Below are 115,343 nucleotides of genomic sequence, written 5' to 3'. Positions count from 1 at the left end.
TGATTTACGGCCTTCCTTTTCAAACCATTTATGGCATCAAGCAGACCATGGATGTAGTAAAAACCTTTATGCCCGACCGCATTGCTTTTTACAGTTATGCGCATGTGCCTTGGGCAAAGCCAGGCCAAAGGGCTTATTCTGAAGAAAATATTCCTCAGGGAGAAGAAAAGCACAAACTGAATATGCTTGGTCAGGCCTTGTTGCTAGATATGGGATATCAAGCCATTGGGATGGATCATTTTGCTTTGCCTGAAGATCCTCTTTGCCAAGCCAGAAGTAAAGGAAGGCTGCATCGTAATTTTATGGGTTATACCGAATCTAGAACTAATTTTATGATTGGTTTGGGAGTATCTTCAATATCTGATATTGGCGTGGCATATGCGCAAAATGTGAAGTCTGTAGAAGGCTATAGAGCAAAAGTTGAGGCTGGAGAATTTCCAATGTTCAAAGGTCATTTGATGACCGTCCCTGAAATGGAAGCTAAGAAATTGATTCTCGATATTGCTTGCAGTGCCCGTATTCAAATGCGCAATGTGCTCGAACTTAATTCTGAAAAATATACCGCTTTCAATCAAATGGTAGATGAAGGTTTAATTGAGCGCTTCTGCCTCAACTACCAAGTGACCAAAAAGGGTATGATGTTCCTCAGAAATATCTGTGCGCTTTTTGATGAATATTACGAACCACAAAGTGGGAACAAACTATTCAGTCAAGCGGTGTAATTTTCATTAAATAGGGTGGAGCAAAGCATAGTTCTAATTAGATTTGGTAATAGTATGCTTTGCTAATGACTATACCTATCTAATTATTCTTCATGCTTTTTTTCAGCGCTGTATTTTCTTTCTTTAGCATCTCCATTTCTTCGATAAGCTGTATTTGAGTTTTGTTCATTTCAATCAAATACAAAGTTAACTCCTCTACTTTTTGCAGCAGGGCAGCATCCATTTTGCCCAAATCAAGACCGTTTTCTTCTACTTCTTTGGCAGAAGGTACTTCAGGTAAATGTTGGTTGGCTTTGATGTAAGCTTCCAGCTCGTTTAAAGTTCTTAGTTTAAAGTTGGGCGCGAAAACGAAGTCTGGCCAAGGAGAAGCTTCAACTTTTACTTTTTTGGAACGGATGGTGCCGTTAACTTCTAGTTTTTCGTTGGGAGAGGTGGTGCCGATGCCTAGGTTGCCCTGTTTATCAATTCTCATCTTTTCAGATGTTCCGATAAACCATTCAAATCCACCACCATTAATCGTTCCTGTTTGAAACCACATTGGGTACCTGTCATCATCATTAGCACCAAGTCCAATGGCATAAGGGTTTACATTTGCACCATTGAGTGCAATTCTGGTGCCTACATCATAATTTGTGCTAGGGTCGCCTTGCCCAAGTTTAGAAGATGCAATTATTCCATTGACATCTAGTTTTCCATATGTTGGAGATGTTGTACCAATTCCAATGTCACCATTACTTTTAATCGTGAGTAGGTGATCGCTTGCTGCATTTGTAAAATTATATCCTCTACCTACAGAGTTGTTATGGAAATTCACGCCATTATCGTTAACGCCAATATCGAGCATATAACCACTTGTATTGGTGCCAGTGAGGAGTCTGATATCTTGTGATCCGTTGGTTAGATGTAATTTTGCCGAGGGTGAAGTTGTGCCCATTCCAATGTTACCATTACTTTTAATTGTGAGTAGGTGATCGCTTGCTGCATTTGTAAAATTATATCCTCTACCTACAGAGTTGTTATGGAAATTCACGCCATTATCGTTAACGCCAATATCGAGCATATAACCACTTGTGTTAATGCCTGTCAAAAATCTCATCTGTTGTTGTCCGTTCTGTAGCTCCAGTAAGGCAGTTGGACTTGCGGTACCAATCCCAACATTCCCTCCCGTATAATAAATATTGGGTACACTGGTAGTCCATTGTGCAAAAGCAAAATTGGCGACACAAAGCGCCAGAAATGATAAGATTATTTTTTTCATAATTGAGGTTATTTAATGGTTGTTGGTTTTAGTCCCACTCGTCCTCCCCACAGGGGAGATGTCAGCAGATTCAAGTTTTTCGATTCTTTTTAATACTTTTTGGAGTGTAGTTTTGAGTTCTCGGTTTTCTTTCTCGAGTTGTAGGTTCTTAGCGTCTAACTTCTCTTGTCTAATATCTAATGTCTTCTGACTCTTGTCTTGCTCAATGATGTAAAGCGTCAACTCTTCCACTTTCTGTAACAATGTAGCATCCATTTTACCTAAATCAAGGCCGTTTTCTTCAACTTCTTTTGCGGAAGGTACTTCGGGTAAGTGTTGGTTGGTTTTTATATAAGCTTCCAGCTCGTTTAGGGTTCTTAGTTTATAGTTTGGTTCGAAAACGAAGTCTGGCCAACCCGTAGCTTCAACCTTTACTTTTTTGGAGCGGATTGTGCCGTTAACTTCTAATTTTTCAGTGGGGGAGGTGGTGCCGATGCCTACATTTCCGTTTTCATCGATGCGTACTTTTTCAGACAGATTAGCATTGTTATCAGATTTTGTCCAAAATGTTAAAAAACCACTATTCGTGTAGCCAGCCCTTGGTAAGCCTATTCTGGCTATTTCAACAGTGTTTTGCTTAGCGCTAATTCGACCTACATCTACATACGAATTGTCATTGCGTTCGCTCATCAACGAAATAACGCCAGGGCTGGTGTTCGAATCAAAGATTTCTAACTTTTCACTTGGAGCAGTGGTGCCAATACCAATATTCCCCATAAGCTGAATATTATCGAAACCCTCTCCAATATCGAGTCTACTTAAATTATTATGCCCCTCCATTGCTCTTCTACCATCAAAGTAAATTCTCGAATTGGCATCCATAATATTTAGACCTTGCGCATTGGGAGGTCCACCTTTAACACTCAAAGTGTAGGTTGGCGAAGAAGTGCCAACACCCAAGTATCCACTTACAAGAAGATTGGAGCTTAACCCTCCAAAGCCAACAAATACGTCCTTCGCATTATTATAATTTAAGTAAAGGTGATCTGGGGAAGTTGTATTAGCTTCTTTTCCTTCTAAATGTCTAACAACAAGGCTTGAGTTATTCAACCCACCAATATTAACGGTACCTCCATTGTAGTAAATAGGGCTGCCAGAAACCTGAATACCTTGTGCAAGAGCAAGATTGGCGACACAAAGCGCCAGAAGTGAGAAGATTATCTTTTTCATAATTGAGTTTATTTAGAGTTTAGACTGTCATTATTAATAGCGTTGATGACCGTCACTCAGAGTGTCTTCCTTTTTGGGAAGACCGAAAGAGTCTGTAGGTTCAAAACTGTTGAAGTCCAGAACGGACAGATTTCTTCACCTTCCTGTTGTCAGGTTCGGAATGACGGTTGAGGTTGATATTATTGCTTTTTCAGAGACTCTATTTCCTTTTTCAGTTCTATGAATAGGGTTCTGAGTTCTTGGTTCTCCTTTTCAACTTTTGAAATTTGTGTTTTGAGATTTGAATTTTCATTCTCTAAAATCTTATATCTAACTTCTAGCGTCTGAGATCTTTTATTCTCTTCAATCAAGTAAAGCGTCAATTCCTCTACTTTCTGGAGCAGCGTAGCATCCATTTTGCCCAGATCAAGTCCGTTTTTTTCTACCTCTTTAGCTGAAGGTACTTCAGGTAAGTGTTGGTTGGCTTTGATGTAGGTCTCCAGTTCGTTTAGGGTTCTTAGTTTATAGTTGGGTGCAAAAACGTAATCTGGCCAGTTTGTAGCTTCAACCTTTACTTTTTTGGAGCGGATGGTGCCGTTAACTTCTAATTTTTCAGTGGGGGAGGTTATACCGATGCCTAAATTGCCTTCGTCAAGGATTGTAAATACTTCTGATGAGTTGTCAAAAATGTTCACCAAATCGGCATTTCCTGTCCCGACTACTTTAAATACTGGTGCTGAATTGTTATCACTTAAAACCGATAAATCAGCTCCATTCACATTATGGCCAAAATATCTACTTGAACTTATATAGCTTTGAAACTTACCTGAAGGATTTGAAGTACCAATACCCAAGTTTCCTGAATGAGTTAATCTCATACTTTCATAAAAAGGGCCTGGTCCGTCAGTTCCTCGAGTAAAAAAAGCCAATCCTACATAGTCGGAATCTGAGTTTTCTTGAGTTGCAGCTATAGATGCTCTCCTTCTGCCTTCACTTTGCCAAGTCATTGCGCCAAAATAACCTCCGTTACCAGGCATCGAATTTGGTCTAAAGATGAGGAAATCCTGTCCGGTGGTGGTCATTTGAGTGTCAAATATGCCAGAGCTTCCTAAATGTAGTTTTGCCCATGGGGATGTAATTCCAATTCCCACGTTCCCTCCATTGTAATAAATATTGGAGCCGCTGGTCGTCCATGTTTGGGCAGTAGAACTTAGGGCAAGGCATAATGCAAAAAGAGATAGAATAAATTTTTTCATGGTGATGGGGTTTTGAATTAAAAAAGTCAAGGTACTTTACTTTATAGAAAAATTGGAGAAGAAAGATAGTTATTGAATCATTAAAAAATAAGAAGGTCTTGAATTGTTTATATCAATTCAAGGCCTTCTGTTTGTCGTTAAGAATAAAGTGGTATGTGAGATGTGTGTTAGCGCTATTCTTTGTTCTTTTCTTTTAGTGCTTCAACCTCCTTTTTCAGCGCTAAGAACATCGCTTTCAGTTGTTGGGTTTCTTTTTTGAGATCAGAGTTCTCTTTAATGTAAATCTCAATTTTCTTCTCCTGCTCAATGGTGTAAAGCGTCAACTCCTCCACTTTTTGCAGCAGGGTGGCATCCATCTTACCCAAATCAAGCCCGTTTTCTTCAACTTCTTTTGCGGAAGGTACTTCGGGTAAATGTTGGTTGGCTTTTATATAAGCTTCCAGCTCGTTTAGGGTTCTTAGTTTAAAGTTGGGCGCGAAAACGAAGTCTGGCCAATCCGCACCTGCAGTGGAAACACGTACTTTTTTAGCGAGTACTGTGCCGTCTACCGAGAGTTTTTCTGTAGGTGAGGTAGTGCCTATTCCTACATAGCCATTGTTTTTTATTGCCAGTCTGGTTGTGGAATTACTTATTGTTTGAATGGCGAATGTGTTATCAGCAATGGATGGAATACCCGCTTGAATCCTCCAGTCTTCAGAAACCCCATAAGTGTTCTCTAATATTAGTTGAGCCCCACCAGCACCACTTCTAGATGATTTTAAAATACCATTGGTAAATATACTTCCTTGTACATCAAGTTTTGTTGAAGGCGTGGTTGTACCAATACCTATATTGCCATTTGGTAATATACTCATGACATTAGTGTTGTTAGTTCCAAAGTATAAACCATAATTACCTGATGTACCGATCCCTAAATTCCCAATAGATCTAATCTGAGCGAACCCCTCCCCAGTAACTATGGGTTGTCCGTAATAATTTCGGTTTAGACTTTTGTCATTATAGTATGATATATCAAGATTTCCAGTAGCATTAGGAGAGATAAGCTCAATTCCCGTATTTCCAAAGTAATCTGTACGGCCTCCTTCTATCCTTAAATTGACCCAAGGCGTGATTGAAGCACCTAAAATGCTTAAGTCCCTTACGGGATTGTTTGTTCCGATCCCAACATTGCCTCCAGTATAATAAATATTGGGAGCACTTGTTGTCCATGTTTGGGCAGTAGAACTTAGGGCAAGGCATAATGCAAAAAGAGATAGAATAAATTTTTTCATGATTAGTATTTTTGATAACACAGTTCTTTGTTTTGAAGATATAGGTTTTCAATGAAATACTTGAGATAAATCATTTGAAAGAAAAGAATACGAAATGGAGAAGTGCTTGTCTTATATGGACGAATGTAAATTATGGACTAAAAACTAAATGCCGTAGTATGAATGTTTTTGGAGAGCACAAATGAGCTTTGTACTTGACCTAAATTTGCTGTGGTAGAGAGTTTGGTGAGAATAAAGGTTTCGTATGATTCCATGCTTTTTACCACCACTTTTAAAAGAAAATCGAAGTTGCCAGCAATGTGGTAACATTCCATTACTTCGGGGTAAGCCTTTATTTCATTCACGAATTTTTCTAAGTACATACGGCTGTGTTTCGTAAGCGAAATAGAAATAAATGCGGTGAGCATTAAGTCAAGTTTTTTACCATCGAGTAAGGCCGCATATTTTCGAATAACCCCTTCTCTTTCCAAACGTTTAATTCGCTCGAAGACTGGTGTAGTAGAAAGGTTGAGCTGATCGGCAAGGGCTTTTGTAGTGATACGAGCATCTTCTTGTAGAATCTCTAAGATGCGAATGTCGGTAGCGTCTAATTTCATCAAAGTGGAATTTTCTAAATATACTCGTTTTTAGGTGGTTTTAAAGTGGAATCCTCTATTGAGTGATTAAAATAAATTCGAATTGTCTGAATATTAAAATCATTTTGGGTGAAAGGTATTTTGATAGTTTAAGGTGATCTATATTTGGTAGTATTTGACTTTAGTAAAACAGAGATATGGAAGCGCTATTAGCGAAATTTGAAAATAAGAGACCGGAAATCGTTTTTGAGTGGAAAGACTCTGAAACAGAAGCCGAAGGTTGGGTAGTGATCAATTCATTGCGTGGAGGAGCTGCAGGTGGCGGAACTCGTATGCGTGTGGGTTTGAATAAAAGAGAGGTAGAATCGCTTGCTAAAACTATGGAAGTGAAATTCACCATTTCTGGTCCAGCCATTGGTGGTGCTAAATCAGGCATCAACTTCGACCCACAAGACCCAAGGAAAGAAGGTGTTCTGAAAAGATGGTTTGCTGCGGTAAGCCCACTTTTGAAATTCTATTATGGAACTGGGGGTGATTTAAACGTGGATGAAATTCACGAAGTAATTGCCATGACGGAAGAAGCAGGCATCTGGCATCCACAAGAAGGTGTTTTCAACGGCCACTTTAAACCAACGGAAGCACAAAAAATCAATCGCATAGGTCAGCTTAGAAATGGAGTAATCAAGGTGATTGAAAACCCAGAGTACACGCCTGATTTGAGCAGAAAATACAAAGTAGCCGATATGATTACGGGCTATGGGGTAGCAGAAGCCATTCGTAGTTACTACCAAATTTGGGGTGGTGACTACAAAGAGAAGAGAGCTGTAATTCAAGGCTGGGGAAATGTTGGTGCTGCTGCGGGGTATTACTTGGCTCAAATGGGAGTGAAAGTGGTCGGTATTATTGATCGTGAAGGTGGAGTAATGAAACAAGAAGGTTTTTCTTTAGAAGAGGTCAAAGCCTTTTTCTTAAACAGAAAGGGCAACCAGCTTGTTGCAAAAGAGATGATTCCGTTCGATCAAATCAATGAAGAAATTTGGGGCTTAGATTTCGAGGTGTTTGTTCCTGCTGCTGCTTCTCGATTAATTACCAAGCCACAGGTAGATCGAATGATCGAATCAAAGCTTGAAGTAATTTCTTGCGGTGCAAATGTACCGTTCAACGACCCTGAAATTTTCTTTGGCCCTACTGGCTTGTTTGCAGACGAGAATCTATCGGTACTACCAGATTTTATTGCCAACTGTGGAATGGCGCGTGTTTTTGCGTATCTTATGCAGGGCGGAGTTGCCTTAACAGATGAGGCAATTTTTGAGGATACTTCCAATATTATTCGAAATGCATTGCAGAAAGTACATGATCTTTCTCCAGCAAAAACTGGCATCTCGAAAAGAGCCTTGGAGAATTCTCTTAAGCAATTAGTTTAATGTGATTAAGCCTCGATGCGTTGAGGCATTAAATAAAAACAAAGCGATATGCCGTTTTATCATCAATTGGGAAAAATCCCGCATAAACGCCACACTACTTTCAAAAAGGAAGATGGTGGTTATTATTACGAGCAGCTTTTCGGAACCGTAGGCTTTGACGGAATGTCGTCATTGCTCTATCATGTCCATAGGCCAACACAGGTCAAAGAGGTACTTCGTTCTTACGATGTTTCGCCTAAAATTGCGGTGGAGAAGAATATGCTTTCACTTGGTTTGAAGGGCTTTTCGGTAGAACCAAAAGCTGATTATTTGGAAAGCCGCACGCCAGTTTTGGTAAACAGCGATTGCGAGATTATTCTGGCTTCGCCTACAAAATCGCAGAAGGACTATTTCTATAAAAACTCTGATTGCGATGAATTGATTTTCATCCATCAGGGAACAGGAAGGTTACGCACATTGCTGGGAACTTTGGAATTCAGTTATGGCGATTACCTGATGGTGCCGCGCGGAATGATCTATCAAATTGAGTTTGATAACGAGAAAAACCGTCTGTTCATTGTAGAATCGCATCGGCCAATTTATACACCAAAGCGCTACCGTAACTGGTTTGGCCAACTTTTAGAACATTCGCCTTATTGCGAAAGGGACATTAGAAGACCGCAAAATTTAGAGACCCACGATGAAAAAGGCGACTTTATCATTAAGGTGAAAAAGCAAGGCATGATTCACGAGTATGTGTACGCCACGCACCCTTTTGATGTAGTAGGCTGGGATGGCTATAATTTCCCATATGCTTTTTCAATTCACGATTTCGAGCCAATTACTGGTCGCGTACATCAGCCACCGCCAGTACACCAGACTTTCGAAACCGATGCTTTTGTGGTGTGCTCGTTTGTGCCAAGGCTTTACGATTACCATCCAGAATCGGTACCAGCGCCTTATAACCATAGCAATATCGACTCAGACGAAGTGCTTTATTACGTTGATGGTGACTTTATGAGCCGTAATAATATTGAGAAAGGACAGATTACATTGCACCCTGCGGGAATTCCTCATGGGCCGCATCCTGGGGCGATGGAGCGCAGCTTGGGAAAAACAGAAACTCAAGAATTGGCGGTAATGGTCGATACTTTTAAACCTTTAAAAGTAACCGAAGCCGCAATGAAATTATTAGTTAAAGATTATCATAAATCCTGGTTAGAAGAATAACAAAATCATGGCAACAGAGAACGCAAATTATCCTGGCGAAAAAATATTTAAAGAAGCAAAAGACTTCCTTCCGATCAACGGAACCGATTATGTTGAACTTTACGTAGGCAACGCAAAACAGTCGGCCCACTATTATAAAACAGCATTTGGGTTTCAGTCGGTGGCTTATTCTGGTTTGGAAACTGGTAATAAAGACACGGTTTCATATGTCCTTCAGCAAGATAAAATTAGGTTGGTGCTTACTTCGCCTTTAAAGAAAGACGGCCCAATTAACGAGCACATCAACAAACATGGCGATGGTGTAAAAGTAATTGCCCTTTGGGTGGAAGATGCTACTAAAGCTTGGGAAGAAACAACCTCTCGAGGTGCTGAATCTTTTATGAAGCCTGAAAAAACAGAAGATGAGCACGGTTATGTAGTTCGTTCTGGAATTCATACTTACGGTGAAACCATTCATATTTTTGTAGAAAGAAGTAACTATAACGGAGTGTTTTTGCCGGGCTTTAAGGCATGGAAAACCGATTATAACCCAGCACCAACTGGCCTTAAATACATCGACCACATGGTGGGCAATGTAGGTTGGGGCGAAATGAACAAATGGTGTGAGTTCTACGCCAAAGTAATGGGCTTTGCACAATTGGTTTCTTTCGATGACAAAGATATTTCTACCGAATACACCGCCTTAATGAGTAAGGTGATGAGCAATGGTACGGGTAGAATCAAATTCCCAATTAACGAGCCAGCCGAAGGAAGGAAAAAATCTCAGATCGAAGAATACATCGACTTTTATAATGGAGCAGGAGTACAGCACATCGCTGTGGCGACAAACAACATTATCGAAACAGTTCGCGATTTGAGAAGCCGTGGTGTTGAGTTCCTCTATGTGCCTGAAGTATATTACGATAATATTTTAGAGCGTGTGGGAGAAATTGACGAGGATTTAGAGCCACTAAAGGAAATGAACATCCTGATTGACAAGGATGATGAAGGTTATCTGCTTCAGATTTTCACAAAACCTGTGTTGGACAGACCAACTATGTTCTTCGAGATTATCCAGAGAAAAGGAGCACAGTCTTTCGGTAAAGGTAATTTTAAAGCCTTATTCGAATCTATTGAGCACGAGCAAGCATTAAGAGGAACGCTATAATTTTTGAGAAAATATGATTAAAGCTAATAATCCGTCACTTCAATCTTGGGTAGAAGTGGCCAAAGATTCAGACTTTCCCATACAAAATTTACCATTCGGTATTTTCAAAACAGAATACTTACAGCCAGGCGCTGGGGTAGCCATTGGCGATTACGTTTTGGATTTAACCTATTTACACGAAAACGGCTATTTCGATGGGCTTGGCCTTCCTGCTGGCGTTTTCAATCAAACTTTTTTAAACGCTTTTATTGCTTTAGGAAAGAAGAAAACGAGCGAGGTGCGCAACCGAATTTCTGAGCTTTTGGAGCAAAGCAATGAAGAACTTCGAGATAACGTTGCCGCTCGCGAATTGGCATTAATTCCAAAAGAAGAAGTAGAAATGCTGATGCCTGTAAGGGTGCCGAATTACACCGATTTTTATTCTTCTGAAGACCATGCCCGCAATGTGGGTACTATGTTCAGAGGAGCAGATAATGCCTTGATGCCCAATTGGAAGCACTTGCCAGTGGCTTATCATGGTAGGGCTTCAAGTATCGTGGTTTCAGGTACCGAATTCCATAGACCTAAAGGGCAAACCAAAGCCGATGATGCTGAAATGCCATCTTTTGGTCCTTGTCGTTTGCTCGATTTCGAATTGGAAATGGCCTTTATTACTTGTAAAGAAAATGCACTTGGCGATCCAGTTTCAACCAAAGCTGCGCCAGACCATATTTTTGGTTTCGTGTTGTTGAATGATTGGTCGGCAAGAGATATACAGAAATGGGAATACGTGCCATTAGGGCCTTTCTTGGCTAAGAATTTTGCATCGCACGTTTCACCATGGATCGTTACGATGGATGCACTAGAACCATTCAGAGTAGCTGGTCCAAAACAGGATCCTGAAGTTTTGCCATATCTTAAAACCGAAGGTAATTTACATTACGATGTGAAATTGCAAGTAGCCTTAAAGCCAGAAGGTGCAGAAGAAACTGTGGTGAGTAACTCCAATTATAAATACATGTATTGGAATGTGAGTCAGCAAGTAGCGCACCATACCGGTAATGGCTGTAACCTTCAAGTAGGAGATATGTACGGTTCGGGTACTATTTCTGGCCCAAAACCAGAAGAGTTCGGATCAATGCTTGAGATTACTTGGCGAGGTGAAAAACCAGTTACCCTGAAGGATGGAACACAACGCAAATTCATCAATGATGGCGATACGGTAATCATGCGCGGTCATGCTGAAAAGGATGGAGTTCGTGTTGGTTTTGGCGAAGTGAGTGCCTTGGTGTTGCCAGCTAAATAGAACCATCAGCCGCCATAAGCGTAAGGAAGTCGAATTCGGTTATTTTTAACGAAATTAGACAACATGAGAAATAAGAAATCAAAGAAGATTGTATCGTGGATCCTTAGGCTTTTGGCGGCTTTAATTATGCTTCAGACCTTATTTTTTAAATTTTCTGGGGCGGAAGAATCCATTTATATTTTCAAACAAGTAGGCATGGAACCTTGGGGTAGATACCTCACAGGAGTTGTGGAATTAATCGCAGGTGTCTTTTTACTGACAAACCGCTACGAGTTAGGAGCGCTTTTAGGATTAGGCACTATTTCAGGCGCTATCTTTTTTCATTTAACCAAGCTAGGTGTCGAAGTGCAAGGAGATGGTGGTTACTTATTTATACTAGCTATTGTTGTTTTTGTAAGTTGCACTGCTATACTTTTGGTTAATTTTTCAGAAATCAAGGCCAAGTATTTACCAAACAAATAGAGGCGACATCTGTTAGTAAGTTGTCCTTCTAAAGAACGAATCAAACTTTTAGAATTCAATACGAATGAGAATCGACCCTAAAGAAATTCCAACAGGAAAACTACATGGTTTGATGTTGGGCACCATTGGTCCGCGACCTATTGCTTTTGCGAGCACGGTGGATCAAGCTGGAAATGTGAATTTAAGTCCCTTCAGTTTTTTTAATGTGTTCAGTGCTAATCCGCCAATTTTGGTTTTTTCTCCGGCAAGAAGGGTACGAGACAATACTACAAAGCATACGCTTGAAAATGCGCTTGAAACAAAGGAAGTAGTGATCAATATTGTGAGCTATGATATTGTAGAGCAAATGTCGTTGGCGAGCACGGAGTATGCACAAGGGGTGAATGAATTTATTAAATCGGGACTTACTGCTTTAGATTCTGAAATGGTAAAACCGCCTAGAGTAGCCGAGTCGATTGCTGCCTATGAGTGTAAAGTAAACGAAGTGATTTCATTAGGTGAAGAGGGCGGAGCTGGCAACCTCATCATTTGCGAGGTAGTTTTAATGCATTTGAAAGAAGAAATTTTGAACGAAAATGGAATGCCCGACCCTGTGAAAACTGATTTGGTAGGTAGAATGGGGGGAGACTGGTATTGCCGCGCCAATGGAGAAGCTCTTTTCGAATTGCCAAAACCAAATAAAAATTTAGGGATTGGATACGATCAAATTCCTGCGGTAATCCGAAATAGTGTAGTACTTTCGGGTAATAATTTGGGACGTTTAGGGAATATTGAAAAACTTCCTGACGCTGATGCCGTTTCGGCTTTTGGTACTCGATCTGAAATAGAAGAAATGAAATTACGTTTCAAGAATGACCCAGAGTCTATGGAGTATCATTTGCACACCATGGCACAAGACTTTTTGAGGAAAAACGAATTGGAAAATGCATGGCTGACACTTTTACAAACCAATTGAATCTATAATCTAAAACTATAAATAACTGAAAATGAAAAAGTTCTTAATAATGGGGTTAATGCTGACTATGGTATACAGCGTTTCCGCACAGGTAAATTTTGGCCCTAGAGTGGCACTTACCTCTACAAAAATATCGCTTAAAGATAACGCTACTGCCATTAAAGAAGGTGATGGTGAATTTGGCTACCAATTCGGAGCTTTTTTAAGAGTAAAGGTGCCTGTGGTGGGTATTTATGTTCAGCCAGAATTACTCTTCAGCAATTCAAGCGCAACTTTGAATAATGGTACTGATGATGTTGATTTTTCATTCAATAGAATTGATGTACCCGTAATGGTAGGAGGTAAAATTGGCCCCCTTAGAATCAATGCTGGCCCTGCTTTTAGATTTTTAACCAGTGCCGAATCTGATTTAGCTGGTGTAACCACCGATGTGAAAAACAATTACAAAGATTCTACAGTAGGCTACCAAGCAGGTTTAGGTATTGATTTATTGAAATTCGTATTTGACCTTAAATATGAGGGCAGCTTAGATAGCTTTGCAGAAGAAGGTCAAGGCTTCAATGTTGACCAGCGTATGAACCAGTGGGTATTCGCTGTTGGATTCAAGTTGTTCTAAGCGAGTATTGGTTTGAAATAAACCCTAACTTGACTTACGGAATAAAAGTGAAAAGGAAGGAGGCTATAGAGCTTCCTTCCTTTTTTTGTTGGCTTTTTTAGTCGCCTCAACGTTTTTTTCAATTCTGTGTCCTGGGCGCGACCATTTAGCCTTTTCAGCTTCCGATGGCGTCATTTCATCAGGGTTTACAGGGGTTGGTTTAGCCCCTTTGGCATAAGGCTTCATTGGAGTTAATCCTAAAATATTAAACAGTTCCATGTCCTCATTTACATCAGGGTTAGGAGTAGTTAACAATTTGTCACCAGCGAAAATAGAACCAGCTCCAGCCAAGAAGCAGAAAGCCTGACCTTCTTTACTCATTTCCGTTCTTCCAGCAGAAAGACGAACTGTAGTTGATGGCAATACAATTCGGGTAGTAGCTACCATTCTAATCATATCCCAAATAGGAATTACTTCCTGTTCTTCTAATGGCGTTCCTTCTACTGCAACCAATGCATTAATTGGAACTGACTCTGGCTGTGGGCTCAAAGAAGCCAAAGCGATCAACATTCCTGCTCTATCTTCAATAGATTCGCCCATTCCGATAATTCCGCCAGAGCAAACGGTAACATTGGTTTTACGCACATTTTTTAATGTTTGCAAACGGTCGTCAAAGCCTCTAGACGAAATAATTTCTTTATAATATTCTTCTGAAGAATCCAGGTTGTGGTTGTAAGCATATAGACCAGCTTCGGCCAAGCGTTGTGCTTGGTTTTCGGTAAGCATTCCTAAGGTGCAACACACCTCCATGTCTAATGTATTGATGGTGCGTACCATATCGAGCACTTGCTCAAACTCTGGCCCGTCTTCCACATTTCTCCAAGCTGCACCCATACATACCCTTGACGATCCCGTGGCTTTAGCTCTCAAAGCTTGAGCTTTTACTTGACTTACGGTCATCAAATCATTGGTTTCAATGTCTGTGTGGTAACGCGCTGCCTGTGGGCAATAAGCGCAATCCTCTGGGCAACCACCTGTTTTGATAGAAAGTAAAGTACTGATCTGTACTTCCCTTGGGTTATGGTATTTTCTATGAACTGTTGCGGCCTCATATACCAATTCAAGCAAAGGCTTGTTGTATATTTCAATAATCTCCTCTTTCGTCCAGTCGTTTCTGATTTCGCTCATTCTGCAAATTTATGAGCTGGCAAATTAAGGAGGTTCACTATCAACTCCAATAAGCAAATAGTATATTTGCCAGCTATGGGCGACATCTACTTATTGTTGGGTACCAATTTGGGCGATAGAGAAAATAACTTACAAATAGCGAAAGAGCAACTGACTGTTCATCAATTAACGATTAAGAAGGAATCGTCTATTTATGAGACGGCTGCTTGGGGCATTGAAGATCAACCTAGTTTTTTAAATCAAGTGGTGATCATAGACAGTGATAAAAACCCTGAGCGAATCTTAATCATTATCAATATTATTGAAGGTTTAATGGGGCGGGTGCGGAATGAAAAGTGGGCACAGCGCTTAATTGATATTGATATACTTTATTTTAGGGATATGGTGTTGGATAAACCAAGGTTGAAAATTCCTCATCCTGAAATTCAGAATAGAAGATTTACTTTAGCCCCATTGGTTGAATTGGCAGCTGATTTTAGGCATCCGGTTAATGGAAAAACACAATTGGAAATGTTGAGGGAGTGCCCAGATAGTTTAAGGGCCGAAGTTTTTCAGGCTGAGGTTTAATACACAAACCTGATTTGCAAAATAGGTAACGTCTTTAAAAGAACTCCTTAAACACTTTAATCATATCGGCCTCATCGCCCCATTTGAGTTTGTTCTTTTTGACGAAGTCTTGAATTTGATCGTATTGACTGTCGGAGGCCATCGTTTTAAAACCTTTCTTGTTTAAGGAAACATCTTCGTATAGATCTGTGCCCATTCTAAAGAAGTAGTTAACATCTACCCTGTATTTATCCTCTGTAGCTGAGGTGTATCTTAGTTGACTGTCTGCAGGGACGATACGCTTTGTTTCTTGCTTAAGTATTGAAAAGTTCTCACTTTCAAATAGTATCTCAAAAAATAGGAGCTCGTTTTTTAACTCTTTAAAATCACTCGTATACTTCTGAACAAAGGTTTTGTTTTCTGTGCCATAGAGTATAAAACCAGAAATTTTATCACTGTCAACTCTAAAAGGATTGTATTCGGCACTGATTTTAAATACGAGGGCATTAATGCTGGCATCAATATTTAACAGCATTGAATCAGCTCGCTGATCTGTTTTAAAATTAATTGCACCTAGTTGCCAATCTGGGTAGACTAGTGGACTTCTTTCAAAGTCTAAATCATAGAGTGTCATTCCAATTAGTTTCTGACCTTTTAGTGCGGCATTTTGTTGTGAAATCAGCGTGTTTTGAATCTGTACTGCCTTAACTTCTGATGTGTATTGCGCATAAGCGCCAAAGGATAAACATATAATTGAGAGTGTTAGTAAATACTTTGACATGGCCGTAATATTTAGATACTGTGATTTCTTATCTAATCTAAACAAAAGCATTGGCTTTGGAAAGTATTTGGCGCACAGGTGTTTAAACGATAAAAGCCTTCATCAGTATAATGAAGGCTTTTAAATGGCTCTAAAGCTTTTTTGATGTGTTTTACTATATGCTTGACACTTCAGCTTCTCTGTGAATTTTTTTCACCAAACCTTGAAGCACTTTTCCTGGACCAGACTCTGTAAAGTGAGTAGCTCCATCGGCTACCATAGCTTGCACAGATTGGGTCCAACGTACTGGAGCAGTCAATTGAATTTTTAGATTCTCTTTGATTTCGCTGAGGTCAGAAGAAGCTTTTGCAGTTACATTTTGATAGATAGGGCATTTAGCTGGGTTAAACTGCGTTGCATCTATCGCTTTCTCTAACTCTTCACGGGCGGGCTCCATTAATGGCGAGTGGAATGCTCCTCCAACTGGAAGTGGGAGTGCTCTTTTTGCACCCGCTTCAAGGGCAGCAATACATGCAAGTTCAATTCCTTTATGTGAACCTGAAATCACCAATTGACCAGGGCAGTTGTAATTGGCGGCTACCACTATTTCGTCTATTGACGCACATATTTCTTCTACTTTTTCGTCTTCTAAACCAAGAATAGCGGCCATAGTGGAAGGATTGATTTCGCAAGCCTTTTGCATTGCTAAGGCCCTTTGCGAAACAAGCTTTAGTCCATCTTCGAACGATAAGACGCCATTGGCAACTAAGGCAGAAAATTCACCTAAAGAGTGTCCTGCTACCATATCTGGCTTAAAATCTTCCGAAATAAGCGCCAATACAACAGAATGTAAAAAAACAGCTGGTTGCGTTACTTTGGTCTCTTTCAGCTCTTCAGCCGTACCGTCAAACATAATGTCGGTGATTCTAAAACCAAGTATTTCGTTAGCAGATTCCAACAGCGCTTTGGCTTTTTCTGAAGAGGTATAAAGGTCTTTGGCCATTCCAGGGAATTGGGCTCCTTGACCAGGAAAAACATATGCATTCATGAATGATCTGATTTTTTGAGAAGGCAAAACTAATTCTACTTTGCTTGTCAACCAAAAGTTGAAGGAATTAAGCAGCTAGGTTTAAATAAACCTTTGCTTTAATTCAGGAGTAGGCATTCGGCAAGAATCCTGCTTTCCGAACCATTTATAGCGATTTTTTCCGATAATGTCATAAATGCCATGTCGGATAAAAGGAGGAATAAGAATGAAAATATAGAGCAACGGCCAGAGTCCGTTCAGCTTTTTGGCAATGCGCAGTGCGGCTGAACTTTTTCGATAAACCTTACCGTTACTGAGCAATACCAAACTGTCGAATTCTTCTTGATTAAAGCCCAATTCTTTCAGTTTTGATTGGCCAAAATCGGATTGAAGTGCAGCAAACTTAAAATGCTTTTTAGGGTCTCTGTCAATAATAAAATTGACAGAGCTATTACAGAGGTTACAAACACCATCAAAAAGCAAAATATCGTGTTCTTGATTGTTTATAGTTGTTTGCATACCATTGAGACAGTTTGAGGTTCATTAAAGTTTCAACGACTACCGTACAATTTTCACCCAGTTCTTAAACTCCATTGTCTCTTTTTTAGGGTTGAAGACATCGAATGTTACTATCGCTTGATAGTAATAAGTACCTTCTGGTAACTCTTTACCACTATTGTCTCTTCCGTCCCAATCAATAAAGTAATTAGGTTCAACTGCGCTTTGAGTACTGTAACTATAAATCTCTTGTCCGCCCCAACGGCTGAAAACTTTAAATTCAATGTTTTTCACAAAACGAGGACATTTTCCATTTGGTCTGTCAAAAGCCCTGAAGGTATCGTTAAGGCCGTCACCATTTGGAGTAAAGGTGTTTGGCAATTCATAATTAGGGCAGTTGTCAAAGCACACAGGTGCGCTTAGGCTGCTTTCGTTGTTAGAACGATCTACAGAACTGACTCTATAACAGCCTTTATAAGAACTAAGGCCCGTGTGGGTAAAGCTAGCGTCTCTTGAATTTCCTACCAAAGTGAATGTTCCTTCAGCACCTGAAGGTGAGAAGTAAATATTATAACTGGCAATGTCTCCGTCAACGTCATTAGCATTCCAAGTAAGCGTGTTTGAAAAATTGCTAAAAGCACAACCAAGGTTTTCTAAGTCGCCACAGTTCGGACTATCTAATACGATTAAGCCATCTATTTCTTCCGCACCATCTGGAATCTCAATTTCTGGTTCTTCTGGGGCCACATTATCATTGGGTTGAATGCATAGTTTTTGAGAATCGTTAATCAAAGGTGAAGGAATTAGGTCATTGCCATAGCTTCCTTGTGTGGTTACAATGTAGCAATACTCTCGGTCGTCAAATAAAGGAGTATTATTAAAACTGCCATCGTCAAAATAGATAAAGCCACTATTGGTTACTTTAACACTGTCAATTAATACGAAATTATTTTCATCAGTGGCCGCAGCATCCGTACGGTTTCGCATGATATAGTGATAAGGGTACTCCTGTACTTTGTTCGTCCAAGGTACATTGGCTTCCCATTTCAACTCAACGGCTTGAACAAGACCTAAAGCACTAAGCCAAACTGAAGATGCGACAGAAGAGCTATCGATTAAATTATCACCAGAATCGTAAAAACGAACTTGATAGTGATACGGAATTTCTTGCGTGTTCAGTCCTGTGTCAGTATAAGTAGTATCGGTTGTAGATGTTACTAGTGTACGTCCAGCAGTTCCCGTAAATCCTTGATATCTAATTAATTCATACCTAAATGGAGGAGGGAAAAGCACTTGGTCTATTTCGAGAGGAGATGTCCATTTTACAAACATTTCTCCATTTGTAATGTCCGTTTCTTCTACGGAAATATTTGTGATTGCAGGAACATCAAGTGGAATAAGTGCACACGTTTCTATAGAGGCATAGCTTGTTCCACCCTTCGGCAGCGGAAATTCTGCTACAATTCTATAACAATAATTCACACCAGGCCTTACATCATTTGTGTCGACATAATTGGTTTGATTGATAGGTACTTGGTCTATTAATTCATAGCCCGAACCATCAGGAATTCCGAGGTTACAGTTTTCAGGATCGAAGTCGAAACTGTCTACTCTTCGGTAAATTTTCATTACCGGGTTAAAGTTTCTTCCAACATAATTATCCCATGTTAGCTGAATAGAGCGGGCATTGGCAATTGCGGAATTTAAGCCTGTAGGCGCTGGCGCCACAACGGTTACATACCAAGTGGCAAACTCTGTTAGCGAAGGAGCATCAGGGTCTGTTGGTTTGTCTGACACTTTAAATTGAATTTCGTAAGGTCTTCTTCTTACATGAGAAATGTCGGTTTGCCAGCTAAATGCATGGTCGGCTGGCTGTTGTCTGAATGATGGTTCAGGGGTGAATTGTGCGGCATTTGGGTTTAAATCGAAAACACCGCCAAAAGCTTCGACTAACACTTTATTATTGTCAGGATCGGTACCTCTGATTACTGCTTCTAATATCGCGCCTGCTTCAATACAAGTGTCCGCAGGTATTTCTAATTCAGGTCTTTCATTGTCACAGTCTTCTATGAGAATCTGCATGTCACGTGTTACATAACCGAGTAGCTCATATCCTCCAGTGATTTCAGAATAGCGCCATTCTTCAACTATAAAGGCTGCATTGTATTCTCCTGCAACCATAGGAGCGTCCCAGGTAAAAGTGCCTGTAATCGGATCAATCTCAAATTTGGCAGGGCTTCCCCCATCCTCTCTTAATGTTGTTATCGAAGGATCATTCAATGGCACATAACCACTTACTTCCACGCCTCTGTCTTGCAAGAGATTTACCATTCTGTAAGCCAAGCTATCTCCATCAGGGTCGTATGCCCCTGGGTTATGTGTAAACCTAGCCCCAATACATCCGCGATCAATAGGGGGAATAGTTAATTGAGGTGTGGCATTAACATCTAGTCCTGGGTCAATTCTCAGTACCGTTTCAATGTGAAAAGGTACTTGTTTAGAGCTTCCTCCATTGATATTCAGAATACCATCATTACGGTTTTGTTCTGTATAACTAACTACATAGACTCCAGGGCCATCAAAAGTGTGTTCGATTTCTATTACGGTCATGGCCGTTTCATTGCCAATAGACCTTTCTTCAAAATTGACTGAAGCGTCTTCGATTGTTTGGCGGTTTCCTCCTTGCAAAGAACCAATGGTTCTGCCTTGACCAAAATTAATAATACCACCATCGGCAACTTGTATTGGAGAGCCTGTATCAGAATAAATAACAATAGTGAACCTAAATTTTAGGCTTGTTTGTGAAATCCTAACGGCTGTGATTTCACCAGCTCTTATGTGGGTAGCCCAAGCTTGTACACAGGCTAATAATAAAAATGAAATGATAAAGAATGTTTTTCTCTGTAACCCCATGCAATACCTTGGTTTCTGCTTTAACGCAATATCATTAATAACTTATACTTCTGAACAAAAAAACTTTACAATCTGTTTACCCCGCGAGTTTCTAATTTAGAATGTATTCAAATAAAAGAGCCATTTGATTACTAACGATTGCAAACTTAACTTTGGCTACCAAATTTAATCTTTAATAAATTAATGAGCTGGTTAAAACAAACCTTTACGAGTTCTATTGGCAGAAAGTTTGCCATGGCACTCTCAGCCCTTTTTCTAGTTATCTTCTTACTTCAACACTTCATTATCAATTTCACCTCAGTACTGAGTGAAAAAACTTTTAATGAAATTTCTCATTTCATGGGAACTAACGTGTTGGTGCAGTTCGCTCTTCAGCCCGTACTTATTTTCGGTGTGATTTATCACTTCGTAATGGGGTTTGTTTTGGAGATTAAAAACAGAAATGCACGTGCTATTAAGTATGCGATGAATAAAGGAAGCGAAAACTCTACGTGGTTTTCGAGAAACATGATTTACTCAGGTTTTGTAATTTTTCTCTTTTTGTGTCTCCACTTCTACGATTTCTGGATTCCAGAAATATCGCATAAGTATATCGAGGTGTTGCCAGAAGACTCTACGAGGTACTTTGGCGAAATGGTAGAGAAATTTCATGACCCATTGAGGGTAGGATTATACGCTTTAAGTTTCGTGTTTTTGTCACTTCATTTGATGCACGGTTTCCAATCGGCATTTCAGTCTGTAGGGGCAAGGCATAGCAAATATACGCCTGCTATTAAAAAATTGGGTACGCTATACGCCATCATAATTCCTGCGGGTTTTATTTTCATTGCGCTGTATCATCATCTAACTGCTCTTTAATTCATAAGTAGCCATGACGAAATTAGATTCTAAGATTCCAGAAGGTCCTATTCAAGACAAATGGACTAACTATAAAAATCATATTAAGCTTGTAAACCCAGCTAACAAACGTGCTATTGATGTAATCGTAGTGGGGACTGGACTTGCAGGTGGTTCTGCTGCTGCAAGTTTGGCCGAGTTGGGTTATAACGTTAAAGCATTCTGCTACCAAGATTCACCTAGAAGAGCGCACTCTATTGCAGCTCAGGGTGGTATTAATGCAGCTAAAAACTATCAAGGCGATGGTGACTCTACTTACAGATTGTTTTACGACACCGTTAAAGGGGGCGATTACAGATCGAGAGAAGCCAACGTTTACCGTTTAGCAGAAGTTTCTGCCAATATTATTGACCAGTGTGTGGCCCAAGGCGTTCCTTTTGCAAGAGATTATGGAGGGTTGCTTGATAACCGATCTTTTGGTGGCGTTCAAGTTTCAAGAACATTCTATGCTAAAGGGCAAACAGGTCAGCAGTTGCTTTTGGGTTGCTATTCAGCCATGTCACGCCAAATTGGCAAAGGAAAAATCAAAATGTACAACCGTCATGAGATGTTGGACATTGTGAAAGTAGACGGAAAAGCCAGAGGTATTATTGCTAGAAACTTAGTGACCGGAGAAATCGAAAGACATTCTGCTCATGCTGTAGTAATTGCGTCTGGAGGGTACGGAAACGTATTCTTCCTTTCTACCAATGCAATGGGTTCAAACGTTTCGGCAGGTTGGAAAGTACACAAAAAAGGAGCGTTCTTCGCTAACCCTTGTTATACTCAAATCCACCCAACTTGTATTCCTCAGCACGGAGATCAGCAGTCTAAACTGACATTGATGTCAGAGTCATTGAGAAATGATGGAAGAATTTGGGTTCCGAAAAAGAAAGAAGATGCTGAGGCTATTCGAGCTGGTAAATTGAAACCAACTCAGATTGCTGAAGAAGATAGAGATTACTACCTAGAAAGAAGGTATCCTTCATTCGGCAACCTAGTACCAAGAGACGTAGCCTCAAGAGCAGCGAAAGAACGTTGTGATGCGGGTTATGGTGTAGGAACAAACGAAACGGGTGAGGCAGTTTACTTGGATTTCTCTTCCGCAATCATGCGTTACGGAAAAGAACAAGCGAATATTCAACATATCCACAATGCTTCTGAGACCAAAATCAGAGAGTTGGGGGTTGATGTAATTGAGAAAAAATATGGTAACCTTTTCCAAATGTATGAGAAGATTACTGCCGATGATCCATACAAAACGCCAATGAAAATTTACCCAGCAGTGCACTATACCATGGGCGGTGTTTGGGTTGATTATAACTTAATGACCACGATTGAAGGTTGCTATGCCATTGGTGAAGCAAACTTCTCAGATCACGGTGCCAACCGTCTTGGTGCTTCTGCTCTAATGCAAGGTTTGGCCGATGGTTACTTTGTATTACCGTATACCATTGGTGATTACTTGGCCAACGATATTAGAACAGGTGAGATTTCTACTGACTTACCAGAGTTTGTAGCGGCAGAAAAAGAAGTAACCGACAGAATTGATTTCTTTATCAATAATAAAGGAACAAAATCGGTAGACTATTTCCACAAGCGCTTGGGTAAAGTAATGTGGAATAAAGTAGGTATGGCTAGAAACGCCAAAGGCTTAACCGAAGCAATTGCTGAGATTAAAGAAATCCGTGAGGAGTTCTGGAAAGAAGTGAAAGTGCCGGGTAGTGCTGATAGTATGAATCCTGAATTAGAGAAAGCAGGTCGTGTGGCCGATTTCCTTGAATTGGGTGAGCTATTTGCTAGAGATGCCCTTTTGAGAGAAGAGTCTTGCGGAGGTCATTATCGTGAAGAGTATAGCACTGAAGAAGGTGAAGCCATGCGTGATGATGAACACTTTACGCATGTTTCAGCTTGGGAGTATAAAGGAGAACCAGCAGATGCTGTGTTGCATAAAGAGCCTTTAAACTACGAGAACATCGAGCTCAAGACCCGTTCATACAAATAATTAATTGAGAATTTAAGAATCAGAAAATATGTCAACAGCAAACGGATTGAATCTTACACTGAAAGTTTGGAGACAAAAGAACGATAAAGTGAAAGGCCAAATGGAAACCTATCAGGTATCTGATATTTCGCCAGATAGCTCTTTCCTTGAAATGATGGATATTCTCAATGAAAAATTGATCAACGATGGGGGAGACCCAGTTGCCTTTGATCATGATTGTAGAGAGGGTATTTGCGGTAGTTGCTCAATGTATATTAATGGAGAAGCTCATGGGCCAGGTAGAGAGATTACTACTTGCCAACTACATATGCGTGAGTTTAAAAATGGTGAAACGATTTACATCGAGCCATGGAGAGCTAAAGCATTCCCTGTAATTAAGGATTTAGTAGTAGACAGAGGCGCTTTTGATCGCATTATGGCGGCTGGTGGTTTTGTGAGTGTGAACACTTCAGGAAACACTCAAGATGCTAACGCTATTCCAATTCCAAAAGCAGATGCAGATAAGGCTTTTGATGCGGCTACTTGTATTGGCTGTGGAGCTTGCGTAGCTTCTTGCAAAAACTCTTCGGCCATGCTATTTGTTTCTGCCAAAGTATCACAGTTTGCACTACTTCCTCAAGGTAAAGTAGAAGCTAAAGAGCGTGTACTCAATATGGTACAACAAATGGATGATGAAGGTTTTGGTAACTGCTCTAATACGGGAGCTTGCGAAGTGGAATGCCCTAAAGGCATTAGCTTAGATAATATAGCACGTATGAACCGTGAATACATGAGCGCTAGTTTTACAGCGGATAAGAAGTAAAGATAATTTGACTTAATAATTAATCCCCAGTCTAGCAATAGGCTGGGGATTTTTTGTTGTATCCTCATGAGGTCCGTCCTACAATAGTGTTAACTAACTTCCAACAGTTGTGTTTCTATCAATGATCATCCAAAATTCGTGTCAATTTTCAAGCAGGGAAGATAGTTTGCCCAAATTTTTTTTATATAAATGTGTTTTTTTTAATTGTTATCTATTGAGTAAATAAGGAATTGGTTTATTTTGCTCTTAAATATTTATTTCAACTAATGAGGGTTTTATTAATCAGTCTAATCGGAATTTTAATTTGTACTTTTAGTCAATCTCAAACCAATAGTTTACCAAAGCTAGACCTTGATGAGATTCAAGTAAAGGAAGCCACTCTCATAGAGTTGAATTTGTCCATTAAAGACGATGATGGTGATCCGGTAAGTCTTCAGGTTGACAACCTACCAGATTGGCTTAGTTTGAATAAGACAGTTAAGATGGAAGCAACCACCATCTTTAAGTTAAACCTCGATGATGACTCAAGGTCTTATGGGACTGGTAAAGACGGTAACTTACAAAATGCAACTGGCACCTATTTTTTGCGAAGTGTAGCTATAGACAATGAAGATAATTACTATTTCATAGATGGGAGGTATCTCAGAGTATTTGATGGAGAAGAAATAAAGACTCTATATACAATTCAAAATAAGAATGCCCTTAACATAATTGAATTTGCATGGATTAGGTTTTCGGGGAGTAGATTATTTGTTTCAGATTACAGCAGAATATTTGAGTTTAAGGATGGTGAGCTTACTTTATTCGTTGGAGCAGTTGACAAAGCTCCAGGTGATGTTGATGGTCAAGGAGATCAAGCGAGGTTTAAGGTGATAGCTGATTTTATTTCTGATGGCAAGGATGGTCTTTTTGTGGCTGATGTTGACTCCCGTAAAATTAAGCATGTTAGCTCTTCTGGGCTCGTAACAACTTATGCTGGTGGATTATCTACATCAGTAGATGGTCCATATTTGAGTTCAGGGTTTCAGTTGTTGAAGAAAATAAGACTTAACAGTAAAGGAGATTTGATAGTTTATGAAGGGTTTGAAGCTAAATTAAGAAGGTTAAGAAATGGAGTAGTTGAAACTATTTTTCCAACAGCACAAAGTCCCGTGCTTCGGGGATCCCTAATACACTTTCATCTGGATGGCTTAGGGGGCTTTATAAGTTTAAAGGATCAGTTTTTGGAGGGTTATGATGAGTATGGGAAACTAACCCTGAGCAGAATGGTGGTGAGGGATCATGTCGATGGTGATTTATCCAATATGGGATGGCGTACTGCTATGGATATTTCTTCTCTTAACTATGGATCATTTCTACTTGCTGATCAGACCTCAAGTGCAGTTAGATTGATTAAATATTCCTATGAATATACTCTAATGGGAACTCCTCCTGAGGATATTGAAGGCATAACAGAGTTGACTTTTAGGCTGAATGATGGAATTGGAGATGAGGTTACTTATCAAATACCACTGGGTATGAGTCAACCAAACACACTACCTACAGTAACTACCATACCAAATGTTGAAGAAATCTTTGCGGTAGATAAAACCATGGATATTGCTTTGTTCGATTACTTCTCTGATGCAGAAAATTCAGATTCAGAGTTGACTTATGAAGTGGTTACCAACTCGGATAATTCTGTTGTAGTTACTTCTGTTATCAATTCAGCAGATGGGCTTCTTAAGCTGTCAGTAGTTAATGCAGGAACTACCACCTTAACCTTAAAAGCAACGGATACAAGAGGAGGGATGATTACTACAAGTTTCGAGGTGAATATCGCCAAGGCAGAAGCATCCATCGAGTTTGGCGCATTGAGTTTCATTAACACCGGAGAAGCAAAACCTGTCACGGTCACTACTGTGCCATCAGGGCTTAATTTCACGCTTACATATGCGGGACAAACAAGTGCGCCATCTGCCGTAGGAACTTATGCTTTAGAGGCTGTTATCGATGAGCGTAACTACGCCAAAGTGGCTACTGCTGAACTGGCCATTATAAATATTGCTCCAGAGGCAATGGCGCTTTCCGCCAATACTATTTTTGAAAATTCAGCCGAAGCTACTTTGATTGGTGAGCTTTCAGTAACTGACCAAAACCCGACTGATACACATCGGTATAGTTTGCCTACTGGCACTACAGACAATGGTTCGTTTACCATTACAGATGCTAAACTATATGCCAGCAGTAGCTTCAACTTTGAGGAAAAGGCCAGCTATACGGTTACTGTACTTGTTACTGATAACCATAATGCGACCTATCAAAAGGAGTTTATGGTTACTGTAACAGATGTAAACGAAGCGCCAACAATTGATGCTTATGCTGAAATACAGGTGGTGAAAAACTTGGGAAGCCTGAGTATTACCCTCACAGACTTGAGCGCAGGGGAGGACGCAAATCAAACAATCACCATTACTTCGACAAAGTCTGGTGTAATTAAGTCAAATAGCGTGACTTTAAGTGCCGACAAAACCACAGCCTTATTGACTTTTGAAACAGAGACAGATCAAGAGGGCACGGGAACAATTCAGGTAACCGTTCAAGATGATGGTGGCACAGCCAATGGAGGAGTAGATACCAAAACGATTGACATACCAATCAAGGTGTTGGCGCCAAATGTTACTGTCACTAATGGAAGTAATTGTGGGTCAGGTTCTGTGAGTTTATCAGCAGCAGGAGCCGATAGTTATAAATGGTATGCTGCACCGCTGGGTGGAAGTTCACTTTCTAGCGAAGCAACTTATACAGTTGATCTTCAAACATCATCAACATTTTATGTAGCAGGAGTGGTCAGCGGAACAGAATCGAAACTCAGAGTGCCAGTCAGTGCAACGGTATTTGATGCCTTGGCTGTACCAGTAATTACAAACACAGACAATGTACTTTCTGTAACCGCTATTACTGGACTAAGTTACCAATGGATGAAAGATGGGGTGAATATTGACGAAGCAACTGGTAATAGCTTTAGCCCGACAGAATCGGGTAACTATAGCGTTGTCATAAGCAATACGAACAACTGTTCAGCCACCTCAGTAGCAGAAGAGGTGATTATTACAGGCATTGAAGACGTATTGTATACTTTGGCGGTGAATGTTTATCCAATACCAAGTTCAGACTACGTCTATTTAGAGTTTGACGAAACCTTGAGAAAAGGAACAAAAGTTCAAATGGTAGATAATTCCGGAAAACAACTGGTGATGAAAGTGCTCACAGAAGCTACAAATAAACTAACCATTGATGTGCGAAAAATGCCAGAAGGTATGCATACCATCGTTGTTCAGGATGGAGCCAAACTTGCCCGCAAGAAAATCCTGATCCAACGATAAGTTCTATAGAAATCAAAAAGTAAACCCCGAGTCTAGCAATAGGCTGGGGATTTTTTGTGCGAATGAGAAACGGTGATTATTCAGTTGTTGCTTTATTGGTCAGTGCCCTCAGAGCAAAATAAATAAGCAAAGACAAAGTATAGATCATCAATCCGTAGGTAGGCGTGATAAAAGAGATTTTCAAACCAGCGGCCAATAAACTAGGAGATATATCCCCAGCCATTTCAATGGCCTGAAGTGCCCCCATCAAGTCCATGGCACTGGCCAATAACCCGATGATAAAGGCAAACAGGCCTACCTCTTTTATAAGGCTTATCTTTCGTTGTGAATTCTCATTCACCTGATTGGCTAAAACAGCTTTAGCACTAAGAACCGACAAAACGATCATGATTACGGCAACGATAGTTTGAATGCCCATGAACAACTTACTTCCTGAAAAAAATAACTCTAGCATAATTTGAATATTTAAGGGTTAATACTTGCTTTCAAAGCTATTAAGGAAGCTTCTCAAAGTGTAAGTCATATCCATCCGTATACTTGTCGTTAGTCGATATTTGGGTTAAAATAGTAAGAAAGGAGCGGAATTAGTTAACGTTTTACTTAATCTTGAATAATGATCAAGCATTCTCGTCAAGTCATATTTTGGGCATTAGTCTTCCTTTTTTTAAACCTTTTGTTTGGTTTGAAATGGAGTAATTATCTCGATTCTTTTTACTTCACTTCTATGCTTATGCCTGTGGCAATTGCCACATCATATTTTTTCAACCTTTTTTTGGTGCCGCGATATTTAGAAACGAAAAGACACTTCTGGTTTGTGCTTTATACTTTTTACACCGTGGTGGTGTCTGTTTTTTTATCGGGCCTTATTGCCATGTCAGCCTTTGTGTTTCTCACCGATTTCAATTGGAATCGGATGAGCCCTGTGGCTGGCGATGTATTGCAGTTAGGAGTCATTATCTATTTTATAGCTATTTTATTCTCTTTTATTCGAGTATACCGAGCGAACCTTAAACGAGATGCCAGAATTGCAGCTTTGGAGGAAGCAAATCAGAAAAACCTATTACAAACCATCACAGTAAGGTCAAACCGCGAAGCCGTTTCAATTTCAGTTGATGATATTCTTTATATAGAAAGCCTTGCCGATTATGTTAAAATCAACACGCTTACTGGGGTCGTGATTACCAAAGAAAAAATAAGTGGTTTAGAGAAAAAGCTTCCAGAATGGTTTATTCGGATTCACCGTTCATTTTTGGTAAACAAAAATAAAGTCGAAGCCTTCGGCCACGATTATGTTAAAGTTCAAACCCAACAACTTCCTATTGGAAGGAAATACAAGAAAGAGGCCTTAGAAAGGATGAGTTGAAAATTGTGTTATTAAGAAGTTTCTATGTCTTCAGTAAGGTGTTCAAAAAAATCGGTATTTAAGCTTTTTGGTAAATCCACCGATTGGTCTATATAGACAGTGTTCATGTCCATTTTAGAGTTTTCAAAGGAGAAAAAGAATCGCTCATTTGTACTAGTCATTCCTCCTATAATATTGACTAGATCTTGCTCGGTATATGACATAAAGAATAAACTGAGGTTTTGACTTCGTTGGAATCCAAAAGTGTTGTCAGCTCCATAACTGTTTGCCATAAATTGAACAATAAACATTAAATCGGCAATGCTATCCACTTGCGTTAAGTGAGCAATAATAGTTTTTCCCTTATTGTGAATTGCGAACTCAATCGAAGCCCCATTTTCGAGATGAAGAAGGGCTTCTTCTAGGTCTGTTTTAATTACTGAGTGCGCAAAATCACCTTTGATTATAATGAAGTTAGAAAGCTCGCTAGAGTCTATTTTGAGTTTGTTTTGACTATTATTTCCCTTTATAATCTTCTTAAAGTGTTTGGACTTAGGTGCTTCATCTTTACTCTTAAATAGTCGTTCAGTGAAAATATCTAAAGGATCTAAGAACCTTACAAGTGCTTTAAAGAAATTACGGATAATCTCTAATGGACTCTTTAAGAAAACTACTATACCAATAACAAGCAAGCATATCAGAGCTACGTTCAGAAAGGTCTCCATTTAATGTTTGAAGTTCTAAGATTAAAAAGTAGCCCTTAAAGTACTAAAGTTTACTCTTCAACTTTCACCCCTCTCCAAAAAGCTACATAGTTTTTGATGCCTTTGGCCATTTCTTTGGTTTCTGGGTAGAACCAAGCTGCATCTGGGTTTTCGCTACCGTTTACTTCAATAGTATAATAACTGGCTACTCCTTTCCATGGGCAGGTGGTATGCGTGTCTGTTTTTGTGAAGTATTCTTTTTTGATTGAATCGTGTGGGAAATAGTGGTTTCCTTCAATCACAATGGTGTCGTTACTTTCTGCAATTACTTCTTCGTTCCAAATGGCTTTCATAGGCTTAAAATTAAAATTGAGGTAAGCTATTCCTGTTTTAGGAAGCTTACCTCAATTTAACCGAGCATACTGGCTGCTGGTTCAAAGTTTATTTATCAAATGTCGCATAGTGAACAATTGGATAATTTCACTACATGAATTTAGCCTTTTAATTTGGTTTCTTCTCTTTCGATTTCGGCTTCTAATTCTCTTTCATGATATACGGCTTGCTCAACCGCGTTGGCCACAACATCCGCCAAAGAAGTATCTAGCGCAGAAGGAATCACCTGATCTTTGGTAGGGTGCTCAACACTCTTTGCAATAGCAAAGGCAGCGGCTAGTTTCATTTCAGTACTGATGGTTTTTGCACGGGCTTTCAAAGCACCTTTGAAAATACCAGGGAAGGCCAAAACATTATTGATCTGATTAGGATAATCACTTCTACCCGTACCGACAATGGCTGCTCCACCTTCAAAAGCTTCTTCTGGGTGAATTTCAGGTTCAGGGTTAGCCATAGCGAAAATGATAGGATCTTTGGCCATATTCTGAATATCTGCCTTGGTAAGCACATCTCCCTTGCTCACTCCAATAAAAACATCGGCACCTTTAATAATCTCATGAATATCACCTTCTACATCTTGGAAGTTTGAGTACTTTAAAAGCTCAGTTTTAGCTGAGTTTAAGTCGTACCTTCTTCTGTGAATAGCGCCCTGACTATCGGCAACGATCAATTGTTTAATTGAAACACAAAGTTCAGATTCTACATTGTAGCAACGCAAAAGCTTAGCGATGGCAATTCCCGCAGCACCAGCCCCATTGATCACCACTTTCATGTCTTCTACTTTTTTGCCAACTACTTTGGCTGCATTAATCAAAGCCGCAAGGGTTACAATGGCCGTTCCATGTTGGTCGTCATGAAAAACAGGAATACCAAGGTCTTGTAGTTTTTCTTCAATAATAAAGCTTTCAGGCGCTTTAATATCTTCAAGGTTAATACCTCCAAAAACAGGGGCGATTCTTCTAATGGTATCTATGATGTCATCAGTATCATCGCAATCCAAGCAAATAGGAAAGGCATTTACCCCCGCGAATTTTTTAAAGAGCATGGCTTTACCTTCCATTACGGGTAGAGATGCTAAAGCTCCAATATTACCTAAACCTAAAACGGCTGTTCCATTTGTAATCACGGCAATAGTATTGCCTTTAATGGTCATGTCGTAGGCCAGCTCGGGATTTTTCTCTATTTCTAAACAAGGTTGAGCAACTCCTGGCGAATAAAGCAAAGAAAGGTCATCCTTACTGTTTACATCCATTTTATTGGTGATTTCAATTTTCCCTTTGAGGTTGTTATGTAGGTCGATTGACTTTTTATATACTTCTTTCATATTCGTAATTCCGCTTTTCAATTCTTTACCCCCATTGGGTAAACGGCCGTAAAGTTAGGTATATCATCGCTATTAGCCGCCAAATATTCTTCTTCAGATCATTAAATGTTGTGAGTTGGTGATTGTATGTGTATCTTTTCTGGGCATTATATTTGGAGGAATAAACTTTCTTTTTAAAACTGGAAGTTCTAAAAACATGACGTACATCATTAAAATTATCTAACCATTTTCGGTAATTCATGGTTGATAATATGGAATCACTAAAAAACTAAAACCATGAAAACCATCCTTGTACCCATAGATTTTTCTGAGCAGTCTAAATATGCTTTGAATTTTGCTGCTCAATTGGCTAAAAAAGGTAAACTTCAAATTCAAGCCATTCATATTATTGAAGGGCCTCAAAACCATACTTTCAATACTATGGGTGATGGTATTGCCAATGAATCGGAGGACTATTTTTTCTTGAAGCAATTGCATGATAAAACCAAGGAAAACATGCGAAATCTTGTGGAAAGTAAGGCTTATGCAGGAATTGATATTACAGGTTCTGTGGAGATAGGGAACCCGTATCAGAGTATCTCAAAGGCCATTGCCGATCATCAGGCTGATTTGGTTGTGATGGGTTCTAAAGGTGTAAGTGGGATTGATGAAGTGTTAATTGGCTCGAATACTGAAAAAGTAGTGCGTCATGCCAAATGTCCTGTAATTACTATCAAGTCAGAAGTAAAATTGAATACCATTCGGAATATAGTGTTGGCTACCAATTTACGCGAAGAGCAATCAAGACTATTTGTAGAGCTTAAAAAGCTACAAGCATTAACCGGAGCTAAATTGCATTTAGTGAAAATTAATACCACCAACGATTTCCATACTCAGCGTCAAATGCAAGATGAGTTTGTAAGGTATATCAACGACCATCAATTGGCCAATGTGCATACCGCAATTTATAATGAGACTTCTGAAGAAGAGGGGATTTTAGCTTATGCCGAAGATGTTAATGCAGATATGATTGCCATTGGAACACACGGTCGAACCGGCTTGCTACATTTATTGAGCGGAAGTATTGCTGAAGATTTGGTGAATCATTCTCAAATTCCAGTTTGGACGCTCTCTAGGAAGAAATAGGGAGCGATAGATCCAAAATCAGAATTTCAATACTTAAAGCCCGAAATTGCTCGGGCTTTCTTATTTTTGAAAATGGCCAAGAAAAGTAATCGAGATAAGGGACGCTCTGGTGTGGTTTATTCTACCAGTGATGATTTCCAATACGAATATGAAAACGATTTCACTCAAGAAACCTTAGCGCCTAGTGCTCAAAAGTTGAAGGTGATGTTAGACAAAAAAAGCCGTGGAGGCAAGCAAGTAACCCTTGTAGAAGGTTTTGTCGGTACCGATGACGATTTGAAAGAATTGGGTAAACTACTCAAGCAGAAATGTGGTGTAGGTGGGTCGGCCAAAGATGGGGAGATTTTAATTCAAGGAGACTTTAGAGATAAAATACTCCAGTTGCTCCAATCGGAAGGCTATAATGCCAAAAGGGTAGGGGGTTAGCAGAGTACGAAATCGTAAAAAGATCAAGGAACTCCAAGGCTTTATATGATTCAGGAAGTTGGCGCACACCGCTTTTCATCCTGAGGAACGAAGGATCTGGAAACGGGAAGTTTTTAATCAACATTAGAACTTATGAGAACCCTACTTTTACTCGCCATTTCTTCTGTGTTACTTGGCTGTCAGTTCAGTAAAAAGGAAATCCTCACTACTACGGGATTTCTCGAAATCAACGGTTCTCAAGTGTACTATAAAACCATGGGGCAGGGCGAGCCACTGGTGATTGTACATGGTGGCCCAGTGATGGAGCATTCTTATTTTCTCCCTCATTTTGAAGAGCTCGCGAAAGACTACCAACTTATCTTTTACGATCAAAGGGCTTGCGGTCAGTCTTCTGTCGAGGTACAAGTCGCAACAATGAATCTGAATGGTTTTGTGGAGGATTTAGAGCAAATCAGACAAGCGATGAAGCTAGAGAAAATCAATTTGTTCGGCCATTCTTGGGGTGGATTGCTGGCTATGAAATACGGTATCAAATACCCTGAAAATTTAAATCACCTTATACTCTCCAACTCCATTGCGCCCAGCGTGGCCGATTGGCAATTAGAAGGTGGTCGTATTTCGGAAAGGGCTACGAATAAAGATCGTGAAGACCGCCAAACCATCATGGAGTCTGGGGCATTGCAAACTGTAAATCCTTCTAAAGCGATTGAAAAACTCTTGCGCATATCATTTCGACCTCAAATGTACGATACCACGAACTTGAGTAAGCTCAAGCTCTTTGTACCACAAGATTATATGCAGCGCAGTCAGGTTTTTGGTTTACTTGGGTCAGATTTAACTGACTTCAATCTTTATTCTGACTTGAAGAAAATCACCTGCCCTACGTTGATTATCTATGGCAGTGAAGAACCTGCCGCAAGCCTTCATGCCGAACAAATGACGGATAGCTTCCCTAATGGTCAACTGTCCATCATTCAAAAATCTGGTCACTTTCCTTTTGTAGAAAATGAAAAGCAGTTTTTCGCAACCATTCAATCCTTTTTAGAAAAATAATATCAAGCGGCCCTCCAAAAGTTGGTAGTTCTATTTTATTTCGAACCCAAACTGTTGATTTTCTTCAGCGCAAAACTGGGGGCTATTCTGAAAAGCGCATAAAGAATTTTCACTCCTGCCACCTTAATTTCAGATTGGCCATTTCTCAATCCTTTGAGCATTCCTTCTACCGCTTTTTCTACCGTAATGGCAATTTTAGGCGGATTGCCCTTGTGCCATGGCGTATTTACTACTGGCAATAATATTTCAATTATTTCAAGATTTCGTTTCGAAGACTGAATTCTGAGCACTTGAGTAAATGAATGTAAAGCAGCTTTAGTCGCACTATAAAACGGATAAACAGCTCGGGGCGAATAGACCAAACCAGATGTAATGTTAATCACTGCGGGATTTGGATTTTGTTCTAACAGCGGAGAGAAAAGTTTTGTGAGTGCAATCGGAGCCATTAGATTGACCTGAATTTCCTTTTTCGCTACTTCTAAAATATCGGGCGTGTCATGAAAATCGAGGGTATGAGTTATGGCTGCATTGTTCACCAAAACATTACAGGTAGGGTGTTTTTCCTTGATCCAATCAAAGAGTTTTGTAGGGCCTTCTTCTTCAGATAAGTCGCAAGCCAAATAATCGATAGAAGGCATTTGAGCTTTTGTGCGCTCTAACTTTTCTAGTGAGCTGCCACAGATCAACACTTTATTGTTGAGTTGGATTAGCCTTTGGGCAAGTTCCAGACCAACGCCTGAACTTCCTCCGGTAATTAATACGGTGTTGTTTTCAAATTTCATCTTTTTTTGACAAAACTAGACTCCGTGAAAACTCAAAACATTGACCTAGGTTAAGACTGCTCTTTTTTTCTTACGCGGCTTAAAGATTCTGGGGCTATTCCTAAATAGGATGCAATCATATGCTGCTTCAATCTGTGTTCTAGGTTTGGAAAACGCTCTAGAAAAATTTGGTAACGGCTTTCTGCATCCAAGAACAAAAATTCCCGTTCGCGAGCTTCTTTCATAATGAATGCCTTTTCCAATACTTTAATCAATAACTCATTCCAGCAGGGGTGGCTTTCTTTCAATCGGAGCCAGCTTGCATAACTGATGGTCAGTACTTCCGAATCTTCCAGTGCCTCGATAGAAAAGTACGAAGCTTGGTTCAATACCATGGCCGAATAAGCACTTACAAAGCTATGTTCGGGCATAAAAACTTTGGTGTATTCTTTTCCCTCTTGGTCGGTATAAAGAAAACGGAACAGACCTTTTGTAACAAAGCCAAAAATCTTGGGTGTTTCTCCGGCTTCAATAAAACGATCGCCTTTCTTCAATTGAACCAGTTTTGTTAAGGCTAAGAATCGCTGAGTTTCAGAAGATGGCACTCCACTAAACCATGGACTTTGGATTACTTTTTCGGTAGCCGTATTTATGGTCATAGGTTTATACTGGTATTTAAGAAGAAGGACAAGGGTCTAATTTACTCTTTTCAAGAGAAAAACACTGAATCAGAGGAACCATTCGTGCATGAAAACTCTTCCTTAACTCTGGTTCTGAAAAATAATGTTGAAATTTTTTAGCAACACGGGAACTAATCAATCGTTATACTGATTGAACGTTCATTCAGTTTAAGTAAATCCTTTATGGAACCCATAGCAGAAAAGAAAAAACTCATTTTAGAAAGTGCCTTATCGCTTATTAAAGATCATGGTTTTCATGGTTGTCCAATGAGTATGATGGCGAAAAATGCAGGAGTGGCAGCAGGTACCATTTATACGTATTTCGATAGCAAAGATGACTTGATTGGTGAGCTATACTTTTACGCAAAGAATATAATTTTTAACCATGTAAGCGGAAGCGATGACCCTTCGTTGGATTTTAAAACACGATTTTTCAACTACTGGAATAACTTAAGTGCGCTGTATTTAGACCGCCCAGAAATACAGAGTTTCTTTGAACAATTTATGATTTCACCTTTCAATACCCGCGAAATTCAGAATACAGATTCTCCTTGGCATGATTGGAATAGTAACTTCTTTCAAGAAGGAATTGACAAGGGCTACTTAAAAAAACTTTCACCAGACATACTGTCGATTATGGTGATCGGAAGTGTCAATTCCATGTCGAAAGTCAGGCAGAACTTTAGTGAAAAAATTGCAGAGAGAGGGATCGACCTTAATCAACTCGCAGAAATGACCTGGGACGCGATTAGGAAACAGTAAGATTTTCCCCACAAAAGAATAAACATAAACCTTTAAAACAGATAGATTATTATGAGAGGAATTAAGCAATTCTTGCTTTATGGCCTATTGGTTTTTCTAGTACCCAAACTAACAATTGGACAAGGAAATCAACCAATGAATACCAAACTCAGCTTAGACCAGATTTTGGATTACGCCTTAGAAAATAGCCCCATGATTCAGCAATCATTGCTGGATGAGGAAATTGGGGAACATGAAATTAAATCAAGTTTATCGGGTTGGTTACCTCAAGTGACAGCCGATTTTGGTGCTTCGCATAATATTAAGCGCCAAACTCAGGTCATTGGAGATCAGCTAATCACTTTTGGACAGAATTATAATTCGAACCTGCTTTTTCAGGTAAATCAGACATTATTTAATCGCGACCAATTTTTTGCTTCACAAACAAAAGGCTTGGTACGTTCGCAACTCGATCAGAATACTGAAGGAAATAAGGTGAATACCGTGGTGATGGTAAGCAAAGCATACTACGATATTCTGTTGACCTACGAGCAACTCGAAATTTTAGATGAAAACCTGAATCGTTTGCAAAAACAGTATCAGGATGCTAAAAGCCGTTACGAATCTGGCTTGGTAGATAAAACGGACTATCAAAGGGCTGGGATATCACTCTCTAACCTCAAAAGCGATAGAAATCGAGTAGCTACTTCTTTAGATGCCAAATTTGCTTATTTAAAACAGCTAATGGGTTTTCCATTACCCAATGATTTGAATTTAGATTTTGATTATGCAGCCATGGAAAAGGAAACAGTGATGGATACTACTGAGGAATTAATGGTGCAAAATCGAATTGAGCATCAACAAATGGAAACGCAACTCTCCTTATTTGGATTGCAAACCAAGTATCAAAAGTGGTCATACATCCCTAAGGTTTCGGCCTATTATAGTTATAATATGTTGTTTTTTAATAATGAATTTTCCGATCTGTACCGAAAAAATTACCCTACTTCTGTGGTGGGTATTTCTGTGGGTGTACCAATTTTTCAAGGAGGAAAAAGAACACAACAGATCAAGATTGCCGAACTCAATGAAGAGCGTCTTCAGTTAAGCAAAACCAATTTAGAGAGCCAAATCAACACCGAATACGAAACGGCTTTGGCTGCTTACAAAAGTAATCTCTATGAGTGGGAGTCGGTAAAGGAAAACATGGAATTGGCTGAAGAGGTGTACAACATTATCAAGTTACAATATGATGAAGGTATCAAAGCCTACGTGGATCTTATTGTGGCAGAAACCGAACTGAGAACTTCACAACTCAACCACTACAATGCGCTTTATAAGGTTTTAGCCAGCAAGCTTGACCTGAAAAAAGCTTTAGGAAACATAGAAATCAATTGATCAAGCAAATAACTATTTCAAAATAATGAGAACACAAGCTACAATATTGACCTTGGCTGTAATGCTATTTGGCATTTCATCATGCGGCAAATCAGAGGCCACTGTACAACAAGCTGCACCTCCGGCTGTGGCGGTAAAAGCTATTACGGTAGAACAAAAACAGGTAACTGCGATAGATGAATATCCTTCCACAGTAGTACCTAAAAACGAGGTAGAATTAAGACCTCAAATTAGTGGTACAATTACCAATATTTTTATTCAGGATGGGCAAACTGTTAAGAAGGGGCAGAAGCTCTATGAGATCGATCGAAGTAAATATGTAGCAGCCAAACAGCAAGCGGAAGCGGCTGTTGCTATTGCGGAATCTAATTTGGCTCGAATCACAAAAGACGTAGAGCGTTATGAACGATTGATTGAAAAAGATGCCATTGCAAAGCAGCAAGTAGATTATGCTAAAGCGGATTTGCTTACGGCACAGTCGCAGGTTACTGCGGCCAAAGCACAATTAGAAAGCGCAAAAACTGATTTGAGCTACACTTTAGTTACGGCTCCGTTCGATGGCACCATCGGTATTTCTCAAGTGCGCTTGGGAGCTCAAGTTTCACCTGGTCAGCCATTGTTGAACACCCTGTCGTCAGACAACCCAATTTTGGTGAACTTCTCGATCAGTGAACGTGAAATTCCAAGATTCAATCGCTTGATGAAAGGAAATGATAATCCAGATTCACTTTTTACCATCTCTTTTCACGATGGATCGGTTTACCCATTCATTGGAGAATTAGTAACCATGGATCGCGCTGTGGGGAGACAGTCAGGAACGATCAATTTGAGAGTGAAATTCGATAATCCGAATCGGGACCTTATTTCTGGAATGACGGTTTCAATGCGTGTAATCAACCAAGATTATGGTCAGCAAGTAATCATTCCTTACAAAGCAGTAACCGAGCAAATGGGCGAATACTTTGTGTATGTAATCGACAATGAAAATACGGTGAGTCAGCGCAAGCTAGAATTGGGAAGTTTACTAGGGGCAAACATAGCGGTGCGCAGTGGTTTAAAGCCAGGAGAGAAAATCGTTTTTGAAGGAATTCAGAAACTGAGACAGGGTGCCAAAGTAGCACCTGAAATGCTTCCTTCTCAATTGTAATATCAATTCCATCTTCAAAAATTAAAAAGAATGATATCACAAACTTTTATAAAACGACCAGTCATGGCAATGGTAATTTCCATTGTGATTGTGCTGGTAGGGGCATTGGCGGCACTCAACTTGCCGGTTACGCAATACCCAGATATTACACCACCAGTGGTTTCTGTTTCGGCCAATTATACTGGAGCAGATGCTAAAACGGTGGAGCAAACGGTAGCCACACCTATCGAAACGCAGATTAACGGTACTCCGGGCATGGCTTATATTAGCTCGAACAACACGAGTACTGGCCAGATGCAAATGAACGTAACCTTTGAAGTAGGTACCGACATTGATATTGCCACTTTGGATGTTCAAAACCGTGTGAGTATTGCTGAGCCTACTTTGCCAGAGGCTGTTCAGCGTTTGGGCGTTACGGTAAGAAAACGTAACCCAAGTATCATGATGGTAATTGGCTTGTATTCACCAGAAGGTTCTCACGATACTAAGTTTCTTTCTAATTACGCCAACATCTATGTGCGCGATGCTCTTTTGAGAGTAAAAGGGGTAGGAGACATTGTTTCTATAGGTCAAGATTTCAGTATGAGGGTTTGGTTGAAACCAGACAAACTTGCTCAGTATGGAATTTCTTCTGCAGAAGTAACGGCTGCCATTCGAGAGCAAAACTTACAAGTAGCTGCCGGAACCGTGGGCGGAATGCCTCAGTATCAATCGCAGGCTTTTGAATACCCAATTACCGTGAATGGTAGATTGGAAAATGAGGCTGAATTCGAAGATATTGTTCTGAGAACTGATGTTGATGGTTCTTTAGTGTATTTGAAAGATGTAGCAAGGGTAGAACTAGGTCAGTTCAGTTATGGTCGTCAGTCGATTATTAATCAGAAAGACGCTACTATTTTGTTGGTGTACCAAGCACCGGGCAGTAACGCTATAGATACTGCTGAAGGAATTTATGAGGCGATGGATGAGCTCAAAGCGGCTTTCCCTGCCGATATGGATTATATCGTGCCATTCGAGGCGGTTTCTGTGGTTCAGGTTTCCATCAATGAAGTACTGACCACTTTTGCTGAAGCATTGCTTTTGGTAATTATCGTTGTGTTCCTCTTCCTGCAAAGCTGGAGGGCTACTTTAGTGCCAATCTTGGCGATTCCAGTTTCTATTATTGGAACCTTCATTTTCTTTGTGCCGCTAGGTTTTACCATCAACACATTGACTATGTTTGGTTTCGTATTGGCCATTGGTATTGTGGTAGATGATGCCATTGTGGTGGTGGAAGCAGCTCAGCATTACATCGACCGTTATAAGCTTTCGGCCAAAGAGGCGACCATGCGCGCCATGAAAGACATTACAGCTCCAGTAATTGCCATTGCTCTAATTTTGGCTGCGGTTTTTATACCAGTAGGTTTTATTCCGGGTATTGTAGGTAGAATGTACCAGCAATTTGCCATCACTATTGCTATTTCAGTATTGATTTCAGCCTTTGTGGCTTTAACACTTACTCCGGCATTGTGTAGTTTATTGTTGCGTCCGTCTAAAGTGAATGAAAATGGAAAAGGCATTAATAAGTTCTTCTTCAAATTCAATAATTGGTTCGAAAGAGTAACTTCTTCTTACTCAAATGGAGTGAAAAGAAGTATTAAAGGAGCTCCACTGGTATTGATTTTATTGGCCTGTATTTTCGCAGGAACCATTGGTTTATTCCAGTCAAAACCAACAGGTTTTATTCCTACTGAAGACGAAGGACGTTTGTTCATTTCATTAGAGTTGCCAGAAGGTGCGTCTAGCGCCAGAACAAGAGCGGTAATGGATGAAATGGCGCAAATCATAAGTGATACTGAAGGCATCAACAATGCCACAGGTATTGGTGGCTTGAATGCGATTAACTTCTCATTTAAACCAAACTCAGGTACTTTCTTCCTTCAAATGGATCCTTGGGAAGAAAGAAAAGAACCTTCTCAGCAGTTATTTGGCCTTATCGGTCAGTTGACTCAGAAATTTGGAGTGATTAAAGAAGCCAATATTGTGGTAATTCCACCACCAGCCATTCCTGGTTTAGGCCAAACCGGTGGATTTAGTTTTATGCTAGAACAAAAAGCTGGTGGCGACATCAAAGAATTGGAACAAGTGATGGGACAGTTCTTAATGGCGGCCAATCAGAGGCCTGAAATTGCTATGGCCTATAGCTTCTTTACCGCAAAAACTCCAGGCTATAATGTTGAAGTAGACCGTGAAAAAGCGAAGAAACTTGGGGTGAATATTTCGGATGTATTTGCCACCATGTCGAATTACATGGGAAGTAGCTATATCAACGATTTCACCCGCTATGGAAGAAACTTTAGGGTAGTAGCCCAAGCAGATACTTCGTATCGAACTAGAATTGAGGATTTAAATCAGTTTTATGTGCAAAGCCGACAAGGTGGAGCGGTACCGTTGAGTGCTTTAATCAGTTATAAAGTGGTAGAAAACGCACCAGTGATTTCTCACTACAACCTTTTCCGCTCTTTAGAAATTAACGGTAATGCTGCACCAGGCTATAGTTCAGGTCAAGCTTTAGCGGCTTTAGAAGAAGTGGCTGCGGAAGTACTTCCTGCAGGCTATGGTTATGATTTCTCTGGCTTGAGTAAGGAAGAATTGTCGTCTGGCAATAGCACCATTATGATTTTCGCTTTGGCGATTGTCTTGGTGTCCTTGTTATTGGCTGCTCTTTACGAAAGCTGGTCGGTGCCTTTTTCTGTGCTTTTGGCTTTGCCATTGGGTGCTTTTGGAGCCATTGTAGCGCTTACTTTCTTGCCAAAACTAGACAATAACGTTTATGCTCAAATTGGTTTGATTACGCTGATTGGTTTGGCCGCCAAAAACGCCATTCTAATTGTGGAGTTTGCCAAAGAGCGTGTGGATAGAGGGGTACCATTAATAGCGGCCACTTTAGATGCTGTGAAACTGAGATTACGTCCGATTATCATGACATCGCTAGCCTTTATTTTGGGCGTTGTGCCTTTGGCTATGGCGCATGGTGCAGGAGCTGTAGCACGTCAAACCATTGGCTGGACAGTGATTGGAGGTATGCTTGCCGCTACATTCTTGGCCATTTTCTTTGTGCCTGTATTGTATGTAGTGATCACAAGAATTGCTTACGGTAAAAAAGAATTAGCGGCATTAGAAGCTAGTTATGTTCCCGAAGAGGAATAGAAAGATAGTTGTTGGTTGTTGATGTATGGAAACCGGCTTGATTAATTTCAAGTCGGTTTTTTTATGGAAAGTATATAAAGCTAAAGCTCTAACCTAGAGTTGATACCCAAATGAAGAATGCTGTTATCGCAATGGAGATTATAAATGGAATCATTGGCGATCTCTTTCGATATTCAAAGTCATTTCCAATTTTCTGCTTCCAGAAATATTCACTTAAAATAGCAGCCCCTATTAAGTTTAAAATGTTAGCCCAGTTGGCCGTAGAGTTATATTCAGTCCTCACATAGTTTACTATGAAAGCGACCATGACGGTAAACAATATGGAGAATGCTAATACTATCGGGATTTGCTTTTTGATGTTGGCTTTCTTGAAATTCATAGCCATCATGATACCTCCAATTAAAGGGGTGAAGAGGACTGAGATAACTCCGATAGACCACCATGGGTAAAGTTCTGGAGCATTTGGGTCAGTGGTATAATTAGATACTCTTTTCTTCTGCTCCTTCTTCTTGGTTATTTCGGTGGTAATTTCTTCACCTATTTTTTGGGAAGTTTCTGCTCCTCTATTTTCGAGTTCCCAAATTGCTGCTAGAATGGCATCTTCTTGATAGTCTCTTTTGTTTTTTAATATGGTTTCAAGTTCTTCGGTGGACTTGGTTGCCATTTTATGAGAGAATGAGTTTTCCATGATATCTTAAATAGTAATCAACTAAGTGACTTAAGTTTTTATTTCAAAACACTAATCGAGTAAATCTTAACCTTCTCTACTAGGTATTGATTTTTGTCTTCTCGCTGCTGAATTTTTTTTACGATATCCATGCCTTTGGCCACTTTACCGAAGGTGGCGAAACCTTGCCCATCAGGGTTTCTTTTTCCTCCGAAATCTAAAGAGGGCTGATCTCCAATACAGATGAAAAACTCGGCAGTAGCCGTGCCAGGCCCAACGCGCGCCATAGATAAAACTCCGTCCTTGTGCAAAATTCCAGTTTTCTCAGTGGTTTCATGTTCAATAGGCGGATAAGAAGTCACCGAACGATTGTATGAAATACCACCTTGAATCACTTCAATCTTCACATCATTGTTCGGTTGATTGTCCATTCTTACTGTACGGTAAAAACTGGCGCTATCAAACTTATGGCTCTCAATGTATTTAATGAAATTCGCTACAGTAATAGGCGCCTTGTTGGGGTAAAGCTCTGCTATAATAGAACCCAACTCGGTTTTGATTTCAATATTCACCATTTGGGCCTTTATACTGAAAAATGAAGTCAGCAGTAGAAATGCGAAGAGGAATGTTCTTTTCATAGCGCTATCGTTTGATAGTATGAAAGGTATGTTTTTTAATAAATAATCAACTTATGAATTTGGCCAAGTACTCAGTTGGCCATTTGAATGGCGAAGAAAATCTAAATACAATTGGCTAAAACATCAGCAGCCTTCGGATTCAACCTAAACCATAGCTCTGGCTCAATCATTTCTAATTCGATTATGGCCAGTTCATCATTGTTATCGCGAATAATATCTACTCGGGCTAAAGAAGGACTTGGGCTGCAAACGGAAACTGCTTTTTCAGCGAAATCCATTTCTGCTTGAGTGGGTTGATAGTCGTAGACGCTGCCACCAAAATCATCCTGCACACGGAAATCACCCGGTTTGGCCACTTTCAGCACCGCATGGGTAAATTGGCCTCCCATTACCATTAAAGATATTTCGCCTTTAAAAATATTTTTCTGAAATGGCTGAAGCATAAAGGCTTCATTTTGAATTAATTTTTGAAAAATGTCCTCGTGTGCTTCAAGGTTATCTGCATTCAACTTATAAGTGTGGCGCGATGCACCCGATACACAAGGTTTTAAAATGGTTTCTTCCCAACCTGTTAATGCATGTAATTCTTTCAAAGAAGTGGTAGTACCCTTTTCTATGTAATACGTTTCTGGAATGTTGATGCCTCGTTTTTGAAGATCGCCCAAATAATGCTTATCCATATTCCAGCGCACCAAGTCTACGGGGTTAATCAGGGTGCTTTTCTCTGAAACCATGTCCAGCCACTGCTGCCATTCTTCAAAGCGCTCAAAGTAATCCCATGTAGTTCTGATCAATACTTTATCTGTGCTACTCCAATCAAAATCAGGGTCAGCCCATGATTTACGGACTGCCTTAAGCCCTTTCTTTTCCAAAGCAGAAAGTATGATTTGATCTTCAGTAAGTACATTCTGCACATAAGGAGTGATCTTCTCTGGAGCTACATACTTATCGCAGGTAGCAATAACAATATCGAATTGAACCATAGTGACTATTTGAGGCAAATATAATTTCATTCCTTACACACAAAAGTTTTTTCTAGTGTAAATTGTGATCTATGTTGCCCGAAAAAACTTTACTGCCTTTCAAGTTTGATAAGAAGTTATTAATAGATGATTTGGATAAAATTTATGGAGATTGGACCGAGCATTTTGTCAAAGATAATTATTCGGGAGATTGGAGTGTGATTCCGCTCAGAGGGCCAAAAGGAGCTGTACACCCTATTCAAATGATTTTTTCTGCTCCTGGTGTTGTCGATTTTGAGGATACTCCCTTCTTAAAGAACTGCGATTATTTTAAGGAAGTGATCAATGCTTTTCAGACTAAAATAACAAGTGTTAGACTGATGAAGCTTGGCGCAGGTTCTGAAATCAAGGAGCATCGGGATTATGATTTAGATGAAGAAAATGGAATCGTAAGACTCCATGTTCCTGTAGTGACGAATGACAAAGTGGAGTTCTACCTAAACAAAAAAAGAGTGGTTATGAAGGCAGGTGAATGTTGGTATTGCCGACTTTCTGATCCTCATTCAGTTCATAATTGTGGCACAGAAGATCGCGTTCATATGGTGTTGGATATGGAGCTAAATGACTGGCTTAAAAACCTGTTATTGGCAGAAGCTATTTCTGAATAATGTAGTTTTCAATGGCTAAAACATCTAATGCGGATTCGTTGAAAAGCTCGATAGCCTGCTGAGGCGTTTCAACAATGGGCTGACCCTTTTTATTAAAAGAGGTGTTAAGTACCATTCCATGACCACTAATGTTTTTTAATGCTACCAGTAGATCGAAAAAAGGTTTGTTCCAACTACCATCTACGGTTTGTACTCTAGCCGAACCATTAATATGTGAAACTGCCTTTAATTTGTTGCTCCACTCTTCTTTAACTTCATCAACTAAAATCATATATGGGCTTTCAAAACCATGTTTGAAATATAGGTGAACATCTTTTGCAAGTACAGCTGGGGCAAAAGGTCTAAAGTCTTCACGAAATTTGATGTTTTGATTGATATGGAGTTGCATTCTTTCATCAAACGGACTGGCCAATATTGATCTACTTCCTAATGCCCTAGGACCAAACTCACATCTATCCTGAAACCAACCAATTGTTTTTCCTTCAGAAATAAGTTTTGCAGTAGTGCTTAGAAACTCACTACGGTTTTTGAAATGCGTTACGTTTAAGTTTGGGAATGAGCTCTTTAGGGTTTTGGCTACATCTTCATCGGAATAAGAAATACCAAAGCAAGTGTTTCCGTTGTGCTGCTTTCTTTTTCCTTTTAATAATTCTAACCAACCATAGTAAGCACAGCCCAAAGCCAGTCCATTATCTGCTGCTGCAGGTTCAATGTAAAGTTGGTTAACGAGTCCATTTTGAATCATTTTGGCATTTGCTACAGCATTTAAAGCTACGCCTCCAGAGTAACATAAAGGCTGATCACTGTTTAATGAAGTTCTACTTTCAACGATGTAGTTGATGGCTTTTTCCACTTCCTTCTGAGCCCAAAAAGCGATATCTGCATAGTATTGAAAACTCTTCTGAAAAGTAGGGTAATCTAAGGCTGGGTTTTTTAGACTTGTTTTCCACTCTTCGCGCAAAAACACTCTTCCATTTTCAAAACTAAAAGCTTCCTGCGTATACACGTTCTTATTTCCGAAAGGAGCCAAGCCCATCAACTTACCAGCATCGCTCATGTTTCCGAAGCAATATTGGCTTATGTAAGCATAAAATCCACCAATTGAATGTTTGGTAGTGGGCATCTGAACTGCATTCCCTTTTGGAATGTCCATTTCGCTAAAGTCCTTGAACAGAACTTTGAGATTTTCACCATCATAGTGGTAGAAGCTATCTTTTTCACAAATAAGACCATGGAGTCCGTTTTCAGAAAACCCTAAGTCTTCCAGCAGAGGATATAAATCTTCGGTACATTGTTGATAAGGGCTGCCACAACCATCAATCACCAAGATATTAAATGCCGAAAAAGGGCTAGTACCTATGGTGCTGTACGCATGTGCTAAATGGTGAGAAATAGAGTGAAGAGGTGTTTTGGGATAACTTTTGAATATCCTTTCTCCCTGAAATCGGTTTCGTTCTGGAATTACAAAATTCTCGCACTGAACAGCCAATGCTATATCGCTCATCGTAATTCCGAGTGCATCTAAGCAATATTGAATAGCGAGGCTATCATTGCCTCCATCATGTTTGATTCGGCTTAGCCTTTCCTTTTCTATGGCAATGGCTACCTCACCATTTTTTAGAATTACAGCAGAACCATCATGTGATAAGCCTGTACCCAAAACGTAAATGTCTTTAAGCATAGTCAATTATTGTCTTAGCCAGTATTTCATTTTTGGGAAGCTATCAGAATCGGTAAGCCCCATCCATTCCAATAGGGGAAGGCCTATGTATTGACCGTTTTCAAAGTTTTTGATCAACCATTCTGAATCGTTTTTGTAGCCTTCAGGATGAAACACAATTTGTGGGACTAGATTTAAATGCTTTAGTGCAGCATACGACCATAAAATAGCCGCCATTTCATCGCTTTCGTTATCGGGTTTATGCTCCATAATATTACCAGAAATCTCAGTACGTTCCTCAGGTGTCATTACTGCTATGTGGCCAGCTTCATGAAGCAGGTCTCCTGGGTATTTGAGTTGGTCTTGGTCTATAAAAAGTACCCCTTTATCTATCTTAATACCAGGTAAAAAAGTTGATTCTTGAATTGGTGTGTACTGAATAGCAATACCAATTTGTTCTAAAAATTTGGTAATCGTGTTAATTAGATGAGTATTGTCAAGCATAATGTTTATTTGCTTGGCAAAATATAAGAATTATAGGAGTTTTGTTGAGGCTTTTAAAGCTTATTCTTCCTTGTCTGGATTTACGAAAGTAAAACCTCTTGCATCTGCTCCTTCATAAAAATCGACTTCTAAGCCTAGTAAATACATGGTTTGTCGCTTTTCAACATGTACATTTACTCCGTCTACTTGATAAGTAATGTCGCCTTCTTTGGGTTTGTCGAAGCCTAGTAAATAGCCCATTCCACCGCAGCCAGAACCACCTTTTACGCCAATTCTCAATCCATATCCTTCTGGAATACTTTTGTTAGACATAATGCTTTTCACTTCTTCCAAGGCTTTTGGTGTAATGGTTACTGGTTCTAACACTTGCGACATATCACTACTTTGTTTGAGTTGTAAACTTAGTCAGAATTGAGAATGTTCCATTCCTTCCGCCTAAGTTGTTGAATATCTTTTAAACTGGAGGAGCTTCTCATTTGATTGAGTTCGGAATATGTGAATATCAGTGCTTTTGCCCCTTTATTTCGGTAATTTCAAATTTCTTGAATTCGGCACCCATAAAACCCGCTGAAAATTAACATGCATTCTATGAACTCAAATAGCTCTGGCGCATCGCCATTGGTGTCCATTATTATGGCCGCAAAAGATACTGCACCTTATTTGCACGAATGCATAGATTCTATTATTGCTCAGTCTTATCCGCACTGGGAATTGATTGCCGTGAATGACCATTCTACAGATGAAACGCCTGATATTTTGAAGGCCTATGCTCAACAAGATAAACGCATTAAGCTGTATCATAGCGAACGCAATTTTCTGATTCCTACTTTAAAGCATGGTTATGCTTTTGCCCAAGGCGAATTAATAAATCGGATGGATTCGGATGATATTATGCCGCCAGATAAACTAGAAGTGCTGGTGGAGGAATGGCAGAAGTATGGAAAAGGAACGGTAGTAGCAGGAGGTACAGCCCATTTTGTAGATGAAGGTGAAGTGGGTGAAGGTTTTTTACGTTACGACCGCTGGCTAAATGAAATCGCGACAGATGACAATCATTACCAGGAGATTTACAAAGAGTGCTCTATTCCTTCTCAGTGCTGGTTAATGCACAAAGACGATTTTGATGCCGTTGGGGCTTTCAATCCAGAGGTTTATCCAGAAGATTACGATCTCTGCTTTCGGTTTTACAAACATGGGTTAAAAATCGTGGGCTTAAATAAAGTGCTTAACCATTGGCGAGACAGGCCAGACAGGATTTCAAGAACGCTTAAAGTGTATGAAGATAATCGCTACTTCGATTTAAAGTTGCGCTATTTTTTCGAACTCGATCGTGATGAATCCAGGCCTTTAGTGCTTTGGGGGGCTGGTACAAACGGAAAGGAAATGGCCAAACTTCTTCAGGAAAGAAGTCAGTCGTTTTACTGGGTATGCAACAATCAAAAGAAAATTGGTTTAGAAGTGTACGATGTGCTAATGAGGCTTGTAAGCTTTATACAAGAATTGGAAAACCCACAAATTATGGTCGTTGTGGCATCGCCAAAGGGAAAAGAGCAGATCAGAAAGCGATTAGCAGACTATAAAAAGCAGCCAGTGATTGACTTCTGGTTTTTTCTATGACAGGATTGTTCTTCTTTTCAAACAATGAAAAAATGAAAATCTAGTTAGATCAATGGCTTTGGCCAATAATCTCATTATTTTCACTCACAATTTCCGACAGCCTAATAGAATGTCGCTTTAAAAATGAATATGGAATACCTCACCGATTTAATTCAAATTTTAGTTCCAGCGGGGCTAGTGCTTTATGCTGTGTATTTAATCGTTAGAAATTTTTTGCAAAAACAGTTCGATGCTCAATTGATTGGACTCAAAATGAAGACTACTGACACAGTTTTGCCCATTCGACTTCAAGCCTATGAGCGCACCTGTTTGTTGCTGGAGCGCATTTCACCCAATAATATGCTACTCCGATTGAGCAACCCGGAGATTAATGCTTTCGAGTTCCAGCATTTGTTATTGAATGAAATTGGTGAAGAGCTAAACCATAACCTTTCGCAGCAGGTTTATATGAGCGATGAGGCATGGCAGCGTGTGCGAAATACGGTAAACATGATTATTGCTGTTATTCAAGACGCTTCTCAAGAAATGAAGGCCGAGAACAATGCCATTGATTTATCACAGGTTATTTTTGATAAGATGATGAAACTAGAGAGTGACCCCGTTGGTGATACACTCTCTTTTGTAAAAAATGAAATTAGACAAGTTTTTTAATCGTGTATGAGTAAGGAGAAGGATTTAAACGAAAGAGAAGAACGGTTCTTTGACAAAATGAAAGCCAAAGCTGGCAAGATTGTGAATGACCGCGTAAAGCTGAAAGAGTTATTGGCCGATACTCAAAAGAAGATGGAAGCCAGTAGTAGTGATGATTCACTTAAAGCGAAAATCGTTGAGTTTCTATCCTTGATTATGCGTATGATTTCTAGCTATGTAAAGGGCGTTTATACCGAAACCCCATGGCAAACCATTTTAATGTTTGTGGCAGGTTTAATCTATTTTGTTACCCCAATCGATGCTATTCCTGACTTTATTCCCGTTGCCGGACTTATAGATGATGCTACTGTTCTAGTTTGGTTAGGGAAAAGTTTTAGAAATGACGTTTCTCGCTTCAAAAAGTGGGAGGAATCGAACGATTCTGAATAGCCTTTGGTTTCCATATTGTCATCCAAAACTTATGACTTATGGAAGCTGTGATTACTCCAAAACTACTTGAAAACGCTATGAGCTACGAGCAATATTTAAGCTTGCTCAGTGGCTTGTTAATGGAAGAAAAGACGACAGGAGAAAACCAGTCGGAGGCCATGCTTAATTATGCGCGAATGAACGACAAGCGCATGAAGAAATGGACGAAAATCGGAAAGCTAAGTCCCGGAACTCAAGAGCGTTTGCTCAACATTACATCTCCGCTCACATTATTAGTAATAACCGAAGGCTGGTGTGGCGATGCCGCTCAAAACCTGCCCTTCATTTATAAAATGACGCAGCTGAATCCGCTTTTACAAATGAAAGTGATTTTGCGCGATGAACACCCAGAAGTGATCGATCAATTTCTAACCAATGGTGGACGCTCTATTCCAAAAATTATTGGCCTAGATCCTGAAAGTTTAACTGTTTTAGGCGATTGGGGGCCAAGGCCTACCGAAATTCAAAACGAGTTTTTAGAAAATAAAAAGACGCAAGAGCGTAGTGCGACTGAGTTTGCAGTGTATTTGCACTTGTGGTACGCTCAAGATAAAGGCATAACTCTACAGAATGAATTTTTGGCTAAATTAGAGTTATGGAACAAAAAACAGCAATCGTTGCCGGTGCAAGCGGACTGATTGGCCGGTCACTCACTCAGAATTTATTGAACAGCAACCAGTACGCTAAGGTCATAGCGCTGGTAAGAAAGCCCTTGGGTATTTCGCATCAGAAATATGCCGAACTCAATATTGATTTCGATCAGCTAGAAAGTATGGAAGACTTCCCAAAAGCAGATGACATTTTCTGCTGTTTGGGAACAACTATTAAAAAGGCAGGATCGAAAGAAGCATTTTATAAGGTGGATTTTACCTACTGCTACAATTTGGCAGAAAGGGCATTGAAATCTGGTGCCGAAAGGTATTTCTTAGTGTCTGCCATGGGCTCAGATAAAAACTCAAGGTATTTTTATAACAGGGTGAAAGGGGAGCTGGAAGATAAAATCTCTTTTCTGGCTTATCGAACCATTTATATTTTCAAACCGAGTTTGTTGCGTGGAAACCGTAGTGAAAGTCGACCAGGTGAAAAGATTGCGCAAATCGTTACCCGTATTATTCCGTTTATTGGTCCATTGAAAAAGTACCGTCCTATCCATGCCGATAAAGTAGCGGATGCCATGATGAAAGTAGCCAAGCAAGACGATAAAGGTTGCTATTATTACCAGTCGGAAATTATGCAGAAGATGTGAAGTTATGAGACTGTTACTAGGGCTAAACTTCACTTGCAAAAACTGCGAAAAGGAAAACCGAATTAAGGGTTGGGCTACTGATCGGTATCGGTTGCGTAAAAGGATGGGGATGGAGCCTGTGTTGCGTTGTAAAGCCTGCGGGAAAGAAGAGGCCTATCATGTAAATCGGATTTATGTAAAAGAGCGATTCCTAGTTCTACCGATTTATCTCACTTTTGGGGTGAGCTCTTACTTTTTAGGATCGTATGCCTACAGGACATATTGGAGAGGAGATGTGTTGATGGACAATAAGGTGATCATGGTAGTTTTTGGTGCATACCTCTTCCCTATAGCTGTTTTAGGAGTGCTTGTTTTTGCTGTTATTAGAGCGAAAGATGTTTTGAATTCGGGAAGAATTCCTTACCACCGATAACGATCCTTACCACTGATATTGAATTCAATCGATTAATATTACCCTCCTTTACTCTCGTCTCTACAGGTCGCCCCGCTGGGGCTTATCGTATCACTCTACTTTTGAGTCTACAAGGAGGTCACCCCTCTGGGGTTTTTCGCATTAAACTTCATTTTGATTGTGGGTTTGAAAGCCGTCTTGAGTTTAGCTGCATTTTCAAGAGTCCCATCGGGACGACCTGCTTGTAGAAAAATAGGTTGAATATTAGTTTTTGAGCTCCGTAGGAGCGGCCTGATTAACACGGTAGCCAATGAATGTGGCAATAACCCCATAACACAAATACATCAACACAATACTCGTATTAGCAAACTCAGGATACCAACTTTCCCATAATTCCATTTGAAAAGCAGGGTCGGGGATGTGCTGATGAAGCATCATAAGCGGAAGTGACAAAAGCCCAAGAATAAATAAGGGCTTGGTTCTCATTTCGCGCAGCTCATACATAATCCAAGTGGCAATGAAAGGAAAACCGAGGTAGATAATGCGCGTCATATCGCCACCCGCTAAAATACCGAATGCCAGATAGGTAAGCGTAAAAATCAGAAGCACATTTCGGGTATTATCATAACGATTGGTCAATATGTATTTTCTTCCAGCCAAAAACAAAGCAGGCCCAAAAGCCACGAACATGGCCACCAACCAGCGCACAATGTCAAAAGGGTGGAGGATGGTTTCTTTGGCGTGGTAGAGCAAGGTGATGATTGCGCCCTTTCCTTCTTCAATGGGAGCAAAATAGTGGGTTATTGAGAATTTAGTAATGAGTGAAAGCGCAACGGCTGAAATCAAAATTAAGATTGGATAATAGCCTTCTTCTGTTCTTTGGTTGTGCCAAATGCCGTAAACAGTAAGAATGATGACTAAGGCCAAAAACGACTCTTTTTGAGCGGTGGCCAACGGAACCAGAATCAGTAACCAAACGAATTTCCTTTTCAGAATAATGAGTAATAACAAAGCCTGAAAAAGGTAGAGTGGAAGATCAACCGTTACCGGATCAAAGGCATTCAGGCGAATGATGCCCGTCCAATGAAAGAGCAGCCAGAAAAAGCCAGCGATAAACCATTTTAGCTCAAAACCCATTTGCCGCCACAATACAAATAATGCGATTATAGAGGCTAAGGTGAAAAACAGGTTCACCCATTGAAAATCCTGAGTCATATCCCCAGAGTCAATTTGGGCGGCCAGCCAAGGCACTAAAATTCGTCCGTTAAAAGGAAAAGGAACTTGATAATTTTCTTCTAAACCCACAAAATAGTGGTAAATATGCGTGTAGTCGTTTCCGTCAAAAGCAGGGGCTAGACCATAGGTGATGGGTGCTTGTGTGTTTTTATAGAAAAGGAAGGCAGCCACAGTAATGCTTAAAAAAATGGCCAGCCAAAATAACCTAATTCGCATAGTTTGAAATTTAGCTAAATTACTTGAATCCTATTTTATTAATGGGGTTTTTTGCATTGATATGATCGCAGTGATACAACATGTTTCCGAATCATCGGTAACCATAGACGGCCAAGTGAAGGCTGCTATTGGCAGAGGTTTAATGATTTTAATTGGTATAGAAGAAGCCGATAATCATGAAGATATTGAATGGCTCAGCCGTAAAATAGTGAATATGCGCATTTTCGAAGATGAAGAGGGCGTAATGAATAAAAGCGTGATTGATGTAGATGGTGAAGCCTTGGTGATTAGCCAGTTCACACTACACGCCAGTACTAAAAAGGGCAACAGGCCTTCGTATATAAAGGCAGCTAAACCCGATGTAGCCATTCCTCTATATGAGGCGTTTAAAGAGCAACTGGCAATGGATTTGGGTAAACCCATCGGCTCAGGCGAGTTTGGTGCGGACATGAAAGTGGCCTTGGTAAACGATGGGCCAGTAACCATAATAATTGATACTAAAGACAAAAAATAATGACTGAGCAATCGAAAGGAATTACTGCCGTTCAAGAGGAAGTTGATAATTGGATTAAGGAGTTTGGTGTTCGCTATTTCAATGAGCTTACCAATATGGCTCAGTTGACAGAAGAAGTGGGGGAGGTTGCTCGTATTATCGCGCGTAGGTATGGTGAACAGTCTGAGAAAGAGTCGGATAAGAATAAAGACTTGGGCGAAGAACTGGCTGATGTAATGTTTGTGGTGGTTTGCTTGGCCAATCAAACAGGGACGGATTTACAAGCTGCTTGGGATATGAAGATGGCTAAAAAAACACAAAGGGATAAGGAAAGACATAAGAATAATGAGAAGTTAAATCCGTAATTCGAAGCTTAAACAATTTTAGGAGAAATTAGGTTGAACTTTTTATGTTCTATGAATGTCAATAGATTAAATTTTTAGCAACTTTAAACGCCTTTTTTTAATTAAAATACTGCCCTGTTATGATCATCTTAGAGATTTTAGGTGTAATTCTCCTAGCTTTTATTTTGCTGAATGTGATTCTCTACTTTGTCGAGCCAAGTCTAATTGCAATTACTTTTTCTCTAGTATTACGAATCTTCAAGAAGAATCCTCCTATCGTAGATGTGGACGAATTTTTCCCCCAACACAAAATACTAAAAGATAATTGGAAGGTTATTCAAGAAGAGTTGATTGAAGTTCTGAAAAATGAGAATGATATTCCTAAATTCCATGAGGTAGATAAGATTCAACGATTTATTTCAGATAAGGATAAATCGGCTTGGCGAGTTTTTATGTTTAAGGCTTACGATAATTGGCAGGGTACTAATTGTGCAAAGGCTCCAAAAACCACCGCGCTTTTAAAGCAAGTTCCGGGTATTACCACTGCTATGTTTTCAATTATTGGGCCTAGAAAACATATTCCGCCTCATAATGGGTTCTACAAAGGCGTTTGGCGCTACCATTTAGGTTTGGTAATTCCTAAAGAAGGTGAGTGTTATATTATTGATGGCGGACAGCGCTACGATTGGAAAGAAGGAGAGGATGTACTCTTTGATGATACTTTCCAACACGCAGTTTGGAACAAAACCAATGAAACAAGAGTGGTGTTGTTTTGCGATGTATTCAGAACTGACTTACCAAAGATTTTTCAGCCCATGAACCGTTGGGTATATGGTTTAAGGGAAAAAAGCAAAAGGCTTAAAAATGTACTCAAGAATGCCGAAGTTCAAGTTGATCTTGATCCTGAGGAAATTGAGAAGCCTTTAGCTAAACAGGCTTAAATAACTTTAAACGGTAAGTTCTGAACCCACTAATTTAGGAACTACATTGAATTCATTCAGTCGTGCACAATATTCAATGTCTTCTTTCACATTGAATTTAGAAAGTCTTGCTGCGTGATTACTCCTATTGATGTAATAGGCCAGATCGCTTGCCATGGATTGATATAAGAAAAAAGCACACAATGCTGAATCACTTTCTAATTCAGCATTTTGCTTTAGTGCATTACAAACTGCCCCGGCAAAAAGGCTATCCTCTAAATTATATCTTCCTTTCCAACCTGCGCAGAATAGCAACACATCGTTTTCTGACTTCGTCAGGTGATTTACTACTGCATTGAGATTAAGGAAAGCGCCAATAATTACTTCTTTTGCATTTTTTGAAAGCTCAATGGCCTGTGTGCCATTGGTGGTGGTGGTGGCTACTTTTTTACCTTTCATTTCAGGTTTCATGTAGTCGAATGGAGAGTTACCAATATGAAACTGCTCTATCTTTTCCCCACCTCGTTCACCCGCCATGATATAGCCTTGCGCGCCCAGTGCCTCACATTCTTCAACAGTGGCTACTGGTGTGATTGATTGTATACCCGAACCCAATCCAGCCACCATACACGAAGTAGCCCTGAGAATATCAATCACTACTACGGTCTTATTTTCAACCTCAAACTGATGGATAAGCTCGGGGGTATAACAAACGTCTATTTTCATGTATTGGCGTTATATGATGCTTTAATTAAGCTTTGTAAAATGGAAGTTTAACCACCTCGGCTTTAAGTTTTCTGTTTCTTACAGCTACGAAGATTTCAGTTCCTATTTTAGAGTTTTCTAGTGCTACATAGCCTAAACCAATTCCATAACCCAATGAAGGCGACATTGTACCAGAAGTTACTTCTCCTATAGTGTTTTCGCTGGCATCTTCTAATGCATAATGGCTTCTTGGAATACCCTTGTCAATCATTTTAAAGGCAACAAGCTTACGTTTTACTCCCGCTTCTTTTTCCGCTTGAAGGTTTTTAGAATTAGTGAATTCTTTGGTGAATTTAGTTACCCAGCCTAAGCCTGCTTCTAATGGCGAAGTTTCGTCTGTAATGTCGTTTCCGTAGAGGCAGTACCCCATTTCTAAACGTAATGTATCTCTAGCACCTAGGCCAATAGGCTTAACATCAAAAGCCGCACCTGCTTCGAAAATGGCATTCCAAACTTGTTCAGCATGTTCATTGCTTACGTAGATTTCAAAACCACCAGCACCAGTATAACCCGTTGCCGAGATGATTACGTATTCCACGCCTGCAAAAGGGCCTACTACGAAGTTGTAGAATTTAATATCTGAAAGGTTTACTGAAGTAAGTGATTGAAGTGCTTCTACAGCTTTAGGGCCTTGAACAGCAAAAAGAGAATGGCTGTCCGAAACATTTTTCATAATGGCGCCTTTTGTATTGTACTTGCTAATCCAGTTCCAATCTTTTTCAATATTGGAAGCATTCACTACAAGCATATACTTCTCGTCTTTGAATTTGTATACTAACAAATCGTCTACTACACCGCCATCTTCATTTGGTAGGTAAGAATATTGCGCTTGGCCATCTACTAGCTTAGAGGCATCGTTACTTGTTACTCGCTGAATAAGGTCAAGAGCTTCAGGGCCTTCTATAACAAATTCACCCATATGCGAAACGTCAAAAACTCCAACGCCATTTCTTACAGTGTTGTGTTCTTCTAAATCAGATGAATAGCGAACAGGCATGTTATAACCTGCAAAGGGTACCATTTTAGCTCCAAGTTTTTCGTGGAGGTCATTAAGGGCGACTTTTTTCAATTCCATTTCCATAGGGTGATTTAATTTGTTGGCAAAAGTAACAATTAGATCATAAAAACAACGCCTTGGTGTAAAGGTATCGGTACCTAAAGATGATACGGTGATTTTGTAACCTAAAACTAAAAAATCAGTTATATTTATGTAATCACTAACGTAAATAAAAATTATGAAAAAGGGTCATTACTTACTTGTCATCATTTGCCTATTGGGGTTTTCGTCTTTTGCTTTTATTCATGATGAAGTAAAGAACAAGGCTGAAGAAGAGGCTATTAAAGATTTAATATTAAAATCTTATGTGCATGGAGCGTTCAATGAACTGGATGCCGAAGCTATGAAAAAGGGTTTTCACGAAGACTTTGCCATCTATTCTGCTAAAGGTGAAAGCATTAGCAAATACCCCATTGCTGTTTGGGCAGATGGTGTAGCAAAGAGGAAAGCTAATAATTATGATGCTAAAGATCCGAAGAACAAATGGGAACATAAGTTTGCTTCGGTGGGTGTTACAGGCGGTGCTGCCCAAGTGAAAATAGAACTTTTCAACCAAGGCAAACAAGTGTATACAGATTACCTGAGTTTATTGAAATTTGAGAGTGGCTGGCGTATTGTTGCCAAAGTCTATAACCAACATTAGGAGATATATAAAGCCCAAATCTGTAATGGTACGGGCTTTTATTTCTTTTCTGGCCCAGCAATACAAGTGTAAAAACTCTCAGGTTGAAGATGAATATTTACCATTTGTATGATGTCTTCGCTGGTGACTTGGTATACAGCACTTAAGTACTGCTCGTAAAAGCTCATATCCATTCCCTGAAAATACACCGCTTTGAATTTCTCCATGATGGCAAAAGGCGAATTTACCGAGCCAGCAAATGAACCCGCCATGTAGTTTTTTACTGTTTCCAATTCATTTTCACCTACGGGCTCTTGTTGAAGCTTAGTAATTTCTTTAAAAATTTCGTCAATAGTGGCTTGCTCGTTTTCGCTATTCACATCTGTACCAATGCTGAAGTAGCCTTCTTGGTTAAGAGAATAGAGATGTGAATGAATTCCATAGGTAAAACCTTTGTCCTCACGAATATTTTTCATCAAGCGAGAGCCAAAAAAACCACCTAAAAGCTCATTTGTCACAGTGAATTCCATGTAATCAGGGTGCTTACGGTTAAAAAGCACTTTACCGATTTTTATGGACGACTGAACAAAGGCTGGTTTACGGATTTCGTTTAAGTGAGCAACTGTTTTTGCGATTTTGTATTTAGGTAAGCTTACTTTTTTTACTTGGCTTTTGCCGAAGTTCAACTCAAGGGTGTCAACGAAATTATCAGGTAATTTCCCAGAAACCATAATATCGAAGTCACTAAAGTTTGAAGCAAAAAAGGCTTTTACTTCTGAAAGTTGAACAGCCTGTATTTTTTCTACGCTATTACTTTTTCCATAAGGGTGATCGAGTCCGAAAAGAGAACTCCTTAAGGCCACAGAAGATAAGTAGCTGCTTTTTTCTAGATTTAGTTTTAACCGCTGAACCTCCTTTTTCTTTAAGGTTTCAAACTGTTGTTCGTCAAAACTAGGGTTGCTTATTACTTCGGAAAGCAGGGCTAAATTCTTATCAAAGAACCTAGAAAGTCCATAGAATGAAATTGTACTCTGATCGAAACCTGGCGAGAATTCGGCAAAACTTCCAATAAAATCGATGGCTTCGGCCAACTGATGAGCATTACGATTAGTGGTGCCTTCATTCAGCATTTTTAGTGCGAATGAAATCAGATTATAGTTCTCTGTAAACCAACTTCCACAAGGAATTACCAAATCAATTTTAAATACCTCTACCGCTGGATCATTCAAAAAGAAAACTTTCCTTCCGTTTGAAAGCGCTGTTGAATGAACTTGAGGAATAGTAACTTTTTTGATGGGTTTAAACCCCGGAGCGATTGTTCTATCGAGCATTCGTTTTACTTGGCTTTTTTGTCAAGGTTGTAAGTAAGTCCAAAACGTAAAGTTTCGGCCAATGGATGTTCTTGAAGTGTAGGAACCAGATATGCGAAGTCGATGCCTAATTTTTTAACTTTAAAGCCTACACCAGCCGTAAAATACTTTCTGTTTCCTTTGTTTTGGTGTTCCGAAAAATACCCAGCTCTGATAGCAAAGGTCTCTTTGTATTCATATTCGGTTCCAAAAGAAATCATGATTTCTTGAAGCTCTTCATTGAAGCCGTTTGGTGCATCGGCAAAGGAACCAAAAATACCGCCTATTAAAGATTTGTCTCTGTGACTACCGTCTTCCTGAGGGGTCGGAACCATCAATTTATTGAAATCTAAGGCGAAGGTAATTTTGTTGTAGGGGTCGAGGAAACTGGCCAAAGCAGCTCCTAACCTTAAATTCGTTGGAATAAAGTCTTCTTCATCGGCAGTATTGTATGAGATTTTAGCACCGATGTTCGAAATGATACCTCCAAATGAAAGCTGACTTTGTTTGTCCAATACATTCATTTCTGTTTTATAATACACTCCAATGTCGGCCGCAATACTAGTGCCTGGCTTAGGATCCATTACCGGACTAGTGGTGATGTTTCCTGAAAGGTTGGAATGAATAAATTTACCTGTTACACCAATGCTCAAATCATTACTCAGTTTTCGTGAGTAGGTTCCCGCAATTGAAAATTCACGAGGGTTAATCATTTGAAGATTATTACCTACTCCATCAGTAAGTTGAATGTCTCCCAAATCAAAGTAAGTCATGGCCAATCCAAAAGCCTGGCTGTCATCAATTTTTTTGTAGCCTGATAAATAAGAGATCGACATGTCGTCTACAAACTTGCTTAACCAAGGTGTGTAAGAAAACGCGAAGCCATAATCGTTGTTTAGATAGGCGAGTTTTGCAGGGTTCCAGTGAATACTATTGGCATTAGGCGCTGTGGCTGCTCCTACATCACCCATTGCTCCTGAGATTGGGTCTGGCGCAATAGTCAAGAAGGGAACTGCAGTAGTGATTACGTTCTTGTCTGTGTCCTGTCCTGAGATTGTACCAGAATTCTGAGCCAAGGAAGGAAACGAAAAAATGACGGCTAAAACCAGGATTGCTACGATCCTAATATTAATTTTCATGTAATTTTTTTTCAAAGATACTATTATAAAACTAATATGAAATAATAAGTTTATCGCGCTTGGTGTACGTTTTTCCGTTGTTTTTAGACATCAAGATCACATTGTAAACATAAATTCCTCTGCCCAACTTAACTCCTGAACTGTCTAAACCGTTCCATGTAATGCGTTCAGTATTCGAACCTCTTTCAATTTCTGAATGTAATGAAATGACATTTTCGCCTTGCGCATTTATGATCTCAATCCTCAATTGTAACGGCTCTCCTGCGCTATTATGCGAAATATTAAAAGTAGTATGCTCTACCAACGGATTAGGGTAGCTATTTATTTTTGTGATGACCATAGAATTTTCATCGGTCACCTCAAATTCAAAACTGCTTTTTGCCAAGTTATTGTAATTGTCCCAAGCTCTAATTTCTAAAGTGTTGAATCCCAGAGGTAAATCTCTCATAGGGAACAATGCTTCCCCTTTTCTGAAATTATCTTTTCTAGCATTGTAAAAACCATTCAAATTATAAGTAATAGAGTCGTTTAGCGTAGCCGATAGGTTTTGGCCGATTCCATTTTCTGAAATATTGATACCACTTTCATCGAATAATTTGAGTATCAGTGTAGCATCAGGTTTTACCACAGGGGTAGTAACTTGGGTAGAATCATTTATAAAAATGCTAATGTTCGGTGGAGTTCTATCCTCAGAAATGTTTTGAGCCGTGCCCCCGAGAATAAAATCTATTTTGGCCCCGAAGGCATCTTCTAGGTTGTTATTCAAGGCGTACATGCTCATTTTTCCACTTCCAAATTGATAGTTGATGTTTTTGGGCACTACAAAATCTATCATAAACTCACCATCTGTTACAGATGCTTTACCATTAAAAAGTTGACTGTTGCGCTCTAAGTACTCAAACTTTTCGCTTTCTGTTCCGATAGTTTGCAGCACACTACGTTTGTCAAAAAGACTAAATGTGACTTCGCCATTAAAGTTTTCTATGCGTTGGCCGTTAGATTCAATTTGACCTATGATGTTCACTTTTTCTAACGCACTCAAGGTATCTGCTTGAGCCAATGGTGACTTACCATTGATACTGTTGATAGTGATTTCATTTTTGGGGTAAGCCAAGCGCATACTTGGATCTCCTAAAAGGATGAAATTTCTGTTGTTAGCGCCATTCAGCGCATTGTTTTTGGTATAGCGAATGATGTCGCCAAGGCGCTGAAAATTACCGTTAGGCTGTTCTAAAATGGTTTTGTAGAGCGCTAGGTTTAAGGCATAATTGGAAGAAGAAAATACAGGACGCGCGGTGGCGACCAGAGCAATTGCGCCTCCATCTGGTTTGAACATTATTTTTTCAGCACCAGAAAAAATTGTGGGGTCATCGTTTCTGGCAAACTCACAGGTGGCGGTAACCAATAGTGGGAGTCGGTTTATGTTTTTCCAGTCATCAATAGATTCGGTAGTAAGAATTCGTTCTTGCATCCAGCCGGTTTCTGCGCCATGGCCTGTGAAGTTCATAATCAAAACGCCTTGCTCGACAGCGTCTAGCAAAGCTTGTTCTGCTTCTGGCGATGACTCACCATTGGGGGATCGGATTTGCTCGTACGCATCGAGGTAAATTTTTCTCACATTAAAACCTGCATATGTAGTGTCGACCAGAGTGGCCAGCTGATCAGCATCGCGTTGATGCAAGTTGTTATCACCGTCATCGGCTACAAAAACCAGCCTGCGTCTCCAGTCTCCAATGCTTTCTGGGCTAGTTTGGTAATTGATGATTTTGTCGACTGCGCTCTTGGCTTGCACTAAAGTTGTGCTCGGAATACGCCCAATGCCAATATCTAATGTATGGTCGCCAGCTCGGTTTTCTTCCCATTCGCCTTCATCATCTTCTAAAAAACCAAAATAATCGTCAGATGAATAGGAGGTCAATGGATGAATTGAGCTTCTGGACTCATAGGTAGGAACAAAGTTGGTGTTATTTTCAATTCTGTTTTTGTAATCATATGATCCCTTGCCAAAAAGCAGTAAATACTTGAGCTGATCACTTTTTAGTTTCAACTGACGAATGAAATCACGAATGGCCGTTACATCTTGTCTTCCGGCAGAAAATTCGTTGTACACTAGTTGAGGAGTAACTACCAATACAGAAAGCTGATCTTCGCTTCTTCTGAAAGCAGCTAATCTTTCTGCTTCGGTTAAAAATTCTGGTGCAGAAATAATCACCATGTCTGGTGTTGCACTTCCTTTTAAATCTTGATTGGCTAAGGATTCAAATTTCGGAGGAAGAGGTTGAAGTGCAGCTTCAAAAACAACGTATTCGTGAAGCTCATCTGAAAAAGCGCCAAAACGTAATTCTGATCCACTCAAATTATAGGTTTGATTTTTCGCATTTAACGGATTAGTGATGTCCCAAACCATTAGGTTTTGGTTGGCTTCTGATAATTTAAATGTGCTTATGGGTTGATCAAGTGATTTTATACTTCGGAAGTGAATTGAACTGCCTGAGTATTGAAGTTTGGTCGGTATGTCCAAAAGAAAACCATCAAGATGGCCCACAGCATTATTAGAGCCACCTTGGTCGAAAGTTAATTTTAGATTGAGCTGATTTGCACTAGAAAAGTTGGTTGAGTTGACTTCGAATAAGCCTGAGGATTCGTTTCCCTTAACGCCATATCGTGTATCTGGAATGGGAGAAAAATCAAGCTGACCAATGGATTGACCATTGAGGCTTGCGGTAAGTGATGTATTATTGAAGGCCTGACTTAAAGCATCAAGCCTAAATTTGATCGCTTCGTTTGTGGCTAGGTTGGTAAGTGGAAAATCGAAGTTCAATTCATTATTAGTATTGAAACTTTCTCCAAACCACTTTCTTCCAGAACCAAGGATGTTTTTCACATCCGTTTCATGCCGAATAATTTTGTTGAAAGTATTGACCTCTGGTAAGTTGTTGCCTAAGTTTTGCAGAGTTTCAATACGTAATCCTTTGTTATTTTTTACTGTGATGAAGTAATGCACCTCATCTGTATAGAGATTTTGAATAGACTCAAAGGTTTTAGTTGATGGGTTGAATTGGAGCTCATTAACTCTATCGACATAAAAGAGAATGTAATCCTCAGAATTGAAAGTAGCATCAGATTCTCCAGAAACGAATATGGCGGTTTCTCGAAGACCATCTCTAGCTGTTGAAATGGCTTGCGGAAGCATGCCTCCCTTACTTCCGTATATGGCAATGTGCTGCGGATTGATGGAGCCGATATCAAAACCCATTTGGCTCAGGCTGCTTTGGTTAATTCGATAAATACCTTCTTTATCGAAGCTCATTTTTACCCATTTACCAGTAGCTAAAACACTTGAACTTTGGGCAGTAGCAACACCGATAAATACCTGAATAAAGAAGGCGATGAGCAAGATATGTTTTGATCGTAATCGACTGGCCATGTCTTGAAGCTCAACGTTATTTAAACAACTTTCTTATGTGCTGGCTGGGAGAGCAGCGAGAGCAAAAGATAAACAACAATGATTAAAGGAACTGCGGCAGTTTTGAAAATCACAATTAAAATGATGCTTACCAGAATTAGTAAAAAACGCTGCCAGTTATCCTTTACAGTAAAGTTTGAAAACTTAAATGAAAGCAAAGTGACAGGCGCAACCATCAAAAGTGAAAATACTATAGCACAAGTAAGAAGTACCCATTCGTTGGCTAGAAAGTCGCTCATAAATGTATTTCCAACAATAATTAAAGGAAGTGTACTGGTGAAAATTCCATTTGCCGTGGTGGTCAACCCTGTGAAACTTGTGGTTTGATTTTCGTCAATGTTGAATTTTGCCAAGCGTATGGCAGAAAAAACAGCGATGAGTACTCCGGCATACTCAAGTGGCGAATCTACTTTACCCACAAGCATATGATAATAAAGAATAGCAGGTAGCAAACCGAAAGTGATCAAATCAGCTAAAGAATCCAGTTGCTTACCGATTTCGGATTGTGCTTTGAGGATTCTCGCTAAAAAGCCATCGAGGAAATCGAAGCCAGCTGCCAACCAAATGAGATAACATGCTGTTGCTATTTCCCCCTGAAAAGAAAGAATTATACCGACTGTTCCACAGCTTAAATTAGCTAGGGTAAACAGGTTTGGGATGGCTTTTTTGATTGGTTCCAAAGGTTATTTTTTAAGAGCACAAAATGGGTTAGTGGCTTTTTCATTTCCAATGGTTGTGGGGCCACCATGCCCAGGGTAAACTACCATGTCATCATCAAACTTAAAGAGTTTATTATGAATACTTTTGATTAAAGTATCAAAATCGCCACCGGGTAAATCTGTTCTTCCAATACTGCCTTCAAAGAGTACATCGCCTCCAATGCAAACGTTTTCTTCTTCGTTTACAAAAACAATATGGCCTGGTGCATGACCTGGGGTGAAGTAAACTTTTAGCACGCTGTTGCCAAATTTCACAGTGTCGCCTTCCTTTAAAAATTTGTTAGGTTGGGCAGGAGTATAGTTTTGAAAACCATAATTAGCTGCATATACGCCTACGGATCGGAGTGTTTCTTCATCGTGTTCACCAATAATCAAGTCAACATTGAACTTTCTCTTCACAAAATCATTGCCTAAAACATGGTCGATATGACCATGAGTGTTTAGGAGTGATTTTACCTTGAGACCTTCACTTTCAATAAATTTAACCAGTTCATCTTGTTCTTCCTTCTCATAACATCCTGGGTCTATGATTAACGCTTCTTTTGTTTCGTCAAACAAAATATAGGTGTTTTCCATAAAGGGGTTAAAGGTGAATGGCTTAATCTTGATCATAAATTACTGTTTTGCTCAAATTTCATTTAATAATAGCCATTATTCAAAAAATGTTGGTTTAAATTCGGCCAATGTTAGTGGATTATATTCTAGTAGGGCAGGGGTTGGCTGGAAGTATTTTGGCCAATCACTTGATAAATGCGGGTTGTAGCGTAATGGTTTTTGACGATCCGTTACTTTCCAATTCTTCAAAAATTGCAGGAGGCCTTTATAATCCGGTGACTGGCCGTAAGATGGCCAAAACTTGGAACGCAGACAATTTGTTTGGTTACCTGACGGATTATTACCCTAAACTTCAACAACAGTTAGAGGCCGATTTTGTCAACGATATTCCTATTTACCGACCATTTATTTCTCCAGAGGAATTGAATGAATGGATGGGTAAAAGTGCTGACATAGATTATTCTTCTTATGTACAGGCGGTACATAATAGTTCGGCTTATGGAAATCAAGTGAGTGATGATTTTGGTGGAATTCTGTTAAACCAATCTGGTTTTGTAGATACCGGTAAACTTTTGGAGGCTTCTGCAAAGTATTTAGATGAGAAAGAGAGTTTGACGAAAGGGTATTTTAATCCAGCTGACTTAAAATTTGAAGAGGGTTATACCAGTTATCAGGGTATAAAATGCAAATCGGTAATTTTCTGCAACGGTCATAAATCACTAGAGGAACAATATTTCGGTTGGATTCCGTTAAGGCCTGTAAAGGGTGAACTCCTGATAATTAAGACAGAAGAAAACTTAAGGGTAATCCACAACAGAGGTGTTTTTGTTATTCCATTAGGAAACGGAGTTTGCAAAGTTGGCTCTACCTACGATCATCAAAATTTGGATGAAAAGCCAACCATTGAAGCAAAAAACGTGTTAGTACATAAATTAAACGAGCTGGTTAAATTTCCGTATGAAATTGAATATCAGTTGGCTGGTGTAAGGCCCGCGACAAAAGATAGAAAACCCATTATTGGTCAACATCCTGAATTTAAAAGTCTTATTTCTTTTAATGGATTTGGTACAAAAGGAGTTTCTCTCATCCCTTATTATGCTAAGCAGTTAACCGAGTTTTTAACAAAGAACAAGGACATAGATAGTGAGGTCAATATTGAGCGATTTTTTTCGTTATATTAAAAGTCTTTTCTGTAAAGAAGATATATGCTTAAATCTCTACGTTACCCATTCATTATAACCATTGCAGCCATTGGTTTTTTGTCTATTCCTTTTTCTTCAGAGGCGCAGGTATATCGTGAAGAATACGGGCAGAATAGAATTCAATACAAATACTTTAATTGGCAATACTTAAAATCGAACAATTTTGAAGTTTACTATTATGATGGCGGAGAAGATTTGGCGAAAAAGTCTATTGCTTATTTAGAATCTGAGTTTAGCAGAGTTACAGAAACAATTGGGTTCTTTCCATATTCTCAGACAAGGATATTTTTATACAACTCTATAGCTGAAAAGCAGCAGAGCAATGTAGGTGTTAAAGGAGATGACTTTACCATTGGTGGTCAAACTGATTTCGTTAAATCTCAAGTTGAAGTGGCTTTTTCTGGAGATTACACTTCGTTTAAAGAGGAACTGATTTTCAACTTCACCAAAATGTTAGTTGAAGAAATGTGGTTTGGTGGGAACATAGCCGAAATGTTTCAATCAACATTTTCATCGCCAATTCCCAATTGGTTTATCGATGGTGTTTCTGCTTATGTAGCCTATGGTTGGACGAAGGAAATGGATGATACTGCAAGAGACTATGTGTCACAAGAGCAACCTGCCAAATTTTCGAAACTAAGCAAAGAGACCAATCTTCTATTAGGGCAATCGATTTGGAATTACATAGCACAAACCTACGGAAAGAGAGATATTTCAAATATTCTGAACTTAGCTAGAATTGTTAAAGATGAAGAAAGCAGCATTTCCAAAACGCTGGGTGTTCCTTATAAGGATTTCATGACTGGGTGGAAAGCTTACTATTCTCAAATGAACCTCCGGATAATGGAGAGTTACAAGAGGCTTCCTGAATCACAAGTTATTTCCGGTAGTCGATCTAAAACATCTGCAATCAATCATTTGAAATTTAATGCAGAAGGCTCTTTACTGGCCTACACGGTGTTTGATAATGGGAAGTACGAAGTGAGAGTAATTAACATGGACTCTCGAGAAGAGATAGTGCTTTACAAAGGCGGAATCAAACTGTTGGCACAAGAGGTAAATAGTAATTATCCGCTTTTGAGCTGGGTAGATGAATTTACTTTGGGAATTGTTGCCTATTCTGAAGGAAGAAACACAGTAACCATTAAGAGAGTCGGAGCGAAAGGAGAGCAGGTATTGGCCATTCCTACTGTAAGCCAGATTCAGAGTTTTGAGTTTAAACAAGGTGGTAGGTTAGCAGCCTTAACTGGCGTTGTGAACGGAAAAAGTGATGCTTATTTGTTCTTAGTGAATAGAGGAACGATCAGAAGAATTTCAAATGATAGTTATGATGATCGAGATATCAGCTTTTTGCCAGAAACTAATGTAGTTTTATTTTCTTCTAACCGACCAACAGACAGTGTTTATGTAGATGGGCCAATTGACTTAAAAGAGGTAAGTTCTAACCAGTTTAATCTCTACACCTATGATTTAGACTTGGTAGATAGCGTATATGGGAAACTAACAAATTCCCTTTCAGTAGAATCTAATCCTATTGCAAAAAGCCTGAACGAGATTTATTACTTGAGCGATCAACAGGGTGTGAATAATCTTTATCTGCATACTGTGAATGATTCTATCAGTAAACAAATGAGTAATTACAGTTTTGGAATCAAGGAGTTTTCTATCGATCAGAATAATAGTCGAATAGCTTTTATATCTACACTGGATTCTAAGGACGTTATTTACCTGGAGAGTCTAGGGAGTATTCAGCATATTTTTACGCCCGCTACTCCAAGGAGAGAGCTTGAAAGTATCCGAATACTAAGCGAAATTAGAAGAAAGAGACTGTTAGATACTGAAAATACCGATAGTCTCACTAAAGCCAAAAAAATAGCTGAAGTACCAAAACAACCAAAAATTGACTCTCTAAAATTAGGCGCCATTGATACTGAAAATTACGTTTTCAAAAATGAATCGAAGGTAAATTCTAAAGATTACAAATTTGAAACACCTGTATCTGATGAAGGGGCTAGTAGATCATTCTTAAGCCTTTATCAAAACAGAGGTTTAAAGAATACCATTGAAGGTCCAACTCCATACGAACCTCGTTTTCAAACGAATAATGTAGTGACATCATTCGTAATAGATGAACTGAGATCGTTTTCTCAGTTACTAGAAATTCAGATGAATGATTATTTAGAAAACCATAGACTTCATGGAGGTGCATTAGTTCCCTACAATTTTAATAGTGGTTACGATGTTTTCTTGGAGTACGAGTACCTTAAAGAAGCCATTGACTTAAAAGCTAAGTATTATCGTAAGTCAATTTTATTAAGAGACAATACAACACCTCAATCACAACGATATAACCTCAATCGATTTGAATTAGGCGCTGCTTTACCATTTAGCCCGTATCTCAGACTTGAGGTAACTCCGTTTTTTGAACAGAGCCGATATATTGATTTAGACTATTTGTTGCTTCTTAATGCACCATCTGGAATAGTGGCGGAAAAAACGGCTAATTATTTGGGGCTGAATACAAGCGTTGTTTTTGATAACAGTTTGACGGGTGGAACCAACATACATGAGGGGACTAGAGCTAAACTGACATTTGAATCGCATTCAAAATTGAATAAACATGCTGTGGGTTTCAATAGAATTGAAGCAGATATTAGGCATTATCAAAGAGTCACCAAAGGAGTTTACTTAGCAGGAAGAGTGTTTTTTGGGCATTATGGAGGAAAAGCGCCAAAGTCCTATCTACTTGGTGGCGTGGATAATTGGGCCTTTAATAAAAGAGAGGGCGTAGAAGGTTCTGAACCTGATCCTTTCCTTTTACAGACCTTGAATGATAACAGCGATATTTTATTTAATCAATTCACCAACCTCAGAGGCTACTCTTATAACACTTTTCAGGGAAGTACAGTGCTGACATTGTCTGGCGAACTTAGGTTGCCGGTAAATCAGTTTTTGGCTACTGCTGATACTAAGTCTAGCTTTATTAGAAATCTTCAGTTTCTTGGTTTTTATGATATAGGTTCAGCTTGGTACGAGATTTCTGCCTTTCAAGCTCGAAATGATGTAAATACTGAAGAAATTGTAGTCCCAGGTTCTCCGTTTTCTGGAGTAATTAATGACTTTAGTAATCCTTGGTTACAAAGTACTGGGGTAGGAATGAGAACCATGCTCTTTGGTTTTTTCTCTAGGCTCGACTTAGCTTGGCCAATACAAGATTTTAAGGTTGGAAACCCAAAACTTCAAATATCGATCGGTTACGATTTTTAATTACTTTTTGAGATTGGCCGAATAGGCTTAACTTCGCAAGTTGTTTAAAACCAATTTACATGCTTAAATCAATGACGGGCTACGGCCTATCTAAAGCGCAGAAAGGCGCAATGCAAGTTTCTGTTGAAATTCGCTCACTCAATTCTAAGTTTCTTGACGCCCAAATTCGTCTGCCAAGACATCTACAGGACAAGGAACTCGAAATCAGGAATATATTGAACTCGGAGTTGGTAAGAGGTAAAGTAGCGGTAAATATCGAGATGAGCTCAGATGATGCCGAGGCTTCAAAACAGGAAGTGAATCATGCCTTATTTAAGTCATATTATAATGAGTATGATCAACTTGCTAGTGAAGTAGGTGCCGAAAAGAGAGATCTTTTTAGGTTGGCATTGCACAGCCCTGAAGTGATGTCGGGATCGGGTATTAATGAGGAGGTAATTGCCCAGCAATGGGAATTTACCAAAGAGAATTTAATTGCCGCTATTGCACACTGTAATGAGTTTAGAGAGCAAGAAGGAGCAAAACTTCAATCTGAACTTGAGTCTTATATTCGAAATATTGGGAATTACCTTAATGACATCAAGGCAGTAGAAGGAGAAAGGTTAGTATCTATTCGAGAGCGTATCGAAGGTCACCAAAAGGATTTAGTCGGGTCTGATCAGTTTGATGTGAATAGGTTCGAACAAGAAATGATCTACTTTATCGAAAAACTTGATGTTAGCGAAGAGTTTGTTAGATTGAACGCTCATCTTGATTACTTCTTAGAGATTTTAAAGGAGACAAACTCACAAGGAAAAAAACTGAATTTCATTTCCCAAGAGATTGGTAGAGAAATCAACACGATTGGTTCTAAGGCCAATTATGCACCTATGCAACGTTTCGTAGTGTGTATGAAGGATGAGTTAGAAAAGATAAAAGAGCAGCTCTTAAACATCATCTAAGCTTAATGGTATTGATCTGTACGAATTTTAAAGAGGCCTGCTATAAAAGCAGGCCTCTTGCGTTGTATGAATTAATTGAGTTTGAAATGAATAGTCACTTGTCTTGGTGATTTCACTGGAATGCCTCGTTGCTCACCTGGATTCCACCGAGGAGATTTACTAAGTACCCGGATGGCTTCTGCATCGCAATCTTTACTAATGCCTCTTACGACTTTCAAATCTGAAATTTCGCCATTGGCAGCTACATTGAAAGTGAGAATTACTTTACCTTCAATTCCCATTTTCTGAGCATTTCTTGGATACCTAAAGTTCTTATTTAGAAATTTAGCCCAAGCTTCATTACCTCCGGGAAAGGAAGCTTCCTTTTCCAGAACGATGAACGGATCTTCAGCTTTTTCGGCTTTTTCTGTAATGACTTCATCCAATGCCATACTTTCAAAGTTATTGGGTTCTATTTCAAAGGTGAAGTCTATGATTTCATTCAGTTCTTCTACATTAGGAACCTCCAGAAGCACCGGTTGTTGAATAGGCTTTGGTGGCTCTTGGATTGTAATAGGAGGCTCATCAAAGCTTCTGTGATCTTGTTCATTGTAGGGTAATACAAATGGCTCTGCTGGTATAGTTTTGTATTCAAAAGCTGCTAGGCTTAAGCCCAAACTAACGGTTAAGCCAATGAAGAGAAAAAGAGGTCTTTTTCCTTCAATATCTACTTGAGCATTCTTTTTTGTTTCCATAATTTTATATTTAAACTAATTATTTAGTTATTTGAGGGATGAAAAAGCCCAATTCAATTGGGCGTTCTTCTATTTCAGTCGAAATTTAATTCTGATGGCCATTCTCGATTTCACGGCTACTCCTCTCTGTTTCCCAGGAATCCACTTTGGCGAAGATTTAAGCACACGAATCGCTTCTTCATCACAACCACCCCCAATACCACGTGTTACTTCAATATCGGAAATTACACCATTGGCATCGACAACAAAGGAAAGGTCAACGGCACCGTCAATCCCCATTCGCTGGGCCTGACGCGGATATTTTAGGTTATCGTTTAAGAACTTATTCCATCCGTCCCCTGGAAATTTGGCCATCTCTTCTACAATCAGGAATGGTTCATCAGAAACTACTTCATCGGGCTGGTCTTCAAAAACCAGGTCAGCTATTTCGGTTTGTTCTGTGATTTCCACATCAATATTGATTTCTATATCCGCATCAATTTCCTCATCATCTGGTATGGAAATGATTTTTGGTTGTTGAATAGGAGGAGCTTTTGGTGGTGGTTGCTCTGTTGGGGGTATTTCGATTAAATCATCAAAATCGTTGATTGCCATGCCTAGGTCCATAAGCTCACCTCTTTCGTGTTGCTTCCATTCGAAAGCAACAAAGGTGATGCCTAGGCTAGCTAACAGACCAATGGCTAAAAACAGGCTTGATTTTCTGTTAATGTCTGCCGATGGAGATTTCTTAGCTTCCATAGTTTTATAATTTAAGGTTATGAATTTGTTAACCGATTTATAGAGGCGGTACTGATTTTTATGCCTGCATAAATCATTAACTAAACATACTCAATATAAAACTAAAAAACTAGTTAATGTTAAACTAAAAAAGCCCAAGTTCATTGGGCTTTTTTATATTACTTAAGTTTGAAAAGAATTCGGATGGCCATTCTTGACTTAACGGCTCTACCTCTTTGCTTTCCTGGGGTCCATCTTGGAGATGACTCCAAAACTCTAACTGCTTCGTCATCGCAGCCCCCTCCAATACCTCTAGTTACAGTGATGTCTGAAATTTTACCTTCTTTGTCAACCACAAAAGATAAGAACACAGCACCTTCGATTCCCATTCTTTGAGCAGAACGAGGGTATTTAAGGTTTTTCTGTAAGAACTTGTTCCATTCAGCGTCACCTCCTGGGAATTCAGCATTGTCTTCAACAATTAGGAAAATTTCATCTCCTACTTCCTCTTCAGGTTCTTCTTCAAAAACAATTTCTTCAACCTCTTGCTCTTCAGTGATCTCCACATCCAAATTGATCTCGATTTCTTCTTCGATCTCCTCTTCATCAGGAATCTCAATAATTTGAGGTTGCTGTTTTACAGGAGGTGGGGGTGGTGGTTGCTCGGTTGGTGGGATTTCAATTAAATCTTCAAAATCGTCAGTTGCCATGCCTAGATCCATCAACTCACCTTTTTCAGTTTTTTTCCATTCAAAGGCAGCGAATGTAATACCAAGGCTCACTAGCAGACCTATTGCTAAGAATAGGCTCGACTTTTTGTTCAAGTCTGCTGACGGAGTCTTTTTAGCTTCCATAATCTCTTTTAGTTACACTTTTAAAACTATGACATTAGTTTGGTATTCGCAAACTAATATTTTATAAAAGTAGAAAAAACTACGACACCTGCAATAGCTCCAATTGTATTTGCGAGCAAATCATAGATATCTGTCATTCTACCAGGTACAACGGACTGCAATAATTCCAAAACCAATCCGTAAACTATGCATATAGTTAACGAACGTATTAGGTATTTGTTTTCAAGCCGTGCTTTGTCTTTTCTATTTCTTTTACCTAGAAGTACTAAAAAACTAAGAATTCCAAAAACACCCAAGTGGGCTAGTTTGTCATATGAAAGTAATTTAGACTCTGGAAAAGAATCTTGTGGCAATAACATTAATACTGCCAAAACTATGGCCCATAATACGCTGGCCCAATACTGTTTAATAAACGAGCGCAATGGGTAAGTTGGATCTAATGACCAATCAATGCTTTGTAAGCAGTAGCATCCATTAGGCCGTCTACTTCTGAAGGATCACTCATAGTGATTTTGATCATCCAACCTTCTCCATAAGGGTCTGAGTTCACTGTCTCTGGAGCGTCTTCAAGTTGACTGTTAAACTCTTTTACTTCACCTGAAAGTGGCATAAATAAGTCAGATACGGTTTTAACAGCTTCTACAGTGCCAAATACCTCTTCTTTGTCAAGCGAATCACCTTCTGTTTCAATTTCAACATAAACGATATCACCTAGTTCGCTTTGAGCAAAATCAGTAATTCCAACTGTTGCCTCTTCGCCTTCAACCTTTATCCACTCGTGATCTTTGGTATACAATAAGTTTTCTGGTATGTTCATTTCTCTAAAATAAATTCGACCAAAAATAAACGGATTTTTGCGAAAAATAAGTGTTTATTGAGACAAACTGAATCTAATTCTTCCACCAAAGGCAGTTCTAGCATTTAAGAAGCTTGTGGTCACTCTTGGCTCGTTTATATTCTTCTCAAAATAGAAAGCAACTTGAAGTGCATCGCTTATATTATACTCTACTGTTGGGTTCAATTGGAAAATTTTGATCCCTTCTGTAACAATGCTTGATTCGTCAATTCTTCGCTGAACCGTTTTGTTATCTCTTAGACTAAAAGTCATGTTAAAGCGTAATTCATTTGGCAGAGTCTCTTTTCTTCCTCTAATTCTAAATGGAATTTTCACTCCTGCTTTGGTGTAGCCTAAGGTCATGCTGATATCGTTTGCTGACCGTTCTGTGACTTGGATATTAGATAAGTTCAGCGCTACGTTTCTTTCCTTGGAGTAATTGACATCAAGATTCCAACTACTGGTTGTTTTTAAATTTATGCCCACTAGCGGAGAAAATTTTTCTGAAAGAACTACTTGCTGAGAAGTGAAAATAGGCACCAAATTGCCGTCTTCATTAAACTGATCTGCCAAACCATAATCATTAAGTTGATTATCTAAAGTTAGGTTTGAGGTATATAAAGCCGAGTTGATGTAATTACTTACACTGTACTGACTGCTGTAAGCATGGCTGATACTCACCGTACTAAATAACTCTTTAACGGCATCAATCTTTGTTAATCCTCGATAATTCAAGGACCAGCCCGGTATAGGAAGACGTGGGAATGCTGAGGTTTTAATCTCATCTGGGCTTTGACCTGAATAGGCTGCCAAAAATGCTGGGATTACTACATCTTGAGAGTTAAGGTCATAAGTTCCTGCATCATTCGACTGATCTAATCTAGATTTTAAGATATTTCTATAGGTTTCAAAATTGGCAAATAGAGGAGAGTCGTCATTGCTATCGTCTTTTTCAAAAGCAGTTTTTATCATGTTGAAAGACACAATATAGGTACCGGTTCGATTTGGGTTAATGCTTAAGTAATCGCCTGCAACATCATCTCGTCTAAATATCTCTTGATAATTTTCAGAGTGCGTTTTTCTTCCTGTTAGGGTTATCCTGAAATCGCCAAACGGTTCTAATACTGTTGAGTAGTTAAAGCTCATATTTTTGTCTTGTGTAAACGGGGCGGTTAGGAATGTGCTTTGCGCATAAAGTCCATCATAGGCCAGCTGCCTGCGTATTGCCGCATTTTGACTACCGACAATAAAGCCCAGACTAGGATTTTTCATATCTTCATCGAGCCCAAAAAGGAAAACATCAGGCATATAGCCTGGCAGTACGGTTCCTTGTGCAACAGAGTAATCGAAAGTAGCGCTTCTTACCATCATAACGGCTCTTAACAAGGCCTTTAAAGCTGGCATCTGATCAATGGTTTTTCGTTGTTTGGTTGTGTCGTTTGCTGCTATTCCTGTTGGTCGAGTCCTACTACGGGTAGGTGAGTTTATCTTTTTTAGTAGTCCAATATTATTATAGATTTTTTGCATATCAATCTTCCCATTTAGTTTGATTATGCGTGTATTGCCTGCATAATTTCCCAAACTATCAGCTTGACCGATGGCACCAGCTTTCCAGTTATAAGTAGAGGCATAACTTACCGTAGAGTTTAGCCAATTCGTAACAGGAATTTTTTCAAAGGGTAGGGTGTAGCTAGAATTAATGGTGTGGGTGTAATTCTTTATTCGGCCAAAGTTTTTAAAGTTGGTCCAAACGGAATCTCTTTTTATATCGGTATTAATATCCCCTTCAGGTTCGTCAATAATAGCATTTACGTTTGCGAAGTAATCTAGTGTTAGTGCTTTGGTCAGGTTCCAATTTACCGCATAGCTTCTGTCGAAGGTGAACGACTTTTCAAAGTATGGATCTATCCCTTCAGTGCCAAGGTCTGAATTTCTTAGCTGAGTTTTTAAGAAACTTCGGTTTACATTGCCATTAATAGTAATTGAGTTTGGTACTAAATTGAAGTTAATGTCTTTAATAATTTGAAGCCATTTTGAGCCTAAAAAACCTATGTTTTTGAATGGTTCAATAAACCATTCCATTGGTTGATAGCTATACGTTATTGCTCCTCTGTAATTTTTGTAATCATAAGAGGCGGTGTTAATGTTGCTTCTAGTGATTTCGTTATAGGCATAAGTAAAGCTCAAGTTTTCTATGTCGTAAATGCGTTTTGGAGCATCTGCGTTAACTCTTCTTTTTCGCACATTAGAGAAGTTGAAACTTCTTCGCTTCGATTGATCTACTACTTTGTTGTAGTATGCGTCTCTTTCTTCCTTTGTTTCGAAGGAATTAAGTACATCTTCCAATGGTAAATCAGGATCGAGTGGATCATACTGAGGGATTGATCGGGAATTTTCTAAGCTAAAATAAGCGGGGAGTTCAATACCCCAATTCTCTGGAAAGAACTTGCCCAATTTTAAGCTGGTAGAAATATCATACTGTGTAGTTTTTTCTCTGTTTCTATCAGAAATTTTATCGGCAATTCCTCCAAAGCCAATACCTGAATGCCTTAATGAAGCCGATACGTTTCCTAAATCTGCTAATTGGGCATCGAGCCTAGCGTTGGCAGCAATTCCAGAATTTGAATCGAAATCTGTTACACGAAGTTCGTTGGCCCAAATACAAAAGCTCTTTGGTTCTAAGTCTGGAGAGCTTGGGTTCCTCACTCCAATCATTAGGGTTTGAACAGTACTTAAGTCTGGTCTTCCAACCACCGTGATATTATAGCGATCAACGGTTTCGGTATAAGGTAAGCTGAGGTTGGCATTGCTAGCGTTTCGTCTAGATTTAACTTCGTACAAACTACTGAAGGCTAGGTCGATTTCATTTTCTTCTGGCCAAATGTCTTCTGGAGATAATAATCCCGATGGAGTCATGGTCAATGGTACTTCAATTTCGTAGTAGTTTTCGGTAAAGTCCGTACCAAGCCTTAGAAAAGCAGTTACTTCTCCTGGAGCTAGATTATCTTGGCTATCGGCATGAAGAAACATTTTGATTCTTCCGTAGTTCACCATGTCCTGACTTACATTTTTAAATACTGCACGGGCATCTTTATCTCTCAAGTCGTCTACACAAAGTTGTAGCGATTGTTCATTGCGTCTTCTTTCTACGGCCGAAGTATTATCTCTATCACGTTCTATTCCTGGTGGCAAAACATATGGAGGTCTGCCCTGACTACCTTGGCTGTTTTCTTCGATACTAACTACAGAAACCGTAAAGTTCGGGTCTGAAGGTTCTGGAATTTCGTTCAAACCTTTTTCGAACAGGCTTTCTTGGAATGTTCTCCACTGGCTTCCAACCAATCTGAAATTTACAAGCCTAAGCACTACTGGTTCTTCAAAGTCAGTGAAATAAGTACGCATGTAGCGAATAGATTTGAAGCCATTGATATTTCCTTGAACACGATCGGGTTTTCTTACAGGAATACGGAATAGGTACCAGTTCACAATATCTCCACTGTCGCCAATAGGGTTTGAAACCTGATCGACAATGTTATTTTTACCTACTTCGAGTTGCCCTGGTTTTAAATTCAATTCGTATTCATAGTATTCTTCTAGGTCGTTTAGCGTGTTATCTCGGTTTAAATCCTCATTGTCTGGTAAGTTGGTAGATGAAGGTGTGTAAAGTTGGTTGCCATTATTTATTGGGCTGTTCCCTTCTAAACCATTGAAGTTTTTGTATCGCTCTAAAACTTTAGCATCTTTTATATCTAAATCGTCTCCCAAATAGTATTGAAAGTTATCACCTGAAGGGTCGGCTTCAATTTGTTGTCTGGCAGTAGCATTTACGTTAAGCGAACTCAAGTAATTAGCGAAAAAGGTAAGCTCATCAGAAGATTTTAATCCATCAAGTCCAACATCTTGATTAGCCCTAGCGTCCCCAGAGTTATCAAATGCAGGGTTTAGATAAGGCTGACGTGTCACTCGGCCCCATTCGTTTTCTACTACATTTTCAATACTTGGGTCGCCATCAGCAGGCAGCCCTTGCTCGAAGGCATGCCTTTCATCTTTCATTAAATCTTCAGAAATACTACCAAGGTTCAGAATAAACTTTCCCCCTGTGGTGTTTGATTTTGGGGTATTAATACCATCATCGATGAGCCCCCTTGGGTTGTTGGGTGTTCCGTTGGTTGTATTGATAAATGGATCCATCATCCAAAATTCGATGTACTCAATATTGGTTTTATCAAAATCGACTTCATTTGAAATGGCACGAGTAATGGCTCCGAAGTTAGATTTCGGGTCAGGTAAAAACCCTTCTGGCGTTAGATTTGGGTTATAGTTGTAAATGCCTCTTTCTGATGGGTAATAAGCCAAGTCGAACGAAGGCTCGTTTACAATTATTTGCTGGGCATCTCTTTTAATTACTTCGTTTTGGCCAACAGAACGAACGTAATGGTTTTCTAAATCAGCCGCTGTTATATTTTGTGGTCTTGACCTTCCTGTACTTCTATAGATTACGTTGTCGATGGTGTACCAAGCCAGTTTGGCTCTTTTGTAGTTTGCCCCAAGCCTGTCGGCTGTTTCATTACTTTTGTCGAATTTGTTATCGTCTGTTTTTGGGGTGGATCCAAATTTCCAGCTGATTGGGTTGTTTAAACTAAAAGGAGTGACTGTCGATTCAAAGTCATCTATATAAGAAGTGCCTACTCCGTCTACTTTGTTAGAAGTGCCTGGAATAAGATGTGCCATTTCTCCACTAAAAGTAACAGTAGAAGGCGCTTTGGTATCAATAAATGGAAGCGCGTCTACCATTTTAGTAAGGAAGCGAGATTCATCACTATAGTTTACATCGAGCCCCCAAACAGTATTGTTTACTGGCTCATTTCCAATGCCTACACGAGTGAGTTGCGGACGTTCATTTAGGTTCAGAAATGTGAATCCGAAATTTGTTTTAGGGTTTAATATATAGTCTAAACGTGTTCCAACTAATGTGCGTGATTGGAAATTAAATAGGTCGGCCTTTTCATAATTTACCCTGATTTTTTTTCCTGAATTTAGAATTGAAGGATTAATAATATTCACTTTGCCCAAAGAATAATCAACCGTGTAGTCGGAGCCTTCAATAAGAGGAGTGTTTCCTGCTAACACTTGCACACTACCAGGTGATATTTGATAGGCATTAAGGTTGATTTCATTAGAAGAACCTGATTGTAAACTTCCTTTGATATAAAACTTATTGAGCCGTGATACCAACTCAGCATCGGCTTTTGTTGTGCGGTAGAGTGTATCGAAAACGTATTTATCCACTAGAAACTGTTCTCCCGCAGCAAATTTATTCTCTAGGGTTTGCCCAAAGGGTTCCAGTACAGGGAAAAGCATGTAACCACGCTCCGTGTTAATGGTTAAGTCTTCAACAAAATCGAAGTTAGCATCGGGTTGCGGGTCTCCACTTTGGTTTAATTTGTCCAATCCCAAAATTCTAATGAGCGGAACATCTTTGGTGTTTTCTCCTTCGTGCAAACTTGGGTTGTCAATCCCTGTGTTGTCATCTCTGTAAATTACTCTCAGCTGAAAGGCTTCTTTGCTAATGTTTGAAGCGTTTAGGTTGTAAATGTTTTTCATCATTAAATCCCAAGTAGGTACTTGGGTATTGATTTTACTTGGTCGAAGTAATTTCAGGAAAATGGCTTCGCTTTCAGTTCTATTTTGATAATCCTCTGTAAGCTCTCCTACTTTAAACCGTCTTCCTTGGTAGCTATATTCGTATGAAACAGCTAACACTTCATCGCTTTGTAATTGCCTGCTTAATGAGATAAACCCGAGTTGGCTGTTGAAGTAATATTCCGATGGGTCAAGTTTTCGGGCGCCTGTTACTTTTTCAAAATCCAGTGCTTTTTCCAGACCTTTTTCATCTTCTAAAATAGAGCTCAGTTGGTCTGCCTGACGTAAGCGGGGATCATTAACTAGGTTTTGATATAAGCTGTTAGCATCGTTGTTTGTAGGTGAGTTTGGGGTGCCATTTCCTACAAAAGCATTGTTTTCTCTATAAATTCTGTCGCCTTCCCCCAAGTCCATAAAGGCTACAAAATTTCTAAGTGTTTGGGTGTTGTTGGTTCTGTTAAGCACATAAACTTCAACCCTTGTCACCTGCAGTCCAGAAATAACTGATGGAATACTTCTCAGCCAGTTTTCGTAATTGTCTCTGAAAAACTGACCTAGGAAAAAGTGTCTGTTTTCATCATAGTCAGAAGCTCTGATTTCGAATTCGTTTCTTTGAATTCCACCTTCAACTTCAATAGATTGAGATTGACCACGCTGGGTAGCAGCTAAGGCAGTAACGTAAAGTCGCCCAAACTGCAACTGAGTTTTGAAACCAAAAAGGTTTTGAGCACCACTGATCAGGCTGTTAGCTACTGGTAAACTTACGTCTCCCAGTTCAATGGCTTTCACAATGTCAGATTCCAAGCCGCCAAATTCTACTTTGAGCTGATTTTCAAAATCAAAGGAGTTACGGTTGTCAAAGTTGGCACCAATTTTAAGTTTGGAACCGATACTGCCTTGCAAGCTCATTTGAATGTTTTGGTCAAATTCAAAACCACCCGTTCGTTGTTGCCTAATGGGGATTGCAGGGTTGTCTACCCTCTGAAATTGCCCACCAAAATCTAATTGAACGAAACCGCTGGTTTGGATATTGATTTCATCACCACCGAAGAGCCTATCAAAAAAGGGGCTTAAAGCAATAGGAGGGATAAGTTGCCCGCGGTTGCTCACTGCGCTTTCTCCGTCTTGGGCTTTGGCTTTTTCGGCCAAAAACTCTCTATTTCCCTGCTCTTCTCTTTGCTGAAGGGCTACATTAAAGGGGATTAGGGTAGGAGGGCCCAAAAATTGACTTCCAAATTTTTCGCTATACACCAAAGATTTACCCGTATCCAATCTGTATTCTTGATTAAAGAAGTTTAGGTTATTGAAAAGTAAGGGTGATTTTAATCTTCTATTCGTGAGAGGATCACCAACGCGGTACCTCAGCCCAAAGTTGGGGTATGTGGTTTTTATATATTCAGTAGTGTCAGAGCTAATGCTAGTAGAGTCCTGTTGTTGTTCATAGGCATAGGCTTTAGTAGCCCCACCTAAAAAGGTGAACCCTATGCAAATCAGGAGTAATATTTTGATGGTTTGGTTGATCAAGTCTTCCTAAAAATCAGGCCGCTTTTAGTGCCAATTTGATCAATTCTTCGAGTGAAATTTGCCCTTCAGAATTTTTCAAAATTTTGTCAATACTTTTTTGTGCAGCCACCTTGTTGATGCCTAGAGTTACTAACGCAGCTAAGGCTTCGTTTCTTATAGTATTAATGGAGGAAGAGGTAATATTTCCTCCTGCCATATCAGCAGACTCTTTTCCTACTTTATCTTTAAGTTCTAAAATGACCCTTTGAGCAGTTTTTGCGCCTACACCTTTCACTCCTTGAATGGTGGCTACATTTTCAGTGGCAATGGCATTTATAATTTCAGAAGGACTTAACGATGACAAGAACATAAGGCCAATAGAAGGGCCGATACCTGAAATCGAAATGAGTAGCGTAAAAAGTTTTTTTTCTGCCTCATCGGCAAAGCCATAAAGTACTTGAATGTCTTCCTTTACATGGAAGTAAGTAAAGAGTTTGCATTGCTCTTCATCCTTGATTTGGGAATAAGTATTCAGTGATATTTTGATTTCATACCCAACTCCTTGAATATCAATGATTACAAAAGTCGGATCCTTGTAGGCGAGTTTACCTTTTACGTATGCAAACATAAATTCTGATTGTACTTGAGTAAAAAAAAAGGCAAGTTGAACTTGCCTTCGCTTAAATTTAAGAATATTCGAGTAAAATCAATGTCTGTAACTCTAAAATAGCAGATTTATGATGGTGGGTTATCTACCGCCCTGAAGGTGGTTAGTATCGATTCCATTTGGCGAATTAGCTCCCTGTGTTCTTCATTAGGGTGAATAATAAAGCCTTCAATATAATAAAGCCTATTCGTTTTTTCATCCACGAAAGTATAGCTTATAAAAGTGCCACCCACTGAGTAGTTGTTGGTTTTCCATGCACCGCGCATTTCTACGGTGTATTTGCCATCAAAAGTAATGTCTCTGAAAACAGGTCGCATAAACTCCGTTTCAGTTATCATATATGACTCTCTGTTTTCTGGATCGCCATAGATGTATTTTCTTCCTACCTCATTTCTAAGCTTGATCACGTTTTCATGAGTGAATTCGTCTTGAGATTCATAGTCTTTGAAATAGACAAAAATATTTTTGCTTGGGCCCCTTGCGGGTAAAAAGCGTGACCACATAAAGTCATCAGAAGTAGTGGCTAACTCAAAACCAACAGGAATTTTAATATAGTAGCCAAACATATCTTTTATTCGGTCCGAAATAGCTCTAGAGTCTACTGAAGCACGAATGTCAGTGGCAAGCCTTTCTCGTTCTGCCATGTTAAAATAGTTTCTAATTATGGCTCCGTTTTCTTTCAAATGATTGATTAAATCCTGATCAGTTTTACCAAATAGGTTGAGTATTTTCTGGCCTTTGGCGTATTGGTTTTCGGAAGTATTCATGAACAGTTCAGGTTCGTTTTGAATCCTTTCTTTAAAACTGTCTGGAAGAATTCCTTGTAGATATTTGTCAGCTGGGGTAGTGCCATCCAATGTAGTTATGTAAACCACATTTCTCGAGAGCTGAAAAATTCTATTATACTGAAATGGCTCTATAACACGTGTGGTGAATGAAGGTTCGGTTCGGCTTAAGCCAGGTACTGAGGCATGGAAGACTTCTTTCAATGCTTCACCTAACGGACCTTCCCATTTCTCTTTGTTCATTACGATTACCAATTCACCCGATTGCCCAGTAGCATCGGGTAGAAGGTTAGGGTTCATTTTCTTTGATTCTTCACCTTCCTGTTCTGATTTGCTGCCGCAACTTGATATGGAAAGTAAAATCATGGCTAGAAATAAGAGCTTTTTCATAAACTATTAGTTTAGTTATTTGTGTCAAGAAAGGTATTATGAAATTGATTTGCAAACAATATCTACTAAAAAATTAGTTGTAAGTTTTTTTTAACCAATTTTCAATTTCATTCCTGGTTTTAGACTGGTAGAGTTCAGATCGTTTAACTCTTTAATACGCTCAATTGTTAAGCCTTCATACATTCTTGAGATGTCCCATAATGTATCTCCGGGCTCAACTATATATTCCTTAGAACTAGGAATAGGTTGGTTTAATACTTTTTTGGCAGTAACAATTGTATTGTCTGAAAGGAAATCAGGGCCAGTGTAGATGTTCAGCCTTTGGCCTACCTTAATCATTGATCCTTTAATGTTGTTCCAAGCCCTAAGGTCTTCAATTCTCACCTGATGTTTCCTTGCAATCGTACCTAATACATCGCCACTGACTACTCGATAAACTACTTTTTCTTTTCCGAATGTACTGCCCGGCATGTTAGTGGCCATTTTCTCGAACTCTTTCCTACCTTCTTCCGCCTTGGCTAAAATGTTTTCACGATTGGTTTCATACAAAGCCATTCCTTCTTTCGGTATTTTTAATTTAAAACCTTTGGCGTTTGCCGGAAGGGCTCCTTTTTTAATGGCAGGATTCAGTTTTTCAAGCGTGCCTAAATCCATTCCGCTTTCATCTGCAAATGCTTTCAGATATACGAACTGATTTACTTCAATTTCTTCAAAGTCGATAGGGTATTGAAGGTCATCAACAAAGAGGTTGTGTTCGTCAGCATATTCCATTGCGTACAGAATGGCAGCAAACTGAGGTACATACGATCGGGTTTCTCTTGGTAGGTATTTGTAAACATCCCAAAAGTCATTTTTATTCGATCTTCTCATGGCCCTTTGAACGTTTCCTATTCCACTATTGTAAGCAGCAAGTGTCATTTTCCAGTCTCCTAAAATTCCATAGAGCCATTTAATGTATTGGCAGGCAGCCTCGGTAGATTTTTCAGGATCCATTCGTTCATCAATGTACCAGTCTATTTGTAAGCCTTGTTGCTTTGCTGTTGGCGACATAAACTGCCATAAGCCAACTGCTTTAGGACCAGAAACGGCTCCCGGGTTTAAGCCTGATTCAATAATGGGTAAATATTTTAGTTCTTCGGGTAGGTCATATTTTTTAAGGTATTTCTCAAAAATCGGGAAGTATATTTTCCTGCGCCTGATCATTTCACGCGTATAGTCTCTGTTTCTAACCGTAAAATAATTTATAAATGCCTTGACCTGATCATTGAAAGAAATATCGATTTCAAGGTCTAGCTTGTCATAACGAACCTGCAATTCTTCATAAGAAAAGTCAGGTGCGTAATCGTAGCTTGGCTTAAATTCTTCTGGTATAGTATCGTTGGTCGCATGTCCTTGTTGAATAAAGGAAAGCGAGGTAAATACAAGTAATAATGCCCAGTGTAATCGCTTCATTGTATAGCGTCTGTTCAAATGTTTTGAATCAAGTTTCTCGAAAATGCAAAAAGTTTAGCTTCTTGAAAAGCCGCGGATATAATTTGTAGTCCAATTGGCATTCCGTTGTCATCTTTTCCAACAGGAACGGAAATAGCTGGAAGCCCTGAAATGGAGGCTTGTACAGTAAATAAATCGGCCATATAAACTTCAATCGGACTTTTAGAGTGTTCTCCCAAATCGAACGCTGTTGTTGGCGTTGTTGGTATGATAATAAAATCATATTCTGAAAGAATTTTTTCGGTGGCCTCTTTTATAAGCTTTCGCGCCTTTTGTGCTTTGGTAAAGTAGGCGTCATAATAATCAGCACTTAACACAAAAGACCCTAGCATAATTCTTCTTCTGGCTTCTGCACCAAAGCCTTCTGTTCTAGAGTTTTTATAAAGCGATTCTAAATCGCTGACCTCTGAACTTCTATGGCCATAACGAATTCCATCGTATCGGCTTAAGTTTGAGCTTACTTCTGCAGTGGTAAGAATATAATAGGTCGGTAAAATATAATCAAGTAATGGAAAGTTCACTGCTTCCACAGTATGTCCTGCTTCTTGTAGCTCTGTAATCTGATTTTGGAAAGCCGCTTTAATCTCTGGCTGAAGTGCTTCTGTGTCAAGTGCTTCTTGTAAATAAGCTACTTTATAGGTGTTTTTTTGCTCTAAGTTTTGACTATATGCGGGTACTGCTCTTGAAGAAGAAGTGGAGTCTTTTTCATCTTTTCCAGCAATAATTTCTAATACGCGAGCATTGTCTTCAATACTCTTGGAGAAGATTCCAATACTATCGAATGAAGAGGCATAAGCCAATAATCCCCACCTTGAAATTCTAGAGTAAGTAGGTTTAAGGCCAACGATTCCGCAAAAAGCTGCAGGTTGCCTTACTGATCCTCCTGTGTCAGTACCGAGTGAAATTTGGCACATGTCTGCTTGAACGGCAACAGCAGATCCGCCAGAAGAACCTCCAGCTACTTTGTTATGATCTAGCGCATTTTTAACAGGGCCATAAAATGAATTTTCATTGGACGATCCCATTCCAAATTCATCACAGTTTTGGCGACCTATTAAAATGGCGTCTTCCTGAAGAAGTTTTTCAACGGCTGTAGCTGAAAATTGAGATTCAAAATTTTGAAGAATTTTACTCGCACCACTGACTTTGTGGTCTTGGTAGCAGATTAAATCTTTAATGCCAAAAATTAAGCCGGCAAGTTTGCCGGCTTTGTTTTCTTTGATCTTACGATCTATAATATCTGCCTTTTGCAAAGCTTCTGCACTATAAACTTCTACAAAAGCATTAAGCTCCGAATGCGACTTAATGTTATGTAAATAGTGTTCTACAAGTGCTCTGCAAGAAGTTACCTCAAGTCTAATATCTCTTTGAATCTCATCAAGTGTGTGATAAGACTTCAATTGTTAATTAGCTTATTTATCAATTTCTTTACCTGCATCGTCTACCTCTTTCTTAATTTCTTTGGTAGCGTCTTTAAATTCTCTGATGCCTTTTCCCATTCCTCTTGCGAGATCAGGTATTTTTTTGGCACCAAAAAGAAGAAGAACTATAAAAACAATCACAAACAGTTCCATCCCCCCAGGCATTCCTATTGCAAATATTGTCTGCATGATTTCTCAAATTTAAATTTAGACTTCAAAGATAACTAAAATCTAACCACGAAGTCAATTGATTCGATTTTGTTCTGTCAACGGAATTTGTACGCTAGGGTTAAAATCTACTAGACTTATTTTTATAGAATAAAGCCCATGCTCTCTTTTATTTCGATCGTTTTTGAAGCCATAGTTCTGGGTTCAATGTTGACTTCTCGAAATGAACCCTAAACTTGACCTGAGAAATATTGTCTTTATCGGTAAGTACTTGCCCTAATGCCTGACCAACCTGAACTTGATCTCCTTTTTTCACAACCACAGTTTTTAACTTTGAGTATACCGTAAAGTATTCTCCATGCTGAATCAACACACTGTTTCCTAAACCCGGAACAGACATTACACTACTTACCTTGCCTGGGAATACAGCCTTTATGGTAGCATTTTCTGATGTTTGAATATCAACACCCAGGTTATTTATGGTAATGGTTTTAATGGTTGGGTGGCGGTGTTCTCCAAATTTAGAAGAGACAAAGCCTTCGTCTACAGGCCAAGGTAATTTGCCTTTTTCTTTAGCAAATGCCTCAGTTAGCTTAGTCATATCAACAGAGCCTAGCAAAGCAGCCTTTCTTTCTTCTTCGATAATCGCCTCGATACGTTCTGAAAGTTGCTTCTCAGCCTTTCTCTGTTCTTCTAATTCTTTCTTGATTCTTTGTTCGTCTTGGGTAAGCTTGGTAATTAGTTCTCGTTGGTCACCCCTAAGCTCTTCAAGTTTATTGTTTTCAGTGAGCTCATCATTGAGTAATGATTGCTTACTCTTTCTTTGGGCTTCAATTTCAGCAATTTGCAAACCAATACTACTTTGAACAATCTTGATTTGTTCGGCTTGTTTTTTTCGTGCCTCAGAATACTGCTTAATGTATTTCATTCTCATAAACAGCTGATTGAAAGTAGATGAGGCAAATAGGAAAGTCATTTCACTAAAACCTTTGCTGGTTTTCTGGGTGGTATAAATCATTTCCGCATACTCCTTTTTTAGCTGAGTTAGGTCATTTTCCATGGCTTGAATGATGGAAAGGTTTTCCGAGATTTCGCTGTCCAGTAGGTTTACTTCACTCTTAATGGCACTAATCAAAGAAGAACGGGTTTGGATTTGCTCGTTCAGCGCTCTTAAACGGCCAATGCTACTGTTTTTCTTGGTAGAAGTTTGAGAGAGAATACGTTCCGTTTCTTGAATTTTCTTTAGAATCTCATTTTTCTGATTTTCTAAAGTTTTCCTTTGATTTTGAGCTGTGCTGTCAAAACCCACGAATAAAAAGAATAAGGAAAGGACTATAAATGCCCTATTTACGCTCATAGTTGTTGGGAATACTAAAAGGAAATGTAAGTGGTTCGTCTTCAATTCTGGCTCTGTTATGCTCAATATCTATCGTAATTTCACCTTTTTTATTGTCTTGAAAATACTGTAAAATCATATCTGCTTTAAAGGCAAACACAAATTGTTCGAGCATATTGAAATCAGTGTACTTTAATTCTAATGTGTTTTTGCTCTTGATTGTGTTGGCAGTGAGTTTCTCTAACTTCTTCGTTTTATTGCCAATTTGGTTCATAATAGTCAGGTCTCCAACTCTTTGAACAATTGTAAACTGATTGGCTTGTGCTACTATGTCATCTTCTGCGGTTTGTGTAATGGGCATATCTCCAATAAGTACCGATTGAAAAAGATCAAAATTTAATTCGAAGTTGAATTTTTCGCTAAGCCCCTGAAAGCTATAGGCGTAATAGGATTTGTTCACCCGGTCAATCATTAAGAGTGAATCTTGGGTAATAATTCCTCTGGCTCCTTCAATACCCAAGCCTGGCGTAAGTCTAAACCAGATTAAACTATCTTTTCTTACTCGAATATCAGCAGTAGCTTTGGTCTTCGATTCCCCATCTTTAAACTTAAATTTTGTTTTGGTAGAGAAATACTCGAAAGGAATTTCTGCCACTTGAAACTCTTCTTTTACCCGTGTATTTGTTCCTAAGAAAGTGCTTTTACATGACTCTAAAAAGAAAGCCGAAAAAACAATGAGGATGAGCAGTTTTGCTCTACTAGTAGTACTTTTTGTCTGCAATTTTTTGGTCTATTTTATCGGAAGTGTTCCCCGTGTTTTTTGCTTTTTTCCACTGCTCAACAGCTGCGTCAATTTGGTTTAACATATAAAGATTGTCACCATAAACTTCCAGAAGCCCACCTGTAATGTTGGCTGATTTTTGCTTCAAGAAATTCTCTATCAACTGTTTCGCTTCTGCGAATCTACCTAATTGAAACAAAACCTTTGCTTTCACATGAAATAAATCACTGTCTGATGGATATTCCTTGACTAAACGATCCAATGATTTATTTAAACCTTCTATGATTTCTTGATCGCTATTAGCATTTAGGTATCGCAAAAACATTTGAACTGCGCCATCATCTACTTTGCCAGATGTGGTTTTGGGAGGGATATATTCCTCAATTTCTTTCACATTGCCTTCTTCCAAAGCAAATTCCAATTTCTTTGTTCGAATCTTGCTTGCCAAAGCTTCATCATTTCTGGCCAGCTTTAAAGCCTGATCGAATGCGGAATTCGCTTCTTCTTTATCGCCTTTGCTACTGTAAAGCTGGGCATTTCCGTAGTAATAATAGAATAGGCCTTGGTTAGGGAAATAGCTCAGAGCGTCTTCGCTATTAGTTAGCAGGCTTTCCCAAGATTTTTGATTGTAAGCCTTGGTCAACAGTTGATTCCAAACTTCGTAGTCAGATGGATTAAGATCTTTCAGTTGATTTAACGCAGTAAGCACTTGGCTTTCATATGCTGATTTATTTTCTGGACTTGCTTTTTCGGCCAAGGCGCTATAAACTTTTTCTCCTGTTTTAATCACTTCCACATCGTTAGGGTAAATGGAGTACAGCGTTTTTTGCTGCTGATCTAAAAAGGAGAGAGAAATTTTGTCTAATCCAGCAGCCGATAAATTAGTCATTAACTCAAGCTTTGAGCTGAGGTCTGCTTCCTTATTGGTCATGATTTCAGAAATCATTGGTTTAGCAGCTTCAAAGTCGCCTTCTTCTAATTTTAAGTTGATTAATAAGAAGTTAGAGGAGGTAGAAGTATTTGTAGATTTAAGAATGTCTGCTGCTTCGGTTTTTTGCCCCGTAGAAGCCAGTAAATCAGCGTATTCTAGTTTGTAGCTTTCATTTGTAGGAAAATCCTCAGTTAGCTTTTTCAGCATGTCGAGCGCTTCTTTTTTCTTTCCGGCCTGAAGTAGTAATTCCTTTTTCTGTGTAGTGAATTTATGGGGAGAGTTGTATTTTTCTTCCGTCAGCTCGAGCATTTTGATTGCGCGATCATAATTACCCAAACCCACATATACATCAGCGATATCCAGTATATACTCGCGATAGTCTGTGGAGTTTTTAAGCATTAACTCATATTCCGAAGCTGCTGCCTGTAGATTACTTTGCGACTTGTGTAGTTGCGCAGCAAGTATGTAATAAAATTTATTGTCGGGCTTAATTTCTTGCGCCTTCTTAATCGACTTTAGTCCTTTGTCATATTTTCGCTGTATCAAATAGATTTCTCCTAATTTGAAATAAGCCGCGTGATTGTTTTTGTCAACTTCTAAAGATTGCTCAAGAAAAGCGATAGCCCTTTCGTAGTCTTCTAACAAGTAGAATTTTTGGGCATCGATCATTAAATATTCAGCATTGGCCCTGTCGTATTTCGAAACTTCATTACTCTCTTTTTCCTTCTTTTCGGTTTTTTCTTGGGCAATAGCTTCCATGCTGCTGCAAAACAGCAGAAAAGCAAAAACGAAAGGGGATAGTTGGAGGTATTTCTTCACCGGTTTTTCAATTATATCAAGAAACACATTTTAAGTGGGCTATGTTTAAGCTTTCTGATGAGTGTATATAGAGTTATGTTATTGGCGTTTTTCAACGGTTTTATACTTAAATCCACGTCCTTCTAAAAGATAAATGGCTACAAAAAAGACTGCCGTGACAAACAAATCAATTCCGTATTGAACATAAGCGTTGGAAATAGAAATAAGATTTGATCCATAAATTACTCCCACCGCAATGATTAAATACAAGAAGAGTTTTTTGAAATCGTAAGGTACAGGAAAGATTTTTCTACCCTTATAGTAACATAGGGCACACATTACAGCATAACAAACCAAGGCCGAAATGGCCGATCCGAAATAACCAATGGAAGGAATTCTCACCAACCACAAATGGCCTAATAGTGTGATAAGCGCCCCAATAACCGTAAAATAAGTGCCGTAGATTGTTTTGTCTTTAATTTTGAACCATACACTGAGGTTTACATAAACTCCAAAAAATAACTTTCCTATTAACAATACTGGCAACACGTACAGCGCAGCTTTGTAGCCCGGTCGGCCTAAGAAAACATCGGCTATTAATTCAATATTTACGGCAATAGCCACCATAATAGCAATGTTAAACACTACAAAGTAGTGCATCACTTTGGCGAATAGAGACGGTGCTTCTTTGTTTTCAGCATGAGAGAAAAAGAAAGGTTCGCCCGCATAACGGAAGGCCTGAATTCCGAGCATCATCAGCACACTCAATTTAAATGCACTTCCGTATACCCCGAGCTCTTTTTCTGGATCATCGAAAAGAAAGTTAAATAGAATGGTGTAGCCCTGATCGTTGAACATGGCGGCTAAACCCATTAAGAAAATAGGGAAGGAGTAAGCCAAAATAGGTTTGAATGCCGACCATTTGAATCGGATTCTGATTTGTGCCAATTCTTTAAACAGCATTGGTAAGTATAAACTGTTGGCGATAAGGTTGGAAATGAAAATATAACCAATACCGATCTCTGGATTATAAACTTTCTGAACCCAAGGTTGAAGTATGCTTAGGTATTCTCCATTGGCAATGGCCGGAAAGGCCAAAAGGAACAACAAGTTCAAGCCAATGGTAACTGCAATTACTGTAAGTCGGATTAATGCGAATTTTATAGGCCGATCGTCCAACCGAAGTTTTGCAAAGGGGATGGAAACGATGGCGTCAATAAATACAATGGCCGCCAAATATTGTAAATACTCAGGGTGCTCTGAGGCAGCCGTGAAATTGGCCAACGAGGCGGCATCCAAATAAATAAAACCAGAGAAAATTATACTGGTAAATAGAATTGCGGTGGCCGTATAATGGTAGGCATCAATAGACTTGTTTTTTGTGGTGAACCTAAAAAAAGAAGTCTCTAAACCATAAGTGTAAATGATGTTCAGAAAAGCAGCGATACCGTAAAGGTGGATAACGACCCCATATTCCTCTTCAGGAAGGATTCGGGTATAGAATGGCACCAAAGCAAAATTGAGCACTCTGCCCAAAATGCTGCTGATGCCATAATAAGCCGTTTGGCTCGCCAATTTTTTGATTTGACTCATAAAGCGAAGCTACAAGTATTTATGCTTTGAGCCATAGATGAATTTTCGATTTTCGATTTAACGCCAAACCATGTTCAATGTTATGACTTGCCGTTAAATCCTTTGAAGTTAACCTCTTATTCTCCTTTAAACTCAGGTTTTCTTTTTTCTAAGAAAGCTCTTGTGCCTTCATTGAAATCCTCAGTTTTCACGCAATTCGCAAAACTATTGGCTTCCGCCTGATAGCCGTCAATGTCGTTCGTATACACCGCGTTGATACATTCTATTACCATGCCCACAGCTAGAGGCGCTTTGCTGGTAATTCTGCCCAATAGTTCTTCTGCTTTTTGAAGACCCTCAGCTTTGGTTTCAGCTACATGGTTTACCAAGCCCAAGGCTTTTGCCTCGTCAGCTTTTACCATATCGCCAGACATCGCTAATTCAAAGGCTTTTCCTTTGCCTACTAATTGCGTCAGTCTTTGTGTTCCTCCAAAACCAGGGATAATTCCGAGGTTTACTTCTGGAAGCCCGAATTTTGCATTTTCAGTAGCAATACGAATGTGACAAGCCATGGCCAATTCACAGCCACCACCAAGGGCAAAACCATTCACTAAAGCGATAACTGGTTTGTGGCAGTTTTCTATACTGGCAAAAACTTCTTGACCTTGTTCTGAAAATTTTCTTGAATTTAACTCTGAAAGTTCTGCGATTTCGGAAATGTCAGCGCCAGCCACAAAAGCCTTTTCACCTTCACCAGTAATGATTACCGCTTTTACATCGGTAGAATCATAAATTACCTGGAAGGCCTCTCCAATTTCTTCAACAGTTCTAGTGTTGAGCGCATTTAACTTGTCGGGCCTATTAATGGTAAGGTGTACGACTCCGCTTTTATTTTCGAATTTTATATTCTGGTATGAGTCCATTGCTAAGTTGAGTAAGCTGCAAAGATAGTAGCAATGTAAGAAAACTAAAAAGGCTAAAGCAAGGTTAAGTAGTTGGCTCAAAATATCTGATGAGCGGAAGACGATAAATTTACCTTTTAATTCCTTTTAAAAGCTTCCTTTGATACCTTTGCAGCCATTCAAGAAAAATTCATTCAAGCACTTATGGAAACACAAAATAGAATTACAGTCGCTTATGGTGATGGAATTGGTCCAGAAATTATGGACGCCACCATTCGTATTATGGATGCCGCCAATGTAGGTTTGGGCTATGATGTGATTGAAATTGGTGAAAAAGTGTACAAAGCAGGACATAAATCAGGTATTAGCCCTGAGTCTTGGGAAACACTTCGCAGAAATAAAATTTTACTTAAAGCGCCTATTACCACACCTCAGGGCGGAGGTTATAAGAGCTTGAATGTAACCATCAGAAAATCACTTGGTTTGTTTGCCAACGTTAGGCCATTCAGAGCTTACCCTCCATTTGTGCCTTCACATTTCCCCCACATGGATTTGGTGATTGTTCGTGAAAACGAAGAAGATTTATATGCTGGAATTGAACATCAGCAAACAAGTGAGGTGGTTCAAACCTTGAAACTGATTTCTGAACCGGGTTCGGAAAAGATCATCAGATACGCTTTTGAATATGCCAGAGCATACGGTAGAAAAAAGGTGACCTGTATGACAAAGGACAACATTATGAAACATACTGATGGTATGTTCCACAGAATATTTAATGAAGTTAGACTCGAATACCCAGAAATTGAGTCGGATCACTGGATTATTGATATTGGGTCGGCTGTAGTAGCGGCTCGTCCAGAATCATTGGACGTAGTAGTGACTTTGAATCTATACGGAGATATTATTTCTGACATTGCTGCGGAAGTGGCAGGTTCAGTGGGTATGGCAGGTTCGGCCAATATTGGAACTAACTATGCGATGTTCGAAGCTATTCATGGCTCAGCGCCAGATATTGCTGGACAGGACATGGCCAATCCATCTGGACTATTGAATGGTGCATTTATGATGCTCGTTCAGTTAGGTAAAGCGGATAAAGCTGAGTTGATTCAAAACGCTTGGTTGAAAACTTTGGAAGACGGCATTCATACAGGTGATGTGTATAGACAGAACAGAAGTGTGAAGAAAGTGGGTACAAGAGAGTTTGCCGATGCGGTAATCGAAAGGTTGGGTCAAGTGCCAGAAAAACTGAAAGCGGTTAAATATAACCCAGATGTTAAAATTCAAGTGGTTGTACCTGAAAAGCCTGCTAAAAAGAAAGAGTTGGTTGGCGTTGATGTATTTATTGACTGGAGAGGTGAAAGCAGAGATGCTAATGAAATAGGCGATCGATTATTAAAAAACGTTTCTACCGATAAACTGAAATTAGCCCAGGTATCTAACCGTGGTGTGGTGGTTTACCCGAACGGAATGGACGAAATTTTCAAATCTGATCACTGGAGATGTAGATTTACCAACCCAGAAGGCAAAGCACTAAATAATTCAGATATTATTGAAATTTTGGAGCGCGTTCAAAAAGAAGGTTTCGATTTTATTAAAACAGAACATTTATATCACTTCGATGGTGAAAGAGGCTACTCTTTAAGCCAAGGTGAATAAGAAGATTTTATCTTGATTAATTTTCACGAATGTCTTGGACCTGTTTTTGGTTCAGGACATTTTTTTTGAACTCCTATTGATCAAAAATACTCATCTGTATTGAGTGTATACCTGCCAACATCTTTTAAGGCCGATTCCTGATTGTGATCATCTTTAAATATCACATCGAAAGAAATCTGCCACTGATAATCATTGATTTTTGAAGCCGAGATAATCGCTTTTTCTAAAGTGTACTCACTGAATCCGCAATAGCAGGACTTACGATACGCAACATTGATGACCCCATTCTCTCCTTCATTGGTGCTATTGTATGTAAACGAACTAAGGCCCTTAGGTATTTCCAGATAGAAGATTTCTGAAAGTTCGTCATCGGCAATGTTTTCATCTTCTTCGTGTACGTAGGTGTATTTGAATACTAGATGCTCACCTTCCGAAACTACAGGTATTTGCGGGTCGCTAGGGTGATGTGCTATAAACCCGAGTTTACGATCTTTTTGAAACTCTCGATACACTTGTGACGGGTTTTCGTTTCCGCAAGAAAAGAGACCAAGCGTAAGTAAAGCGAGAACAAATAGCTTTTTCATATCTGCTTAGACACGAGTAGTTTCGATAAGGTTGGTCAGGCAATCATCCCGTAGGGCTATTTTTTAGATGCTAGATTTGAACACCCCCTATTGTTTTTAGATTATGCCAAGAAATGATAAGCGTGCCTGAATTTTCTTACTCAAAGATAAACTCTATATAATCTACTGTACCCGATTCTGTAATTGTAATCTCTTTCTCTGCTTTGATTTCAGAATCTACACGTATCGTAAGGGTAATGTTATAAGGCTCAAAAGGAACACCGACAGCTCCGCCAGAATTATCGCGATAAGTAATATTTAATACGGTAAAGTAGGGGATAGTTTTATTGAGGTAATCCTTGCTTAGCGGTAGGTGAGAGTCACTACTAGAAAAATCAGAAACCTCTATTCCGGTACCATCTATACTGAAGGTAATGTCGGACATTCTTTCATTATCTGATGAAGACACGGACATCGTAATATCTCTGGTTTGAGGGTAATTGTCCCTTGGGTCGTCATCTGAAGAGCAAGAGCTAAGTAGAATAAATATTGTAAGGATAGAAAGCAGTTGCTGCTTAAACATAAAGCTGTTTTTTTGTTTTGGGCAAAGAAAGAACAGCCTTTTAGTTTATCAAAATCATATAGCTATAAATTGAGAATGAATTCACTTCCATTTTTTGTGTAAGTAGACAGCGCCTTTCAGTTTATGAAGTGTTGTGTTTTCTGCCTGAGCCTATTTTGAGTTATCTTGAAGGGAGCCTTTTCTGAGTGCAGATAAAGGAATGACTCCTTAATAAAGCGAAAGAAGTTCTTGAGTTTAGAAGTCACAGGTTTGTAGAACCTGCGACAGTTGTGCGTTATAAAAATCTATCCCACAACCTCCTTATTCACCTTTTTATCTAGCTGAATAAAAAAGAGGATTAAGATATTGACCACAAAACTGATCAGCATCAGCTGCAAAAAGTCGCTGTGCTCATAAATCATAAAAGTCATTAGGGCGTAAAAAATGGTCAGCCCAATAACGGATTCCTTTATGGGCTTAGTGCTTTTGAAAATCTTTGTGGGTACCAAGTAGCTCACCAAAGGAATTAGTACAAACCAGAAAACCACCATGCTGGTCATGTTCCAACCAATTAAAAATGAGAATGGGATTAAGATAATAGCCATTGCCAAAGGGATGGCAAGCGTGCTTTTGAGGCTTGAGATGCTTTGGTTTTTCATAAGTTTTGGTCGTTGTCAGTTGGTAGATCTTGAGACGAGCTCAAGATGATAGTGACCAATGTAAGGAATATTTTGCTATTATTTATAGCAATTACATGTTAGGCAAGTCTTCAATAGGCCAAACAGCAATTCAAGTCGGCTTCTTTTAACCATTGAACATTAAAGACTGAACTAATACCACTTTCTATAATTTGGCCACTGGCTTGCTGCTGTAAATTGGGTTGGCCCACTATCAACTGGTCGGCAAAAATAAGTTGAGTACGGCCATGCAGCTTATATAATGCCTCTTTGGCGCACCAAATTTGGGTTAGCTTATCTACTCGGTTCTCAGCCCAGGGCTTTTCTGTAGGGTGGAGGAATTTATGGGCGATGCGCTTAATTTGATCACGGTCGTGCTCAATGTCAATACCAATGGGGCCTTTTAAGCTATAGGCTGCAGCGCCATAATTTTTCGCATGGGAAATTGAAATCTCAACACCTTCTAGGCTAATGTGCGGTTTGCCAAATTCGTCCTTTGTTACTTTATAGTGCTGGTCAGGAAAAAGTTTTTTCAATGCTAGGCGAGCCGAAAGCCATTCTTTTCTTTTCGCCTCTACTTTGAAGCTGGCCAATACTTCACTTTCTGCCAAATTGGGTTGGTAAAGCTGGGTTAGTTCGGCTTCCGATTCCTCAATTTTCCATATCGCGAAGCAAACTTCTTCTGTAATATTTGCTTTTAGAAATAAAGGCATGAATTATTAATTGGCTTAGCAGGTTGAATACTTAGTTTTGTATCAACGCGAAAGATAATCCTTTTCAAAACCTATGACACAAGTAAGCGTCAAAAAACTGAATACCGTAGGCGGACACCAAGACTGTGTTTATGCACTAGCGCCTGGCCCTGAAACACATCAGTTTTTCTCAGCTGGTGCCGATGGCGTGGTAGCGCTTTGGGATTTGAATGATATGGAAACAGGCCGAATGATTGCTAAAGTGCCTAGTTCGGTGTATGCGCTGTGTTATTACCCAGAAAGAAATGCGCTGATCGTTGGTCAAAATATGGATGGCTTGCACATTATTGACTGGGAGAATAAAAAAGAATTGGGTTCGATCAAACTTTCGGCAGCGGCAATTTTCGATATAAAGGTGTTGAAAGACAGAATTATTGTAGCCCAAGGAAATGGCGAAGTGCATATTCTAGACATCAAAACTCTTGAGACCATACATGTCATTCGTAATTCAGAAAAAAGTGCACGAACGCTAGCCGTTTCGGAACTCAGTGGTCATTTGGCTGTTGGCTATAGCGACAATAAAATCAGGGTGTTCTCATTAAGAGAGTGGAAATTGGTGCATGAAATTGATGCACACAAAATTTCGGTTTTTTCAGTACGATACAGTCCCGATGAACGTTTCTTAATCAGTGGAAGTAGGGATGCGAAGTTGAAAATTTGGGATGTTATAGACGGTTATACCCTGAAAGAGTCCGTTGCTGCCCATATGTATGCAATAAACCATATCGAATTTAGTCCTGATAACAAACATTTTGTAACTTGTAGCATGGATAAGTCTATAAAGGTCTGGGATGCCTCGACTTATCAACTCCTTAAAGTTATAGACAAGGCACGACATGCAGGACATGGAACTTCTGTAAACAAGCTGCTTTGGACTGCTCATAACAACCTATTAATTTCGGCCAGTGATGACCGTAGTATTTCCATCTGGGACATCAAATTTTAATTTTTCCAAACAATGAACATTACACCCTTAGAAATTAGGCAAAAGGTTTTCGAAAAGAATTTTCGCGGTTACGATAAAGATGAAGTAACTGCTTTTCTGACATCCCTGTCGGTGGAGTGGGAGAAACTTCAAGACCAAACTAAGGAGCTAAAATATAAATTAGAGTCTGCTGAAAAAGAAGTGCAGAAGCTTCGCGAAGTAGAAAATTCACTCTTCAAAACCCTAAAAACGGCAGAAGACACAGGCGCCAACATGATTGAGCATGCCACCAAAACGGCTGAGCTTCACATGAAGGAAACTGAGATGAAAGCAGATGCTTTAATGAGCGAAGCCAAAAGCAGGGCCAAGAATATTATTGAAGACGCTGAAAATAGAGCCAGTGAAATTGTGGAAGACATGGAGGATGAAATCCGCCAGTTGGAACAAGTGTTCAAGAGCTTGAGTGCCAATAAAAATTCAATGATGTCGGAGTTGAAAATGTTGACTTCTGATATTCTTGAGAAGATTAAGAGACACGAAGAATTTCCGGCAGACATTAAACCGATTTTGAAGGAAGCCAAGAAATTTAGCCGAGAGGTAAATGAGAGTAGTGGCGATGAAAAGCCGGTGCATGAGATGATGGCGGCCAAGGCTCCTGAAAGAGTAGCTGAGGTAATTGAAGTGAAAGAAGAGGTTAAAGAAGAACCGATTGATGAAAATTTGTCTAATCTAGATTTGGCAGATGTTTCTGATGAGCCTATAGAGGAAGCCAATGAGTCGGCAGAGGGTTTTCTTGGAGTCGACCTTAAAAAGGAGAAAGAACCTGAAAATGAAGATATTCCTTCTGAAGATAAAAAAGGATCGTTTTTCGATAGAGTAGATTAATATGAATACCGATAAAGTGGCCTTGGAGGGCATGGAGTTCTATGCTTATCATGGTTTTTATGAGGAAGAGCGCAAAATCGGGAATCGTTATTCAGTAGACATTGAAGTAACCACCAACTTTTCTAAAGCCGCTCAACAAGATGATTTATCTGGTACCGTTGACTACGTTCAGCTTTATGAGATTGTCAAAAACAGAATGGCTACTCCAGCCAAATTGCTTGAAAAACTAGGCCAAGAAATTATTGATGGTGTTTTTGAACGATTTTCATCAGTTTCAGAAGTGAAAGTAAGCGTAGCCAAACACAACCCACCTTTTGGCGGTATTTGCACCAAGTCAAAGGTTACTTTGGAAAGAACAAGAAGCTAGTAGTTTAGCCAGTATGAAGTAAATCCTCCTCGTTTCCGACATTGAGAGAAACCTTTCTTGCGTTAGCAAAGAAAGGTGCCGAAGCAATCTCACCGCTACTAGTGTAGAGACTGCTTAGTTACAGCCCATTGCTATCGCATGGCCGTTGCCTCACAGTGACGATTCTATTTAAACTTTGTGTTTCTTCGTGCCCTCTGCGGTTCAAATTCTTCCGACATTGCGAACCTGCCAATGTTTATCGAAGTAAATAAGTGTACGTGAAGCAATCTCACCGTTTCTCATGTAGAGACTGCTTCATTACAACCCATTGTTAGCGCATGACCTGCGTCTGCGCCAACGCTAAAGCTAAGGCGTAAGCGTTCGCAGTGACGATTATACTTAAACTTTGCGATGCTTTGTGACCTCTGCGGTTAAATGCGCTAACTTTACCCTCCCAAACAAAACGCTTATCCTTTTGACCGAAGCCCAAAAATCCATTCAACAATTAATACAATTATTAAAGGTTGAAAAAGATGAAGATTACGCTCAATATGAGCGAAAAATGCTCAATACATCCATCGAAGAACGCAGAAGACAAGGCGTAACCTGGTACCCCGTACAGTTGATGAATCGCTACATAGGAACTGGCGAACGCTATACGTTAGAACTCGATCGCACTACGCATTTAGATCAAAATCACTCTTTTCAGGTGGGGGCGGTAGTCAGTGTTTTTTCGGGTCATGGAAATGAAGCCGAAGCGGTTTCTGGTGTAATTAGTTTTCTGAGGCGGGAAAAAATGCATGTGGCCTTGAACGTAAGCGATCTTCCAGATTGGTTGAAGCAAGGGAAAATCGGGGTCAATTTACTTTTTGATGAAGGCTCTTACCGCGAGATGAATCGTGCTTTGGAGTTAGTGCTGAAAGCAGATAAAGGTAGAGTAGCCGATTTAAGAGAAGTGATGTATGGCGCCAAACTTGCAGAATTCAAATCGGGTTTTGAATATCAGTCGGTAAATCTAAACACCAAACAAAACGAGGCGCTTACCAATATTTTTCATGCACGCGATGTAGCCATTATTCATGGTCCTCCAGGTACGGGAAAAACCACTACTTTGGTCAATGCCATAAAAGAAGTAGTGAAAACCGAGAGGCAAGTTTTGGTTTGCGCCCAGAGCAATGCAGCTGTGGATTTGATTGTAGAGAAACTCGATAATCTCGGTTTAGATGTGCTGCGCCTAGGCCATCCCGCACGTTTAACACCAGAAGTGATTGAAAATAGTTTGGATGTGAAAATTTCCAAGCACAACTATTTTAAAGAACTAAGAGAGGTTAGAAAGAAATCGGAAGAATACAGAAAGCTGGGCACAAAATATAAACGCCAGTTTGGGCGAGAAGAAAAGCTTCAACGTGATTTACTCATGAAAGAATCACGTTTACTTCGTCAAGATGCTGATAGAATTGAATCGCAAATTACAGAAGACCTGATGGGGCGGGCAGAAGTTGTGGCCTGTACTTTGGTCGGTTCTACTCATCCGCTGGTGCGCGATCGTGTTTTTAAATCTGTATTCATTGACGAGGCCAGTCAAGCACTAGAGCCAGCTTGTTGGATTCCAATTCTGAAATCTTACCGCGTAATAATGGCGGGAGATCACTTACAATTGCCTCCCACAGTAAAATCACTTCAAGCTGGAAGAGATGGTTTGGAAGAAACGCTTTTCAAAAAGGCGATAGAGCGCACAAAAAGTGATGTAATGTTGGAAACCCAATACCGAATGCATCCACACATCATGAAATTCTCCAGCGACTATTTTTATGAAGGCAAATTGGAAGTAGCGCCAGAAATTTTGCTTCGAGACAAAGAGTTGGAAGGAGCGAGGTTCGAGTTTATAGATACCGCTGGTTGTGGTTTTTCTGAAAAAGTGAAGAAAGAGACACTCAGTACTTATAATGAAGAGGAGGCAAAACTCATCATACAGCTTTTGAGTAAGTCGATTACAGAAGGACAACGTGTCGGAATTATTGCGCCTTATAAAGCACAAATTGAACTGCTACGCGATTTACTTCATGCAGAAGAATTACTAGATCCATTTAAAGAAGATATTTCAGTCAATACGGTAGATGCTTTTCAAGGTCAAGAGCGCGATGTGATTTTCATCAGTTTGGTTCGTTCTAATGATAAAAACGAAATCGGATTTTTGAAGGAGTACCGCAGAATGAACGTAGCCATGACACGAGCTAAATCAAAGCTGGTGGTGGTTGGCGACTCGGCCACTTTGGGAAAAGATGCTTTCTATAATGCTGTACTTGATTACGTGCAAAGCATTGGTGGCTACAGAAGTGCCTTCGAATTTCTTTATGATTAGGGCTTAAAATCTTTATTTTGGTTTTTTATTCTAATGTTTGGGTAGAATAATAATATGTAGAATTGTTTAATGTTCTATATTTATAGAATCAACCAAATCTAAAACCAAACCATGGAACCAGAAAAACCATCTACAGACATTCCTGTACCTCAAAACGAGACCCTCAAAGGCTCAATTTATCATGAGTGTCGAATAATGTTTGATTATGTTTTGAAGAATGGCAAGCAAATCGATGTACAGCAGGTAGCACCGTTGGAACAAGATGAGAAGACTTTAGATAGCGCTACACTAATGGGCGTGTATAACTATTTGGCCGAACAAGTGAAGCCTGCTTTGCCCGGTACTTTAATTCTCTTTGCTAAGAATAAAGCCTCTATCAATAGATTCAAGTTTTTAGGCCCCTTGCCCATTGTACGGCAGTTTATGATGCTTTGTATCCTTTCACTGATAGCACTGATTCTCACCAGTTTGTCGGGGTTAGTGAGCATCGATAACATTCAAATGAGCATGTTACAAGGCGAGGGCTGGAGTCAGGCTGTACGATTTCTATTTCTAATGTCTGCGGCAAGTGTAGGGGCTGGCTTTTATGCCTTGTTTGAAATGAATAATTACATTAGCGCAGGCACCTTCGATACCAAGTATTCGTCAACTTATTGGTCGAGATATGTATTGGGGATTGTAGCTGGTATTTTGCTTTCCGAATTATTCGTAGTATTTATTGGGCCAAATGAGCAAACCAAGGATTCAACAATGGCATTAGATTCAGCTACTTATTTACTGAAACCAATTTTGGCCATTTTGGGTGGTTTTTCTGCTAGCTTGGTTTACCGAATTTTAAACCGATTGATTTCTGCGGTTGAATCAATTTTCACAGGATCGGCCAATCAAATGATCGCTCAAAAAAAGCAAGAGTTCGATTTGCAAAATCAGGCCAATGAGCAACAACTTAAGGTAACTTCGGCCCAAAATCTTTTGGCTTTAAAAGCTACTTTAATCGCTAATAAAGTACCTCAAAGTGTTTTAGATCAGGTGGACGCGGCCTTAGGGCAAATTATAACGGTGCCACCAACTCCGGCTCCCACACCAGTGGCTCCCGCCCCTGCCAAGTAATTAACTCAAAATATACAGGTCAATGTAGAATGAGGTCACTCAAAAGGGTGGTCTCATTTTTTTTGAATCATTTTTTCAATCTCGTGCAACCCCACATATAAGTAGGTAGTCTTTCGGAAAACTCAAACAACATACATGATGAAAACACTTAAAATCACAATCTTAGCTTTTTTAGCTTTAGTATTTACTACAGCGGCTTATGGCCAAGAAAGAATCACTAAAACTTTTTCAGGAATTGAAAATGTGAACCTTTCTACCGCTTCAGGAAATGGAACCATAAAAAGAAGCAACAACAACGAAGTTACCGTTACTGTGGAATACACTTTCGATGAAGATATTTATAAGCCCATTTTCGAGCAAAACGGATCTACTTTAAGAGTGGAAGAGAAATTTGAAAGAAGCCGTTGGAACAGAGGTTACGCCAGATGGACTTTGGAAGTTCCCAACGGAATTGACTTGAATTTCAAAACAGGCTCTGGAAACATTGAAGTTTCAGGCGTGAACATTAACGTAACCGCCAAGTCTGGTTCAGGCAATATAAACATCAGAGATTTGGAGGGTACAGTTTCTTCAAATACTGGTTCTGGGAATCTCGAATTTTCAAATATCAAAGGCACCCACAATGGAAATACAGGTTCAGGAAACATTAGAGTTGACAGGTCTGAAGGTAATTCTGACATGAATACTGGTTCTGGAAATGTTCGATTGAGAGATGTTTCGGGGGTATTTAAAGTGAGTTCGGGTAGCGGTAATGTGATTGTAGAAGGTGCTGCAATCAAAGGTGCTTCTCGCTTTAGCACAGGTTCTGGTAATGTAGAGGTAGAACTTTCATCGGCTTTAGATTATGATTTAACCCTGGGTACAGGCTCAGGAAATGCGTCACTAGATTTCAATGGTAGTCAAATTGCAGGTGAATTTATTATGGAGGCTTCTTCTAAAAACAGCATTCAAGCACCTTTTAGCTTCGATAGAACTTCAGAAAAAGGAAGACGCTATGTGAAAGAAGCCAAAGTAGGAAACAAAAACATATTAGTTAAAATTAGCTCAGGCTCAGGTAGAGCTGCAGTGAGAGACTAATATCAAACTGTTTGAACCAACAATCTGATTGTTCGGATTGTTGGTTCAATCCTTATTTTAATCGCTCTGGTTAGGCGATTTTCAAAAAAGTTAGAGGCCAAGTGTAACGCTCACTTACTTTTTAAGTCTTTAAACAAACATTACCTCAAAACAACGGTCAAAATGCTCAAAAACTTTATTTTGGTTACCCTGCGCAATTTGCGTAGGAATAGCCTCTACTCATTTATTAATATTTCTGGTCTTTCAATTGGTATTGCCTGTAGCATTCTCATTCTACTTTGGGTGAAAAACCAAACCTCGTTCAATAAATTTATTCCTAAAGCAGATCGCCTTTATCAGGTTTGGGTCAATGCCGATTTCAACGGAACCATCAATAGTTGGAATTCGGTGCCATTGCCTACCTATGAGGCCATGAAAAATGCGGACGCTAATATTGTTAATTCGGCAGTTACGGGCTGGGGCGGCAATAGGCTTTTAACTGTAGGCGAAACCCGATTAATGCAGCGTGGCTATTTCGCTAGTAATGAATTTCTAGAAATGTTCGAATTCCCAATGGTAATGGGTGATCGCACTGAGGTTTTGGATGAACCTGCTTCTATAGTAATTTCAGAAAAGCTGTCGGACCTGCTATTTAAAGGTGCAGACCCAATCGGTGAATTAGTTCGATTGGACGATGCCAGCACATTAAAAGTAACTGGGGTGTTTAAAGATGTACCTCAAAACTCTTCCTTTCAATTCGATTACATTATTCCATGGAAACACAGAGAAACCATAGAAGAATGGGTAAGGAATAATACAACCAACTGGGGAAACTACTCTTTTCAGGTATATGTGGAATTGACGGACGCTGCTTCTGAAGATAAGGTGGAGGCCAGTATTAAAGACATTCTCACCGAAAATGGACAAGACGACATGCCTCGTGCGTTCTTTCTTCACCCAATGTTGCGTTGGAGGCTACACACGAGTTTCGAGAATGGTAAGGAATCGGGTGGAATGCACGAATACGTGACTTTGTTTACGGTGATTGCTTTATTCATCATCATTATCGCCTGCATTAATTTTATGAATTTGGCTACTGCTCGTTCCGAAAGAAGAGCAAAAGAAGTTGGGGTGCGGAAAAGCTTGGGTTCCACCCGATCACAACTGATTTTTCAGTTTTATGGAGAGTCGCTTGTTATTTCATTGATCTCCTTCGTGTTGGCGCTTTTCTTAGTGCAATTGGCCCTGCCAGCTTATAATAATTTGGTCGACCTGAAACTCTCAATCGATTATACTTCTTCAGAGTTTTGGCTTTTTGCATTGGCCATAATATTTCTTACCGGTGTGATTTCAGGAAGTTATCCTTCGCTGTATTTATCTTCTTTCAACCCTGTTAAAACCTTAAAAGGGAAGGTGAATATTGGAAAGAATGCCAATACACCACGAAAGGTTTTGGTGATGCTTCAGTTTGGCTTTGCGGTAATTTTGGTGATTAGTACCATTGTAATTGTAAAGCAGATTGACTTGGCAAAGAATAGAGATTTAGGCTACAATCAAGAGGGGCTAATTACCGTGCCTTATACCGATGCCCTAGCAGAAAATTATGATGTGCTGAAAAATGATTTGTTGGCCTCTGGGGTTGTGGAGTCCATGACACGTTCAAATAGTGATGTAACCAGTATTAACTCTAACAACTTTTTAGGTTGGCCAGGGAAACCAGAAAGTCAAAGGGTGATTTTTGTAACCATTGCCACGGAATATGATTATGCAAAAACCATTGGTGCCGAAATGCTTTATGGAAGAGATTTCTCAAAAGAATTTGCTTCAGATTCTAGCGCCATTATCGTTAATAAAGCAGCGCTTGATTTGATGGAACTTGAAGACCCTATTGGAACACAATTAGATTTATGGGGTGGAAAAAGAACCTTGATTGGGGTAATTGACAATGTATTAATGGGTTCGCCTTATGATGAGGTTAGGCCCTTATTTATGGTGATGGATCCTGAATGGATTAGCGCCATAACTGTTCGGTTAAGTACCACCAATGATTTATCAGGAACGATGAATACGGTGCAAGAGATTTTTGAAAAGCACAACCCTGCCTACCCCTTTGAATCACGTTTTGTAGATGTAGATTTTGAAAGAAAGTATACGGAAATCAACCTCACAAGAGAGCTTTCGATGCTTTTTGCGGGTCTCACAATTTTCATCACAGGCCTTGGCCTTTTCGGCTTGGCTTCCTACACTGCCGAACAGCGCATTAAAGAAATTGGAATCAGAAAGGTTTTAGGTGCTTCTGTGGGTAATTTAGTTGGATTGATGTCCATCGACTTTGCCAAGCTTGTGCTTATTGCTTTTGCTGTAGCGGCTCCTGTTGCTTATTTTTTGCTCGATAGTTATTTGCAGCGCTATCCAATTCGAACTTCAATTGATTGGTGGATTTTTGTATTGACCGGAGTAGTGGCCTTGTTGTTTGCTTTGGCAGTAGTCATCAATCAAGCTAGAAGAGCAGCTTTGGCAAACCCAGTAAAATCATTAAGAAGCGACTAAATTAATGAAACAATGAGAGGTTGAATTAATGAAAGAAGGAAACAATGAATTAATGTTGGAATGAGAAAAGGAATGAAGGAGTGGGTGAAGGTGTAAAACCGAATCTGCTTCTTCATTAGTTCATTTATCGCCTAACCCCTTAACTCATTAATCCCTTGATTCATTAATTCCTTAACCCATTAATTCATTCTTGCCCTAACTCATTATTTCATTAATCTCTGTACCCAATATTATCTACCGCTATTACGCCTTTAGATGATTGATCGAAAACCAGCCTTAAGCTGCTCCATTCAAAATTACCAAGGTTGGAGAATTCGGAGAATGGAATTTCGAAAGTCTCCATGGCCAATTCCCAATTATTACCAAAGCTGCCGTTCATTGCCTTAAACTTCATGTATTTGACCTTAATCTTCGGAGCTATTTTTTTATGTTCCGAAAGTGTAGTAGAAGCCACATCTCCATTTTGGCTGAAAAGCTCAATGGTGAAATTCAGTTCATCATTGTCTTCCATTTTGATCTTACTATCGTCCGCTCGTGCAAATGAGAATAGCAAAGTGGAAGTAGAGTCAAGTAACACAGGTTCGTTGAAACTCAGCGTATAACTCTTTTCAACCATAGAAGAGTCATTGTTCCAACCAATAATGGCTGCGTTGGTGCCTTGCAAACCATTGTCTCGCATTTTTAAATCTTGCTCGTACCAAACGTCTAAGTTTTGAGCCGAAATAGTAGCTATATCATTCTTGGTAGTAGTAACAACAATGTCTTCTTCATAGTCTACTAGGATTTGATTTTCCGAAGCCTGAAAATTGTTAACGTAAACCACTTCGGGCAGCCAGTCTCTCGCGGTAGCGCTATTATTAAATAGAGGCGCGTATTCAGTTTTTTGATTGAAAACATATTCTGTGAATGCACCAATATAAGTTTTGGCAATTTGGCGCTGCTCTTCACCCGTAATGAGCGGTGCAGTATTCATAAACCAGCCTGATGTGCCACCGAAGTCATGTCTTCCCCAAATGGAATTGAACTGGCCGTGGTTGGCCTGATTGGCATATAAACCCACTTTTATACGATGAACAGAATCCGAATAGCTAATGCGTTGGTACTGACGAAGCCCAAAGAAACTAGCTTCATCTGCGTCATAAGCCCCTTGAATTGAAAGGAAGTTGATGTTTTCTAAATCCAATCTTCTGAAATAACGGGCGTCTGTTGGGGCAATGGCAACAATGCCTTGAATGCCAAAATTGAAATCGAATTCAACCAAAGCGTTATCTGGGAAGTGACTCAGTTTGTTGTAAGCAGCAGCAATCGAAACTGCTTCTCCACCGCGTGAATGACCCATGAGTACGATGTTGTCCATGTCGATTTTTTCGAAAAAATCAGAAGTCTCGTCATTGTTCCAATCTCTCCATTGGCTGAGGTGTTTCAAAAGCAACCATGCCCTGGCTGGCATTTCTTTTCCTCCAAAATCACCCGACCAGGTACCGTTGATGAAATTCTCATCTACAGAAACTGTGATAAATCCTTTGCTGGCCAATAATTCACCCAAATAAGCATAACCAGGGTCTGAGTAATGTTCCATTCCATGGTTTCCATGAACGATTAAAACCAGAGGCAGCTTACCTTCCTTTTTCGGCATCCATGTGCGGCCATTGATGGGGAATTCCTTCATGCCAAAACCCCAATAACGCTCTCTCCATTTCGCTTTTTTGCCTGTCCACTCTGGAATAATGAGCGAAGCATCAACCGTTTCTGTTTTGTATTTTACTTCTTCCGCATATTCTGGCCTGCGCTCATCGGTTCCGTTTCCGTAAGTGAAGTAGTCGAAATGATAAGTACCTTTTTCTCCCGGGTTGTTAATTCCCATTTCTGAAAGTAGGGGTCCTTTGGTTTGCTCAAAGTCTATAGGGTGCGGGTTCGACCCTTCGTCCATCAATAAGTAGACAGGATAAGCAATGATCGCCAGCGCAATAATGACGAATAGGCTATAAAGACCTTTGTTACGGTTGCCTCGAACGAGGTTCATTAATGAACCCGCCAAAAGCACCATGACGAATATGGCAATGATCAATGAATTTTGCACCAAGGCTCCAGGCCAGCTAAAACGCATGTAATCGGCTAAGTGAAAAGTAAGTAGTGTGGCTATGATCAGAGAAACGGCAATTGTAGGAATACCTTTCACGACTAAGTGTAAAGCGGAACCCACCCATCGAAAAAGGTAGAATCCTAAAATTCCAGCAATGATATAGATTGGGATTTGCAGGTAAGGCGAAATCCCATTTCTGAAAAATAGTCCACCAATAACCATGAATGATAGTGAAAGTAGGAGCAACCCGTAGAATGCGCCTTTAATAAAAAGTTGGGTTTGAGATAAATTTGAACCTTTTGGTAATTTATTTACTGAGCGTAATCGATTGAAGAAGGATGCCATTCGCTAAATTTTAAAGTCTAAGGTTGTCGTGTTCTGGGTTAAGCGGCTTGAAAAAATAGGCTTAAAACGAACTTAAAACTTAATATAAGTGATTGACTTTATTGTGCTTAGCGAAAAGCTGTAAGCGGTATTGGCAGATAAGATTTTAACCGTTTGAGGTTAATTTAATGTCATGACTCAAATCTTGAAGAAGTTTGACCTTGCTTTCGAAAATTTCGATTTTACTTAAGAGTACGTCCACTTTCATACTACAAGTAATTTCAAAGGTCTGATTGGTGATTTCTAAATCCAGCTCTTTTACCAAGCGTTGCACCTCGTTCATTTCTTCATAGGGAAAATCAAGAGTGAAACTTTGAGTGATAGGTTTCTCGATGATCTCATTTAGATCGAGCGCTTCGGCAGTAGCAATTTTATAAGCACTGATCAATCCACCAACCCCTAATTTGGTGCCGCCAAAGTAGCGTACGACTACCACCAAGGTATTGGTAAGCTCCTTCGATTTTATTTGTCCAAGAATGGGGTCTCCAGCGGAATGGTTAGGCTCTCCATCGTCATTGGCACGGTAGTGTTCTCCATTTACACCATATATATAGGCATAGCAATGGTGGCGTGCATCGTAATACTGTTTGCGGAGGGCTTCTAAGTTTTCCTTCACTTCTTCTTCGTTCCGAACGGGAAAAGCAAATGCCAAGAACTTGCTGCCTTTTTCTTTATAAAGCGCTTCTGAAGTTTTCGAAATGGTTTTGTAATAGTCGGCACTCATGCCCAAAACTAGCAATAGATTTTTGGTCTGCTTTACAAAGTTGCTAAAAAGAGAGTTTGAGCTTAAGAAAACTAGTTCAGGCTAAACTCGTCTCCGTCTAAATAGATACTCAAATTGATATCCTTTGAACCCAACTTAGAGCCTTGCAACTGAGCAGCTTTTCCTTTTGCATCAAAAACCAATACTTGAGAAAGACCGACCACTTTAACCTTGTTTCCCGAAACCACAATGGCTGTGGATTCATCAATGCCAATACATTTAAGATTCGGGTTTTCCATAGTCAGGCTGAGTAAACGATTAAAGCGACTGCGTACAACAAAGTGCTGATCTATGATGGCATTTTTAATAAAGCCGAGCCCATCAGCCAAATCCGTATTTCCCTGTTCTATTACTTTGAATCCGCTATCGTCAGGGCGCAAAAGTTGCGTGCCCGTAATCATTTTTTCGCTCATCACGGCTGCCCCAGCACTAGTGCCAGCAATCATGCTTCCCTTGTTAAAGCTTTCCCAAATGGCTTTTTCTATTTCCGTACCAGCTACTACACCCATAAAACGGTTTTGACTTCCACCAGGAATGTAAATTAGTTTTGCGTTCCGAACTGAATCTAATTGTGCTTCGGTAGGTGTTTCGCCTTCAATAAAGTTTATGGCGCCTACGGCCGAAATTCCATTGTCCGTAAATTGCTTTTTCCCTGATTCAATAGCACGGTCGGGCAATGTGGTGGCCATGGGTAAAACCAAAGCATAACCTCCTTCGCGAATCCCAGATTCATCAATCATGCTATTAATTAGTGAGGCAGGCCGAGAGCCACCACCAATAATAAAGAGCTTTCCACCAGAGTATGCGGTTTCAGGTTTAGAGGCTGTCTCCGTTTTGGAGCAGGCCCCAAGCGCAACAAGGAATAAACCAAAGAATAATATTGAGTAAGCTTTTTTCATAAGAATGAAAGGTAGAATCATCCTAGATGCATAACAATCAATCCTTTACCAACGGTTTGTTGTGCTTATTCCCCCAGCCATCGCGTTAGTTCGTTATTCCCTTGGATTTCTTCTACTTGATAAATCGAGAAATAATTTCCGCCATTGGGGCTAAGTTCTACCTTCAGTTTTCTTCCAAAGCGATTGACCTCAATTTCTATATGACTTTTGCTTTTGAATAAATCGGAATTGTAATTCAAAACTTCATCTTTCAAACTCAGTACCTGCTCTGCCGGAGAATTTGCCGCAATGGCATCAATGAAATACCGACCTTCTTGTTCTGCTAGCTTCAATCCATAGATTTTCTCAAGCTTTTCAGAAGGTTTTACATGGAAGCTCAACCCAAACTGAGGAAACAATACTTTCAATTCCTTTTCAAGAGGGGAGGTGCCAGAAACGTAATTCTCAAAGTAATACTGAAGAGAGTCTCCGTAAACTTCCTCACATACATTTTGGTAATCTTGGTAAGTATATCCGGCCTGGTTCTTCCCAAATTTTTGCCACATCAAGCGCATTACATCATCCAAACTCCTTTGGTGTCCAGAACGCAATCGAATCTTCAAATCGAGAATCAAAGCCAATAAAGCACCTTCATTATATATAGATACTTTTCTTCCGGGTACGCCTTTCTCATAACCGTCTAGCCATAAGTCGAACGATGAACTTGCTACGGACATGTTCTTTCTACCTTCGTTGAGGTAATGCCGCTCCAGTAGTTTGTTCAGTTCTCCAAGGTATTCTTCGAGACTAAAAACGCCACTTCGTTTTAAAAATAAGTCACCATAATATGTAGTCACACCTTCAGTGACAAAACCAGTTTCATGGTAATTTTCATGCTGAAAATCGTAAGGCGTCATTTCTTTAGGTCGAAGCCTGATCACATTCCAAGTGTGGAAAAGTTCATGGCTGCTTACGCCTAGAAACTCTTTATAAAGAGGTCGTTCTTTTAATTCTTCGGCAGGGCCAATCGTAATTACGGTAGAGTTCCAGTGCTCAACTCCGTGGTAATGTTTGTAGGGCAAACATTGATAAATGAAATGGTAGTCTGGTGAAGGGAATTCGCCCATAACTTCAATTTGAAGTTCGGTGAACTTGCGGAAGTCCCGAATCACTTTAACATCTGTTCTTGGCAATTCGCCAATAATCCATAAATAGAATGTAGTCGTAGAAACCTTGTATTCAATTTTTCTGACCTTTTTGGCTGCTACCAGTGGGCTGTCCACTAAATGGTAGAAACTGTCAGTCTCAAATTTATGAAGCCCTGTTTGCGCCAAGCCCGTAGCGAATTGGTAATCTGCAGGTACGTGAATCTCTACTTCACATTTGTCATTCAATCGGCCTTCAGCATAAATCAAGCAATTGATAAAGTTCAGGTAAAGTTGCTCATCATCAAGCCATGAATTACCCGCATCCATTTGAAATGCATAATAGCTGTATTTCACTTCAACTGTTTTTGAGGAATCTGCTGTAACACACCACTGGTCTTTTGTTACTTTCTCGCAGCTTAACTCAATACCATTTTCGTCATAAGCTTTCAGGTTAAGAATATGCTTCGCGAAGTTTTGAATCGTATAGCGCCCCGGTCGCCATGAGGGTAGGAATAGATTCAGCTCTTCGCTATTAACGTCACTCAGACGGAGTGTGATGTCAATGATATGCCGATTAGGGTTGGTATACGAGATTGAATATTGCATGTCCGAAAGATAAAGCACCTAAATATAATATCAATTTGAACCTAGATTTACTTTACTACATTGGTATGAATAACAATGGAATCGCTACTTTTGCCCCCTGTGAATCGAATTAGCATTAATGTCAAACAATTTAAAACTGACGTTGGCAAATCAAAAAAAGCTACCTATCTTTGCATTCCTTTTTGGAACAGATCAAAAGAATTTAAAATATAATGAAAAGAACATTCCAACCTTCGCAGAGAAAAAGAAAGAACAAGCACGGCTTCAGAGCAAGAATGGAATCGGCTAATGGTAGACGCGTTTTAGCAAGTAGAAGAGCTAAAGGCAGACATAAGCTGACTGTTTCTGACGAGAAAAAGGGCAAGAGGTAATCTTTTCCTAGGTTGAGGTTTTGTTCATTTAGAACCTCTAAGTCATAGAAACTACCAAATTGACATACAACTTCCCGAAAGAGGAAAGATTGCATAGCAAAAAACTAATTCAGGAGCTTTTTGAAAAAGGCTCCTCTTTTTATTTGTACCCTTTTAAGGTAATGTACTTGCCTTATTCTCCCGAAAAATCTGTCAACCAATTTTTGGTTTCCGTAGCTAAACGAAGATTCAAAAATGCTGTTGATAGAAATCTGATTAAACGCAGGGTGAAAGAGGCTTATCGTTTAAATAAACATCTTCTTTTTCAGACCGAAGATCAGCCAATGCCTTCTTTATTGATAGGGCTGGTATATACGGGTAAGGAAATCCACGACTCCAAAATGATCGATTTCAGAATGAAGAAATTGATTACTCAACTCGTTAAAATCCACATTTAGTGCGATAAACTCCCCAGTGGTGTAGAGGTATATACACACTTAATTTTCATTTTTGGTTTAAAATCGGTGTTTCATCGGTTTGAATGAGCTTTTTAAGTATTGGTATGTTATTCTCTATATAGGTAAGTGAAAATCAATTATACTTAACTTAAATTTTTAGAACATGAATAATACAGCAAAAATAATAACGGGAGTAGTAGCAGGTGCAGCAGCAGGACTAATTACAGGCGTTTTGATGGCGCCAGATAGCGGAAAGAAAACACGCAAGAAGATTGCAAAAGGAACTAAGGAGCTAGCTTCGTCTGCCAATGAAGCAATATCTGAACAAGTAGATAAAGCAAAAGAGAAGTACGCTGAAACTTTAGAAACAGCAAAAGGAAAGTATAACGCTTCTCTTGAAACTGCTGCGGAGAAAACAAAAAATGGTGTAGATAAAGCAAGCAAAGCACTTCACGCCTAATCGATCAAGATTTTAAATACACATATAAAACCTTAGCCATTCGCTTAGGTTTTTTTATGCTTTCTAGTCGCTAAGCCATATATTGAGGCATTCAGCCGAATAAGTAATTAGAAAAAACAAGAGTTGCATTCCCCCGTTGTAATGCAAATCAACAAACAGTGTATGGCAAAGGTCAAGTTTAAGAAAAGATATCTGGCACTTTCAGCAATGATGGCTTTCGGTCTGTGGTCATTTACCGCCCCACAGAATGATAAATATTTCGAGATCCTTAAAAACCTCGACATTTTCGCCACCATGTTTAAGGAGGTGAATGCTAAATATGTAGATGACATCAATCCCAATACTTTTATGAGAAATGGAATTGATGGTATGCTGTCCAAACTTGATCCCTATACTAATTATTATTCTGAAGATGAGATTGAGGATGTGCGCACCGAAAACACAGGTGAATATGGCGGTATAGGGGCGCAGGTAGCTTTTTTAGATGGGAAAGTGATGATTGTAATGCCAGATAAAGGCTTTTCTGCCGATAAGGCAGGCTTAAAACGTGGTGATGAAATCATATCTATCGATGGTCTGGATGTAAAGGGAAAATTCGATCGGGCTAGTGAATACATTAAAGGACAGGCTTCAAAAAAGGTAGCTATTGAAGTGCTCCGCGAAAATGTGGGTAAACTCAGTTTCACAGTTGGTTTGGAAAAAATAGACTTACCAAATGTTCCTTATTTTGGAATGGTCAGTGCCGATGTTGGGCTTATTAAACAAACAGGCTTTACTCCTGATGCATCGAAAGAAGTTAAAGCTGCTTTAAGGGAACTGAAGAAGCAAGGGGCTACTAAAATCATCTTGGACTTGCGAGGTAATCCTGGCGGTCTATTAAGCGAAGCGGTGAACATTTCTAATATATTCATTCCGAAAGGAGAATTGGTAGTCACCACAAAAGGCAAACTCGAGGAAACTAACGCAACCTATAAAACACTAAATACCTCAACGGATGAAGAAATTCCTTTGGTGGTTTTAACTTCAAGCATGAGTGCTTCGGCAGCTGAAATTGTTGCAGGAGTAATGCAAGATTATGACAGAGGGGTGGTGATTGGTCAAAAATCTTATGGAAAAGGTTTGGTTCAACAAACATTACCGCTTTCATACAATTCCCAAATGAAAGTTACAATTGCAAAATACTACACCCCTAGCGGTAGATGTATACAGGCGCTAGACTACACACATCGAAATGAAGATGGAAGCGTGGGTAAGGTGGCAGATTCCTTAAAAACCCTCTTCCGTACAAGAAATGGGAGATCCGTGTATGATGGCGGAGGGGTTGATCCTGATATTTTAGTAGATAGAAAGGGCTACGCTCCGGTTACCAAAGGTATTCTTTCAGAAAATTTGTTACTCAAATTTGGAAATGCCTACGCGGTAAAGCTTGACTCCATAACCAGTATTAAAGATTTTGAAATCACAGATCAGATATTTAATGATTTTAAAAACTGGGCAGTTAGTCAAGAATTCGATTATTCTAGCCCTTTAGAAATTCAACTTAGAAAGCTTAAGGAAGTAGCTGAAGAAACAGGAGGACTGAAAAACATCAGTACTGAGCTTTCGGCTTTAGAGGCTAAACTGGCTCACAGTAGATCCAATGACATCGAGTTGGCAAAAGCAGAAATCAAACAATTGCTAAAAGAGGAATTTGTCATGAGAACATATTTAGAAGAAGGGCGTCTTCTCGCTTCTTTTGAAAATGACCTCGATCTTAGTAAGGCACTTGAGTTGCTTTCAGACCATAGCTTGTACGAAAGCATCTTGGCAGGAAACTAGGCTTAAATAAATCACCTCATATATATTCCCACTGAATGTTTGAATTTATACTCCTGTTTTTAATGGGGTTACTAGGTGGCTTTTTAGCTGGCCTTATCGGGGTAGGCGGAGGAGTGATGTATATTCTTGTGTTACCGTATGTCTTGGGAAATATGGGATATCCGGATTACGAAATTGTTCAGTTTACCATCGCTAACTCTTTAGTCGGAACCATGTTTGCTGCGTTATCTGGAAACGTAGCGCTTATCATAAAGAAGGAATTCTTTTGGAAGGAAGTTTTGATAGTCGGGTTCTTCGGTACAGTCATCTCACTTTTGGTTTTACAGTTCATTGTTCAAACGGATTGGTATCAGCGCGATAAATTCAATGTGGTTATTATTCTACTCATGTCTTTTATCGTGTTCCGAACGCTAAAGAGTAATCGTACTTCTGATAGCGAGAATAAGGAAAAGAAGTCAACAAACGGCCAACTTGGAGTAACCGGGGCTTTGGCAGGAAGTATATCTGCCTTGTCGGGGCTTGGTGGAGGAGTTGTAATTATCCCAATTCTTAACTTACGCTTGAAGCAAAGCATGAGAAAAGCCAAGTCTATTTCGCTTGGTGTAATATTTATTACTTCTATGGTAATGACGATCTCAAATTTAATGGCACAACCAACAGTAAATATTGAAGGACAAAATATAGGTTATGTGGTTTGGCCTTTGGTGCTTGTTCTGTCCTTTGGTGTGGTCATCGGTTCTCCATATGGAGTAAGAATTGCCAGAAAGCTTTCCAATCGAACCATCAGTTATATCTTTGTGTCGTTTTTAGGAGTAGTAATTATTGATAAGTTGATTCAACTTCTCTCCTGAAAAACACTTTATAATCACTTTATCTAAGAATCCGTGCCGAAAATTTTAAGCATAGAAACGTCTACAACCGTATGTTCAGTAGCATTAACTACTGATGGAAACACTTTGGCGAGTCAGAAACTGTTTCTTGAAAAATCTCACTCCACTCTACTAACAGTGGTTATTGAGCAAATAATGAAACAAGTCGGAATGGAAATGTCGGAGTTGGATGCAATAGCCGTTTCGAAAGGCCCTGGTTCATATACAGGGTTACGAATTGGTGTCTCAACTGCTAAGGGACTTTGTTACGCTTTAGATAAACCACTTATAGCTGTCAATACATTATTGGCAATGGCCAATGAAGTGAATCGTCAAAATCACAGTGGAGCATTGCTTTGCCCAATGATTGACGCCAGAAGAATGGAGGTGTACACGGCTTTGTATGATGGAGAACTCAATGAGTTGAAGAAGACTTCCGCTAAAATTCTAGAAGAAAACTCTTTTTATGAAACGTTGATGCACAATCAAGTGTTGTTCTTCGGAAATGGTGCTGGAAAGTTCAAGGACTTAAAAACTAATGTGTCGAATGCCATTTTTATAGAGAACATAACACCTTCCGCCTGGAGCGTAGGGTTGTTAGCAAATCAGGCATTTCTCAAAGGTGATTTTGAAGATGTGGCTTATTTCGAGCCATTCTACTTAAAAGACTTTGTGGCAACCAAACCAAAAAGAGTTTTATAATGGAAGAAAAAGAAATTGTTAATCGCGTAGCTAATAGTTCAATCGTCACCATTGATCTTGAGGATTACTATCATAAAGGAGAGAGAGTGAGGTATGATATAGCTCAACATCTCTTTCAAGGATTAATTTTAAAAGAGAAGGATTTTAGAGCCTTTGTTAAAGATCATGATTGGTCTTTATATAAAGGGAAAAATATCGCGTTGTTTTGTTCTGAAGACGCAATCGTACCTACTTGGGCCTACATGCTATTAACGACAAGACTTCAGCCATACGCTAACAAGGTAGTTTATGGAGGGCTTGATGTGCTTGAGTATTCCCTTTTCAAAGAAGCACTTTCAGAAATTAACTTGGAGGAGTTGAAAAATCGACCTGTGGTGATAAAAGGTTGTGGTGATTTACCTGTTCCAGAATCTGCTTTTATAGAACTTACTACTTTACTTCAGCCAGTAGTTAGGTCACTCATGTACGGAGAGGCGTGT

104 protein-coding genes (1 of these 104 running past the window's edge) are annotated in these 115,343 nt (G+C 39.5%); 50 read left to right on the top strand and 54 right to left on the bottom strand.

Annotation, left to right across the window (positions count from 1 at the left end):
* Positions 1-722: the 3' portion of an oxygen-independent coproporphyrinogen III oxidase gene (gene hemN, locus MB14_RS00515; protein WP_062587581.1), read on the top strand. Its footprint begins 622 nt before the window's first position; 722 of the gene's 1,344 nt are visible here — the last part of the coding sequence; its start codon lies beyond the left edge, outside the window; the stop codon is at positions 720-722.
* A gap of 79 nt (positions 723-801) precedes the next feature.
* On the opposite strand, the gene MB14_RS00510 is transcribed toward hemN, so the two are convergent.
* The 5 genes from MB14_RS00510 to MB14_RS00490 all read right to left on the bottom strand — a co-directional run bounded on the left by MB14_RS00510 (position 802) and on the right by MB14_RS00490 (position 6,291).
* The gene (locus MB14_RS00510) at positions 802-1,980 is read right to left on the bottom strand and encodes a hypothetical protein (RefSeq protein WP_062587578.1); all 1,179 of its coding nucleotides are present in this window, start codon (positions 1,978-1,980) and stop codon (positions 802-804) included.
* A 12-nt stretch (positions 1,981-1,992) separates the two neighbouring features.
* A complete protein-coding gene (locus MB14_RS00505; RefSeq protein ID WP_062587576.1) occupies positions 1,993-3,189 on the bottom strand; it encodes a hypothetical protein in 1,197 nt (398 codons plus the stop codon).
* A gap of 179 nt (positions 3,190-3,368) precedes the next feature.
* A complete protein-coding gene (locus tag MB14_RS00500) occupies positions 3,369-4,424 on the bottom strand; it encodes a hypothetical protein (protein ID WP_062587573.1) in 1,056 nt (351 codons plus the stop codon).
* Positions 4,425-4,597: 173 nt separating this feature from the next.
* Positions 4,598-5,695 carry a bZIP transcription factor gene (locus MB14_RS00495; protein WP_062587571.1) on the bottom strand — a complete coding sequence of 366 codons (1,098 nt, stop codon included), beginning with the start codon at positions 5,693-5,695 and terminating at the stop codon, positions 4,598-4,600.
* A 137-nt stretch (positions 5,696-5,832) separates the two neighbouring features.
* Positions 5,833-6,291 (bottom strand): Lrp/AsnC family transcriptional regulator, encoded by a 459-nt coding sequence (locus MB14_RS00490; protein WP_053223766.1) that lies wholly within the window; start codon positions 6,289-6,291, stop codon positions 5,833-5,835.
* Between the two features lie 176 nt (positions 6,292-6,467).
* On the opposite strand from MB14_RS00490, the gene MB14_RS00485 reads away from it, so the two are divergent.
* The 7 genes from MB14_RS00485 (at position 6,468) to MB14_RS00455 (ending at position 13,368) form a co-directional block, all read left to right on the top strand.
* Complete coding sequence (locus tag MB14_RS00485; RefSeq protein ID WP_062587569.1) at positions 6,468-7,694, top strand: Glu/Leu/Phe/Val dehydrogenase dimerization domain-containing protein; 1,227 nt, start codon at positions 6,468-6,470, stop codon at positions 7,692-7,694.
* Positions 7,695-7,742: 48 nt separating this feature from the next.
* Complete coding sequence (locus MB14_RS00480) at positions 7,743-8,903, top strand: homogentisate 1,2-dioxygenase (protein WP_062587567.1); 1,161 nt, start codon at positions 7,743-7,745, stop codon at positions 8,901-8,903.
* Positions 8,904-8,910: 7 nt separating this feature from the next.
* Entirely contained in the window at positions 8,911-10,050 is a 1,140-nt protein-coding gene (hppD, locus tag MB14_RS00475; RefSeq protein ID WP_062587565.1) for a 4-hydroxyphenylpyruvate dioxygenase, read from the top strand.
* A 13-nt stretch (positions 10,051-10,063) separates the two neighbouring features.
* A complete protein-coding gene (gene fahA, locus MB14_RS00470) occupies positions 10,064-11,335 on the top strand; it encodes a fumarylacetoacetase (protein ID WP_062587563.1) in 1,272 nt (423 codons plus the stop codon).
* 63 nt (positions 11,336-11,398) lie between these two features.
* Positions 11,399-11,797, top strand: coding sequence for a DoxX family protein (locus MB14_RS00465; protein ID WP_062587561.1), 399 nt, complete (start codon positions 11,399-11,401; stop codon positions 11,795-11,797).
* A 64-nt stretch (positions 11,798-11,861) separates the two neighbouring features.
* Positions 11,862-12,752, top strand: coding sequence for a flavin reductase family protein (locus tag MB14_RS00460; RefSeq protein ID WP_062587559.1), 891 nt, complete (start codon positions 11,862-11,864; stop codon positions 12,750-12,752).
* Between the two features lie 31 nt (positions 12,753-12,783).
* Positions 12,784-13,368 carry an outer membrane beta-barrel protein gene (locus MB14_RS00455; RefSeq protein ID WP_062299456.1) on the top strand — a complete coding sequence of 195 codons (585 nt, stop codon included), beginning with the start codon at positions 12,784-12,786 and terminating at the stop codon, positions 13,366-13,368.
* 63 nt (positions 13,369-13,431) lie between these two features.
* Here the strand turns inward: MB14_RS00455 and bioB are convergent, their stop codons facing one another.
* Positions 13,432-14,535: a biotin synthase BioB gene (gene bioB, locus MB14_RS00450; RefSeq protein ID WP_062587557.1), complete on the bottom strand. Its 1,104-nt coding sequence runs from the start codon at positions 14,533-14,535 to the stop codon at positions 13,432-13,434.
* 75 nt (positions 14,536-14,610) lie between these two features.
* Between bioB and folK the strand changes: the two genes are divergently transcribed.
* Positions 14,611-15,102 (top strand): 2-amino-4-hydroxy-6-hydroxymethyldihydropteridine diphosphokinase, encoded by a 492-nt coding sequence (folK, locus tag MB14_RS00445; RefSeq protein ID WP_172796090.1) that lies wholly within the window; start codon positions 14,611-14,613, stop codon positions 15,100-15,102.
* Positions 15,103-15,136: 34 nt separating this feature from the next.
* On the opposite strand, the gene MB14_RS00440 is transcribed toward folK, so the two are convergent.
* The 4 genes from MB14_RS00440 to MB14_RS00425 form a co-directional block, all read right to left on the bottom strand.
* Entirely contained in the window at positions 15,137-15,862 is a 726-nt protein-coding gene (locus tag MB14_RS00440; protein ID WP_132644091.1) for a hypothetical protein, read from the bottom strand.
* A 154-nt stretch (positions 15,863-16,016) separates the two neighbouring features.
* The gene (fabD, locus tag MB14_RS00435; RefSeq protein ID WP_062588148.1) at positions 16,017-16,889 is read right to left on the bottom strand and encodes an ACP S-malonyltransferase; all 873 of its coding nucleotides are present in this window, start codon (positions 16,887-16,889) and stop codon (positions 16,017-16,019) included.
* 81 nt (positions 16,890-16,970) lie between these two features.
* The gene (locus MB14_RS00430; RefSeq protein WP_062587551.1) at positions 16,971-17,387 is read right to left on the bottom strand and encodes a thiol-disulfide oxidoreductase DCC family protein; all 417 of its coding nucleotides are present in this window, start codon (positions 17,385-17,387) and stop codon (positions 16,971-16,973) included.
* Between the two features lie 39 nt (positions 17,388-17,426).
* Positions 17,427-20,279 (bottom strand): T9SS type B sorting domain-containing protein, encoded by a 2,853-nt coding sequence (locus MB14_RS00425; RefSeq protein WP_062587549.1) that lies wholly within the window; start codon positions 20,277-20,279, stop codon positions 17,427-17,429.
* 183 nt (positions 20,280-20,462) lie between these two features.
* Here MB14_RS00425 and MB14_RS00420 point away from each other — a divergent pair, with 183 nt between their 5' ends.
* The 4 genes from MB14_RS00420 to MB14_RS00405 all read left to right on the top strand — a co-directional run bounded on the left by MB14_RS00420 (position 20,463) and on the right by MB14_RS00405 (position 27,327).
* Positions 20,463-21,137 carry a succinate dehydrogenase cytochrome b subunit gene (locus tag MB14_RS00420; RefSeq protein WP_062587547.1) on the top strand — a complete coding sequence of 225 codons (675 nt, stop codon included), beginning with the start codon at positions 20,463-20,465 and terminating at the stop codon, positions 21,135-21,137.
* 13 nt (positions 21,138-21,150) lie between these two features.
* Complete coding sequence (locus MB14_RS00415) at positions 21,151-23,160, top strand: fumarate reductase/succinate dehydrogenase flavoprotein subunit (RefSeq protein ID WP_062587545.1); 2,010 nt, start codon at positions 21,151-21,153, stop codon at positions 23,158-23,160.
* Positions 23,161-23,206: 46 nt separating this feature from the next.
* Positions 23,207-23,962 (top strand): succinate dehydrogenase/fumarate reductase iron-sulfur subunit, encoded by a 756-nt coding sequence (locus MB14_RS00410; protein ID WP_221405447.1) that lies wholly within the window; start codon positions 23,207-23,209, stop codon positions 23,960-23,962.
* Positions 23,963-24,228: 266 nt separating this feature from the next.
* The gene (locus MB14_RS00405) at positions 24,229-27,327 is read left to right on the top strand and encodes an MBG domain-containing protein (protein ID WP_062587541.1); all 3,099 of its coding nucleotides are present in this window, start codon (positions 24,229-24,231) and stop codon (positions 27,325-27,327) included.
* Between the two features lie 76 nt (positions 27,328-27,403).
* Here MB14_RS00405 and MB14_RS00400 read toward each other — a convergent pair whose 3' ends face one another.
* A complete protein-coding gene (locus tag MB14_RS00400; RefSeq protein WP_062587539.1) occupies positions 27,404-27,781 on the bottom strand; it encodes a MotA/TolQ/ExbB proton channel family protein in 378 nt (125 codons plus the stop codon).
* Positions 27,782-27,940: 159 nt separating this feature from the next.
* On the opposite strand from MB14_RS00400, the gene MB14_RS00395 reads away from it, so the two are divergent.
* Positions 27,941-28,690, top strand: coding sequence for a LytR/AlgR family response regulator transcription factor (locus MB14_RS00395; RefSeq protein ID WP_062587537.1), 750 nt, complete (start codon positions 27,941-27,943; stop codon positions 28,688-28,690).
* Positions 28,691-28,701: 11 nt separating this feature from the next.
* Here the strand turns inward: MB14_RS00395 and MB14_RS00390 are convergent, their stop codons facing one another.
* The 3 genes from MB14_RS00390 to MB14_RS00380 all read right to left on the bottom strand — a co-directional run bounded on the left by MB14_RS00390 (position 28,702) and on the right by MB14_RS00380 (position 31,090).
* A complete protein-coding gene (locus MB14_RS00390) occupies positions 28,702-29,394 on the bottom strand; it encodes a hypothetical protein (RefSeq protein WP_062587535.1) in 693 nt (230 codons plus the stop codon).
* A gap of 50 nt (positions 29,395-29,444) precedes the next feature.
* The gene (locus MB14_RS00385) at positions 29,445-29,726 is read right to left on the bottom strand and encodes a DUF427 domain-containing protein (RefSeq protein ID WP_053223786.1); all 282 of its coding nucleotides are present in this window, start codon (positions 29,724-29,726) and stop codon (positions 29,445-29,447) included.
* A 140-nt stretch (positions 29,727-29,866) separates the two neighbouring features.
* Entirely contained in the window at positions 29,867-31,090 is a 1,224-nt protein-coding gene (locus MB14_RS00380) for an NAD(P)-dependent malic enzyme (protein ID WP_062587533.1), read from the bottom strand.
* Positions 31,091-31,366: 276 nt separating this feature from the next.
* Between MB14_RS00380 and MB14_RS00375 the strand changes: the two genes are divergently transcribed.
* The 3 genes from MB14_RS00375 to MB14_RS00365 all read left to right on the top strand — a co-directional run bounded on the left by MB14_RS00375 (position 31,367) and on the right by MB14_RS00365 (position 33,694).
* On the top strand, positions 31,367-32,215 hold the full coding sequence (locus MB14_RS00375) for a universal stress protein (RefSeq protein ID WP_062587530.1): 849 nt from the start codon (positions 31,367-31,369) through the stop codon (positions 32,213-32,215).
* A gap of 72 nt (positions 32,216-32,287) precedes the next feature.
* Entirely contained in the window at positions 32,288-32,641 is a 354-nt protein-coding gene (locus MB14_RS00370; protein WP_062587528.1) for a translation initiation factor, read from the top strand.
* Positions 32,642-32,773: 132 nt separating this feature from the next.
* Positions 32,774-33,694 (top strand): proline iminopeptidase-family hydrolase, encoded by a 921-nt coding sequence (locus tag MB14_RS00365; RefSeq protein ID WP_062587526.1) that lies wholly within the window; start codon positions 32,774-32,776, stop codon positions 33,692-33,694.
* A gap of 35 nt (positions 33,695-33,729) precedes the next feature.
* Here MB14_RS00365 and MB14_RS00360 read toward each other — a convergent pair whose 3' ends face one another.
* Positions 33,730-34,476, bottom strand: a complete 747-nt coding sequence (locus MB14_RS00360) for an SDR family oxidoreductase (RefSeq protein ID WP_062587524.1) — start codon at positions 34,474-34,476, stop codon at positions 33,730-33,732.
* A gap of 50 nt (positions 34,477-34,526) precedes the next feature.
* Positions 34,527-35,114, bottom strand: coding sequence for a Crp/Fnr family transcriptional regulator (locus tag MB14_RS00355; protein WP_062587523.1), 588 nt, complete (start codon positions 35,112-35,114; stop codon positions 34,527-34,529).
* A 204-nt stretch (positions 35,115-35,318) separates the two neighbouring features.
* Here MB14_RS00355 and MB14_RS00350 point away from each other — a divergent pair, with 204 nt between their 5' ends.
* From MB14_RS00350 to MB14_RS00335, 4 genes are read left to right on the top strand one after another with little or no spacing between them, the layout of a single operon-like run.
* A complete protein-coding gene (locus MB14_RS00350; RefSeq protein WP_062587521.1) occupies positions 35,319-35,897 on the top strand; it encodes a TetR/AcrR family transcriptional regulator in 579 nt (192 codons plus the stop codon).
* Between the two features lie 51 nt (positions 35,898-35,948).
* Positions 35,949-37,274: a TolC family protein gene (locus tag MB14_RS00345; RefSeq protein ID WP_062587520.1), complete on the top strand. Its 1,326-nt coding sequence runs from the start codon at positions 35,949-35,951 to the stop codon at positions 37,272-37,274.
* A 25-nt stretch (positions 37,275-37,299) separates the two neighbouring features.
* Entirely contained in the window at positions 37,300-38,421 is a 1,122-nt protein-coding gene (locus MB14_RS00340; RefSeq protein ID WP_062587517.1) for an efflux RND transporter periplasmic adaptor subunit, read from the top strand.
* Positions 38,422-38,451: 30 nt separating this feature from the next.
* Positions 38,452-41,610, top strand: a complete 3,159-nt coding sequence (locus MB14_RS00335) for an efflux RND transporter permease subunit (RefSeq protein WP_062587516.1) — start codon at positions 38,452-38,454, stop codon at positions 41,608-41,610.
* Between the two features lie 88 nt (positions 41,611-41,698).
* Here the strand turns inward: MB14_RS00335 and MB14_RS00330 are convergent, their stop codons facing one another.
* The 3 genes from MB14_RS00330 to MB14_RS00320 form a co-directional block, all read right to left on the bottom strand.
* Entirely contained in the window at positions 41,699-42,298 is a 600-nt protein-coding gene (locus tag MB14_RS00330) for a hypothetical protein (RefSeq protein WP_062587513.1), read from the bottom strand.
* A gap of 38 nt (positions 42,299-42,336) precedes the next feature.
* On the bottom strand, positions 42,337-42,915 hold the full coding sequence (locus tag MB14_RS00325; protein WP_062587511.1) for a peptidylprolyl isomerase: 579 nt from the start codon (positions 42,913-42,915) through the stop codon (positions 42,337-42,339).
* A gap of 101 nt (positions 42,916-43,016) precedes the next feature.
* Positions 43,017-43,928: an ATP-grasp domain-containing protein gene (locus tag MB14_RS00320; RefSeq protein WP_221405444.1), complete on the bottom strand. Its 912-nt coding sequence runs from the start codon at positions 43,926-43,928 to the stop codon at positions 43,017-43,019.
* Between the two features lie 41 nt (positions 43,929-43,969).
* On the opposite strand from MB14_RS00320, the gene MB14_RS00315 reads away from it, so the two are divergent.
* Positions 43,970-44,545 carry an aspartyl/asparaginyl beta-hydroxylase domain-containing protein gene (locus MB14_RS00315; RefSeq protein WP_062587507.1) on the top strand — a complete coding sequence of 192 codons (576 nt, stop codon included), beginning with the start codon at positions 43,970-43,972 and terminating at the stop codon, positions 44,543-44,545.
* Here the strand turns inward: MB14_RS00315 and MB14_RS00310 are convergent.
* From MB14_RS00310 to MB14_RS00300, 3 genes are read right to left on the bottom strand one after another with little or no spacing between them, the layout of a single operon-like run.
* Entirely contained in the window at positions 44,532-46,226 is a 1,695-nt protein-coding gene (locus tag MB14_RS00310; protein ID WP_062587504.1) for a carbamoyltransferase family protein, read from the bottom strand. The two genes, MB14_RS00315 and MB14_RS00310, sit on opposite strands and share 14 nt — an antisense overlap.
* 6 nt (positions 46,227-46,232) lie before the next feature.
* The gene (locus MB14_RS00305) at positions 46,233-46,709 is read right to left on the bottom strand and encodes a hypothetical protein (RefSeq protein ID WP_062587502.1); all 477 of its coding nucleotides are present in this window, start codon (positions 46,707-46,709) and stop codon (positions 46,233-46,235) included.
* A gap of 60 nt (positions 46,710-46,769) precedes the next feature.
* The gene (locus MB14_RS00300) at positions 46,770-47,075 is read right to left on the bottom strand and encodes a HesB/IscA family protein (RefSeq protein WP_157608557.1); all 306 of its coding nucleotides are present in this window, start codon (positions 47,073-47,075) and stop codon (positions 46,770-46,772) included.
* Positions 47,076-47,297: 222 nt separating this feature from the next.
* Between MB14_RS00300 and MB14_RS00295 the strand changes: the two genes are divergently transcribed.
* The 6 genes from MB14_RS00295 (at position 47,298) to MB14_RS00270 (ending at position 51,103) form a co-directional block, all read left to right on the top strand.
* Positions 47,298-48,326 (top strand): glycosyltransferase family 2 protein, encoded by a 1,029-nt coding sequence (locus MB14_RS00295; protein WP_246032624.1) that lies wholly within the window; start codon positions 47,298-47,300, stop codon positions 48,324-48,326.
* A gap of 129 nt (positions 48,327-48,455) precedes the next feature.
* The gene (locus tag MB14_RS00290; protein WP_062588143.1) at positions 48,456-48,977 is read left to right on the top strand and encodes a DUF7935 family protein; all 522 of its coding nucleotides are present in this window, start codon (positions 48,456-48,458) and stop codon (positions 48,975-48,977) included.
* Positions 48,978-48,983: 6 nt separating this feature from the next.
* Positions 48,984-49,406 carry a YkvA family protein gene (locus MB14_RS19190; RefSeq protein ID WP_062587500.1) on the top strand — a complete coding sequence of 141 codons (423 nt, stop codon included), beginning with the start codon at positions 48,984-48,986 and terminating at the stop codon, positions 49,404-49,406.
* Positions 49,407-49,444: 38 nt separating this feature from the next.
* The gene (locus MB14_RS00280; RefSeq protein ID WP_062587498.1) at positions 49,445-50,083 is read left to right on the top strand and encodes a thioredoxin family protein; all 639 of its coding nucleotides are present in this window, start codon (positions 49,445-49,447) and stop codon (positions 50,081-50,083) included.
* Positions 50,041-50,691 (top strand): oxidoreductase, encoded by a 651-nt coding sequence (locus MB14_RS00275; protein WP_062587497.1) that lies wholly within the window; start codon positions 50,041-50,043, stop codon positions 50,689-50,691. The genes MB14_RS00280 and MB14_RS00275 overlap by 43 nt, the downstream gene beginning before the upstream one ends.
* A gap of 4 nt (positions 50,692-50,695) precedes the next feature.
* A complete protein-coding gene (locus MB14_RS00270; RefSeq protein WP_062587495.1) occupies positions 50,696-51,103 on the top strand; it encodes a hypothetical protein in 408 nt (135 codons plus the stop codon).
* Between the two features lie 243 nt (positions 51,104-51,346).
* Here the strand turns inward: MB14_RS00270 and MB14_RS00265 are convergent, their stop codons facing one another.
* Positions 51,347-52,534 carry a hypothetical protein gene (locus MB14_RS00265; RefSeq protein WP_062587493.1) on the bottom strand — a complete coding sequence of 396 codons (1,188 nt, stop codon included), beginning with the start codon at positions 52,532-52,534 and terminating at the stop codon, positions 51,347-51,349.
* Positions 52,535-52,595: 61 nt separating this feature from the next.
* On the opposite strand from MB14_RS00265, the gene dtd reads away from it, so the two are divergent.
* From dtd to MB14_RS00250, 3 genes are all read left to right on the top strand, one after another.
* Positions 52,596-53,048 (top strand): D-aminoacyl-tRNA deacylase, encoded by a 453-nt coding sequence (dtd, locus tag MB14_RS00260; RefSeq protein WP_062587490.1) that lies wholly within the window; start codon positions 52,596-52,598, stop codon positions 53,046-53,048.
* Positions 53,048-53,392: a nucleotide pyrophosphohydrolase gene (locus MB14_RS00255; protein WP_062587488.1), complete on the top strand. Its 345-nt coding sequence runs from the start codon at positions 53,048-53,050 to the stop codon at positions 53,390-53,392. The genes dtd and MB14_RS00255 overlap by 1 nt, the downstream gene beginning before the upstream one ends.
* A gap of 119 nt (positions 53,393-53,511) precedes the next feature.
* A complete protein-coding gene (locus MB14_RS00250) occupies positions 53,512-54,312 on the top strand; it encodes an aspartyl/asparaginyl beta-hydroxylase domain-containing protein (RefSeq protein ID WP_062587486.1) in 801 nt (266 codons plus the stop codon).
* A 6-nt stretch (positions 54,313-54,318) separates the two neighbouring features.
* Here MB14_RS00250 and MB14_RS00245 read toward each other — a convergent pair whose 3' ends face one another.
* Together MB14_RS00245 and gcvT are read right to left on the bottom strand one after the other, a co-directional pair.
* Positions 54,319-55,017 carry a 2-phosphosulfolactate phosphatase gene (locus tag MB14_RS00245; RefSeq protein WP_062587485.1) on the bottom strand — a complete coding sequence of 233 codons (699 nt, stop codon included), beginning with the start codon at positions 55,015-55,017 and terminating at the stop codon, positions 54,319-54,321.
* 25 nt (positions 55,018-55,042) lie between these two features.
* The gene (gcvT, locus tag MB14_RS00240) at positions 55,043-56,137 is read right to left on the bottom strand and encodes a glycine cleavage system aminomethyltransferase GcvT (protein WP_172796089.1); all 1,095 of its coding nucleotides are present in this window, start codon (positions 56,135-56,137) and stop codon (positions 55,043-55,045) included.
* 154 nt (positions 56,138-56,291) lie between these two features.
* On the opposite strand from gcvT, the gene MB14_RS00235 reads away from it, so the two are divergent.
* A complete protein-coding gene (locus MB14_RS00235; RefSeq protein ID WP_062587483.1) occupies positions 56,292-56,756 on the top strand; it encodes a nuclear transport factor 2 family protein in 465 nt (154 codons plus the stop codon).
* Between the two features lie 38 nt (positions 56,757-56,794).
* On the opposite strand, the gene MB14_RS00230 is transcribed toward MB14_RS00235, so the two are convergent.
* The 5 genes from MB14_RS00230 to MB14_RS00210 are packed head-to-tail and all read right to left on the bottom strand — an operon-like array spanning position 56,795 to position 64,020.
* Complete coding sequence (locus tag MB14_RS00230; protein ID WP_062587481.1) at positions 56,795-58,066, bottom strand: M16 family metallopeptidase; 1,272 nt, start codon at positions 58,064-58,066, stop codon at positions 56,795-56,797.
* A 5-nt stretch (positions 58,067-58,071) separates the two neighbouring features.
* Complete coding sequence (gene porV, locus MB14_RS00225; protein ID WP_062587478.1) at positions 58,072-59,223, bottom strand: type IX secretion system outer membrane channel protein PorV; 1,152 nt, start codon at positions 59,221-59,223, stop codon at positions 58,072-58,074.
* Between the two features lie 31 nt (positions 59,224-59,254).
* Positions 59,255-62,650, bottom strand: a complete 3,396-nt coding sequence (porU, locus tag MB14_RS00220; RefSeq protein WP_062587476.1) for a type IX secretion system sortase PorU — start codon at positions 62,648-62,650, stop codon at positions 59,255-59,257.
* 20 nt (positions 62,651-62,670) lie between these two features.
* Positions 62,671-63,369: a CDP-diacylglycerol--serine O-phosphatidyltransferase gene (gene pssA, locus MB14_RS00215; RefSeq protein WP_246032623.1), complete on the bottom strand. Its 699-nt coding sequence runs from the start codon at positions 63,367-63,369 to the stop codon at positions 62,671-62,673.
* A gap of 3 nt (positions 63,370-63,372) precedes the next feature.
* The gene (locus MB14_RS00210; RefSeq protein ID WP_062587474.1) at positions 63,373-64,020 is read right to left on the bottom strand and encodes an MBL fold metallo-hydrolase; all 648 of its coding nucleotides are present in this window, start codon (positions 64,018-64,020) and stop codon (positions 63,373-63,375) included.
* Between the two features lie 71 nt (positions 64,021-64,091).
* Here MB14_RS00210 and MB14_RS00205 point away from each other — a divergent pair, with 71 nt between their 5' ends.
* From MB14_RS00205 to MB14_RS00195, 3 genes are read left to right on the top strand one after another with little or no spacing between them, the layout of a single operon-like run.
* Positions 64,092-65,144, top strand: coding sequence for an NAD(P)/FAD-dependent oxidoreductase (locus MB14_RS00205; RefSeq protein WP_062587472.1), 1,053 nt, complete (start codon positions 64,092-64,094; stop codon positions 65,142-65,144).
* A gap of 24 nt (positions 65,145-65,168) precedes the next feature.
* Entirely contained in the window at positions 65,169-68,432 is a 3,264-nt protein-coding gene (locus MB14_RS00200; protein WP_062587470.1) for a TolB-like translocation protein, read from the top strand.
* A gap of 59 nt (positions 68,433-68,491) precedes the next feature.
* Positions 68,492-69,373, top strand: coding sequence for a YicC/YloC family endoribonuclease (locus MB14_RS00195; RefSeq protein ID WP_062587468.1), 882 nt, complete (start codon positions 68,492-68,494; stop codon positions 69,371-69,373).
* Positions 69,374-69,444: 71 nt separating this feature from the next.
* On the opposite strand, the gene MB14_RS00190 is transcribed toward MB14_RS00195, so the two are convergent.
* The 16 genes from MB14_RS00190 to MB14_RS00115 form a co-directional block, all read right to left on the bottom strand.
* Positions 69,445-70,107, bottom strand: coding sequence for an energy transducer TonB (locus MB14_RS00190; protein WP_062587466.1), 663 nt, complete (start codon positions 70,105-70,107; stop codon positions 69,445-69,447).
* A 69-nt stretch (positions 70,108-70,176) separates the two neighbouring features.
* Positions 70,177-70,845, bottom strand: a complete 669-nt coding sequence (locus MB14_RS00185; protein WP_062587464.1) for an energy transducer TonB — start codon at positions 70,843-70,845, stop codon at positions 70,177-70,179.
* Between the two features lie 158 nt (positions 70,846-71,003).
* Positions 71,004-71,678, bottom strand: coding sequence for an energy transducer TonB (locus MB14_RS00180; RefSeq protein ID WP_062587462.1), 675 nt, complete (start codon positions 71,676-71,678; stop codon positions 71,004-71,006).
* A 53-nt stretch (positions 71,679-71,731) separates the two neighbouring features.
* Positions 71,732-72,100, bottom strand: coding sequence for a VanZ family protein (locus tag MB14_RS00175; RefSeq protein WP_132644090.1), 369 nt, complete (start codon positions 72,098-72,100; stop codon positions 71,732-71,734).
* Positions 72,101-72,114: 14 nt separating this feature from the next.
* Complete coding sequence (gcvH, locus tag MB14_RS00170) at positions 72,115-72,495, bottom strand: glycine cleavage system protein GcvH (protein ID WP_062587458.1); 381 nt, start codon at positions 72,493-72,495, stop codon at positions 72,115-72,117.
* Between the two features lie 54 nt (positions 72,496-72,549).
* A complete protein-coding gene (gene sov / locus MB14_RS00165; RefSeq protein WP_246032622.1) occupies positions 72,550-79,680 on the bottom strand; it encodes a T9SS outer membrane translocon Sov/SprA in 7,131 nt (2,376 codons plus the stop codon).
* 13 nt (positions 79,681-79,693) lie between these two features.
* A complete protein-coding gene (ruvA, locus tag MB14_RS00160) occupies positions 79,694-80,287 on the bottom strand; it encodes a Holliday junction branch migration protein RuvA (RefSeq protein ID WP_062587456.1) in 594 nt (197 codons plus the stop codon).
* A gap of 107 nt (positions 80,288-80,394) precedes the next feature.
* Positions 80,395-81,501 (bottom strand): DUF4837 family protein, encoded by a 1,107-nt coding sequence (locus tag MB14_RS00155; RefSeq protein WP_062587454.1) that lies wholly within the window; start codon positions 81,499-81,501, stop codon positions 80,395-80,397.
* A gap of 90 nt (positions 81,502-81,591) precedes the next feature.
* Positions 81,592-82,953 (bottom strand): lytic transglycosylase domain-containing protein, encoded by a 1,362-nt coding sequence (locus MB14_RS00150; RefSeq protein ID WP_062587452.1) that lies wholly within the window; start codon positions 82,951-82,953, stop codon positions 81,592-81,594.
* A gap of 14 nt (positions 82,954-82,967) precedes the next feature.
* Entirely contained in the window at positions 82,968-84,392 is a 1,425-nt protein-coding gene (gene gatA, locus MB14_RS00145; RefSeq protein ID WP_062587450.1) for an Asp-tRNA(Asn)/Glu-tRNA(Gln) amidotransferase subunit GatA, read from the bottom strand.
* Positions 84,393-84,404: 12 nt separating this feature from the next.
* A complete protein-coding gene (locus MB14_RS00140; protein ID WP_062587448.1) occupies positions 84,405-84,602 on the bottom strand; it encodes a Sec-independent protein translocase subunit TatA/TatB in 198 nt (65 codons plus the stop codon).
* A gap of 148 nt (positions 84,603-84,750) precedes the next feature.
* Positions 84,751-85,938 (bottom strand): murein hydrolase activator EnvC family protein, encoded by a 1,188-nt coding sequence (locus tag MB14_RS00135; protein ID WP_062587446.1) that lies wholly within the window; start codon positions 85,936-85,938, stop codon positions 84,751-84,753.
* On the bottom strand, positions 85,925-86,698 hold the full coding sequence (gene lolB1 / locus MB14_RS00130; protein WP_062587444.1) for a lipoprotein insertase outer membrane protein LolB1: 774 nt from the start codon (positions 86,696-86,698) through the stop codon (positions 85,925-85,927). Before lolB1 ends, MB14_RS00135 begins: the two co-directional genes overlap by 14 nt.
* Positions 86,676-88,448 (bottom strand): tetratricopeptide repeat protein, encoded by a 1,773-nt coding sequence (locus tag MB14_RS00125; RefSeq protein ID WP_132644089.1) that lies wholly within the window; start codon positions 88,446-88,448, stop codon positions 86,676-86,678. The genes lolB1 and MB14_RS00125 overlap by 23 nt, the downstream gene beginning before the upstream one ends.
* Positions 88,449-88,526: 78 nt before the next feature.
* Entirely contained in the window at positions 88,527-90,020 is a 1,494-nt protein-coding gene (locus tag MB14_RS00120; protein WP_062587440.1) for a lipopolysaccharide biosynthesis protein, read from the bottom strand.
* A 116-nt stretch (positions 90,021-90,136) separates the two neighbouring features.
* On the bottom strand, positions 90,137-90,922 hold the full coding sequence (locus MB14_RS00115; protein WP_062587438.1) for an enoyl-CoA hydratase/isomerase family protein: 786 nt from the start codon (positions 90,920-90,922) through the stop codon (positions 90,137-90,139).
* A gap of 183 nt (positions 90,923-91,105) precedes the next feature.
* Between MB14_RS00115 and MB14_RS00110 the strand changes: the two genes are divergently transcribed.
* On the top strand, positions 91,106-92,557 hold the full coding sequence (locus MB14_RS00110) for an NADP-dependent isocitrate dehydrogenase (RefSeq protein WP_062587435.1): 1,452 nt from the start codon (positions 91,106-91,108) through the stop codon (positions 92,555-92,557).
* Positions 92,558-92,637: 80 nt separating this feature from the next.
* Here MB14_RS00110 and MB14_RS00105 read toward each other — a convergent pair whose 3' ends face one another.
* From MB14_RS00105 to MB14_RS00090, 4 genes are all read right to left on the bottom strand, one after another.
* The gene (locus MB14_RS00105) at positions 92,638-93,141 is read right to left on the bottom strand and encodes a hypothetical protein (RefSeq protein WP_062587433.1); all 504 of its coding nucleotides are present in this window, start codon (positions 93,139-93,141) and stop codon (positions 92,638-92,640) included.
* Positions 93,142-93,277: 136 nt separating this feature from the next.
* Positions 93,278-93,703, bottom strand: coding sequence for a hypothetical protein (locus tag MB14_RS00100; RefSeq protein ID WP_062587431.1), 426 nt, complete (start codon positions 93,701-93,703; stop codon positions 93,278-93,280).
* Positions 93,704-93,987: 284 nt separating this feature from the next.
* Positions 93,988-94,341 carry a hypothetical protein gene (locus tag MB14_RS00095; protein WP_062587429.1) on the bottom strand — a complete coding sequence of 118 codons (354 nt, stop codon included), beginning with the start codon at positions 94,339-94,341 and terminating at the stop codon, positions 93,988-93,990.
* A 110-nt stretch (positions 94,342-94,451) separates the two neighbouring features.
* Positions 94,452-95,072 (bottom strand): 4'-phosphopantetheinyl transferase family protein, encoded by a 621-nt coding sequence (locus tag MB14_RS00090; RefSeq protein ID WP_062587427.1) that lies wholly within the window; start codon positions 95,070-95,072, stop codon positions 94,452-94,454.
* Positions 95,073-95,145: 73 nt separating this feature from the next.
* On the opposite strand from MB14_RS00090, the gene MB14_RS00085 reads away from it, so the two are divergent.
* The 7 genes from MB14_RS00085 to MB14_RS00055 all read left to right on the top strand — a co-directional run bounded on the left by MB14_RS00085 (position 95,146) and on the right by MB14_RS00055 (position 104,345).
* Complete coding sequence (locus MB14_RS00085; RefSeq protein ID WP_062587425.1) at positions 95,146-96,057, top strand: WD40 repeat domain-containing protein; 912 nt, start codon at positions 95,146-95,148, stop codon at positions 96,055-96,057.
* 12 nt (positions 96,058-96,069) lie between these two features.
* Positions 96,070-96,921, top strand: coding sequence for a DivIVA domain-containing protein (locus MB14_RS00080; protein WP_062587423.1), 852 nt, complete (start codon positions 96,070-96,072; stop codon positions 96,919-96,921).
* A 1-nt stretch (position 96,922) separates the two neighbouring features.
* Positions 96,923-97,288 (top strand): dihydroneopterin aldolase, encoded by a 366-nt coding sequence (gene folB, locus MB14_RS00075; RefSeq protein WP_062587421.1) that lies wholly within the window; start codon positions 96,923-96,925, stop codon positions 97,286-97,288.
* A gap of 454 nt (positions 97,289-97,742) precedes the next feature.
* Complete coding sequence (locus MB14_RS00070) at positions 97,743-99,629, top strand: AAA domain-containing protein (protein WP_246032621.1); 1,887 nt, start codon at positions 97,743-97,745, stop codon at positions 99,627-99,629.
* Positions 99,630-99,740: 111 nt separating this feature from the next.
* Positions 99,741-100,739, top strand: a complete 999-nt coding sequence (locus tag MB14_RS00065) for a hypothetical protein (protein ID WP_062587418.1) — start codon at positions 99,741-99,743, stop codon at positions 100,737-100,739.
* 135 nt (positions 100,740-100,874) lie between these two features.
* Complete coding sequence (locus tag MB14_RS00060; RefSeq protein ID WP_062587416.1) at positions 100,875-101,816, top strand: DUF4097 family beta strand repeat-containing protein; 942 nt, start codon at positions 100,875-100,877, stop codon at positions 101,814-101,816.
* A 162-nt stretch (positions 101,817-101,978) separates the two neighbouring features.
* The gene (locus MB14_RS00055) at positions 101,979-104,345 is read left to right on the top strand and encodes an ABC transporter permease (RefSeq protein ID WP_062587414.1); all 2,367 of its coding nucleotides are present in this window, start codon (positions 101,979-101,981) and stop codon (positions 104,343-104,345) included.
* A gap of 211 nt (positions 104,346-104,556) precedes the next feature.
* On the opposite strand, the gene MB14_RS00050 is transcribed toward MB14_RS00055, so the two are convergent.
* From MB14_RS00050 to MB14_RS00035, 4 genes are all read right to left on the bottom strand, one after another.
* On the bottom strand, positions 104,557-106,773 hold the full coding sequence (locus tag MB14_RS00050; protein ID WP_062587412.1) for a hypothetical protein: 2,217 nt from the start codon (positions 106,771-106,773) through the stop codon (positions 104,557-104,559).
* 145 nt (positions 106,774-106,918) lie between these two features.
* A complete protein-coding gene (locus MB14_RS00045) occupies positions 106,919-107,536 on the bottom strand; it encodes an IMPACT family protein (protein ID WP_062587410.1) in 618 nt (205 codons plus the stop codon).
* A gap of 71 nt (positions 107,537-107,607) precedes the next feature.
* Positions 107,608-108,474: a cyanophycinase gene (locus MB14_RS00040; protein WP_157716522.1), complete on the bottom strand. Its 867-nt coding sequence runs from the start codon at positions 108,472-108,474 to the stop codon at positions 107,608-107,610.
* Between the two features lie 65 nt (positions 108,475-108,539).
* A complete protein-coding gene (locus MB14_RS00035) occupies positions 108,540-110,207 on the bottom strand; it encodes a M61 family metallopeptidase (RefSeq protein WP_062587406.1) in 1,668 nt (555 codons plus the stop codon).
* Positions 110,208-110,419: 212 nt separating this feature from the next.
* On the opposite strand from MB14_RS00035, the gene rpmH reads away from it, so the two are divergent.
* The 7 genes from rpmH to MB14_RS00005 all read left to right on the top strand — a co-directional run.
* Entirely contained in the window at positions 110,420-110,578 is a 159-nt protein-coding gene (gene rpmH / locus MB14_RS18680) for a 50S ribosomal protein L34 (protein ID WP_062299350.1), read from the top strand.
* A gap of 59 nt (positions 110,579-110,637) precedes the next feature.
* Positions 110,638-111,015, top strand: a complete 378-nt coding sequence (gene rnpA, locus MB14_RS00030) for a ribonuclease P protein component (RefSeq protein ID WP_062587405.1) — start codon at positions 110,638-110,640, stop codon at positions 111,013-111,015.
* A 163-nt stretch (positions 111,016-111,178) separates the two neighbouring features.
* Entirely contained in the window at positions 111,179-111,475 is a 297-nt protein-coding gene (locus tag MB14_RS00025) for a YtxH domain-containing protein (RefSeq protein WP_053222728.1), read from the top strand.
* A 162-nt stretch (positions 111,476-111,637) separates the two neighbouring features.
* On the top strand, positions 111,638-113,293 hold the full coding sequence (locus MB14_RS00020; RefSeq protein WP_062588130.1) for a S41 family peptidase: 1,656 nt from the start codon (positions 111,638-111,640) through the stop codon (positions 113,291-113,293).
* 62 nt (positions 113,294-113,355) lie between these two features.
* Positions 113,356-114,144, top strand: coding sequence for a sulfite exporter TauE/SafE family protein (locus tag MB14_RS00015; protein ID WP_062587403.1), 789 nt, complete (start codon positions 113,356-113,358; stop codon positions 114,142-114,144).
* A gap of 33 nt (positions 114,145-114,177) precedes the next feature.
* Positions 114,178-114,864, top strand: a complete 687-nt coding sequence (gene tsaB, locus MB14_RS00010; RefSeq protein ID WP_062587401.1) for a tRNA (adenosine(37)-N6)-threonylcarbamoyltransferase complex dimerization subunit type 1 TsaB — start codon at positions 114,178-114,180, stop codon at positions 114,862-114,864.
* Positions 114,864-115,343 (top strand): DUF2480 family protein (locus tag MB14_RS00005; protein WP_062587399.1); only part of this gene is annotated, 480 nt, incomplete at its 3' end. The genes tsaB and MB14_RS00005, both read left to right, overlap by 1 nt.

The sequence above is a fragment of the Roseivirga ehrenbergii genome, assembly GCF_001593005.1.
Lineage (GTDB): Bacteria > Bacteroidota > Bacteroidia > Cytophagales > Cyclobacteriaceae > Roseivirga > Roseivirga ehrenbergii.
The sequence above is the reverse complement of the archived record's forward strand: the minus strand, read 5'-3'. Positions and strand labels throughout refer to the sequence as shown.

Excerpts from the sequence above, each read along its gene's own strand:
- MB14_RS00375 (WP_062587530.1), top strand. The coding sequence starts at position 31,367 with ATGAAAACCATCCTTGTACCCATAGATTTTTCTGAGCAGTCTAAATAT.
- MB14_RS00360 (WP_062587524.1), bottom strand. The coding sequence starts at position 34,476 with ATGAAATTTGAAAACAACACCGTATTAATTACCGGAGGAAGTTCAGGC.
- MB14_RS00395 (WP_062587537.1), top strand. The coding sequence starts at position 27,941 with ATGATCAAGCATTCTCGTCAAGTCATATTTTGGGCATTAGTCTTCCTT.
- MB14_RS00050 (WP_062587412.1), bottom strand. The coding sequence starts at position 106,773 with ATGGCATCCTTCTTCAATCGATTACGCTCAGTAAATAAATTACCAAAA.
- MB14_RS00190 (WP_062587466.1), bottom strand. The coding sequence starts at position 70,107 with ATGGAAACAAAAAAGAATGCTCAAGTAGATATTGAAGGAAAAAGACCT.
- MB14_RS00155 (WP_062587454.1), bottom strand. The coding sequence starts at position 81,501 with ATGAAAAAGCTCTTATTTCTAGCCATGATTTTACTTTCCATATCAAGT.
- MB14_RS00150 (WP_062587452.1), bottom strand. The coding sequence starts at position 82,953 with ATGAAGCGATTACACTGGGCATTATTACTTGTATTTACCTCGCTTTCC.
- bioB (WP_062587557.1), bottom strand. The coding sequence starts at position 14,535 with ATGAGCGAAATCAGAAACGACTGGACGAAAGAGGAGATTATTGAAATA.
- MB14_RS00055 (WP_062587414.1), top strand. The coding sequence starts at position 101,979 with ATGCTCAAAAACTTTATTTTGGTTACCCTGCGCAATTTGCGTAGGAAT.
- MB14_RS00310 (WP_062587504.1), bottom strand. The coding sequence starts at position 46,226 with ATGCTTAAAGACATTTACGTTTTGGGTACAGGCTTATCACATGATGGT.
- MB14_RS00430 (WP_062587551.1), bottom strand. The coding sequence starts at position 17,387 with ATGCAAACAACTATAAACAATCAAGAACACGATATTTTGCTTTTTGAT.
- MB14_RS00400 (WP_062587539.1), bottom strand. The coding sequence starts at position 27,781 with ATGCTAGAGTTATTTTTTTCAGGAAGTAAGTTGTTCATGGGCATTCAA.
- MB14_RS00505 (WP_062587576.1), bottom strand. The coding sequence starts at position 3,189 with ATGAAAAAGATAATCTTCTCACTTCTGGCGCTTTGTGTCGCCAATCTT.
- MB14_RS00200 (WP_062587470.1), top strand. The coding sequence starts at position 65,169 with ATGCTTAAATCTCTACGTTACCCATTCATTATAACCATTGCAGCCATT.
- MB14_RS00065 (WP_062587418.1), top strand. The coding sequence starts at position 99,741 with ATGGAACCAGAAAAACCATCTACAGACATTCCTGTACCTCAAAACGAG.
- MB14_RS00420 (WP_062587547.1), top strand. The coding sequence starts at position 20,463 with ATGAGCTGGTTAAAACAAACCTTTACGAGTTCTATTGGCAGAAAGTTT.
- fahA (WP_062587563.1), top strand. The coding sequence starts at position 10,064 with ATGATTAAAGCTAATAATCCGTCACTTCAATCTTGGGTAGAAGTGGCC.
- gcvT (WP_172796089.1), bottom strand. The coding sequence starts at position 56,137 with ATGGAAATGGAATTGAAAAAAGTCGCCCTTAATGACCTCCACGAAAAA.
- dtd (WP_062587490.1), top strand. The coding sequence starts at position 52,596 with ATGATCGCAGTGATACAACATGTTTCCGAATCATCGGTAACCATAGAC.
- hppD (WP_062587565.1), top strand. The coding sequence starts at position 8,911 with ATGGCAACAGAGAACGCAAATTATCCTGGCGAAAAAATATTTAAAGAA.
- MB14_RS00265 (WP_062587493.1), bottom strand. The coding sequence starts at position 52,534 with ATGCGAATTAGGTTATTTTGGCTGGCCATTTTTTTAAGCATTACTGTG.
- MB14_RS00045 (WP_062587410.1), bottom strand. The coding sequence starts at position 107,536 with ATGAGTGCCGACTATTACAAAACCATTTCGAAAACTTCAGAAGCGCTT.
- MB14_RS00270 (WP_062587495.1), top strand. The coding sequence starts at position 50,696 with ATGAGACTGTTACTAGGGCTAAACTTCACTTGCAAAAACTGCGAAAAG.
- folB (WP_062587421.1), top strand. The coding sequence starts at position 96,923 with ATGAATACCGATAAAGTGGCCTTGGAGGGCATGGAGTTCTATGCTTAT.
- MB14_RS00485 (WP_062587569.1), top strand. The coding sequence starts at position 6,468 with ATGGAAGCGCTATTAGCGAAATTTGAAAATAAGAGACCGGAAATCGTT.
- MB14_RS00320 (WP_221405444.1), bottom strand. The coding sequence starts at position 43,928 with ATGAAATTATATTTGCCTCAAATAGTCACTATGGTTCAATTCGATATT.
- MB14_RS00105 (WP_062587433.1), bottom strand. The coding sequence starts at position 93,141 with ATGAAAAAGCTATTTGTTCTCGCTTTACTTACGCTTGGTCTCTTTTCT.
- MB14_RS00465 (WP_062587561.1), top strand. The coding sequence starts at position 11,399 with ATGAGAAATAAGAAATCAAAGAAGATTGTATCGTGGATCCTTAGGCTT.
- MB14_RS00140 (WP_062587448.1), bottom strand. The coding sequence starts at position 84,602 with ATGCAGACAATATTTGCAATAGGAATGCCTGGGGGGATGGAACTGTTT.
- MB14_RS00060 (WP_062587416.1), top strand. The coding sequence starts at position 100,875 with ATGATGAAAACACTTAAAATCACAATCTTAGCTTTTTTAGCTTTAGTA.
- MB14_RS00015 (WP_062587403.1), top strand. The coding sequence starts at position 113,356 with ATGGGGTTACTAGGTGGCTTTTTAGCTGGCCTTATCGGGGTAGGCGGA.
- MB14_RS00235 (WP_062587483.1), top strand. The coding sequence starts at position 56,292 with ATGAAAAAGGGTCATTACTTACTTGTCATCATTTGCCTATTGGGGTTT.
- MB14_RS00315 (WP_062587507.1), top strand. The coding sequence starts at position 43,970 with ATGTTGCCCGAAAAAACTTTACTGCCTTTCAAGTTTGATAAGAAGTTA.
- MB14_RS00280 (WP_062587498.1), top strand. The coding sequence starts at position 49,445 with ATGGAAGCTGTGATTACTCCAAAACTACTTGAAAACGCTATGAGCTAC.
- MB14_RS00110 (WP_062587435.1), top strand. The coding sequence starts at position 91,106 with ATGGAAACACAAAATAGAATTACAGTCGCTTATGGTGATGGAATTGGT.
- MB14_RS00510 (WP_062587578.1), bottom strand. The coding sequence starts at position 1,980 with ATGAAAAAAATAATCTTATCATTTCTGGCGCTTTGTGTCGCCAATTTT.
- MB14_RS00230 (WP_062587481.1), bottom strand. The coding sequence starts at position 58,066 with ATGCTCGATAGAACAATCGCTCCGGGGTTTAAACCCATCAAAAAAGTT.
- MB14_RS00275 (WP_062587497.1), top strand. The coding sequence starts at position 50,041 with ATGGAACAAAAAACAGCAATCGTTGCCGGTGCAAGCGGACTGATTGGC.
- porV (WP_062587478.1), bottom strand. The coding sequence starts at position 59,223 with ATGAAAATTAATATTAGGATCGTAGCAATCCTGGTTTTAGCCGTCATT.
- MB14_RS00325 (WP_062587511.1), bottom strand. The coding sequence starts at position 42,915 with ATGAAAAGAACATTCCTCTTCGCATTTCTACTGCTGACTTCATTTTTC.
- MB14_RS00035 (WP_062587406.1), bottom strand. The coding sequence starts at position 110,207 with ATGCAATATTCAATCTCGTATACCAACCCTAATCGGCATATCATTGAC.
- MB14_RS00440 (WP_132644091.1), bottom strand. The coding sequence starts at position 15,862 with ATGTCAAAGTATTTACTAACACTCTCAATTATATGTTTATCCTTTGGC.
- MB14_RS00250 (WP_062587486.1), top strand. The coding sequence starts at position 53,512 with ATGATCATCTTAGAGATTTTAGGTGTAATTCTCCTAGCTTTTATTTTG.
- ruvA (WP_062587456.1), bottom strand. The coding sequence starts at position 80,287 with ATGTTTGCATACGTAAAAGGTAAACTCGCCTACAAGGATCCGACTTTT.
- MB14_RS00025 (WP_053222728.1), top strand. The coding sequence starts at position 111,179 with ATGAATAATACAGCAAAAATAATAACGGGAGTAGTAGCAGGTGCAGCA.
- MB14_RS00095 (WP_062587429.1), bottom strand. The coding sequence starts at position 94,341 with ATGAAAAACCAAAGCATCTCAAGCCTCAAAAGCACGCTTGCCATCCCT.
- MB14_RS00195 (WP_062587468.1), top strand. The coding sequence starts at position 68,492 with ATGCTTAAATCAATGACGGGCTACGGCCTATCTAAAGCGCAGAAAGGC.
- MB14_RS00305 (WP_062587502.1), bottom strand. The coding sequence starts at position 46,709 with ATGCTTGACAATACTCATCTAATTAACACGATTACCAAATTTTTAGAA.
- MB14_RS00355 (WP_062587523.1), bottom strand. The coding sequence starts at position 35,114 with ATGACCATAAATACGGCTACCGAAAAAGTAATCCAAAGTCCATGGTTT.
- MB14_RS00365 (WP_062587526.1), top strand. The coding sequence starts at position 32,774 with ATGAGAACCCTACTTTTACTCGCCATTTCTTCTGTGTTACTTGGCTGT.
- MB14_RS00210 (WP_062587474.1), bottom strand. The coding sequence starts at position 64,020 with ATGATCAAGATTAAGCCATTCACCTTTAACCCCTTTATGGAAAACACC.
- MB14_RS00205 (WP_062587472.1), top strand. The coding sequence starts at position 64,092 with ATGTTAGTGGATTATATTCTAGTAGGGCAGGGGTTGGCTGGAAGTATT.
- MB14_RS00415 (WP_062587545.1), top strand. The coding sequence starts at position 21,151 with ATGACGAAATTAGATTCTAAGATTCCAGAAGGTCCTATTCAAGACAAA.
- MB14_RS00295 (WP_246032624.1), top strand. The coding sequence starts at position 47,298 with ATGAACTCAAATAGCTCTGGCGCATCGCCATTGGTGTCCATTATTATG.
- MB14_RS00350 (WP_062587521.1), top strand. The coding sequence starts at position 35,319 with ATGGAACCCATAGCAGAAAAGAAAAAACTCATTTTAGAAAGTGCCTTA.
- MB14_RS00180 (WP_062587462.1), bottom strand. The coding sequence starts at position 71,678 with ATGGAAGCTAAAAAGACTCCGTCAGCAGACTTGAACAAAAAGTCGAGC.
- MB14_RS00340 (WP_062587517.1), top strand. The coding sequence starts at position 37,300 with ATGAGAACACAAGCTACAATATTGACCTTGGCTGTAATGCTATTTGGC.
- MB14_RS00100 (WP_062587431.1), bottom strand. The coding sequence starts at position 93,703 with ATGTTTAAGCAGCAACTGCTTTCTATCCTTACAATATTTATTCTACTT.
- MB14_RS00370 (WP_062587528.1), top strand. The coding sequence starts at position 32,288 with ATGGCCAAGAAAAGTAATCGAGATAAGGGACGCTCTGGTGTGGTTTAT.
- MB14_RS00460 (WP_062587559.1), top strand. The coding sequence starts at position 11,862 with ATGAGAATCGACCCTAAAGAAATTCCAACAGGAAAACTACATGGTTTG.
- MB14_RS00490 (WP_053223766.1), bottom strand. The coding sequence starts at position 6,291 with ATGAAATTAGACGCTACCGACATTCGCATCTTAGAGATTCTACAAGAA.
- MB14_RS00185 (WP_062587464.1), bottom strand. The coding sequence starts at position 70,845 with ATGGAAGCTAAGAAATCTCCATCGGCAGACATTAACAGAAAATCAAGC.
- MB14_RS00330 (WP_062587513.1), bottom strand. The coding sequence starts at position 42,298 with ATGGAAAACTCATTCTCTCATAAAATGGCAACCAAGTCCACCGAAGAA.
- MB14_RS00345 (WP_062587520.1), top strand. The coding sequence starts at position 35,949 with ATGAGAGGAATTAAGCAATTCTTGCTTTATGGCCTATTGGTTTTTCTA.
- MB14_RS00020 (WP_062588130.1), top strand. The coding sequence starts at position 111,638 with ATGGCAAAGGTCAAGTTTAAGAAAAGATATCTGGCACTTTCAGCAATG.
- MB14_RS00405 (WP_062587541.1), top strand. The coding sequence starts at position 24,229 with ATGAGGGTTTTATTAATCAGTCTAATCGGAATTTTAATTTGTACTTTT.
- MB14_RS00500 (WP_062587573.1), bottom strand. The coding sequence starts at position 4,424 with ATGAAAAAATTTATTCTATCTCTTTTTGCATTATGCCTTGCCCTAAGT.
- MB14_RS19190 (WP_062587500.1), top strand. The coding sequence starts at position 48,984 with ATGAGTAAGGAGAAGGATTTAAACGAAAGAGAAGAACGGTTCTTTGAC.
- folK (WP_172796090.1), top strand. The coding sequence starts at position 14,611 with ATGGGCGACATCTACTTATTGTTGGGTACCAATTTGGGCGATAGAGAA.
- gcvH (WP_062587458.1), bottom strand. The coding sequence starts at position 72,495 with ATGAACATACCAGAAAACTTATTGTATACCAAAGATCACGAGTGGATA.
- MB14_RS00390 (WP_062587535.1), bottom strand. The coding sequence starts at position 29,394 with ATGGAGACCTTTCTGAACGTAGCTCTGATATGCTTGCTTGTTATTGGT.
- MB14_RS00455 (WP_062299456.1), top strand. The coding sequence starts at position 12,784 with ATGAAAAAGTTCTTAATAATGGGGTTAATGCTGACTATGGTATACAGC.
- MB14_RS00335 (WP_062587516.1), top strand. The coding sequence starts at position 38,452 with ATGATATCACAAACTTTTATAAAACGACCAGTCATGGCAATGGTAATT.
- MB14_RS00290 (WP_062588143.1), top strand. The coding sequence starts at position 48,456 with ATGGAATACCTCACCGATTTAATTCAAATTTTAGTTCCAGCGGGGCTA.
- rpmH (WP_062299350.1), top strand. The coding sequence starts at position 110,420 with ATGAAAAGAACATTCCAACCTTCGCAGAGAAAAAGAAAGAACAAGCAC.
- MB14_RS00495 (WP_062587571.1), bottom strand. The coding sequence starts at position 5,695 with ATGAAAAAATTTATTCTATCTCTTTTTGCATTATGCCTTGCCCTAAGT.
- MB14_RS00115 (WP_062587438.1), bottom strand. The coding sequence starts at position 90,922 with ATGGACTCATACCAGAATATAAAATTCGAAAATAAAAGCGGAGTCGTA.
- MB14_RS00080 (WP_062587423.1), top strand. The coding sequence starts at position 96,070 with ATGAACATTACACCCTTAGAAATTAGGCAAAAGGTTTTCGAAAAGAAT.
- fabD (WP_062588148.1), bottom strand. The coding sequence starts at position 16,889 with ATGAATGCATATGTTTTTCCTGGTCAAGGAGCCCAATTCCCTGGAATG.
- MB14_RS00120 (WP_062587440.1), bottom strand. The coding sequence starts at position 90,020 with ATGAGTCAAATCAAAAAATTGGCGAGCCAAACGGCTTATTATGGCATC.
- MB14_RS00425 (WP_062587549.1), bottom strand. The coding sequence starts at position 20,279 with ATGGGGTTACAGAGAAAAACATTCTTTATCATTTCATTTTTATTATTA.
- MB14_RS00480 (WP_062587567.1), top strand. The coding sequence starts at position 7,743 with ATGCCGTTTTATCATCAATTGGGAAAAATCCCGCATAAACGCCACACT.
- porU (WP_062587476.1), bottom strand. The coding sequence starts at position 62,650 with ATGGCCAGTCGATTACGATCAAAACATATCTTGCTCATCGCCTTCTTT.
- MB14_RS00040 (WP_157716522.1), bottom strand. The coding sequence starts at position 108,474 with ATGAAAAAAGCTTACTCAATATTATTCTTTGGTTTATTCCTTGTTGCG.
- MB14_RS00380 (WP_062587533.1), bottom strand. The coding sequence starts at position 31,090 with ATGAAAGAAGTATATAAAAAGTCAATCGACCTACATAACAACCTCAAA.
- MB14_RS00085 (WP_062587425.1), top strand. The coding sequence starts at position 95,146 with ATGACACAAGTAAGCGTCAAAAAACTGAATACCGTAGGCGGACACCAA.
- MB14_RS00385 (WP_053223786.1), bottom strand. The coding sequence starts at position 29,726 with ATGAAAGCCATTTGGAACGAAGAAGTAATTGCAGAAAGTAACGACACC.
- MB14_RS00135 (WP_062587446.1), bottom strand. The coding sequence starts at position 85,938 with ATGAGCGTAAATAGGGCATTTATAGTCCTTTCCTTATTCTTTTTATTC.
- MB14_RS00090 (WP_062587427.1), bottom strand. The coding sequence starts at position 95,072 with ATGCCTTTATTTCTAAAAGCAAATATTACAGAAGAAGTTTGCTTCGCG.
- MB14_RS00255 (WP_062587488.1), top strand. The coding sequence starts at position 53,048 with ATGACTGAGCAATCGAAAGGAATTACTGCCGTTCAAGAGGAAGTTGAT.
- MB14_RS00245 (WP_062587485.1), bottom strand. The coding sequence starts at position 55,017 with ATGAAAATAGACGTTTGTTATACCCCCGAGCTTATCCATCAGTTTGAG.